Origin of the sequence: Anaerosporobacter faecicola (assembly GCF_012070565.1) — a bacterium.
In the GTDB taxonomy this organism is placed as follows: domain Bacteria; phylum Bacillota; class Clostridia; order Lachnospirales; family Lachnospiraceae; genus Anaerosporobacter; species Anaerosporobacter faecicola.
This window is the reverse complement of sequence record NZ_JAAQRO010000001.1, coordinates 57,672-146,867: the sequence shown is the minus strand read 5'-3', so window position 1 is coordinate 146,867 and position 89,196 is coordinate 57,672. Positions and strand designations below refer to the sequence as shown.

Annotated in this window: 66 protein-coding genes, 1 tRNA gene and 1 rRNA gene (1 of these 68 cut by a window edge); 2 read left to right on the top strand and 66 right to left on the bottom strand. The window is 36.2% G+C overall.

The features are described from left to right. Nucleotides 1–424: 424 nt before the first annotated feature. From HBB17_RS00525 to HBB17_RS00505, 5 genes are all read right to left on the bottom strand, one after another. The gene (locus HBB17_RS00525) at nucleotides 425–1,837 is read right to left on the bottom strand and encodes an oxaloacetate decarboxylase subunit alpha (protein ID WP_167954767.1); all 1,413 of its coding nucleotides are present in this window, start codon (nucleotides 1,835–1,837) and stop codon (nucleotides 425–427) included. 203 nt (nucleotides 1,838–2,040) lie between these two features. Next, nucleotides 2,041–3,168, bottom strand: coding sequence for a sodium ion-translocating decarboxylase subunit beta (locus HBB17_RS00520; protein ID WP_167954766.1), 1,128 nt, complete (start codon nucleotides 3,166–3,168; stop codon nucleotides 2,041–2,043). 54 nt (nucleotides 3,169–3,222) lie between these two features. Continuing rightward, on the bottom strand, nucleotides 3,223–3,594 hold the full coding sequence (locus HBB17_RS00515) for a biotin/lipoyl-containing protein (RefSeq protein ID WP_167954765.1): 372 nt from the start codon (nucleotides 3,592–3,594) through the stop codon (nucleotides 3,223–3,225). A 19-nt stretch (nucleotides 3,595–3,613) separates the two neighbouring features. Next, the gene (locus HBB17_RS00510) at nucleotides 3,614–4,399 is read right to left on the bottom strand and encodes an OadG family protein (RefSeq protein ID WP_167954764.1); all 786 of its coding nucleotides are present in this window, start codon (nucleotides 4,397–4,399) and stop codon (nucleotides 3,614–3,616) included. An 18-nt stretch (nucleotides 4,400–4,417) separates the two neighbouring features. Beyond that, entirely contained in the window at nucleotides 4,418–5,872 is a 1,455-nt protein-coding gene (locus HBB17_RS00505) for an acyl-CoA carboxylase subunit beta (protein ID WP_167954763.1), read from the bottom strand. Nucleotides 5,873–6,133: 261 nt separating this feature from the next. Here HBB17_RS00505 and HBB17_RS00500 point away from each other — a divergent pair, with 261 nt between their 5' ends. Continuing rightward, entirely contained in the window at nucleotides 6,134–7,678 is a 1,545-nt protein-coding gene (locus HBB17_RS00500; RefSeq protein ID WP_167954762.1) for a putative bifunctional diguanylate cyclase/phosphodiesterase, read from the top strand. Nucleotides 7,679–7,794: 116 nt separating this feature from the next. On the opposite strand, the gene HBB17_RS00495 is transcribed toward HBB17_RS00500, so the two are convergent. From HBB17_RS00495 to HBB17_RS00310, 38 genes are all read right to left on the bottom strand, one after another. Continuing rightward, on the bottom strand, nucleotides 7,795–8,868 hold the full coding sequence (locus tag HBB17_RS00495; protein ID WP_167954760.1) for an HD-GYP domain-containing protein: 1,074 nt from the start codon (nucleotides 8,866–8,868) through the stop codon (nucleotides 7,795–7,797). 251 nt (nucleotides 8,869–9,119) lie between these two features. After that, nucleotides 9,120–17,486, bottom strand: a complete 8,367-nt coding sequence (locus HBB17_RS00490; RefSeq protein ID WP_167954758.1) for a hypothetical protein — start codon at nucleotides 17,484–17,486, stop codon at nucleotides 9,120–9,122. Between the two features lie 34 nt (nucleotides 17,487–17,520). Beyond that, nucleotides 17,521–18,498: a hypothetical protein gene (locus tag HBB17_RS00485; protein ID WP_167954757.1), complete on the bottom strand. Its 978-nt coding sequence runs from the start codon at nucleotides 18,496–18,498 to the stop codon at nucleotides 17,521–17,523. A gap of 15 nt (nucleotides 18,499–18,513) precedes the next feature. After that, on the bottom strand, nucleotides 18,514–19,185 hold the full coding sequence (locus HBB17_RS00480) for a hypothetical protein (RefSeq protein ID WP_167954756.1): 672 nt from the start codon (nucleotides 19,183–19,185) through the stop codon (nucleotides 18,514–18,516). 40 nt (nucleotides 19,186–19,225) lie between these two features. After that, nucleotides 19,226–19,918, bottom strand: a complete 693-nt coding sequence (locus tag HBB17_RS00475) for a hypothetical protein (protein ID WP_167954754.1) — start codon at nucleotides 19,916–19,918, stop codon at nucleotides 19,226–19,228. Continuing rightward, the gene (locus HBB17_RS00470; RefSeq protein ID WP_167954752.1) at nucleotides 19,896–20,492 is read right to left on the bottom strand and encodes a signal peptidase I; all 597 of its coding nucleotides are present in this window, start codon (nucleotides 20,490–20,492) and stop codon (nucleotides 19,896–19,898) included. Before HBB17_RS00470 ends, HBB17_RS00475 begins: the two co-directional genes overlap by 23 nt. 14 nt (nucleotides 20,493–20,506) lie before the next feature. Beyond that, a complete protein-coding gene (locus tag HBB17_RS00465) occupies nucleotides 20,507–21,646 on the bottom strand; it encodes a DUF2357 domain-containing protein (RefSeq protein WP_167954750.1) in 1,140 nt (379 codons plus the stop codon). A 21-nt stretch (nucleotides 21,647–21,667) separates the two neighbouring features. Beyond that, complete coding sequence (locus HBB17_RS00460; protein ID WP_167954749.1) at nucleotides 21,668–23,161, bottom strand: hypothetical protein; 1,494 nt, start codon at nucleotides 23,159–23,161, stop codon at nucleotides 21,668–21,670. A gap of 118 nt (nucleotides 23,162–23,279) precedes the next feature. Next, nucleotides 23,280–23,942 carry a signal peptidase I gene (locus HBB17_RS00455; RefSeq protein WP_167954748.1) on the bottom strand — a complete coding sequence of 221 codons (663 nt, stop codon included), beginning with the start codon at nucleotides 23,940–23,942 and terminating at the stop codon, nucleotides 23,280–23,282. Nucleotides 23,943–23,951: 9 nt separating this feature from the next. After that, nucleotides 23,952–24,782: a hypothetical protein gene (locus tag HBB17_RS00450; protein WP_167954747.1), complete on the bottom strand. Its 831-nt coding sequence runs from the start codon at nucleotides 24,780–24,782 to the stop codon at nucleotides 23,952–23,954. A gap of 83 nt (nucleotides 24,783–24,865) precedes the next feature. Beyond that, nucleotides 24,866–25,765 (bottom strand): hypothetical protein, encoded by a 900-nt coding sequence (locus HBB17_RS00445; RefSeq protein WP_167954746.1) that lies wholly within the window; start codon nucleotides 25,763–25,765, stop codon nucleotides 24,866–24,868. Between the two features lie 521 nt (nucleotides 25,766–26,286). Further along, on the bottom strand, nucleotides 26,287–27,600 hold the full coding sequence (locus HBB17_RS00440) for a D-alanyl-D-alanine carboxypeptidase family protein (protein WP_167954745.1): 1,314 nt from the start codon (nucleotides 27,598–27,600) through the stop codon (nucleotides 26,287–26,289). A gap of 186 nt (nucleotides 27,601–27,786) precedes the next feature. Next, complete coding sequence (locus tag HBB17_RS00435; protein WP_167954744.1) at nucleotides 27,787–28,251, bottom strand: TspO/MBR family protein; 465 nt, start codon at nucleotides 28,249–28,251, stop codon at nucleotides 27,787–27,789. A 428-nt stretch (nucleotides 28,252–28,679) separates the two neighbouring features. After that, nucleotides 28,680–30,326, bottom strand: a complete 1,647-nt coding sequence (locus HBB17_RS00430; RefSeq protein ID WP_167954743.1) for an AAA family ATPase — start codon at nucleotides 30,324–30,326, stop codon at nucleotides 28,680–28,682. 88 nt (nucleotides 30,327–30,414) lie between these two features. Continuing rightward, complete coding sequence (locus tag HBB17_RS00425; protein WP_167954742.1) at nucleotides 30,415–34,851, bottom strand: DUF5057 domain-containing protein; 4,437 nt, start codon at nucleotides 34,849–34,851, stop codon at nucleotides 30,415–30,417. Nucleotides 34,852–34,871: 20 nt separating this feature from the next. Further along, complete coding sequence (locus HBB17_RS00420; protein WP_238483640.1) at nucleotides 34,872–35,447, bottom strand: PilW family protein; 576 nt, start codon at nucleotides 35,445–35,447, stop codon at nucleotides 34,872–34,874. A 20-nt stretch (nucleotides 35,448–35,467) separates the two neighbouring features. Then, entirely contained in the window at nucleotides 35,468–36,028 is a 561-nt protein-coding gene (locus tag HBB17_RS00415) for a prepilin-type N-terminal cleavage/methylation domain-containing protein (RefSeq protein ID WP_167954739.1), read from the bottom strand. Between the two features lie 11 nt (nucleotides 36,029–36,039). Continuing rightward, the gene (locus tag HBB17_RS00410) at nucleotides 36,040–38,211 is read right to left on the bottom strand and encodes a bactofilin family protein (RefSeq protein ID WP_167954738.1); all 2,172 of its coding nucleotides are present in this window, start codon (nucleotides 38,209–38,211) and stop codon (nucleotides 36,040–36,042) included. Nucleotides 38,212–38,213: 2 nt separating this feature from the next. After that, nucleotides 38,214–39,434, bottom strand: a complete 1,221-nt coding sequence (locus tag HBB17_RS00405; RefSeq protein WP_167954736.1) for a type IV pilus modification PilV family protein — start codon at nucleotides 39,432–39,434, stop codon at nucleotides 38,214–38,216. Between the two features lie 16 nt (nucleotides 39,435–39,450). Beyond that, on the bottom strand, nucleotides 39,451–40,200 hold the full coding sequence (locus HBB17_RS00400; protein ID WP_167954734.1) for a hypothetical protein: 750 nt from the start codon (nucleotides 40,198–40,200) through the stop codon (nucleotides 39,451–39,453). Between the two features lie 24 nt (nucleotides 40,201–40,224). Further along, nucleotides 40,225–41,865, bottom strand: a complete 1,641-nt coding sequence (gene pilM, locus HBB17_RS00395; RefSeq protein ID WP_167954732.1) for a pilus assembly protein PilM — start codon at nucleotides 41,863–41,865, stop codon at nucleotides 40,225–40,227. A gap of 108 nt (nucleotides 41,866–41,973) precedes the next feature. Further along, nucleotides 41,974–42,726, bottom strand: coding sequence for a prepilin peptidase (locus HBB17_RS00390; protein ID WP_167954730.1), 753 nt, complete (start codon nucleotides 42,724–42,726; stop codon nucleotides 41,974–41,976). 22 nt (nucleotides 42,727–42,748) lie between these two features. Continuing rightward, nucleotides 42,749–43,240 carry a type II secretion system protein gene (locus HBB17_RS00385; RefSeq protein ID WP_238483639.1) on the bottom strand — a complete coding sequence of 164 codons (492 nt, stop codon included), beginning with the start codon at nucleotides 43,238–43,240 and terminating at the stop codon, nucleotides 42,749–42,751. A 307-nt stretch (nucleotides 43,241–43,547) separates the two neighbouring features. Next, on the bottom strand, nucleotides 43,548–44,762 hold the full coding sequence (locus HBB17_RS00380) for a type II secretion system F family protein (protein ID WP_167954729.1): 1,215 nt from the start codon (nucleotides 44,760–44,762) through the stop codon (nucleotides 43,548–43,550). Next, nucleotides 44,762–45,814 carry a type IV pilus twitching motility protein PilT gene (locus tag HBB17_RS00375; RefSeq protein ID WP_167954727.1) on the bottom strand — a complete coding sequence of 351 codons (1,053 nt, stop codon included), beginning with the start codon at nucleotides 45,812–45,814 and terminating at the stop codon, nucleotides 44,762–44,764. Before HBB17_RS00375 ends, HBB17_RS00380 begins: the two co-directional genes overlap by 1 nt. 32 nt (nucleotides 45,815–45,846) lie before the next feature. Then, entirely contained in the window at nucleotides 45,847–47,577 is a 1,731-nt protein-coding gene (locus HBB17_RS00370) for a GspE/PulE family protein (protein WP_238483638.1), read from the bottom strand. 372 nt (nucleotides 47,578–47,949) lie between these two features. Further along, on the bottom strand, nucleotides 47,950–50,022 hold the full coding sequence (recG, locus tag HBB17_RS00365) for an ATP-dependent DNA helicase RecG (RefSeq protein ID WP_238483637.1): 2,073 nt from the start codon (nucleotides 50,020–50,022) through the stop codon (nucleotides 47,950–47,952). Between the two features lie 394 nt (nucleotides 50,023–50,416). Then, complete coding sequence (locus tag HBB17_RS00360) at nucleotides 50,417–52,078, bottom strand: DAK2 domain-containing protein (protein WP_167954726.1); 1,662 nt, start codon at nucleotides 52,076–52,078, stop codon at nucleotides 50,417–50,419. A gap of 55 nt (nucleotides 52,079–52,133) precedes the next feature. After that, on the bottom strand, nucleotides 52,134–52,490 hold the full coding sequence (locus tag HBB17_RS00355; RefSeq protein WP_167954724.1) for an Asp23/Gls24 family envelope stress response protein: 357 nt from the start codon (nucleotides 52,488–52,490) through the stop codon (nucleotides 52,134–52,136). Between the two features lie 669 nt (nucleotides 52,491–53,159). Next, entirely contained in the window at nucleotides 53,160–53,345 is a 186-nt protein-coding gene (gene rpmB / locus HBB17_RS00350; protein WP_167954722.1) for a 50S ribosomal protein L28, read from the bottom strand. 169 nt (nucleotides 53,346–53,514) lie between these two features. Next, the gene (locus HBB17_RS00345; RefSeq protein ID WP_167954721.1) at nucleotides 53,515–53,916 is read right to left on the bottom strand and encodes a GerW family sporulation protein; all 402 of its coding nucleotides are present in this window, start codon (nucleotides 53,914–53,916) and stop codon (nucleotides 53,515–53,517) included. Continuing rightward, a complete protein-coding gene (locus HBB17_RS00340) occupies nucleotides 53,916–55,127 on the bottom strand; it encodes a DUF2953 domain-containing protein (RefSeq protein ID WP_167954719.1) in 1,212 nt (403 codons plus the stop codon). The genes HBB17_RS00345 and HBB17_RS00340 overlap by 1 nt, the downstream gene beginning before the upstream one ends. Further along, entirely contained in the window at nucleotides 55,124–55,444 is a 321-nt protein-coding gene (locus HBB17_RS00335; protein WP_167954717.1) for a hypothetical protein, read from the bottom strand. The genes HBB17_RS00340 and HBB17_RS00335 overlap by 4 nt, the downstream gene beginning before the upstream one ends. 269 nt (nucleotides 55,445–55,713) lie before the next feature. Continuing rightward, nucleotides 55,714–57,123, bottom strand: coding sequence for a hypothetical protein (locus HBB17_RS00330; protein ID WP_167954716.1), 1,410 nt, complete (start codon nucleotides 57,121–57,123; stop codon nucleotides 55,714–55,716). Between the two features lie 327 nt (nucleotides 57,124–57,450). Beyond that, on the bottom strand, nucleotides 57,451–58,875 hold the full coding sequence (gene pyk / locus HBB17_RS00325; RefSeq protein WP_167954714.1) for a pyruvate kinase: 1,425 nt from the start codon (nucleotides 58,873–58,875) through the stop codon (nucleotides 57,451–57,453). A gap of 137 nt (nucleotides 58,876–59,012) precedes the next feature. Next, on the bottom strand, nucleotides 59,013–59,882 hold the full coding sequence (locus tag HBB17_RS00320; protein WP_167954712.1) for a hypothetical protein: 870 nt from the start codon (nucleotides 59,880–59,882) through the stop codon (nucleotides 59,013–59,015). A 598-nt stretch (nucleotides 59,883–60,480) separates the two neighbouring features. Next, the gene (locus HBB17_RS00315) at nucleotides 60,481–61,416 is read right to left on the bottom strand and encodes a magnesium transporter CorA family protein (protein ID WP_167954710.1); all 936 of its coding nucleotides are present in this window, start codon (nucleotides 61,414–61,416) and stop codon (nucleotides 60,481–60,483) included. A gap of 555 nt (nucleotides 61,417–61,971) precedes the next feature. Continuing rightward, on the bottom strand, nucleotides 61,972–62,388 hold the full coding sequence (locus tag HBB17_RS00310; RefSeq protein WP_167954708.1) for a LysM peptidoglycan-binding domain-containing protein: 417 nt from the start codon (nucleotides 62,386–62,388) through the stop codon (nucleotides 61,972–61,974). A 396-nt stretch (nucleotides 62,389–62,784) separates the two neighbouring features. Here HBB17_RS00310 and HBB17_RS00305 point away from each other — a divergent pair, with 396 nt between their 5' ends. Next, nucleotides 62,785–67,014, top strand: coding sequence for a 2-hydroxyacyl-CoA dehydratase (locus HBB17_RS00305; protein WP_167954706.1), 4,230 nt, complete (start codon nucleotides 62,785–62,787; stop codon nucleotides 67,012–67,014). Between the two features lie 226 nt (nucleotides 67,015–67,240). On the opposite strand, the gene HBB17_RS00300 is transcribed toward HBB17_RS00305, so the two are convergent. From HBB17_RS00300 to HBB17_RS00190, 23 genes are all read right to left on the bottom strand, one after another. Further along, complete coding sequence (locus HBB17_RS00300) at nucleotides 67,241–67,918, bottom strand: uracil-DNA glycosylase (protein ID WP_167954704.1); 678 nt, start codon at nucleotides 67,916–67,918, stop codon at nucleotides 67,241–67,243. A 133-nt stretch (nucleotides 67,919–68,051) separates the two neighbouring features. Further along, the gene (hisF, locus tag HBB17_RS00295; RefSeq protein ID WP_167954702.1) at nucleotides 68,052–68,813 is read right to left on the bottom strand and encodes an imidazole glycerol phosphate synthase subunit HisF; all 762 of its coding nucleotides are present in this window, start codon (nucleotides 68,811–68,813) and stop codon (nucleotides 68,052–68,054) included. 2 nt (nucleotides 68,814–68,815) lie between these two features. After that, nucleotides 68,816–69,430 carry an imidazole glycerol phosphate synthase subunit HisH gene (gene hisH, locus HBB17_RS00290; protein ID WP_167954700.1) on the bottom strand — a complete coding sequence of 205 codons (615 nt, stop codon included), beginning with the start codon at nucleotides 69,428–69,430 and terminating at the stop codon, nucleotides 68,816–68,818. A gap of 115 nt (nucleotides 69,431–69,545) precedes the next feature. Further along, complete coding sequence (locus tag HBB17_RS00285) at nucleotides 69,546–71,576, bottom strand: hypothetical protein (RefSeq protein WP_167954698.1); 2,031 nt, start codon at nucleotides 71,574–71,576, stop codon at nucleotides 69,546–69,548. A 122-nt stretch (nucleotides 71,577–71,698) separates the two neighbouring features. After that, the gene (locus HBB17_RS00280; RefSeq protein WP_167954696.1) at nucleotides 71,699–72,529 is read right to left on the bottom strand and encodes a hypothetical protein; all 831 of its coding nucleotides are present in this window, start codon (nucleotides 72,527–72,529) and stop codon (nucleotides 71,699–71,701) included. 188 nt (nucleotides 72,530–72,717) lie between these two features. Continuing rightward, entirely contained in the window at nucleotides 72,718–73,617 is a 900-nt protein-coding gene (locus HBB17_RS00275) for a chemotaxis protein (RefSeq protein WP_167954694.1), read from the bottom strand. A gap of 297 nt (nucleotides 73,618–73,914) precedes the next feature. Beyond that, nucleotides 73,915–74,226: a glutaredoxin gene (locus tag HBB17_RS00270; protein WP_167954692.1), complete on the bottom strand. Its 312-nt coding sequence runs from the start codon at nucleotides 74,224–74,226 to the stop codon at nucleotides 73,915–73,917. 4 nt (nucleotides 74,227–74,230) lie between these two features. Next, nucleotides 74,231–75,376, bottom strand: a complete 1,146-nt coding sequence (locus tag HBB17_RS00265; protein ID WP_167954690.1) for an amidohydrolase — start codon at nucleotides 75,374–75,376, stop codon at nucleotides 74,231–74,233. Nucleotides 75,377–75,702: 326 nt separating this feature from the next. Beyond that, nucleotides 75,703–75,999, bottom strand: a complete 297-nt coding sequence (locus tag HBB17_RS00260; RefSeq protein ID WP_238483636.1) for an aryl-sulfate sulfotransferase — start codon at nucleotides 75,997–75,999, stop codon at nucleotides 75,703–75,705. Further along, nucleotides 75,996–76,178, bottom strand: coding sequence for a hypothetical protein (locus tag HBB17_RS00255; RefSeq protein ID WP_167954688.1), 183 nt, complete (start codon nucleotides 76,176–76,178; stop codon nucleotides 75,996–75,998). The genes HBB17_RS00260 and HBB17_RS00255 overlap by 4 nt, the downstream gene beginning before the upstream one ends. A gap of 302 nt (nucleotides 76,179–76,480) precedes the next feature. Further along, on the bottom strand, nucleotides 76,481–77,551 hold the full coding sequence (locus HBB17_RS00250; protein WP_167954687.1) for an HD-GYP domain-containing protein: 1,071 nt from the start codon (nucleotides 77,549–77,551) through the stop codon (nucleotides 76,481–76,483). A gap of 437 nt (nucleotides 77,552–77,988) precedes the next feature. Beyond that, nucleotides 77,989–78,062, bottom strand: a tRNA-Ile gene (locus HBB17_RS00245). A 6-nt stretch (nucleotides 78,063–78,068) separates the two neighbouring features. After that, nucleotides 78,069–78,186: ribosomal RNA gene (gene rrf, locus HBB17_RS00240) — 5S ribosomal RNA — on the bottom strand. A gap of 165 nt (nucleotides 78,187–78,351) precedes the next feature. Further along, complete coding sequence (locus HBB17_RS00235) at nucleotides 78,352–78,723, bottom strand: PH domain-containing protein (RefSeq protein ID WP_167954686.1); 372 nt, start codon at nucleotides 78,721–78,723, stop codon at nucleotides 78,352–78,354. A gap of 53 nt (nucleotides 78,724–78,776) precedes the next feature. Further along, nucleotides 78,777–79,532, bottom strand: a complete 756-nt coding sequence (locus HBB17_RS00230; RefSeq protein WP_167954685.1) for a DUF4352 domain-containing protein — start codon at nucleotides 79,530–79,532, stop codon at nucleotides 78,777–78,779. 291 nt (nucleotides 79,533–79,823) lie between these two features. Then, on the bottom strand, nucleotides 79,824–81,380 hold the full coding sequence (locus HBB17_RS00225; protein ID WP_167954684.1) for a sensor histidine kinase: 1,557 nt from the start codon (nucleotides 81,378–81,380) through the stop codon (nucleotides 79,824–79,826). Continuing rightward, entirely contained in the window at nucleotides 81,377–82,051 is a 675-nt protein-coding gene (locus tag HBB17_RS00220; RefSeq protein ID WP_167954683.1) for a response regulator transcription factor, read from the bottom strand. The genes HBB17_RS00225 and HBB17_RS00220 overlap by 4 nt, the downstream gene beginning before the upstream one ends. 353 nt (nucleotides 82,052–82,404) lie before the next feature. Next, complete coding sequence (locus tag HBB17_RS00215) at nucleotides 82,405–83,247, bottom strand: peptidylprolyl isomerase (protein WP_167954682.1); 843 nt, start codon at nucleotides 83,245–83,247, stop codon at nucleotides 82,405–82,407. A gap of 186 nt (nucleotides 83,248–83,433) precedes the next feature. Then, nucleotides 83,434–84,465 (bottom strand): LacI family DNA-binding transcriptional regulator, encoded by a 1,032-nt coding sequence (locus tag HBB17_RS00210; RefSeq protein ID WP_167954681.1) that lies wholly within the window; start codon nucleotides 84,463–84,465, stop codon nucleotides 83,434–83,436. 100 nt (nucleotides 84,466–84,565) lie between these two features. Then, nucleotides 84,566–86,056, bottom strand: coding sequence for a 4-alpha-glucanotransferase (gene malQ / locus HBB17_RS00205; protein ID WP_167954680.1), 1,491 nt, complete (start codon nucleotides 86,054–86,056; stop codon nucleotides 84,566–84,568). 78 nt (nucleotides 86,057–86,134) lie between these two features. Next, nucleotides 86,135–86,971, bottom strand: coding sequence for a carbohydrate ABC transporter permease (locus HBB17_RS00200; protein WP_167954679.1), 837 nt, complete (start codon nucleotides 86,969–86,971; stop codon nucleotides 86,135–86,137). Next, a complete protein-coding gene (locus HBB17_RS00195; protein WP_167954677.1) occupies nucleotides 86,971–87,813 on the bottom strand; it encodes a carbohydrate ABC transporter permease in 843 nt (280 codons plus the stop codon). The genes HBB17_RS00200 and HBB17_RS00195 overlap by 1 nt, the downstream gene beginning before the upstream one ends. Nucleotides 87,814–87,984: 171 nt before the next feature. Then, nucleotides 87,985–89,196 carry the 3' portion of an ABC transporter substrate-binding protein gene (locus HBB17_RS00190; RefSeq protein ID WP_167954675.1) on the bottom strand. It continues 240 nt past the right edge of the window, so only the last 1,212 of its 1,452 coding nucleotides appear in the window; its start codon lies beyond the right edge, outside the window; it ends in the stop codon at nucleotides 87,985–87,987.

Sequence of the window (89,196 nt, the reverse complement as noted above, 5' to 3'; positions counted from 1 at the left end):
AACGAATCAAAAAATACAAAGAAAAATGGTGTGCATAAAAAATGACCATACCTCATACGAAGTATGGTCATTCAGTAAACACTCATTTTAGATATTTAACCTGTCTACTTGACAGGGGGCATATCATAATCTCCCTTACCTGCTATTTTATTACTTCTTCTTTCGAACTATTTTAATTCTACTCTCGAAGTAATCATCTGTCAAGTACTTATTTCATTTTCAGTTGAACCTTCGAGTACTTGTTCCTTTTCTCGTGAATGGCAAAATCTTAATTCCATTAGGGTTGACTGCTGCTCGATTCAGTATGGCTAGAAATTATCTTGGTTCTGGAATGGTTATCAAGAGCCGGTGGTTTATTTTGCTGCTATACAACAACAAAAAAGGTGTTATTGCAAATACATGCAACAGCACCTTTTTCTTATTATTAAACTGGGTAAGCTTTACTTGCTGAATCTGCAGCAGTTAAATCTACCTTTGTTTTTTGAGCTTGACGATATTTGAAGAATTCAGTTGCTACTTGTGGGAACAATGCATATGTTAATACATCTTCGTCTTGTTCTTTCCATTGAGCCATCTCTGCTTCAATTGTCTTAAGTTCTGGTTTGATCAAGTCAGCTGGACGGCAAGTGATTGCTTTTTCATCGCCGATTGCTTTCTTTTGTACTTCAGCGTTAAATGGTTTTACTGTTTGACCATATTCTCCACGAAGAAGTGCTTTTGATTCTTTTGTGATCATCTTGTAACGTTCTCCAGATAATACGTTTAATACAGCTTGTGTACCAACGATCTGGCTTGAAGGTGTTACTAGAGGTGGTTCACCAAAATCTTTACGTACACGAGGAACTTCCTCTAATACTTGATAGTATTTATCTTCTTGATGCGCATCTTTTAATTGAGAAACTAAGTTTGATAACATACCACCCGGTACTTGATACATAAGAGTCTTGATATTAACACCCATAACCTTTGGATTTAATAATCCACTAGCTAAGCAGTCATCTCTCATTGGTCTGAAGTAATCAGCAATTTCAGCTAATAGATTTTGGTCAAATCCTGGATCATAAGCTGTTCCCTTGAATGTTTCAGCCATAACTTCTGTTGCAGGTTGGCTTGTTCCCATTGCGAATGGAGACATAGCAGTATCAATGATATCACAACCAGCTTCTACTGCTTTCATGTAAGTCATAGAAGCAACACCTGAAGTATAGTGTGTATGAAGTTGGATTGGAAGTTTTGTAGCAGCTTTTAAAGTTTCTACTAATTCAGTAGCTTTATAAGGTACTAATAAACCAGCCATATCTTTGATACATAAAGAATCTGCACCCATATCTTCAATACGTTTTGCCATATCTGTCCAATAGTCTAATGTATAAGCATCACCTAATGTATAAGAAAGAGCAATCTGTGCGTGTCCTTTTTCTTTATTTGCTGCTTTAACTGCAGTTTCTAAGTTACGAATATCATTCAAGCAGTCAAAGATACGAATGATATCAATACCATTAGCAATTGATTTTTGAACGAAATATTCAACTACATCATCAGCATAATGACGATATCCTAAGATATTCTGTCCTCTGAATAACATTTGTAGTTTTGTATTCTTAAATCCTGCTCTTAATTTTCTAAGTCTTTCCCATGGATCTTCTTTTAAGAAACGAAGGGATGCATCAAAAGTTGCACCACCCCAACACTCTACTGAATGGTAACCAACCTTATCCATCTTATCAATGATTGGAAGCATTTGTTCCGTTGTCATTCTAGTGGCAATCAAAGATTGATGTGCATCACGTAATATGGTCTCGGTAATCTTTACCGGTCTCTTCGCTTGTTCTGACATTTTACTACCTCCTGTAAATTTCTTTCATTCTAAGCAGTACATACTCCTACTTAAAATCTTGATTCGTCTTAATCTTATAATTCGCAATCCGCGCATTTGCGCTACTCGCTCATGTTTGGTCGGTCAACACGTCATATTCACTTTTGTGCTAGCACAATGTGAAATGACCGTTTGACCTTTCTATCATATGATTGATGCTTCGTTTATTTCACACCAAATATAGCCATGAAAGTACCAGCAGCTACTGCTGTACCAATTACACCAGCAACATTAGGTCCCATAGCATGCATTAGTAAGAAGTTTGTAGGATCTTCTTCTGCACCAACTTTTTGTGAAACTCTGGCTGCCATTGGTACTGCAGATACACCTGCGGAACCAATCAATGGATTAACTTTACCACCAGTTAATTTGCACATTAATTTACCGAATAAAACACCTGCTGCTGTACCAATTGCAAATGCAATCAAACCAAGTGCTACAATCTTGATTGTATTCCAGTTCAAGAATGCTTCTGCACTTGTAGTTGCACCTACAGAAGTACCAAGTAAGATTACAACTATGTACATTAATGCATTGGAAGCTGTATCAACAAGTTGTTTTACAACACCAGATTCTCTGAATAAGTTACCTAACATAAGCATACCAACAAGTGGAGTTACAGTAGGAAGAATCAATGCAACAACGATCGTAACGATAACAGGGAATAAGATTTTCTCTAATTTAGATACTGGTCTTAATTGTTCCATCTTAATAGCACGTTCTTTTTTCGATGTTAATAGTTTCATGATCGGTGGTTGAATAATAGGTACCAATGACATATAAGAATATGCTGCTACTGCGATCGGTCCCATTAATGTCGTTTGTCCTAATTTACCAGCTAAGAAGATTGAAGTTGGACCATCTGCACCACCGATAATTGAAATAGCTGCTGCTGCTTTTCCGTTGAATCCCATAAGGATTGCAAAAAGATACGCAGAGAAGATACCAAACTGTGCTGCGGCACCAAGCAAGAAACTCTTTGGATTGGCAATCAATGGACCAAAGTCTGTCATCGCACCAACACCTAAGAAGATTAATGATGGTAAGATACTCCATTCATCAAGTAAATAAAAATAATGTAACAATCCGCCTTCTTGAATAATTGGTGGATACAAGTTTACTAACAACATACCAAATGCGATTGGTGTTAATAGTAGTGGTTCATACTGTTTCTTTATCGCTAAGTATAGGAAAAAGCATGCAACCGCGACCATTATATAATTTCCGATTGTTAAAGAAGCAAATGCGGATTGACCAGCCAAGTTCTTCAACATTGTTAAAATGTCGCTCATTTAGTTCTTACCTCCCAATTTACTTTGTGGGAATTTACATGACACATGCAAATCCTAGTTTAATGTAGCTAATACGTCCCCAGCTTCTACTGAGTTACCAACTGCTACATTAATGCTAGCTACTGTACCATCTTGAGGAGCAACAATTTCATTTTCCATCTTCATTGCTTCAAGAACTAATAATACATCACCTTTTTTAACAGCTGCGCCTGCATTTGCTTTCACTGCAAGAATCTTTCCTGGCATTGGAGCATTTACTTTAACACTACCTTGTGCACCTGCTGCTGCTTTTGGTGCTGGAGCTGCTTTTGCTACTGGTGCTGCTTTTGCTACTGGTGCTGAAGCTACTGGAGTTGCTCCAGAAACACCTTCTTCTACGGATACTTCATAAACGTTACCATTTACAGTAATTGTATAATTTTTCATTGAATTATTCCTCCTAAACTTAAGCTTTCTGCCATTTATTCGTTTTTGCTCTTTTAATTGAACGAACTACCAAACCATCGGCTGGTGCTTCATCACCCATAGATGCCATGATTGCAGCAGTAATAACGGCTACTAATTCACTATCATCTACTAATTCTTCTTCTTCCTGTTCAGCAATTTGCGATACTGTATTATCAATAGATTCAACTACATTCATTTCGATTTCTTGTTTCTTTGCCATCTTTGCTTGAATCATAGGAATGAACTTAAATAAAGCGATCAAGAATGAGATAAAGATCAAGACAACGAATACGGTACCCATACCTAATATGGTATTCACTAACGCAAATTCTAGTTTATCCCAAATTGTTTCTTGTTCTTCAACTGTAATTGCATTGGAATCCACGTTTAATGTTGCGTCAAAAGGTACTTTGAAAAGCACTTCATTCTTTGTTCCATCATAAGAAGTAGTGAATACAACATAGATTGTATCTCCATCTTCTTCAATCTTTGTTTTCTTAACTTCTACAAAAGCACCAATATCAGATTGTGTCTGTCTCCAAGAAGCAAACGTAGATTTTGTTGCTTCGTCCATCTGACCTGATGATACTAAATCAGCTAACGTATCATCGTCATAAGTAGAAAAATCCATCTGGTTCCAAGAATCCATCCATTGTGTTGCTGTTTCCGTTACGGTTGCCTCATCATATTCAAATGTTGCAGGCTTACTTTTATCTGATGAACATGCTGCAAATGTAAACATGCATAAAATCAGACATAATAATAGCACTAGTTTCTTTTTCATAATATGCATCACCTCATATTAAACCGTGCCATGCTTTTTACTTGGACGGCTCTCTCTCTTCGTAAATAGCATTTCATATGCATAAACAAGTTGCTTTCTGGTAGCGTCTGCTGCGATAACATTATCTACATAACCTCTCTTAGCAGCTGCTTCTACGCTTGATTGAAGACTTGCATATTCGTTTGCTTTTTCATTGATCATTGCTGTTGCATCACTAGCAGCTTTGATTTCTTCTGCATACATGATCTGTGCTGCAGATTTTGCATCCATCATTCCGATTGTTGCATCTTCATAAGCAAAAACCATATCTGCTCCGATATGTTTTGAGTTCATCGTTACGTAAGCACTACCATATGCTTCTCCAACGATTACATTTACTTTTGGTACTGTTGCATTCGCAAATGCATATGTTAATTTTGCTGCAGCTTTCGCAATTGTCTTCTCTTCTTCAACTGTAGCTTTGTATCCTTTCACGCTAGTTAATGTTAATACTGGAATATTAAATGCATCACAGAAGTTAACAAAGCTTGTGGCTTTTTCACAACCAGCTGTAGATAATGTACCATCGAATTTTTCTGTTACTTTGAATTCTTCATCAAGTACTTCTGCACGGTTTGCAACAGCACCAATTGTCATTCCATTTAAGCGAATGAAACCAGTTACCATGTCTTTTGCATATGCAGATTTTACTTCATAGAAGAAGTTGTCGTCAGAGATTTCTCTTAACGCAACAGCAGAATCTTTTAGAGATGTACCTAAAGAAGGTACCAAACGATTTAAGTCATCATTGCATTCATCATAAGAATCATTATCTTCATTATTACCTGGTAAAATGCTTACTAATTCACGAATGCTTGCTAATACAGCTGCATCATCTTCACAAACCACATCAGCTACACCAGCTTCTGCTTGGAATTTTGATGAGCTTGTATCACATTTTGATGTATAATTACCGTCTAATGTATTTGGTGCATTAACAAATAATTTTGCATCTTTCTCTGTCATGAAAGTAAAGTCACTTAAATTGGAAGAAACAGCAACTCCACCACCACATGTACCAAAAACTGCAGTAATTTGAGGAATAACACCAGAAGCTAATGTTTGTTTCAGATATAATTCACCAAAACCATGCAAAGCATCTGTTGCTTCTTGTAATCTTAAACCAGCGCAGTCAATAAGTCCGATTACTGGTGCGCCAACTTTCATAGCCATATCATAGATGTGAGCAATCTTCTTCGCATGCATCTCACCTACGGAACCACCTAATGCTGCTGCATCTTGGCTATATACATATACTAAATTACAGTCAATTACTCCATAACCAGTAATTACGCCATCTGCAGGTATCTCTTTTTGCTGCATGTTAAAGTCTGTGCTTCTCTTTGTTACCATTGCACCAACTTCAACAAAACTATTGTCGTCTAGCAAAGATAAAATTCTTTCTCTTGCTGACAATTGTGCTGTAGTACTCATTTTCAGCCCTCCATTTTGTATTATATTAAAAAGTAAAACCAATTTTCTGCCGATTATAATTCTATACCAGTTTACCAAAATTATCAATAGAGATTAACAAATTGTTCACAAAACGCGCTATTTTTTATAGATTATATTATATTTTAATGAATTGACTTTTTCTTTCCTTTTACCCTTTCAAAATTCGTTGTAATAAATCCCATTCTGTATTACAATATATGTAGTCTTCTAAGGCGATGAACATATGAGGAGGAGGGAATTATGCCATATATTATTGCGGTCATTGCATTTATATTAATCACAGTCGTACATATTATTGACCGGCATTTTGCCAATCAAAAAAAAGATGATCAACAGACACGAGAAATCTCCCTAATCAAAGAAGAATTACTTGGCGAGATCCACAAATACCAAGAAAAGAGTATGGAATTAGAGAATATTGCTTATCACGATCATGTAACAGGTATCTATAATCTGAATTGTTTTGTTAAGAAAGCGGAAGAGGCTCTTCTATCTTATCCCACTGAAAACTTTGCTGTCGTGGTTTTTGAAGTTGATAATTTAAGCAAGATTGATCTTCTTTATGGTTTAGAAGAAAGTGACAAAGTATTAGTGTATATAGCACAAGCCATGCAATCTCTTCTTTATGGAAAGCAAATCTATGCCCGATTGAATAATGATAATTTTGGTCTTCTACTTCGTTACGCAAACCAAAAAGATATCTTAGATCAGTTATCAGCAATCTCAGCAAATCTGAATAATTATTCCAGACGATTTAAGCTATACGTATCCTACGGAATCTATCTCGTTAAAGATCGAACGAAAAAGATCACCGAGATGACCAATCTTGCTGACCTTGCAAAACGTACGATAGAGCCCAATCAACCAGATCGTTATGCTTTCTTCACAGATGAACTGAATGCGCGATTTCTAGAAGATACACAGATGGCAAAAGAGATGAATTATGCGTTGGAACACCACCAATTCCTCATGTATCTGCAACCAGAGATTGATCTTCATATCTATCGAATTGTGGCCGCAGAAGCCTTGGTTCGTTGGAATCATCCGACGAAAGGGTTACTGTCACCATATCAATTCATACCATTATTTGAAAGTAATAACTTCATTATTAAACTAGACTATTATATTTGGGAAAATGCATGTAAGACAATACGTCACTGGATTGACAACAAGATCCAGCCTGTACCTATCTCTATTAATGTATCCCCTATTCATTTTGATCAACCCAAATTCGTTGATGTATTGAATAGTTACATAGAAAAATATAAGATACCCAAAAATATGATTGAGTTAGAATTACCCGAACGTGCTTTTGCAGATCTTACACTTGATATTATCAAAACGATCAAAACACTTCGTTCCGAAGGATTTATATTATGTATTGATAACTTTGGTAGTTACCATTCTCCTTTGAATTTATTAAAGGATCTGCCTATTCAAGTTATGAAACTCGACCGTAAATTCCTTATGCAGAACACTTCTACCGAAGATGGATTAACGATTATCCGTTACTTGAATGCAATGGCAAAAGAGCTCAATCTTACGGTAGTTGCAGAAGGTGTTGAAACCAATGAACAAGCCAACTTTCTTACTGAAATTGGCTGTGATTTAGCCCAAGGATATTTCTTCGCACAGCCTATGGCAGTTCGAGATTTTGACCGTCTAAATAAGATCGTCGTGAATTCCAACTATTATCCAAATGAATATTATCCTTTACTGAAAGATATATTACCAGAAGACGATTTAGAAGATTCTCTTCTTCCTTCTAGTACAGATATCCAATAAAAAGCCAATAAAAAGCTCTGTGTCACATGTTGGTATACGAGTACAACTGACCTCGTTCCTTCCATGATTGACACAGAGTTTTTCTACTTGTACAGTACTTCTTTCTTGTGGATTATTTAGATGATTCGTTCCACTGATATATTACTATTGATCAACAAATCAATAAATTGATTTCCAACTTTAACAACTGGTCTTGAAGGTGCTGCTTTATTAACAAAGATAATCTTTCCTTTTTGTCCATTGCTTAATAATACATCAGAATGTACATACGTATCAAGAATTGATGACAAAAATGTTAACATGATACTGGTATCAAATTGATGTAGCCCTTCTGTTTCAAACATTTCAATGACACGAAATGGACTTACGGTTTTACGATTCACATGGATTGCCGTAAATTCATCGTAAGTATCTGCAATTGCAATGATCTTCGCATAGGAACAGATGTCTTGCGAACGTAAACGCAAGGGATATCCAGAGCCATCACAACGTTCATGATGGGTTAATGCCACCAATTGGATCTTTCTTTCAATATCTTTCTCTTTCAATATATTATAGCCAAGGGTACAATGCCGTTTATATTCCATGATTTCTGTCGAATTGATCAATTCCTGTTTTTCTATGATCTCCTTTGGTAAAAGCGTCTTCCCAATATCATGTAACAGACCAGCAACACTGATCAATTCGATATCTTTTTGACTTAACTTCAACCATTTTGCAATCATATTACTAATCAACGCGACATTAACAGAATGTATATACGTAAAATCAGAAGTATGTTTCATACTTCGTAGTAGATCATAGCATGCAATGCTATTATCCGTATGATTGATCAAGGTATTCAGATTATTCCACAGTTCTTCAATATTAACTTCCTTATCTAAATAAACAATTTCATTGATTTTACCTTCAAGATCGGATGTTACCTGGTTAAAATTCGTCTCAAATGCTTTGAATTCCTTGCTTTCTCGAACCTTTTCTAAATGTGTCTTTTCTTCCTTTACTGGAACATTCTTTTGCACTTCCTGTACAACCGCTACAATTGGAATTCGATGAAAGTTTAATAGATCGATAACTTTCTTTGTTACTTTTGTATTAGCAGGTATGATCAAGGACCCGATGATGGAGTAAACTTCATCTGCAATAATCATTCCATTCTTTAGTTTTTCTGTTCTCACTCTAATCTTCAATATTTCCACCTCTTGAGAAAGTTATCTTCCAGCTATTTATCCATGACAGTTACACTAACTCATAAACAATATCGACACAATATTCGAAAATGATTAGCATGAAATAAAAATAGCCCTTTGTCCGTGTTGGTATGCATTGCACCTCACCCCGACACTTGACACAGAGCACAAATAATGAATAGTGTAAGGAACAAAATCCGAAGCAAAGGAATTCTATGCAGATTCTCTTTGTTTCGGATTTTACTCTTTTATTATTGAATATCAGCTATATTGGCAATCACATAATCACTTGCCACAACATTTCCTTCTACAATCAGTTCAACCTCAATTCGATAATTCGCTGCTTCCACTTCTTTTGGAATATGAATGGTTATATCACGGGTAATATAATTTTCTGCCGCTACAGAATCAATAAAATTCTCTTTATTCATATAAAATTCTGCAGTATAGCCTTCTAAATTGCTTTCCCCTGTCCCATTAACATTCATCGTAATCACTGGTTTTGGTGCATCTACCTCTGCAGCTTTATAGAGTCCTGTAATTGCATCTTTTTTCTCAATCGTATATGCAAGTTTTAAATCAGAATTGGACAATAAGCCAAGCTGTTCTTTTGATAGATTCGTGCTTAGATGTAATGTGAAGTTCATAGGATAACTGTCCAATGTAGACTCCGCTTTATTTACCGCTAGTTCTTTATAATCCTTAACTTCCATTGCTAAGCCGTATTCCGCTGCTTCTGTTACTTTGATTAATTGACTGGTCATACTATCAAGTGTTTCTCCGCCGAATGGATAAGCTTTATCACTCGTACGAACAAGATCAACACCAATACGATAATTACCAGGTGGAAGGGTCTCCATCTTCGCAGTCAAGAAATTAAATTCCAAATTCAGATCAACCACATCATCAATTGGCGAATTCTGTAGGGCATACTCTGTTCCACTTTCCTTATAGTAGTAAACAACAGATGTATTACTTATGGCATGAAATTCTTGGGAAGAACCCATTCGAACCATTGTTCCAACTGGAAACAAGATTTTGTTTCCATCTTGGTCCAGCAGATAAATTGCCATATCTAAGTATTTTCCCTTATTCACACTGTCGGTAGCCATTGCACGGTCTCGATACGTTTCATTTGCTTCATTGATAAAAGTAGCATTTAAGGATAACATAACATTTCTACTAATTGAACCTTCTGTGGACATGCTATCTTTCTTGAATCGAATATACCGACCTTCAATATTCGTTAATTCAACGGCAAAGCGCTCTCGAATAAACAATGCTGCAAGGTCTTCATTCTTTTCAACATTACACTCAATTCTTGGATGGAATTTCGTATCTGCTGTATTGGCCGTGTTAACATCAACGGCAGAGTTATCCACTTGTAACAGATACCGTTCCACACCAACTCTTCGTTTCCGCTTATTCGTCATTGTTATATAATTCGCTTTCGTTGCTAACTCCGATTCTTTTGTAATATCTCGACTTACATATGGATTTCCGTTAACATCTTTAAATGATTCCAAAGTAATATTCATCATATTCTTCGTAGTAACCGTATAGTAATATACTTTTGGCTTTCCATCAATAGTAAGATCGATCAAAGTCAACTTTGATCCCTTCGAAAATGCAACATTATCGGTGAAGGTAAATACTTTATCAACAACCATATCACTTACATCATAGGATAATCGAAGATTTCCATAAACAAATTCACTGTAAATCGTATAGGAACTGTTATTCGTAACCGTTATATTTGCCTGTGTACTCGTCTTAAAATCCTCAGGATTACTAATCTTACCGATCATAATCTTGGTGTACATATCTGTATCAATCATATTATCTACATACACAGGAATATCGATCTTCTCAACATAATCTCCAAAGGTGTAGGTAAACCGTAGAGTCGTATACGTACCATTCTTATTCGCAGCATCTTTTGTATCATAGTTGTTAACAATAAAAGTTGGTTTTCCTGCAACCGTTTCCATCTTGATACTAGCTGTTTCATCTGGTACTTCCTCTGCCACACAATCGGTTACCTTCATTTTAACTGTATCGATGGTCATATGATCAACAATTCCACTATCTAGTGTTGCACTGTTGTTGGTTAATGTCTTCAATACATTATCCACAACATTCTGGATCATACCACTTTCGGCACTGTATTTTACAAGTGTATTGCCTTCTATATCTTCATCTCCATTGAAGATATCCGTTGCAATTAGTTCTCCATATGCTGTACTATCTCGGTCGATACCATATAGCGTTTCTGCTTTCTCCAAATCATCAAATGGATTTAGATAAATCAGATAGACATGACCGTTTTTTGCGTTATCTTCTCGATTACTATCTGCTAATGTTTCCATCCCATCTCCTGTGATTTCTGGCTTAATAAAGTACATATCACTACTTGCAGTATAATAACCAACTGTCTTTGCATAATTTCGTGTTCTCGATACGATATTATCTTTCATAAACAATCCATTGATGTATGTTTCTTCTGTTCCAGAACCTGCTACATATCCAAAAACCCCTCCGATATTAAGAGCATTCGCTTTAACCGTTGTATCTTTGATTTGTATATTGGTGAATTTTCTTTCGATAACATACCCTTGGGAGCTTATATAACCACCAACTAAACCACCCATATAAACGGAATTAGATGTACTATTTGCTGCAATCACCAAACCATCTACAGTAATCGTATCCAATATAAATCTGCCATTCGATGTATATCCAATCACTCCACCAACATACGTTGAACCTTTAATCGTACTTGCTCCTGGCGAACTTGCTCTTACTTGACAATTTGTAAAGGATATATCTGTATATTTCGACGTTGAAGTTTGTTTTCCAATCAGTCCACCTGCATAACTAGTACTTGTAACTTGAAAATCTTCTGCGATTACATTTTCAAAGGAATACTTACCATATATGGCACCTGCAACCATACCACCTCGACTTGTAGTATTCTTTACACTTCCTGTTAATGTGAGGTTCGCAATCGTAAATGGTGTAAAACTTGTAATTGAGCTTGCTTTTACATATAGGTCATTGAAAAATCCAACAGTCTGTGAATTATACGTATTATCAATCGCCAATTTTACGGTATGCTCTTTTCCATCAAAATTCGCACGAAATGTAGGTACACTTAGATTATCCAACATATATGCATTCGGATTGTCCACGTTTGTCATTCCACCCAAACCGCGAAAAACAGTATCAATGGAACTCGCTGTCATATCATATTCATACCCTTCTGCCGCAGTTAGTTCATACGTTGTTCTTCGTCCCACCTCATGGAGATACGTATTGTCTACCGCATTCAGATAACTGTCTCCCGCACTTGTTTGAGTTTTCTTATATGCCTCCGCTTCGATCAATTTTGTTCCATCCACTGCAAAGTAACGATAGAGTGTTGGTGCACGGAAGGAATCATCATCCGAATCCATTTTTTTAGTGCGTGCAAAGCTGTCATAATAACAATTTTTCTCCTCACGAGCAACAATAGAAAAAGAGCCTGAATTCAAAGTAAGCGCTGCAATCAATAACTGTCGGTTGTCTTCTATAGCAATATGATATCCATTGCTAGAATCATAGCTAACAGCAATTGGGTCTGCAAGATCAAGATATGCCTTGTTTACAATACCGGAATATTTACATGGCATCAAATTCGTATAAAAACTATTAGTAAATACGGTTGCCGTTTTTGGTATGGCAGCTACTGTAGTATCCTCATAACCATCATAAATAATACACCCATTAAAAACACTACCAACTACACTACCTGTATATGCCCCAGACGCTTTACCAGAATTCACATTATATAAATGTAAGTTCTTAAATGGAGATGGTTGTTGTTCTGTCATTCTACGTAATAATACTGTTCCACCTCGAAGTTCACCTATCAATCCCCCCACTTTATTGGCACCATCTTTTCTTATATAGATGCTGTTATTCAGTACAATATTCTCAATAACATTATCCCCACCTATTACACAAGCTGCAACACTACCACCTGATCCAGACACCATTCCTTTCTTGTACCATTTCGTGTATCCTTCGTGATCTAAATCAGCAAATATAATATTCTTTATCGTTGCTCCTTTAATATATGCAAATAAACCATAGGTGCTATAATCCGTTACCGTGTTTTCAATTTCTTCACTCTCTGGTTTCGTTACAAGTCCTTTCTGACTTAAGATTATGGTATGATTATTTCCATCAAAAACTCCAGCAAATGGCTGACTTTCAGAACCAATCCCCGAAAAGTCCCACGCAGAAGATTTGAAAGCATCCTGGACAGCATTGAAATTAATGTCATTCTCTAATTTGTAGTATGCCGTTCGAAGGTAATCCAGAATATTCGAATTGTTCAACATATTCGTGGCAGTCGCATTATTCACGTAATCTCCTACATACCAATTCGGATCGGTTGGTTCATATAAAGGATCCGTCTGTTTTACTGGTAAGGCACCATCCGTATAGAGGAAAGTAGACAAGGTTAGCAACTGTTCCGCACTATCTATAATGAATGGATTATTCTTTGTTCCATTTCCTTCGATGATATCTGCACTCATTGGGTTAACAATGACTGGGAGCTTCTTATATGCATAAGGGTATTCATCATTTGGTGTATAGTCTTTGTCCATCAGGTCCTGTCCATCATAATTATAGACAGCAGTACCTTGGCTATAGTTAAAAATCAAGCTGGCATAGCGGAAGTTCATCACTTTATTATTGCTTCCCTGTCCTAATTTAATATGTTTAAAAGCTACTGTTGTACCTTCTCCTCCAACTGCACCAATCAAAGCTTCTGCATATGCGTTGCTTCCTTCCAATAAGCGAATTCCATCAAACTCGACTGTACTTTGAAAAATATCGGAAACCAATAAACCAGAACCATAGACACTAGAACCATCTGAAGCACCATAGCTTGTAACTTTTAAATCACCAATGTCAATATTGCGAATGGATACATTGGCACGGTTAATTCCGTAATTTTGTCCAACTATTGGCTCATCTGCCCCATAATATGGTGTTTTTGTAATTAAAGCGCCACCGATTCCCCATACATCTCTTGAATAATCCTGCTCATAAGAACCGCTAATATTTCCTTCCAACTGCAAATTATTAAACTCAACGTTAGTTCCATTATAGCTTACAACGTTTGTAAACAAAGCAGATTGCATGTAATAATGATAGGAGAATCTACTATTCGGCGTCGAAATTCCATTTTTCTTACTATCATCAATCACAGTCGCATGATTGATCAGCGGACTCGCATCAAGTTTAATCGTTGGTTTATAATTTCGATAGTCTTTTCCATCACTGGCTACTTCTGTCTTTGCAGCTAATTGTGCTACTGCAGTTTTTATATAGGTTTCTTTCTGTTCCTTTGTTGGATTTGTTATTCCTTCTTTGGTACAAAATTGCATTAAATCGAAACCATAGTAACTACCCCCCTCAATATTCATAGGATAATAGCTATATGTACTCAAATCTAAATCAGCTGTTATGATAAAATACCCCAAACGAATGGCGCTAACATAGGCTGCATCCTTTGTTTGTCTATCTGCCGTAGCCGCCGTGTTGATATGGATTGATGTATAATCAGCAAAGTAGGATAATAACTCAAATCTTTGTTTATAATGGATGGTATTAAAAGAAGCTAGGATCATCATCTTTTCTTCTGTATCTATGACAAAGGGATCTTGCTTTGTTCCTGTACCTGTAATTTTGTTTGTATCCCAGTCCTTGAATAGATTATAGTATATTCTCGTACGAGGAGCTCGAGCCTCCTTCTTCGTATGACTTAGGTATTTCGCTTGATCCGTATACAGTCCCATCTGGTGTGAATAAACACAATATCCTTTTTCTGCATCCTCATTGATTCGATAATACTGGTTCCAGTCTGGATCATCTTCCAAACTGATTAATCCGGAACACGTGCGGTCTGCTCCATTATAATAAGTCATGTTGTTACTTGTGGTACGACCATCTGTGACAACAGCTGCAATATCATCGAAATTAGCACTGCCGTAAATCATGGCACTGTCTACTGCTCTATATCCTTTAATCGTCATGATCAGTTCATATGCATTTCGTATCATCCCCGCATCTAAATTTCTATCGGCATTATTCTGATATATAAGGAATTTATTAAACTGTACTTTCTCTAAAGCCAGCTTACCTGTAACTCCATACCATAATCCACCCACATATCCAGTGGTATTAATCGTACTGTTATCAACTGTTAGATTTTCAACTGTGGCATCTACCTGGTTCCACTGATACCCTAAGAATCCACCCGTAATATACACATCACCTGACGGATTCATAATGAGGGCATCTTTTATCGTAATGTTCTTACAAGAAACATTTGTTTTATTATAGTACACATAATGAGAGATTCCATTAGTCGTCACTGTTTTTTTAAACGGTACACCAATATAAGAAACCATTCCTGAGCTCTTTGAAGTTTGACTTGCTAAAGTCATTCTAGTACTGATCTCTCCCGAAAATGTATAATCTTGAATGGTTAAGTTGTTTGTTTGATTTACATCGTTACTATTATTTGTTCCATAATAACCCAACAGTCCACCAAAAAAACCTTCTAATCCATTCATTGTTCCACTATAGGTTACATTATCGTAGATGAATTCACACTTTTTCGTTTTACAATAATAAGTTGAGTTATAACCAGCAATTCCTCCACAAGCATTGCCAGCTTCTAGTATAGGATCTGTTGCATTCGTATTGGCTGTTCCATCTAATGAAGAAGTGATATTAACTGCACTCGTAATATTCTGCACTACGACTTTCCCATTCACTTTATCACCAATAAAGCCTCTGGAGAATAAGGTAGCAACTTTGGTTCCTCCTGTTATAGAACCTGTAAATAAAAGGTCATGAAACGATGCTACACCTGTATCTCCGTCATTTGCCGTAGATGGTGCACAGACTTGTGCGAATAAAGCAACGTCAGCCTGCATCGTATTCATATTCAAAGTGATGGTTGGTGCTACTCCTGTAGAAGGATCTACCATTCCATAGAATGACCCAGAAAAGGCATCTAAAAATTGTGAATCATAATAAGGTAGATTCAAACGAAGGATTCCTGTATTGGACAAATCCACATCATTCATAACTTTGTAATTTGCTTGCAAAAGATATGCATAATCTGTCATCTTACTTGGCTTTTGCGTCAAGTCAAAACACTGACCAGCAAAAAACAATTTCGTATTCAATGCAATTGCCATCACCATAAAGTCATTGCTGCTCTTTAATTGATAAGGATCATCAACTGTCCCAGTTCCTAAAATTGGTATATAATTTTCTGCTGTAGGATCAACGATTGGATTAATATAAACCGTTCCTCCATTTCCCACTTCTCCTACTTTATCTAGAATATAGGTAGATGGAAGGAGTATCTGTGCGTTTTCTTTACGATAAATAAAAGCATGGTTTGTAACACCAAATGCATAGCCCGATTTCTCTACTTTACCACTTACTTCATTAACTTTACTTAAATCGATTGTTCCATCAATGGCCACTCGAATTCGATCACTCAGCTCTCCAATCAAACATCCTAGTCCCGTATTTGTGCGGTTATTGATGTAATTACCTTGAACGGTTGTTGTACCATCTATAAGTACATCAACAATGGCTGTCTTCGTACTTTCCTGATTTTCCACATAACCAATCAAACCACCGATTCCTCGTGTGGAATTCGTTTGATTGCTTATGGTACCAGTAACTTTAATATTCGTTAGTGTTAAGGTCATCTGCTTTTTTATTTGGCAAGTTCCAATTAATCCACCTGTTGCAATATTGCCGCCTGTAACATTGGCGTTTACCAAGATATCTTTAAAACTTACATCTCCACCTGCTGTATCCGTAATAACGGCTAAGGCAAGTCCTCCAATTGAATGAGATGCTTGGTATTGGTCAGTAACATCACCTAATATAGTAAGTTTTGATATATCCGCATGATCACCTACGTAATTAAATAGTGGTGTATTGATCTTAATTCGAGTACCACCACCTTGGAATGTTCCACAAAAATAGTGCTCCGAAGATCCTATACCTGTAAAAGTTTTCGACTCTTCACCCACTACAATTGGCTCAGTGAGGTCAATGTCAGGAATTTGATTATAGTCATCTTCCTCTTCCTCACCTTCTCCAATACCGCTATCTCCTGGCTCTTCTAAATTGAGTACATTTACGATTCCAATTTCTTTATTATTTTCAATAGAAGAACCCGATACGATGTCTCCATCAATGGATTCACCTGTACCAATGGAACTACCGGAAGCTATAATAGCCTGTCCAGAAGCATCTTCCGGCGCTGTATAAGAATCCACACGAAAATAAACACCAGTAAAAGCTTTCATTACTGCACACTTCTCTATTTCTTCCTGTAACAAGATGAAATCCTCTGCATTTTTTAATATATAAGGATCGCTTTGTGTACCAGTTCCTCCTCCAGAAAAAGGAATAATAACATCATCCGCAAATATTTTTGATATCCCCCATGGTAGATTCGGACCTACCATTGTAACAACAAGAAGGATGGCAACAAACTTTTTCCATATTACTTTCTTATTCTTCATGATTAGCCTCCTTACACCTAAGTCCGGCAAGACGTTACGGTTGTACTTCAACTGTATTGACAATGCTTTCTTCGTTGGTATCCCAAAGGTATGCACCACCTGACATCCAATCCGACTCCACCATTGTATCTTTATAGAATATAATGTTAACTGCCGTATACGGCAATACTTCAATAATCAAATGACCAGTCGCTCCACCATCCGTATAGTAAAACCGCTTATTCGCTTCCTCTCTAGTCAAATCTGCTTCTTTCACAGCTAATAACAAAGGGTTATACTCATCAATGGATACTAAAGCATTATTCCATGTAATATGTAATAGTTTTGCAGCATTGGTTATACTGGTATGCCCATTATCCATTACTCCACTCGTTGTATGTAAGACATATTTTAATGCACAGCTTTCACTTTTCGGATTTTCAAATCCCTTATCGGATATAAAATTACTTGACTCCGCTCTTTTTAAGATTAGCGTAGTACCTATATTTTTAATATAAGGAGAACCCTCTTTCGTTTTTGCTGTAATCTTGATAGACACATCATTGTTTATTGTTACTCCAGCCTTGGGTTTCACTGTAATCTTAAATATATCCGCACAGGCAGCTCCTCCATTCAACGTACCTTCTAACAGTGGCGACGCTTCATGATTCACTACCTTTTCAATGGTATATTCTATATAGTCTCCATATGTGGTTGAAGAGGAAACCTCATAGGAGATATTCTGTGTTGCATTATTATAAAGCATTGGATTTTCATAATTTCGTATCTGAAATGCAAAATCACAAGTAGTGACACCATCCCAACCCTGGATCACATACTCAGCACCACCCGTTACCCCATCTGCATTCAATTCACTTAAGTAATCACTTTCAAAATAAAAACTATTCGCATACGCAATTTCTCTCTTTTTATCTGTTGCGCGATATTTTGCCACAACAGGCACGATTACCGTACATGAAAGAATCACCGTTGCCAAAAGTAATGCCATTCTTTTTCCTTTGGTCTTTTTCATATTCTTCACCGTCCCTTATTGTGGTTGTGCCTGTACTGCTTCTACTGCAATAAATATCTGATCTACTTCTTTGGTATATTTAAATGCATTTTCTGATAATGGCCATTCAATTTCAATGGTATAGTTCTCTTCAACTAAATCACCTTTCGGAAACAAGAAATTATGTCCTGACGCATCTTTTTGAAAAATCCATTTGGTTCCAAGATTGGAGTATACACGTACTGCATTTTCCTTTATTGGTGATGAAACTTGATTTCCATCTTTGTCCTTAATCGAATATGTAAGAGGAAGATGATTTGTTGTGATTACACACAGCTGATACGCAAGATCAACTTCCGAACGTTTTGCAAGGTCACCCGCTCCACTTCCATTGCTTACAGTAAAAGGAATACTTACCTTCATTCCTGGATTTAGATTTTCCATTGGTATTTCTGTTACTTGCTGTGTTGTTAGATTCAGATGATAAGCTGCTATATTGGTGGTATCCATTTGGGTACCAATTACTACATCTTTGATATATTTTGCTCCAACAAAAATTGCCGCTCCAATAAGAATTACAAAGCTAAGAGAGACAATGATTTTTTTCTTATGACTTGTTTGTTTTTTACTTTGTTCATTCTTCATCGTCTCATCCCCTTCCTTACCTATACCGTTAGTCTTCGACTTTCCATTTACTGGTTGTATCAATCGTATCTCTACGATTTCTATCCGTACTTCCTTTTTATAATTATGGTGTTATTGGTTCAGCCTGAACGCCTTTCACATTCACAGTAATACCACCTGCAATATACTGTTTATTCTCGCCAATGAAGGTATCTTCTTCATCATATTGTTTGATTGCAGCATCTTTTTCTTCTTGTGTACCCAGTTCAGATACATCTGCTTCATATGGCCATTCCCAATAGAGTACGACTTCTTTCTCTACTCCTATTTCCAAATTTCCTTCTGCCAATACGGCTTCCGTGATATACGTTTTTTCACCTAGCTCATTTGTTGTATAAAATTGAAAATGTTTTTTTAGCAAATCCGAGTAATCCATATCGGTATCGTGACCTTCTCCTGCTGGTATGATCAGGGTAAGTAAGGATTTGTCAATTCCAATCTGATATCCCGTCGTAACGTCAGAATTGGATGTAATGAACAAAGAAAAGTGTCCAGACGTACCTGGTGCCAATTTTCCCGTTGCCACGTTTGTGAACGTCCCAACATTCAGATTAATCTTATCCGTATTCTTAACTGGTTCTCCACCTGCTGTCAAAGAAACTTTAAAATCCCAAGAAGCGGTATTCATCGTACTTTCGTCCGATTGAACGAATACGGAACTTTCAAACCAGGCAACAGTTACTGTAATCAGGGTAAGAACTAATACTGCTAATGTTGTTGATAATAAAATCGTTTTACGATTTATGTATTTCTTCATCTCTGTCACCCTTTCCTTGTAATTGATTTTCTATAAAAGTTCTTCTAAACTCCATTATTAATTGTACGATGCAGGAGATTACACAGCCAAGCAAAGGAACGATAATAAACAAAAAGTAGTTCCATCGTTTCATAAGAAAACTAATTCCTTTGCTCAGGATTCTACCTCCAATAACGGTTTTTATATATTTACCAACGATTTGATCTTTTCTTACTTCCCAGCTATCAGAATTGGTATTATTATCTCCCTTGGTAATGTACACAACCTCTTGTAGTTTCTCATCATATCGAATCTCATGAATTCGATGGGTATTGAAATACCCTTGTATTTGTGGATTATCCGAATAAAAAGTAATAATATCCCCTACCTTCAGCTGTTCGTGATCCACATTTTTTATCAATATACAATCCCCTTTTCCGATTGTTGGGCGCATACTAATACTAATTACACGCAATACACGATAGCCAAAAAGGGATGGTGCTTGTTTATTTGAAATCTGAATGACACAAAGACAGCAGATCACGATCACAAGTAAAAACAAGAAATCTCTTGCTGCCGATAGTGTCTTTCTCATTCTATACACCCTTTCTATCTACCTCGTCTTGTTGAGGTCTCGTTCTTTCTTGCCCACTCTTCTTTTCGAATAGCAGCTCTTCGGTCTAGCTGCGCATTGGACAACTCCTTCATAACACGCTTCTTCACCTCTGCATCAGACATATTTCCATAGTAATCAAGGATTTCCTCCATCAATTGCCTTATAAATTTGGGATTACGATCCGGTTCCTGTTTTGGCACGTGAATATTGGTAAAATCACTATCTTCCATAAACTTTTTCAGAACAAGATATTCAAGGAATATATCATTATTAACGTCTCGTTCGAAATTCCTTGTTATAATGGGATCCTGTTCAAAAACACGTACTTTGTAACCGACTCTATCATAGGTATGCAAAAAATTCCACAAGGCATAGCAAGCTTTATAGTGTGGATTTTTTGCAATTGCGTTCGTTTTTACTACGGGGTGTTTTACGGTTGGATACTGACGCATCGCAGCGTAGAAATTACTATTTGCCATATCATTGACTCTTCGATGGATTCTAGCAATTCGTCCAAAGATATCCTTGTTCTGTCGATCATTCTCTACTGTTGTCTGCTTTTCCTCAATACGAATTTGCATCTTATAATTGATAATTTCTTTGTAATTATCAATGGTAGTTTCAATATCCAAAACGCCACCTAACTCATCCTTCGTATTTTCAAAAATCACGTCAACCCGTCGATTCACAAAGGAGAGTAATTCCTGCAACAATGTTGCAATAAAACGATTTTCATATGTATTAAGACTTTCTTCTTTAAAAATGTTTAATATTCGATTTGGTATGACCGTTCCATCTTCTCTCACTGCATCTACCATATCACCATGCATAGTTAGATGTTGAATGGACTCCGGTGTAATACTCTTTGCTAATGCTACATTCACGATCTGACGATCTTCTTCAATAAATTTTCTTGGGTTTTCAATCGAAGCTTCTAAGTGCTCAATTGCTTGTTCAATCTCATCAACCCAAACACTATCTACATATTTAAATAATTTTTTATTAGAGAATTTGTAATATTTGCTACCACATTCGATCAAATTATGAAAGTATTGATAAAATGCATCTTTTTCTAAATCTCTCTTAATCGCATTCGTATATACACTGTATGACTGATCAATATCTTTATCCATCTTCAGCAAACCCTCTCAAATTTACGATAATTTCTTTAATCGCAATAAATATTCTTTGCATATTGGCATCGTATTCTCTCCAAATGTACTATCCAAGAAACGAACCAAACCATCGACTTCATCTCTAACAAAGCCCAGATTTAAGGACTCAAACTTTCTTAAAATCTTTTTCGCTATCATAAAATCAATACCATCAAGTTCTTCGCCACCACATGCTATATAGCAAGGTACAAAGTCCAATAACTGTTTCATAATACGGTTACCAAATGCCAAACGAAAATGTTTGATTACATATTGATCCATCAAGTTTAGTTTATCAATCAGATCCTGACTTACTGGGTACTTCTTCTTCGCATCATCAAACATAGCAGCAATATGTTCATAGGTAACATGCAATACATCTGTTTGAGGTGCATCAAATGGCAATGCTTTCTTATCCAAATCAATTGGTATTGCACGGTCGTACACTTTATCTGAAACAGCAAATGTCGAATCATCGTTATTGATCGTACCAACGAACCAAATATTTGGCATGATTGCAATCTTTCCATCTACTATCTTTTGCGGATCATTATCCCACATAGAAGGAACAATATTAACCTTCTGTTCATCCAGTCTCGGCATTTCTAGCACAGATAACATCTCTGCAAAGTAGTATTCAACTCTGGCAATATTCATTTCATCCAAAACGATTAGTCGCATATCTTGATAAAAATTAGCTTCATATAGCGCTTTTAAAAAGTCTGTTTCATTGTATTTCTTCGTAAACTCATTGAAGTACCCAAATAATTCTGTCCGGTCTCTCCAAGAAGGTTGAACCGCACAGATAGCAGATGAGTTATCAATAAACTTACCAAATGCATAAGGCAACGAAGTTTTACCAGTACCAGAGATACCTTGTAATATAATTGTCCTAGTTGCTCCAAAAGAAGCGATAAAGTATTTGATATCCGACAGATCATAATATAGATTTAGCTGAGAAGCAGCATAATTACGAAACTGCTTACAAATGTCCTCTAGGTTGATGTCATCATCATAAACAGGTGGTTGATACTGGGTCAAATAATACTGATCCACTTCTGTAAGACGTGTAAATCTTGTTTTTTCTAGATTCACAGAATTTGTTGAAGCAATGCCATCTTGTGCAGCTGCCATATCAATATCCTGGTCAGTTGTAAGAAGTTCTTTCTGTACATTCATTCCCATACTAGAGACTTTCATTGCTAAGATCTTGTCTTTTTCATAATTCAGTTTTAACATTTCTTGGTTTAATCGCAAGAGTTCATCTTTCATTCGCTCATTTTCTTTAAGTGGTAATCGAAAAGTTGCAATACGCTTTCCTGCTTTAAGTAACAGAAATACAACAAAAAACACAAGAATCGCAAGAAGAAGGAATGCTAAGATAGCAAAGATCCAACCACCTACTCCAAAATTTGGCTGATATGATTCTAAAAGCCCTTTATAATATGAAAAATCAAATATTCCAATGACGCCTTTGATAATGGCTTTTATCACATTATATAAGTTATCTCCTATTGAACTAATGATGTCATAAAAAAATCTAAAAAAAGCTTCCACGTACTTACCCACTTTCCTTCGCTGTATTTTGTAACTTCCTTGTTATCGCTTTTCTCTAATCTCTTTTTTGTTTGTCCATGTGCCTTTTTTCCATATGTCTCATCTGTAACTTCAGATCACGAATCTCTTGGTCATACTCCGCTTTCATATTCTGTACCGCTATATCTTTTCTTAATATGGCATACTGGACAATGGTATAGAGCAATTGTACTAAAAATGCTACTGCCAATGGGAAAAGGATACACACAAAGAATCCAAATCTTGTTTGCATAAAACTGATTACTTGTCCTAATAACGGAATATGAAATGCATAAATTCCAATAATCTCTGATTCTTGTACAAGTCTTTCGTCCGCAGCAAGATTGTTCACACCTTTTGTTTCAATCATACGTTGTCCTGTCTCTGATTCTTGAAATGCGATGATGGTGTGTGTATTCACTACTCGTTTTCCATTAATGATCGTATAATATGTAATGATGTCTCCTATCTGAAGAGAATGTCCTTGTGTATAACTTTTTGATAAAATTAAGTCTCCCTTGCCAAAGACACCTTTCATGGAATTGGATTGAATTGCAATTGGTATATAATCACCCAATTTAGGAATTCCATTCTGTCTCTTTGAAGATATGGCAAAATAGCAACAGATAAAGGAAAGAATCATTAATAGTGTTATGATTATATTCTTTCCCATCCTTACTAATTTTTTATGTTTTTTCATCTTAGGCCCCTACTGTAAATCGGTTGACGTAAATTGTAGGGAAGTGGTCAAAACTTTTGAAGCAATCTCATTGACACAATCTTTGTCTGATCCTTCAATCCATATGTAAACTGTAACTTTTGTTGCCGTGTCCACAGGAATTTCAAATAAATCAGCGGACACATCTGAGGAATACGTAGCTCCACTTGTAGCTTTGAATTTCCCATTTGTTGATTGTTTAATCGTTGTTAAACTGCTAGCCATTGCATATTGATCTGTACTTGCACCTGTTGCACTACCATCTGCATTTGGTTCGAACACAACACAAGTTCCATTGTCTAACACAAATGCAATTCGAGCAGCATATGCTGCTTGTCCGGAATCTTTATTGGCTACCTTTGTTCCTGCTGCAAGTTGAACCTTAACACTGCTTCTAGAACCGCCTGTCGCTTTGAGATAAAAAGTTGAGCTGGCAATATAGCCTCCATCTGCCTGTGTTTTATTAGAAATTGTAGTTAAATCACTTACTTTACTATTTTCCACTCCTGTTACTTTCCCTGACGTTCCATACACTGGTTTATAAAAATCTTTCCCGTTTGGAGTGGTAATTGGACGAAGTACGGTGTTATTGCCAATGTCTGTGGATAAATTGACTGTATTACCAAAAGTCCCCGTATTTGTTTTACTGATTGTTAATCCTCCAAATGTTCCCGCTGTTAACGTAATGTCTTCAACTTTTGGCTGATTACTAATGGAAAACCACGCATAAGATGCTGTGGTCAATACAACTGCAGATACCGCTAGCATTGCTAATGAATATAACAATCTCGTCTTTACTGAAGACGTATTCTTATTCTTCATAAATTAACCTTCCTTCCTGACATGAGTCCCCTTATCTTATCATAATATTTTTTTCGTGACAGAACCGTGAATAATTCGTTTTATTATTTCTTTTCTTCTACCAATTTAAATTGCATTTTCATTGATATATGACCACCTAGTATGTCATCAACACATTCAGGATCTTCTCCCTCTAGCCAAACAACCACGGTGTATTTATCAATTTCACCAGGTTTCATGCCCTTTCTCGTTTCAAGACACACAACATTATCATTCGTAAAAGGTATTGTTCGAAATTCATATAATCCATCTACTCGTAATAAGCCAATCCGTTCCTTTTCTTCTTCTGTCAAATAGCCTGTTTCTTCTTCTGTTAAGGAAATAACCTGTTTTTCATCTTTTGCTGTTTTTGCAATTGCAAATGGTTCATAACTATATTGACATTCCGGATTCCCGTCCGCACCCTCCTTAGCATAAACCGTTTCTTTCCCATTCTGGAAAACCATGATCCAAGCAGCATTCTCTAATCCTAAAGAAGAAGAGGTTATATCTAACTCATATGTATAATCTGTATCCTTTTGTCCTGCATTCTGTATGTAATATGTATAGGCAATATAATTATCTCCATTATGTGAACCATCAATCTGATTGATATTCTCTGGTAGATCCAAGATATTAATGTTATTTGCCCCTTCTAATGCTTTGCTAAATAACTTTATCTTCGCGTTTTTAAAGGTTTTCTCTTCCGAAATAACAAATCCCGTATCGGCCATATCCTTATCTACGGTTACAACAAATTCTCCTGCTTTACTAAAGAAAACAGAAATTGCAAACAAAAGTGCAAGCATACCAAAACAAATACCGATTACTCGATAAGCCATGAATTTACGAAATATTTTTCTAAAAAATAAAGCAATGGAATCTCTGTAATAGGTTCGTCGATTCTTTTCTTTATATGTACGATCATCAAGTGACCTTTCCTTATTTTTTCGACGAAATTTCATAATTCACTCTCCTTCCATCGCATTTCTACAATCATTCTACAATAATTTTGTATTATATTCAAGTAGTGTTAAAAAATACCTTATATTTTAATTCAATTACTACTATTTTAGCATCTTTTACCATAATATATTATTGTTATAGAAATGCAATCCAACTTTTCTCCTACAACAACTGTATCCTTCAATACTATATTTCATCTTATTTAAAGCCTATCTAAACATTGCTTTTTGTTTTTCCCATATTTTCTAATTTCAGGCTGCCAATTGGTACATAATGTTCTCGTCGAATTGTGTCAAAATTTCGAATATAAGCATGGTACCAATTACGATAGGAATATATCAGTACGTCAGGTTCATTACCAGATTCCTTTCTCTTCCTTATATGCAAAAAAGACAATTAAAATCTGATAGAAGCCAAGTAACGAACACATTGTGTTCGCTCTTGTTACAACAGATATTAATTGTCTTTTCACTCTCTTTACCTATATTAGACTACTGGTCCGCTATAAAATCATGCTCATCTACTCTGCTACTCCTAACCACAATTCCAGTATTTGATTCCAAGTAAAGTTTAGATCAATTGCTTCCACTCCGTACGTTGTTCGAATAGGAAAAGATGCTAGGTATTCATCCTCAAGATAGTATTTTGCGACACCTACTTCTTGATTGGCCACGACAGGTGCCTTTACTTCTTTTTCAATTTCATAGATTACCTTTACTTCCTCACTTTTACTCTTTAGTAATTGTAATGTTCCTTCACAATACAAATCAACGTAGCTTTCTTTTCCCCTTTTTACATAAACAGGTTCATAGAGTTTTGTATCATCAAAGATTTCTTCCAATTGATAATTATTCATACCATAATCCATCAGACTTGTGGTATCCTTCCACTTATAATTCTTATTTGGTGGCCAACCACTTGCTAAAACCACCGAAACTAAAGTCTTCTCTCCCTTTTCTACCGCTCCGACGAAACAATATCCCGCTTTGTTCGTAAATCCTGTCTTTATTCCAATCGCTCCATCATAAATATATAGGAAACGGTCCTTATTGCTGACAGAATAGGACGTACCTTTTGTTAATTCTTTAAAAGTCCAGTTTGGGGTATTTACAATTTCTCGAAATTGCTGATTTTGAATGGCATAGCTTGCAATTTTCCCTAATTCTCTTGCTGTCGTATAGTGTTCTTCGGTCATTGAATCCAATCCATTTGGTGTCACAAAGTTTGTATGGGTACAGCCAAGTTCCTGCGCTTTCTTATTCATCATTTGCGCAAATCCTTCTACCGTCCCCCCAACATGTTCTGCTATTGCTACAGCTGTATCATTATGGGATTCTAACATCAAGGAATACAACAGATCCCCCAATTTATATTCATCACCTGTTTGCATATTCAATTGCACATCAGGCTGTTTTGCAGCATTTTTCGACACCTTTACAACATCATCCAAATTCGCATTCTCTAAGGTAACGATTAAAGTCATAATCTTCGTAGTACTTGCCATAGGCATCTCTTGATCTGCTTCTTTTCCATACAGAATACGCATATTGGATGCATCCATCAGACATGCTGCTCTTGCATTTAACTGCAAATTTCCATTTTCTTTCGTAATCGGTTTCGTTACAATCGTAACCTCTTCTACTCGACGCTCTCCAATGCAACTACTTTCATTACGAAGCGTTTCATTACAATTTTTGGAGTAATTTTGTGAAAGGATCGGAATTTTATATTGGGGCCATTCCTTGACCTGATCATGAACGAGAGGATAATACAACATAGCGATAACCGCCAATGCAATCGTACATATTAATATAGAAGCTATTTTTCTACGCAAAGCAAACTCCCGCATTGTTTCTTACTTAATTGTATCAATCGTATATATAAAATATGCTTCTTTTTTCTTCAAATATACGAAATTTGAAGATGGAAACGCAACTCTAACGCCTTACTAACCTGTCATTCTGCCAAAATGTGTACGATACACTTCCATTCCATTCAATTGTAATACAATCCAGTCATATTAATTCAGTAGTACCACTTGTAGGTTTAAGTAACCCGCATATGTAATCCAGATAAAATATGGTAATAAAATCCAGCCTGCCACCTTCGAAATTTGGGTAAACATTGTTATCATTGTAAAGACGACACCCCAAAATGCTACAATCACAAGAAATGCTGCCGCATAAGCCTGAAAAGTAAAGAAAACTACGGACCATACAAATACTAAGAGCAGATTAATACCATATAAGCGCAAAGCCTTTTCTCTTTCTTTGGAGTCTGAACAGTAGATCAGGTAGGAAGCAATCCCCATAAAAAGAAACAGAATTGGCCAAATAATAGGGAAAACATATCCTGGAACCGCTAAATCTGGTTTATTCAGATTCTGATAAATCTCCCTGCTATTACTGGTTACCAATCCTGTTACTGCTCCAACAATCTGTGGAATTGCCAAACTGATCAATAATGGTTTCCATCTTATCTTCATACTCTCTACTCCTAAAACTACGTTCTAGTAATATTGTATGATTCTTCATTTCTTCTCATTCATTTCTTATCAGCCATAACTTTTCATTCCGTTCATACCTCTTAAGGTTTGGGTGTCAAAAGCCCTTATTTACTTTGAGGTCCGTCAATTTGCACAATTTAAGTTTGTCTAACATGTAATACAGGACATAGTTCATTCGCAACACGCTCTCGCTTGGATGAAGTTCGTAGTGGTACATAAGGCTCTAAAGTACAGAGCCAAAGTACCAACGACTTCATACAGTTGCTCATCAAACTATGTCCTGTATTACATGAGATTAGCAAATGTTTGTGCAAATTAACGAAAGCAAGTTTTACTAAGGGCTTTTGACACCCGAACCCTCTTAACAAATCATAACTACTTATAATGTTCAACCGCTAAATCGTTTGTCAAATTGCCTCTACCACGTCTTCATATACAATCTGTGTCAAAAGCTCTAGCGTAGGTTTTTCATATGTGACAAGTCGATTTGCCTGACTTGTCAAGATCTTTTCGAATACGTTTCGAATTCCTCTTGCGTTACCAAATCGATTTCTTGCCGCTTTCGTCATTTTCGACAATTGTTTCTTAATATAGTGTTGTGCATCTTCTTCCAATTCCATGGATGATTTTTTTGCCATCCCATTAAGAATAGCAAGTAGTTCCTCCACCGAATAATCCTTGAATTCAATAAACTTGTTGAATCGGGAGATCAATCCTGTATTGGCTTTTAAGAATGTTTCCATCTCTTTCTTATATCCAGCTACAATAACAACCAGGTCATCTCGATGGTCTTCCATCAATTTAACTAATGTATCAATTGCTTCATTCCCAAAATCATTCCCACATGTGTTATTGGTCAACGAATATGCTTCATCAATAAAGAGAACGCCACCAAGTGCTTTCTCAACTACTTCTGTTACTTTAATGGCAGTTTGTCCAACATAGCCTGCAACTAATCCCGCACGGTCTGTTTCTATAAGATTTCCCTTGGATAACAACCCAAGTTCCTTGTAGATTTCCGCTATAATACGGGCTACCGTGGTCTTACCCGTTCCTGGATTTCCGGTGAATACCATATGATAGGACATATCCATGACAGGCATCTGAAAGCGCTCACGCATCTTTCGAACTTTGATTAGATTAATCAAGGAATTCACTTCCTCTTTTACACTCTCAAGTCCAACTAAATCTCTTAATTCCTCCAAAAGTTCCTCTAAGCGTTCCTTCTTCTTTGCTTCCTTTTGCTCATCTATTGCTTGCTGAATGGATTCTTCCGTTTTCTTCTCTTCAGCATTTCCTGTGAATTCCTCATTTTCTTCAATTGTTTCGATCTGTTGTTTCGATTCTTGCTCGTACTCTTTTATATCTTGCTGATTGTTTTCTTCTATGGATTGTTCCTTATCTTTTTCACTTACATTTGCATACAAACCATTTACAATGGTCTCCTGATGGGATGTTTTCATACTTTCTATATGCACACCAGTACGAAACATCTCACTACATATCTTACGAAATACATACTTTTCATCTAGTACATAATCATGATTTAGCCGATTACTGATGAATACATGGATCTTATTATAATATTCTTGTATAAACTTTATGACATACTGGTCCTTCGAGCTATTCAGATATGCCATAGCTAATACAATATTGATCATTGTTTCAAAAAATGTTTCAGCACTTCTAGTTCCTTTTTCCTGATCACGCAGATCACATAATTGCAACAAAATAGGTGGTGACGCAAGCATTCGTTCTACTTGCGCCACCACGGTATCATCAATACATCTCTCTGGGTCTAACTCAAAATGGTTCTTTTCTACCGTAGAAAGTATAAATTCAATATCTTCTCTCATAAAGTGTTTGCTGAACACCGCATACTGGATCAATACTGCTTGCACATAAATGTCTAAAACATCATACACGGATTGCTTTAGTACTTCTTCTGGCTTTTCCCAGTATCCTTCAGTCAACAAATCTTTACAATGTTTTTGTAATGTTTTAAAATTCTCTCTTGCGATCTCAAACAAGGATCGATTTGAATAGGCCTGCATTCTGCCACTTCCTTCTTACTGTATGTAGATGGCTTGTTACCATGAATCATCCTTATTCTACTACATCTTGTCAGAACTAACAATAGTCTTAATTCAAATCAAACAGATTTCTACGCAATAAGGTCACTGTCTTCCTTGCTTTTATTTTGGTATTGTCTGCCATGATCATAAGATTTATCGATTCTTTTCCATCTAATTTTTCTCTTGGATACAAGATATAATACTCATATAGTTCCCCCTGGGTATTCTTACTATACGTGTAGACTTTGGAATCCAGTATTACCTGATTATACTCATCATAGATTGCCAGATTCATTACTTCACCATTCTCATCATAGATCGTTATCTTCGCAGAATCTGAGATGATGCTGTCGTCTTTCACGGTAAATGCGACTTTCACTTCATCGCTTTCATTAGATGGAAGCATGTTATCTCGTACATCCAAATCAACATACACAAAGCTTTTTCCATCCTGACCCTCTACACCATTGGTTACGGTAATCTCTGGTTCTGCTAAGGAAGCACGATAAGCTGCAACCATTGTATTGATAAAAAGTTTTACTTCATTCTCTTTATTTCCAAAATACTCATGCCCAGCTCCTGTATACGTTATATTTCCTTTATTATATATATAGTAATTATTCCTTACGTCATTTGGTGATGAACTGTACAGTTTGTTTTCCATCTGATTCGATAGGCAATACCACACCACGATTTCTGGATCTTCCAAATCTAGTTCATAATATTGTGCATGGGTTTGAGCAATTTGCATCTTTCCTGAAGTTGGAATCTTATATGGATATTCTGTAATCTGCCCTTTATTCTCATTGGTCACATAATAGGTTTCAAAGGAGTCTGTGCTAGGGAAATCCAAATACCTCGAATCACTCAATAAAAAGGTGCGAAAAGGTCCAAGTTGATTCGTAGGAATGGACGAATATCGATCCCCTGCCACTACACCAAAGTTAATCATTGCTCCATAGGAATATCCTTGGATTTCCTTATAGATGGAACCTTTTGGACTGTATGCTATATCTTTACCCTCCGTATTATTCCCTTGGCTCTCCTGTCCCTTAGTCGCTACACCAAAGCGATTCATTCCAATACGATCTCGTAAATACTGATTCATATTATATCCCCAGTTCATTACACCAGCGGTATGGGTATCCGAGTTACTTAACCGATTAACAACCGATGTTGTATCATGGGTAAATAAAACACTTTTTCCACTTTCAATAAATGCAAACACATTATCCAAAGCTCCATTGGCATTGGATATATCCGTATAACTATCCCCGAATCCAAAGATTAGCATATCATAATTAGCAAATCGATCAATGGAATTTGGATCATCCGCTACATAAGCATTGGACACACCATAGGCGGAACCTTTATACCAATTTTCAAATTGCTTCACATCGATCGTAGTAATATCTAACACAAAATCATTGAGATTACTGGCATATTTATGAAACAAAGTGTTTTTACTCGCTAATTCATTCTGTAGATTCATGGTTGAACCCGTCCAATTGTAACGAGAGTATTTGGTGGAGGTAACTTGAAGAATCCGTAGTAATTTTTTCTCTGTGCTGCTTCGTCTTATTCCATAATACCCAATCTGATTGGTACGAATGTACGGATTATCCGTTCGATAAACCAATAGTTTCCATGGAACGATTCCAACATAAGAATTCGGTAAGGTTTTCATAAGTTCTATCGAGCTTCCCGCTTTAATACCGGTTTTTGTCGCCAACAATTCATTTTCAGCATATTTTCCATCGGCATTCCCATCCACGTATAATTTCACGGTATACGTTAATTTCTCCATCTCTTCTGCTTTCAAATCTTGTATGGTGAACACATAACTTAATCGTTTTTCCGTCATTAGAACATCCGGATGATTTCCATCATACATCACTGGCATGGAATCAAATTCCAGCTGTGGTTTTTCAATGGCAAGATATTTCTTAAGCTGGCTACACGCTTTCGATTTTGTCTGTGCATTCTGCAAGCTATATAGATTGATCCGATTTTTCTGTTCCTTACAACTCTCTGAAAATGCGTAGATATTACTATAAGGATCGACCTGCTCTGCATTCCTTTCATACAGCTCTTTTTCCATAACGATTGGATACCCTGCTTTGATAAATTCCTCTAATTCCTTTTTCTTAATTGCCGTAATATCATTGCCACTATAACGATAGGTATTGACCCCTTGCACTAACCCTGACAAGGCATTTCCACCATAGATTCGATCTCCTACATGAAGATAGATCTTCCCATTGAGGTTGCTATCATTATATTTTGTTATACCCTTGGCGTTCCGATTAAGCATTCCGGTATTTAACCCCATATAGATCATGTCATATTCCTTATTTAAATCTTCAATCTTTCCATTGAATTCAGCTGTCGTCATCGGTACGATGGTAATGGTTCCTGTGAATCCTTTCACCATATTTCTCACATCCGTTTCCGTTAATGTGAAATCATTACAAGGCTCCAAATCCAGTATTACCAGTTTATTCTTCTCTAAACTAACCTTCTTATAATGTAGCAGATAGTAGAAAATATCCGCTGTTGAAAGCCTTACATTGGTAACTTCCTCTGGGCTCCCTTCTTTTTCGTTCTCTTCTTGATAGATGAATTCTTTTGTTTCATAAAACCATTCATCTGGTCCGTATTTATCCACTATAAAATTCGCGTCGATAATACAGTCTCCATGGAACGTAAATACGTTGCCTACCACGCTTTCATTTCCTACCATATAGGGATTCTCTATCCCCATACTTACATAATAGGCATATGGATCCTGAACCCCATTCGGCACTGTTGGTAAAAAAGTCTGGCTATGCCAGATATATCGAGCATTTTCTGATTTTTTTATATAGTCTCCCGTTGTGATTCCCTGAAAAGTTGCTTTCAGAATCTGATTCGTTTCAAAAAATTCCTCATAGAAGATTTGTGGATTCCACTGACGTAGCATGAGATACAGCTTCGCAATATTATTTCTAGTAGAATTGTTATATCCATTTAACTCTTGCTGGTTATTCTCATATACGAGACAGTTGATTACAAGAGGCAAATCCTGTTTAACTCCTACTCTTTGGAAAATTGCCATTGTCGCTTCCCAATTGAGGTCATTACCGATAAATGTAGGTAGTTTCCTTCCTTTTCGCAGTCCTGCCAGATTGGCAGGTAACCCATTCTCTGACAAATCACTGACAGTATAACGATTTTCATCGGTTATGCCAAGCAACTCCTTCTCTTTTCCAAAGAACTCCCAAAGTCCAACATAAGCCAAATTCTGCTGTGTCGGCGAAAGAAATACCATATCCGCTTTCTCTATTAGGGTAAGATCATCGTTCACTTTTTCTGGTGTGCAAGTGATTACCTCGATCTTGCATTCGTCCCATTCATCTACAGATAACCCCATTGCATATTGTTTAAACCATTCCGTGTTGATATATTCTACACCCGAACGATAATAGCATTTTTCATAGATTGGATAGGATATCTCTCCTTCACCCTTTTTAAAGAGATACTCTCCCATTCCTTCCCCTACGAATTCATAACGTTCTCTGCTCACCTTGTTATACTGACCATCTGCAATACCGTCTCGATCTATATCTAGGGCATTTTTGTAGACAATCTCCCCTGTGTAGGAACCTGTATGATTATTTACTATTTCGTAATTTTTCTCCATGTAATAGATTTTCTGATCTCTTTGTCCTGTATAGGGCATAAATAACACATCATAGGTACCTTTCCCTTTGCATAATACGAATTCATCCGCTAGTCGATCGTATTCATAATCTCCCTTTCCCTCTTCATTTTTGCTGGCATTGCATACCGTATATTTTTCCTGAGAGAAAGGTGTATACGATTCTTTCTTGGAATCGGGATAAAACCAAGCATTTACATTGTTCTCCTTTTGCCTAATTCCATTGATCTGCTTTGAGAAATTCAATTGATTGAGAGATGCGGTATATGCACCTTGCTTTTTCTCATCAACAACATATTCTACAACTGTCTTAAAGCTATATTCTCCAGTATTTGGTGTTACTTGATGAAAGGTCCCTTTTTCCTGTTTGGCTACATATACTTTCTTCCAATCTGCATACATTTCTTGTTCTTCTTTTGTCAATGTCGCTTTTTCTATGTAAGTATCCCTTACTAAAAGCATTTTTCCCAAGAAACTTGTAAATCCATCATATTCTCTTGTTTTTAGTTTTGTCAGATCAATAGGCTCACAGCCCCCTACCATATATCCAATCTCACCCATACCCTCATAGGGAACAATCTCTAATATGGTAAAACAGTCTGCATCTTTCTCCTTTGTATCACTAGGAACCTTTGCATCATATGTTCCTGCACTCCCTTTATTGCTATCCTGTCTGTATTTTGCTGCCATTACCATATGGACCCCCGAATATATACTGCTGCTTATCATAAACACAACCAGGATCATGAGCAGGAGATTCCTACATATTTTTTTATCAATTTTTCTATTATTCTTCCTCTCCATTGTCAGCCTCCTACTATCCATCAAATCTGTTTGTTTCTTAATTTCATTTGCTTCATTATCTCGTAGGAATCATCTCGAATGGTAAATTGCATTGTTACGGTTAGGATTTGCTTTACTGCCAGTTCAGAATCATCAATAACGCAATCTGTTACATATTGTGCTAGCAGATTGGCTTCTTCCGTAACCTCTCCACAAAGTGCATTGAAGTCACTTTCTGTCCCACCAAATGTATATTCTTCTGCTTTTTTAAGCAAATATATCTTTTGCTTTTCTTTTCTATATAAAATAATGTAATTTTTCTTTGTATTGCTCTCATCCATAGCATGCCCAAAAATCACTGCCATTTCTGTGTCCAAGCCTCGATTCAGATGACACACTTTAAGGTCATTCATTGGCAAGATTAAATCATATAGTTGATTCAACGTCGTTTGTGCTTCTTGTTGAAGATCTACTTCTCTACTGTTCTCCTTATATAGATTGGTACTTGTCATAAGAAAAACACAGACTGCAAATAGAATAAATGACAGTATAAGAACGGCAGCCAGCACTTCTACCAAACTAAAACCTTTTTCTTTTTCTGCTTCCTCTTTCTTCATCACCTGTATTTTCCCGCCTCCTAACTGTTCACCTGTTTTGCATAGTGTTTTCCAGTTTCCTTTACCAGATAGATTCGGTAGATTGCATCTCCATTTACTATATCAATGGAATCATAGAATTTACCTGCTACCGAAAGAAAGGCACCTGAACTTTTTTGAAAAGATAATACAATCTGTTTAGCCTGCTCATAACTTACTTCTACAATAGTAGCACCATCTTTTCCTCGAATACGAAGACTGGAGTTTCCAATCTGATCTCCATCTTCTGCTACACATATTGCATCTTCTTGTTCACTCAATGCCACATAATAATTCAAATCTGCTGCCTGGTATACAATCAGATAGTTCTGTTCCTTACTGCTCATGACTGACAAACGCAACTGGTTTAATCTCTTTTCAATCTTTTGGCTGCATTTTTCCACATTTGCAAACTGCGTTGTTGTAATATGGAATATCGTTACGGATACAAGAAGCCCAAGAATCATGATCGTCACAAGGATTTCAACCAAACTAAAGCCGTGATTGTTACTCCCTGTCTGTTTTCCTATGAAATTCCTATTCTCTCTCCTCTTTTTCTCCATAGCAGCCTCCATTAATTCTTGTGCCAATTCTGATACGATATCAGATTAGACAAATCTAGTATTTGCGATTGTCCTCCCAAAATTGAACCACCGCTAATTACGTTCTCCTTCACGTCATAAAAATACTGGTTAATTTCATCCTCTCCACGATTCCATATGGCGTTCACAATAGTGGCATCTGCATAAACACTTGCATTCGATGCAATCGTGATGGTTCCCCCAGCAATGATTAATCCAGTAAAATTCGCATTCACCCGCACATCTCCTGTAGCTACTAGCAATCCATTCATGGGTGTTTGTACGACATATTCCATTCCTGCCTCTTCTCCCTCTGTGAGACTCGCATATTTTCCCTGTCCATTATATAGAATGTGAATATCGTACGTATCATTTGCATTGGATTGATAGGCAAACCTACCGATCACACCACTGGTCACTTCCTTAATCTTATCCATATTTACAAAACTTTTTGCCAAGGAATCCACATCTAAATAAGAACATTCTTCCTCATCTATTGATAATCTTCTTGTCATCCAATAATACTCTTTCTTCTTTTTTTCTTCGATTTCCCCAAAATAAGCGGAGGTTCTCGTTGCTTCTAATAATTCTAGACTTGCATCCTCTTCTTGTAACCGTGTTGCGATTCCTGCACTTTGGGTTACTCCATAGAGAAAATCCATGCGTCTCACAGGAAATGCCAGTTTCAACTGATCAATCTGGTCTGGATTCTGTTTGCTATATTCTGCAAGATACTTTTGTGCTTTCTTCCCATCCGTAAACTCTAAATAATAATAGACAACATTCACTCCTCCTGGCATTCGATAGAAGATCGTTCGGTATCCCTGCTGTCCATCTTCTGTCATATCAACATACTCATCAAGTGCTAGTGTTGTTTCCTTTTCTAAATCAACCGATACACCTTGGCTATACTCCTCCCATAAGACAGGATTATGTCCAACACTGATACAAGTACTCGGCACCAAATAGGCAATCTGATTTCCCTTCATCGAAATGGAGTCACCTGTCATGATATAGGAATCCTTTTCAAACAAACCAAAGGAATCATATGTAGGAATTTGTATGGCTGCATTTCCTGCAACTACCAATGAAGATACTTGCTCTAGATTTAGTACGGAATTCTTACCATTTACTATAATCGCACTACCACTCTTTCCTTCGGTAAGTTGGTTTCTCTGGTATCCCATGTATGTTCCATTGATGGTTACCTGACTCCGATTTCCATCTAAAACCAAGTCATTCCTAATAATACAATTGCCGTGAATGTCCATAATTGTATCCTGCGTTGCTTCCACTCCATTGCTTAACTCGCATCGTAAATTATTTGCCCAGATCCGGTTTGTTGCATTCCCACTAATATATAACCTAGCCTTATCTTTTACACAAAGATCCCCTCTCGTAACAATCTCCTGTGCTGCCATAGATACCAGTGTACCTGGATTAGCCATAATGATTCCATGTTCCCCTGCATATATATTTCCAACAATATTCGACATTGTCGTTCCATATGAATCTGCAATCTGCAATTGCTGATCTGCAACCAATGCATAACTAGCAACCGCGAATGTTTCTTTTGACGGATCCGATTGATCAAATAAGACAGTGGTCGGATAGTCAATTTTTATATCCGTCTGTATTATCGTCTCATAATCCTTCTCTTGATAACGTACATAGACATTTGATATCAATGCCTCTGTCTGCGTTAAGAGTAAGCTCGGCTGTACTGCTCCTGTCTCGTTGATACACACTCCAACCTTCGTGGCATCTGAGTATTTAGGAGTTTTTCTTACATAACCATCTAATATATTTCGCAGTTTTTCACTTGTTAATGTCGGATTTGCTATGTCTGCTAACTGAATATACAGATTTTCTCGTAAATACTCTTTGAATTTCGCTTCCCGTTGTGAAGGGTGTATCTTACTATAATTCTCTAAAACTTGCGTATAGGCTTCCTTAATCTCAGTCGTAACTAGCTCTTCTAATCCAGTTTTTATCTCGTCCAAAGCAGTTTCTGCTGAGTAAAAGTTTTTCTTTGCTTTCTGATCTACTTGTTTCATATCAAGATTCACCATACTCATGGATAGAACCACCATACTTAATGTTGTGATCAAGAGCAGTGCAAGCAGAATCAAAACCAATGCAGAACCTTTCTCTTTTTCTTTCATCCTTACTCCTCCTTTGACGACAACAACTCTACACATTTTTTGCCACCACGTAGTACAGCAGATGATTCGTAGATTTCAATCTTTGCTTCAAACAATCGATTCATTGCTGTATCTTTTTCTACCAATTCTGAGGATACCGTTTTACTTCCTTCTTGAAACACAATCGTGCGATTCGATATGATTTTCCATGTATTCGCCGTATCTGTACATTTAACAGAGATCGTCCCTGCATCTTGGCCAATTAGATAAAGAGCTGTGTCATTTGTCGTATTGTTCTGCAGTACAATTGACTCTGACAAGGTATCTCCTTTCTCATAAAATACATAGATTTTTTCCAAAGGGTTTGTTCCATCGGTTGTTTCAAATGATTTTGATAAAATCTGGTATTCCGAAGACAACCCCATGGTATCACCTGTGACTTCATAAATACCTGGAATGGAATATACCACTTTACCAACCAGTGAAACTACCGTATTGTTTCTGCTTCCATCTGGATAGCAGCCATTTTCTGCAACAACTATGATTTCTTTCTTCATAAACTGTTTAATCTGTTCATAGGAATATGGATATTTTGTTGGTAACGGTACTTCTGGATCCTGCATACTAAGATAATCCAGATAAGACATATGCATCATATAAAAATACGAAGCGATCGTCTGGTCCATTGAAGACGTCACGTCTTTTGCATAAATTGTATTTCCCTCTCCATCAATATAAGAATTCCAACTACTAGATGCCCCAGGCTGATCCACAACAGCCACTTTACTTCCCGTTAGGTTTGTGATCCTTGGATATTGGTATGTATTTTGCACAGCTGCTCCAACGGATCGATATAAGGTCGTATCCAGTGTGATAAAAGCATCATACCATTTCGTTCCTTCTTTGATCTTATGAATACAATAAGAATACGTACCTGCACTAGGGTCTTCCTGTAAAGCTGTTATATAGCTATCATCCATGTCGTAGGGTTCAGTCAGCTGTAATCCTACATAATCTTCTGTTTGAAGAAGACCTCGAAAAGAAGTAAAAGATTGCCCCTTTATGGTTTCCATAAGATTCTGTGCCAAAGTTGTGGCTCGCTGCAGGTTTCTTGCCTTTTCATTCGTTCTGCCCGCAACTAAAAAACCATTAAGCAAAGGCATGGATATAATGGCAAGTATGGCGATACAAACAAGCAGTTCAACGAATGTAAAGCCCTCATTGACATCGTTCTCTCTGCACATAGATCTCCCTCCACATTTATTGAATGGTATCAAATATATTATCCGTTTCTTCTGCTACAACTCCTGTTATTGGTTCAACATATTCATACGTGCCATCCAGTAATGTATAGATCTTAATTGACAATTCTCCCATAAGTTTTCCTGTCCCTGCATCAAAAACAACGGAAAGGCAATCAATTGTTCGCATAGATGGGTACTTATTAATATATGCAATCATCGCTTTTAATTCCTCATATTTGCATTTAATTTTAATATCAACAACATATTCATATCCACTTTCTATAAATGCATTTCCATCTGTGCTTATACTTTGTACTGTATTCTCTTTCTGTATCTCATCGAATTCATTTTCCTCTTCTTGGTTTACCGTTTGTGTACCAGATGTCTGAACAGATAAATTCGTAATCATTGTTTTCTCATACAAGGTAATCTCGTTGATCTGAATGTTTGTTTTTTCTTCCATCCCTCTTAAGAACATAATGATATCTTCTGGTGTTTCCTGGTTTAGGAACATGCCTCGAATTTTCTTCATGCTCTCTTCACATTCTGTAATCCCATCGGTATAAACCTTTTTATTGATATTCATCAATTCTAATGCTTCTACTTCTTCCTCAAGACGGTTACTCTCCTTATTATTCTTCTCTGCCCGTTCCATAAACTCCAAATAACCGAATTGATACGCAAAAAACAGAAAAAGTAGTGCAAGTAAAATGACCATTAATTTCTTTTCCTTTACGGATAATTCTATTTGCATCTTTTTATTCATTGTCAACCTCCTTAAAAATGTCTGTTATTGTTCCAGCAGATCATTGGAATAGGTACAGGTAAGGGTTGTTGTTAATGTCTTTAATCCGTTTTCTTTTTCTTCTTCTAGTATGGTCCCAACTAAGACAGAATCAATCTCTTCAAACTTTTGTAGATCAATCAGCAATTTTGCAATTTCTTCTTTTTTACTGGCGGTTACCCCAAGGCCCAATCCTTCATCCGAAGATGTCAGTGCCGTTATCACAACATGTTTGGGTAAGCACATCTCCAATTGTTCAATTACACTCACAAGATTCTTATTCTTAGTAGGCAGTTTTTGATATAATTCCTCTAATGCTTGTGTCTGTTGCATTGCCGTCATATATTTGGCGTTTAATTTCTCAATTTCTGATAGCTTTATAATCTGTTCCTGCAATTCTTCTAACGTAGTCTTTGAATGCAAATAGTTAATAAAACTGCTTCCCACAAATATAATGGAAATTAGTCCAATCAAAACTACAAAGGCAATACTATTTTGAAGGCTTTTTCGATCTTTTTCAGCTTGTACATCCTTCGGTACAAAATCTAGTGGACTCATTGCCGCTCCAATACTGGATAGATACATTCCTTCTTCCACCATCTTGCCTTCTAGAAAATTAACACCGATGAGGCGGTCGATTCTCTTTACATCAATTCCTGTTTCATTGCTAATTAATTTGTGCATTCCTCGCACGCCAGATCCAATTCCTGTAATGTAAATGGTATGTATGCGTTTTTCTTTGAATTTTGCCAGACAGTATTCCTGTACACGTATTACATTATTAATTAAATATCCCAAGGCATTTGTTGCTTCCTCTTTTGCATGTAATTCCTGCATCTGTTTCCTATATAATTCTTCCGAACCAACATACGTCGCTGCTGTCTCCGAAAGATCAATCTCCTGATTTAATTTGCCATTCAATACATGTTCTTTTTGCAGCAGATGTAGTGCTTCTGCTATTGTAGTAGCCGAGAAACATGTGTTTTCCACAATAAGTTCCAACAAATTCTCAATTCCATATGGTATCGTTCTTTGTAAGAGTAATATACTATCTTCTAATATATAGATGATGGAACTCTGCTCATTCATATGAAGTACCATCTGTACCCCTGCTGCAGTTTGTTTCTTTACAATCTGAAATGTACTATTGCCAATATAATCAAGTGCTACTATAGTTAATCCCAATAATTCTGCTACATTGTAATAATTCTTGATGAGATTATTAGGTGCTGCCATAACCAACAAACGTATGTTACGTTCTGGTTGCGTGTTCTTCTTTTCTAAAATTTGATATGTAACCATGTAATCTTCAAGATTCATCGGAAAATACTCCGTGATATTGGCTTGTACAACAGACTGAATCCGATTTTCTTTTACATAAGGTATTGTAACTTCACGACTGGTGATCTTTGTAGAAGATACTGTAAATACAACATGTTTTTCATGAATATTTTCCTTCTCTAGTTCTTCACGCAAACATTGCACAAACTGCTCTTTATTCCGTATAAACCCGTCTTCCACCGTATTCTCTGGAGTTGCAAAGGTGATACTTCGGTATACCTTAGGTGATTTGCTATGATAATCCATTTCACATACTCTGGTAAATGTAATACCAATCTCTATGCTCAACACTTTCTTAATTGCCATAAGCTTTCCCTCCTTCTAATCCTAGTTTCGTAATCTCTCTTCCCCTTTAGTTTCGTATAAGCCACATTTTATCGGATATCCTTCTTTTTCCTACTTGCATACTGCACATTATGGAAACATCCATTGTAGATACCACTGGATTAGTTTTTGCCCATACAACGCCGCAATTATAATTCCAACAGAAAGATACGGTCCAAATGCCAATTGATGCGAAGCTTTAAATAACTTCATACGTATTCCATGAAGGATTGAGCCTAAGAAACATGCCAGCCACAAGGCGAATATACTATTTGTAACTCCTAAGTATGTACCTGCACCAATCATCAACTTGATATCGCCATCCCCAATTCCTTTTCCTTTTGTTAACCAATACAGCAGCCATAAAAAACCGCTTACGACTACCATACCAATCAAATGTGTAGTGGCTCGTTCAAGCTCCATTCCTGCACGAACTAGTCCCAAGAAAAATACCATAACGTTTAATCCCAGTGGTATAGTAAACGTTTTCAAATCAATAACACTTATTACAAGTAACGTAGAACTCAAGATACATAGTAGGATTCCTTCCGGTGTAATTCCCTTTTCCCATATGATCCATACATAAAGAATTCCATTAAGCAGTTCCACCATTGGATACTGCAAGGACAATTTTTCCCCACAATTTCGGCATCGTCCCCTTTGGAATAAATAGCTGACAACAGGAAGCAACTCATACCATCGCAACCAATGTCCACAATTCATACAATGGGAACGTGTTCTTATAACATCTTCGCCTTTCGGTATTCGATAGATACATACATTGAGAAAGCTCCCAATGACAATTCCATACAGAAAAACGATGGGATATATAATTTGATTCATTGAGAGCCTCCTTTTTTGTTTTTTATGGTGTAGATGGTGTCGCCGCAACAGATTCGACAGTTATTTTTCCCACCTTATCATTTGCTGCGTCAATTTCAATCGTGACCTTGAATTGAGCTTTACCTGGTTCTTTTGGCAGTGGAAGAGAATTATTTAAGATTTCTAAAAACTCAGTTTTAAAATTAGGGATTGTGTTTGCGGTCGATATTTCACCAACACCACTTGCATTCTTAACAATATTAATAACAACATTCGCTGATTGTGTTGCCATCTCTTCATATACAGTCTCATCCGCTAACGCAGTCGTAGCAGCTGTCTTGTACAGATTCATATTTGCTGCATCTACCGAAGTTCTTGACTTTCCAATGTATTTCATTACCTGTGGTGCAATAACGATTGCTAGGATCGCCATAATTGCGATTACTACAATTAATTCCACCAATGAAAATCCTGTGTTCCTCTCTTTCTTTTCTTCTACCATTTGCTTTCTCATTTCCATTTTTTTTGTTCTCATTAACCTCTCTCCTTTTCAAATTTCTAAACATTGATTTATGTTTTCTATTGCAACTATCCAATTACACAAATCAAGCATATGTAATGTTCTTGATTTCTCATAATCTTCTTAGCAGTTGCTGTTCATTAATTCCCCCATTAATGAACTCCCCTGACGTATTTCATTTAGATTGTTGCATATCGGTTCAAAGTTGAGTGAGATAACTCTGCTTGTTTCTTTTTGCGGCATATCTGTAACAAAAACATGGTAATAACCATGTTACCTAATACAAACATTACTAGTTTCAGAATTGCTCAGCTCAGTATCGTTACATACTATCAATACCTTTATATACAGTAACCATTGGCAACATAATAGAGATGACTAAGAATCCGACGATCAAAGCTAAGAATACAATGATCAATGGTTCCAATATGGTAGTCAGTGATTCTGTTCCCATCTCCACTTCTTCTTCAAAATAATCTGCAACACAATCCAACATATCTTCTAGATTACCAGTTTCTTCCCCGATACTGATCATCTGATAGATCATTGGTGGAAAAATCCCCGATTCTTTCAATGGCAGGGATAATGGAATTCCTCTTGCCACTTCTTCCTTTGCATTCAGTAAGATTTGTTTCAATTCTACATTTTCCATTGTTCGTGCTGTAATTTCCACAGCATCAATCAGAGAAATACCAGAACGAGTTAATGTACTCAATGTTCTTGCCAAACGAGCACAGGCATTCTTTTTCTTTAGTTTTCCAAACAATGGTATTCGTAGTGCCATATGTGCAAATAGACGTTCTCCGTTTGGTAATGTCTGAAATCCTTTTATAGCTAGAATTACTACTGTAACTACCAGGATTACTACATACCATTTATGTTGCATAAATTCACTCATTGCGATTACCATCCTTGTTGGCAATGGCATCTCTACATTCATCTGAGAGAACATGGTAAGAAATTTTGGTATGACATAAGATAACATGATGATAATAACAAGAACAGCAACACAAGCAACAACGGTTGGATAGATCATTGCCTTCTTCATCAATGCCTTCAATTTTGCTTCTTTTTCAAAGTGAATCGCACTTCTTTCTAGAGAACCTTCTAAACTTCCTGAAGTTTCTCCCGCTTCAACCATATTGATCAAGATCGGTGGAAAGACCTTCCCTTGCCTACGCATGGCATCTGCTAACGTCTCCCCTCTTTCTACATTCTCACGTACGGATGTTATCGCTTGTTTCATCACTTTTTTTTCTGTTTGCTCTTCTAACATATGCAAAGAAGTTGTAATTGATACCCCAGCAGACAAAATGCTACAAAACTGTCTGCAGAATGCACTTAAATCTCTCGCTTTAATAGGATTTCCAATACTCACATTAATATCTTTCGTAAAGACGTTCTGTGGTACAATCGATATTGGAATATAACCTGCTGCGCGAAGAGAACGATTTACTTTTTCCTCATTGATTGCTTCCATTGCACCCTTTGACTCTTTCCCTTTCTTATCAATGACAACATATGAAAAACTAGCCATTAGAACAACCTCCTCTCTAAAGCTGCACGATCCTGTGCAAACAGCAATGCATCATCTATACTAATCTCCCGATTCGTACACAAATCAAATAAATGATCATCCATTGTCTGCATTCCCATTTTCTTATTCGTCTGTATTACAGAATTAATCTGGTACGTTTTTGCTTCCCGTATCAGATTCTTAATGGCACTGGTGGCATGCATCACTTCAAATGCCGCCACTCGCCCTTTTCCATTTTCTTTTGGTATCAGCTGCTGAGAGATCACCGATTCCAAAACTGTTGCAAGCTGAATTCGAATCTGTTGCTGCTGAGAAGACGGAAATACATCAATCACACGATCAATCGTACTAGCAGCTCCTATGGTATGTAAGGTTGAGAAAACCAAATGGCCTGTCTCCGCAGCAGTAATTGCTATAGAAATGGTATCCAAATCTCTCATCTCTCCTACAAGAATCACATCGGGGTCCTCTCGTAATGCAGCTCGTAGTGCATTGGCATAATTATTCGTATCCAGTCCTACCTCTCTCTGGTTTACGATGGATTTTTTATGTGAATGGAGATACTCAATGGGATCTTCCAAGGTGATGATATGTTGACTATAATTACTATTGATCAGATCAATTAATGCGGCCAAAGAGGTTGATTTTCCACTTCCAGTTGGACCTGTAACTAGAATCAATCCTCGTTTCTTCTGCGCAAGATCAATAACGGATTCTGGTATTCCTAAAGATTCCGGTGTAGGAACCTTTGTCCCTACCAATCGTAAAACCGCCGCATAGGATCCACGTTGTTTAAATACATTTACACGATATCTTCCTAGATTAGGTATGGAATAAGAGAAATCTACTTCTCCATACTCTGCTAACCGTTCTTCCAAACGAGTATTTAACATTGGTTTCACAATGGCATCGGTGTCCGTAGGTACCAGTTTGGGTAATTCCAAATCATATAATCTACCATTCACACGACATTTCGGGGATATACCAACGGTAATATGTAAGTCCGATGCTCCTAACTCTTTTGCACGAGTTAACAAATGATCAATTGTCATAATTATTCACCACCCCTTTCCTTGTCAACGTATTACACTTTTGCTATAATCTTCATTAATTCGGAGACTGAAGTTATTCCATTCAGTACATGCAAAACGCCTGCTTGATATAAGGTAACCAACCCTTCCTTTTCTGCAGTTTTCTTTATCGCTTCCAAACTTGCCTTTTGACTTATGCTCTCTTTAATCGAGGGGGTGATGGGCATAATCTCATAAACACCGATTCGCCCAAGATATCCTGTGTCATTACACATATGGCATCCACAAGGATCATAGATTGTAACTTCTTCTTTTGTTCCCAACACACGCTGTTCTACTGCATCCGCTATCTTTTCCTTCTTACAATATGGACACAATCTTCGTACCAAGCGTTGTGCAATTACCCCAACAACAGAATCTGCAATAAGATAAGGTTCAATCCCCATATCAATTAATCGAATAATACTACCTGCTGAATCATTGGTATGTAGGGTACTCACGACAAGATGACCTGTTATGGAAGCTTTAACCGCAATTTGTGCTGTTTCACTATCTCTCATTTCACCAATCATGATAATATCCGGGTCTTGACGCAATATGGAACGCAAGGCAGTTGCAAATGTAAGCTCCGCTTTTGTATTGACTTGAACCTGATTCACACCATCTATGTTTGCTTCTACAGGGTCTTCTACCGTAATGATATTGACATCCTCCTGATTCAATTCACTCAAAGCGGTATACAGTGTTGTAGATTTTCCACTTCCTGTTGGACCTGTAACTAATATGATTCCATATGGATTGGATAGGATTCGATTGAACTTGTCCATTTCCTCTGAGGAAAATCCCAACTCAATCTTACTCTTTGTTAACCCATCTTTTGCTGTGATTCTCATAACAATCTTTTCTCCATATACCGTAGGCAATACAGAAACTCGTATATCATATTCTTTCTTATCAATTATGCTTGTAATTCGCCCATCTTGTGGCTTTCTCTTTTCTGAGATATCCATTTCTCCAATTACTTTAATGCGCGCAACTAATGCCGACAGCAAGGACAAATCATACTTCATGACCTCGGTCAATACACCATCAATACGGTAGCGTACACGTATGCATTCTTTTAATGGTTCAATATGAATATCACTTGCACGCTGTCTCACTGCTTGTTCAATGATCTTCTTCACCAATAATACAATTGGAGCGTTCAGGACATCGTTTGTTTCTTCTTCCTTCTCCTCCTGAGATTGATAAAGTGTTTCTCTTTCTTTGCTGTAACGTTCCGCAACTGCCATTGCTTCTGCATTTCCATAATATTTTTCAATAGTTGAAATGATTTCTGTCGGTGTAGATACAACTACTTCGATTTGATAATTGGTCACGATTGCCAAATCATCTACTGCAACAATATCCAGTGGATCAGCCATAGCGACTCGAAGTACGTTAGGATTGTCCTCCTTAAACGCAAACGGCATCATCTGGTATTTTCTTAAAATATTTTCATTTGCTAGATGAATGATTGCTTCTTCAATTCGAACACGACCAAGTTTTACAACATCAAGTCCCAATTGTGTATGTAATGCCTCTACAATATCTGCTTCTGATATTAACCCGAGTTCAATTAACGTTTCCCCTAGTTTTTTATGCGTCTCTTTTTGTTTCGTCAAAGCTTCTTCTAACTGCGCTTGGGTTATACAATCACTTGCAATTAATAAATCTCCCAATCGTTTTCGTTTCTTACTATAGAATTCCATACCATACCTCTCTACAATCTCAAATACAATCATATACTCCTAAAAGCATGATTAATTTCCATATATTTCCTTTGTTTTGTCTATTATAACATCTCATACCCGTCATTTCAAATTATTCTGTAAATTTTTTCCATGTTATTTTTGCTATTTTTGTGTCATATTGCAACGTTTTTTCTCTCTCGCCGTCATATTAACAACCATATTGTTTTATCCGCTCGCACGATTTCTTGTTTTTTTTGTACTGATTAGATCTTATTAATACCCATTATTGCATTACATTCTGCCTTCCATGTACGATTCACATACGCAAAAATACCCAGGTAGCGAAAACTTTGCGTTTTCTCTACCTGGGTATTCATAATCCATATTCAAATAATCACATTCAAACATTAATAACAATGACGTTTACAAAATTGTTCCCAAATAATTCTCCAATTGTTTACGGAATCGTTCATTCTTACTACACAACTGTTGAATCTCTTTAATCGTCATATTTTTTGCAGTTTCATTGGCTTCTTTTAATACGGTAGCATCATTATAGATATCTGCTAGTTTAAATTCCATTTCACCACTTTGCCTGATTCCAAAAAGATCCCCTGGACCTCTCAGTTTCAAATCTTCTCCTGCAATATAAAAACCATCATTCGAAGTATTTAGGATCTCCAATCGCTTCTTTGTTTCCTTACTTCTTGAGCCGCTTACTAAGATGCAATAGGACTGGTATTTTCCACGCCCTACCCGCCCACGTAATTGATGTAGCTGTGCAAGCCCAAAGCGTTCTGCATTTTCAATCATCATTACCGTTGCATTCGGTACGTTAACTCCAACCTCAATTACTGTCGTAGAGACTAATACATGAATCTCATTCCGAGCAAACTGTTCCATAATCTCATTCTTCTCTTTTGCTTTCATCTTTCCATGAAGATATTCCACCCGAATACATGGTGGTAAAGCCTCCTGTATCTTCTGGGTATATGCTATTACATTCTCCGCCTCCATCGTCTCACTTTCTTCCACCATAGGACAGATTACATATGCTTGTCTACCTTCCTGCACTTGTTTTTCAATAAAATGATATGCGGTTGTACGATATTCTGTATTAACGACGCAGTTCTTAATTGGTAAACGGTTTGCTGGTAATTCATCCACAACGGAAATATCTAGATCCCCATACAGTATAATCGCAAGGGTTCTAGGTATTGGTGTAGCACTCATAACCAACACATGCGGATTCTCTCCTTTTTGAGAAAGCACTTCTCTTTGCTTTACACCAAAACGATGCTGTTCATCCGTGATCACCAATCCAAGATTTCCGTAAGTGACACTTTCTTGTATGAGTGCATGCGTACCTATAATCACAGATACTTCATTCCTTTGAATCTTCTCGTAAGCAATTCTCTTTTCTTTTGCTGTCATAGAACCAGTAAGAAGAATACAGCCTATTCCAAATGGTGCATAGAGCTCGCTTAAGGACTCCATATGTTGTTTCGCTAATACTTCCGTCGGAACCATTAGGGTACCTTGATACCCATTCTCTGCATTTAAAGCAAGTGCCAAAGCTGCAAGTACCGTTTTACCTGAGCCAACATCCCCTTGTACCAAGCGGTTCATTACTAATCCCGTACACATATCTCGTTTGATTTCCTCCCAAGCACGTTTCTGGGCATTCGTAAGTTCATAGGGCAGACTATTCAATAATTGGTCCGTTTGTTTTACCGTTTCATATGGCACACGCTTAAGTCTCTTATTCTTTTCTTCTTTCATATAGGTTAATGCTAACGTAAACATAAAAAACTCGTTAAATACAATACGTCTTCGTGCTTTGATCATGTTCTCTTTATCTTTTGGAAAATGAATCTGTTTTACTGCAAATCGATAATCAGCAAGTCCATGCTCCGAACGGATGGCAGAAGGCAAGAAATCTCCTGTTAAATCCACTTCTTCTAAGATTGTCTGTACCGTTTTACTTAACAAATGATTGGTGATTCCATTGGTCAACGGATAAATCGGTTGCAGTACATCCTTTTTGTTATAGTACTCTTCTTTCGTTAAAATCTTTGGCTGCTCAATTACAAGTACGCCATTCTTACGTTGCGCCTTCCCCCGAAATATATAATAACTACCACTTTTTAAGGTATTCTTGATATAAGGCATATTAAACCAAGTTAGTCCAATACTACCTGTTGCATCTTTTACACGGCAGGAAGCAATCGTCAGATGTCGAACTCGTTTTGTCTCTACATTCATGTAAAGATAGCCGACGAAAAGAGCCATTTCTCCTTCCACTATTTCATCAATATTCATAAGTTTCCCGTATATATCATAGGCTTTGGGGTAATATTCTAACATATCCTGTACCGTTACAATTCCCAGCTTATTCAATCCTTTTTCTGTTTTTTCCCCGATTCCTTTTACAACACTAATTGCGTCGGTTTGTAACATTGCTTTCTGCACCCTTTCTGCTATTGGCTTTATCATTCCTTTATTCTTTTCGATTTCTTGATTTCTTTATCTTCCTTCATTTCTATGATGTTTCGTTTCTTTGTTTTTCGTTTCTTACGTTTCATTCATTTCTTATTTACTCACTTCTTGATTTTTCATTTCTTAGATTACTTTTATAAATCTTATCTTATTTTCTATTCACCATTAGCTTCATTGTAACATAGAAGATTTCGATTAACAAGAATATGTGTTCGATTTTTCTTTTTCAAAGAAAACACACGCACTCTCCCTTTGTAGTAGAGGAGCAAATGTATCAAAAGTATTAAGAGCACACGCAAAAAAGAGCATTACATAGAAGGAAATCTATATCATGCTCTTTTTTATTTATCCTATGATCACCTTACGGTTTTTATTTCGTTCTCGCATTCTCTTACTCTACAGACAATACATAATAGTAAATTGGTTGACCACCACTGTGTACTTCAACATCAACATCTGGATATTGTTCCATGATTGCATCGGCTACCACATTGGCATCTTCTTCTGATACTTCCTGACCATAATATAAGCTGATCAATTCTGATTCATCATCAACAAGGCATTTTACCAGATCTACCGTAGTACTGTTAATTGCAGTACCAACTGTTAAGATAGCTGTATCACCAATTCCCATGATATCTCCTTGATGAATCTCTTTTCCATCAATTGTTGTATCACGTACTGCATACGTTACTTGACCAGATTTTACACGTTCCATCTCTTCGATCATTCTTTGTGCATTCTCTTCTGGTGTTTTATCATATACAAAGTTGATAACCGCAGTAATTCCCTGAGGAATTGTCTTCGTTGGGATTACAATAATCTCTTTGTCCTCTGTTAAATCTTTTGCTTGTTGTGCAGCAAGAATAATGTTTTTGTTATTTGGTAAAATGAAGATCGTCTTTGCATTGACTTGTTCGATGGCATTCAACATGTCTTCTGTACTAGGATTCATTGTCTGTCCACCTTCAATTAGATAATCAACACCAAGTCCTTTGAAGATCTCATTCACACCTTCTCCAATGGATACGGATATGAAACCAACATCTTTCATTGGTTCATCTTTTTTCTTTTCCACTGTGGCTGCTTTTACTTTTTCTGCTTCTTTTATTAGTTTTTCATTATGCTCTTCTCGCATATTGTCAATCTTCATACTAGTTAAGGAACCATACGTTAATGCTTTCTGGATTGCAAGTCCAGGGTCATTCGTATGTACGTGTACCTTAACGATATCATCGTCTGATACGACTACAATAGAATCACCGAGCGATTCCAAATAAGATTTGAATTCGTTCTCTGTTTGCATCGTATATTCTTTTTCTAACATAATAATAAATTCTGTACAATAACCGAATTTAATATCTACTGGTTCTGTGGAATTAATTTCTTCCGTTTTTCCAAGAGCTTTCTTCGTTTCAATGCGAATATCAACTTCTTTACCAAGCATTGCATCAAAAGCACCCTTCAAAACTTCCAATAATCCCTGTCCACCGGAATCTACAACTCCTGCTTCTTTTAATACAGGCAACATCTCTGGCGTCTGTGCTAAAACAGTATCCATATGTGCAATTACTTCTTCAGCAAATGCTACAAGATCATCTGTCTTACCAACCAATTCAGCTGCTTTTTCTGCTCCACCTCTGGCAACTGTTAATATTGTTCCTTCTTTTGGTTTCATAACTGCTTTATATGCAGTTTCAACCGCTTTTTGAAAAGCACTTGCCATAATCTCAACTGTAATTGCATCATGTTCTTGAATTTCTTTCGTAAAGCCACGGAATAATTGTGAAAGAATAACTCCTGAATTACCTCTAGCTCCACGTAAAGAACCACTCGAGATTGCTTTCGCTAACACTGGGATCGTAGGATTTTCAATCGCACTTACTTCACGAGCTGCTGCCATGATCGTCAGTGACATATTGGTACCCGTATCTCCATCTGGAACAGGAAATACGTTCAATTCATTAATATATTCTTTCTTTGCTTCAATGCGTTTTGCTCCAGCTAAGAAAAGCTTTTGAAGTGTAACCGCATCTAATGTATTCATAACCACTTGCTTGTTCCTCCTTAAATTAGCAATAAACCATAGAAAAGTCTATTATAATTAACTAGTCGAGCACACGTACGCCTTCGACAAATACATTAATCTTCTCAACTTTCATGCCTGTAAATTCTTCTACTTTATATTTAACGTTACTGATCAAGTTATCCGTAACTGCTGAAATGCTTACTCCATAAGCAACAATGATATGCATATCGATTGTTAGATTATTGTCTTCTATTACGACATTCACGCCATGACTAAGACTATCTCTTTTCAGTAGACGAACCAAACCATCTTTGACATTAACAGAAGCCATTCCAACAATACCAAAACACTCTACAGCGGCAGAACCAGCATACTTGGAAATTACTTCGTTATCAATCATGATTTCACCCATCTGCGTATTCATATGTCCTTTCATAGTTAACCCTCCAATTCCTAATTCTATGAACACTTCCCATACAATACCCGTACAACGCTGGCACGATTATACAAGCAATAGGAATTCATCCACATTTTCTTACTCGAATATTATACCCTCTTTTTAATAAAAAGGAAACAGTTAAATAAAAAATAAAGCCTATATATCAATTATATCCACATTTCTAAGTGTTTATATACATGAATTACCATTTTTTGAGACGAAGAACCTCAGGTATTATGATGTTCAATCCATTCAATTCCTATTTCATAACAAAAGATCTACGTTACTATACTATTTTTTCTCATAATACGCAAGCTTTTGAATATATTAGTAAAAACATATTCGGTAATAGACTACCGAAAAACAGGTGATTTCTTTTGAAAAGAATGTTTGGGTTTATCCTTTTTTGGATTGCTATAGGTATGACACTCATGTTATTTATTACAAACGGCTTACTTGCCATTGGAATAATCGTATTATGTCTAATCCTTGGATATAATTTATTCTGTAATTAACAAAGCCTTCCCTACCATAAAGCATAGTTTGGAATAAAAACGATTTTCGTTCGCTCTGCATAGGATTTTATTTATGGATAAAATAAAAAGAACTGTCTTAGTCTACTCTCATAGCACATAAGACAGCCTTTTTATCACGTATCATAAAAAATTAAGCACGTTCAACTAAACCAGATTTTAAGCAAGAAGTACAAACATACATCTTCTTAGCAGCACCGTTAACATTAACTTTAACAGATTTCACGTTAGTTTTCCACATTTTGTTGCTTCTTCTATGTGAATGACTCACATTGTTTCCAAAATGAGCACCTTTTTGGCAAATAGCACATTTAGCCACGTCACGCACCTCCTTAAGGTAATTTACTTCATTGATTTTCAATTATCTTGTCACACGACCTACAAACAAAAGATATTTTATCACATACCATAGATATTTGCAAGTACTATTTATTATTTACCTATTTTTCGAGCTTATTCTATACCTGTTTACGTCGCAACAAGTGACCTTATTCTGCCTCAGTTGTATTCTCGTCAGTAGCTGCTTGTTCCGTTCCATCTTGCTTTGCTTTTCCAGATGTGAAACGATTTACAAAGTCTGGAACCATATCAAGAATCTTCGTTACACTGTCTTGATTTTTCACATTAACAAGTCTTGCTGAACCATTCTGTACAACTAAAACAGAACTTGGAGTAATCTTACCTCCCATACCTCCGCCGCCATTGTTTTTCTTCTTGTCTTCTTGAGAAAATGCTCCAGCAGCAACACCAAAACTCACATCAACTAATGGTAAAATGATCGTTCCATCTTCCACTTTAACAGCTTCACCCACTACTGTTTTTGTAGTAAGGAAACTATCCATTCCTTTGAATAATGCTTCAACTGTAGATCCAAAACTATTGTCAGCCATTAAAATTCCTCCTTTAACTCTTTCGCATTCTTAAGCAATTTTTTAAAGTTATCATCTAATAAAAGTTTAATTCCTATAATAAATAAGGTACATGCTCGGATACGCCCCTTAGCATCTACTTTACCTTCTAACACTTCTTCCTGAAAATCTGGTATGATTTCTATCTTATTCTCATACAGTGGATAAAATATAGATAAACCACCTAACAACATACCAGTATCACACGGATCTTCTAAACCAATACGTAAAATACCTTTGATTCGATATGGCAACATATGTTTCAACGTCTTTTTCAAACTGTGAAACACACATTTCAATCCTTTTCTATTCTCTTCGTCATCGAAAAATGCTCTCACCAAAGCAATCATCTCTTTCACATGATGTACTTTATCTTTGATGGCTCGAAGCGTTCTTCGAAGACGTTGTATGCTTTCTTTTATCTTTCTTGGAATTGCAGCAACTTTTTGGTAGAACACACGAAATGGTTTCAAAATCTTACGAACAATTGATTCTTTTTCTATATCATCTTCAACTACTTCTTTCAATGACGTTGTAATCTCTGTTCTTATTACTTCTGACTCCGTTTCCTCGATATCTTTTGTTGCATTTACAATACCTACATTTTTTTCAGATTCAATTAATTCGGAATCTTCGTTTCTGTTTACAGACTTGATTGATTCCGTTTCATTCCTAATAAGTTCTGTTTTAACTTCTTGTGTATCTGTATTTCCTCTTGCTTCTTCGGTCGTCTTTAATACAACTACTTGTTTTTGCGTTTCTATTTCCTTGGTGTTTGAACTACTTGTTGTATCGACCCTAACTTTTTCTTTCTTAATGACCTTTTGATCCAACGCATTCTTGCGTTCTTTCTTTTCTGCTCTTTTTTCTTCCCTTGTTCTTCGAGGTTTCTTTTCTTTTCTTTCCCTTGGTGGTCGATTACTATCGATAAAAGGATACCCAAATATTCGTATACAATACGAATATGTTTCCTCTTCCTGATAAAAACGGAACCGCACATCAATAATATGGCAAAGCCAACTTGCTTTTGCCTTTACTTGTATTGTTTCATATTTAGTGGCACGAATACGATATCGTACAGGAACAAAAAGGACGATTCCAAGTAGAAGGAGAAATAAAGCGAGGAGTCCACCTAAAATGATTCCTATGACTTTTAAAATGACGAGTATGACATGAAACATTAGTCCTTTCACCTACCACCTTCTGCAAAATATTCTCTTGCTTTAAAATCCTTCGTTTCCCTGTAAACATCTTCAATAATACGTGCTACCAGTTTTTTTGCACTTTCTTTTCCTTGTGCAAGACCAATGATATAGATCTGATTTCTTCTATAATGTTGAAAAAGCAATTCATTTACATTAATAATATCAAATAAATTCTTTTCATTTGAGGCGAGTGCAATACAATATACACCAAGTAATCTCTTATGATCCTCAATTGCCTGTGTCACGTGAGTTGCTCTTTGACGGATATGATCATCCATATAAAGCGAATCATACCATGTAATCACTCCAATCCCCCCATCCATTCAACAATAGTATCTATAAGTATACACTTGTATTTTCCTAATTATTCAATTGAATGATCAGACCCAATACTCCCATCATACACATGATGTGTTTTCGTATTATCACCAATACTTTTTACGTTATAGACTGCACCTATTGAACCTGTTTATAAATCCCAATAAAATAATCAAAATTTATGTATAACAAGGATACTGCCGAACAAGGTATTTCCATACCAAGGCGACAGTATCCTTTCCAGCCATGTTTGATTCTATACTTCCTCCATAATATCCTTTATGATACTATAGCATGCATTCTTTTCAGCAACATCTTTACATTGATTCATTGAATTTGTGACATATTCTACAATCTCATCTGAGTTGTTAAAGAATACTGGCATCTTATTCAGAGAGCTTGCCATAACTGCACGTACAACAGATTGTGGTACTTTATCGAACATCTTTGTTAAGTTCTTAATTATCGTTGATGTAACTTTTTCAATATATGCGTCATCAGCAACTTTTGTTGATACCTTTGCATTCAAGTCGATGAACAAGCTGTTGCCAAGTAACTTCATACATGTTGTAACACATGCAGCTTGCGCATCAAGCATCAGGCCTTTTAATTTCTTACCATACATTGTCATAACATCCTCATAACCGCCTTCAAGCATATTAATCTCATGCATAGAAGATTCCATTGTACCTTCTAATTTTGTTAACTTATCCATTTGCTCATTTGATAATTCATTTTGTGCACCGTTTAAGAATTGTTCGTTTACATAACCGATCAACTCTTTACATAATGCTTCCTCTTTCAAATCTGCATTCTGGTAACCTACTGCTATGTTGTATGCATATAAACAGTTTACGATTTCTTGTAACTGCATGTACAAATCAGAGATATCAACTAACTCTAATGCACGATCCTGAACCATTCCATTCAAGCGGTAGAATTCTGGTTTTGTTAAGTTCTTGAAATCTGCAGATTCAATCGTCGTAATTGCTTTATAGAAATCAGGAAATTGCTTTTTCATCTCTTTTGGACGTTCCAATGTAGCTGCAGACTTAATCATATATAGATATCCATCCACTGCACTACGTTCATTTCCTTTGTAAATGGAAATGCTATTTGCAAGCAATTCAAAATATTTTGATTTTGTCATTCTTACTGGTAGCTGTCCAATAATCTCTTGCACTTTTGTATTGATCACTACGTTGTCATTATTTGCGAAGATATAACTGATGATTTCTTGTACAAATGTTTCTGTATTAAACTCTTCTACTTCATCAACGAATTTATCTTCAATTCGATTTAATACATATTCATATAATTGCATAATATCCGCATATGCAGTAATCGATTTCATACGAGACATAATTTCTTTACGTACGCTATCGATCTCTTCAACTTTTGCTTCTCGTGTACTTTCATCAAATACACACAACATAGTATCTTTTACTAACTGATTAACTTGTTCCAAAACATCCTTTACTTGTTCCGTCTGTTTGTTATGCTTCTCAGAAATTACTTCATAGAGCATAACATATTTCATCGTTAAATCTACCAAAGAATATTTATAATAAGCTGATAAAGATTGATTCATGTATTGTGGTAAATACACTTCACTATCTTTATTATCTCTGATGTTTTTTAGTAATTGATGTACATTTAAACTCATATTTCAAAACCTCACCTTGTAATTTTATACTGCCAGCTAAGTAAATTGATTGCGACATTTCGTCACGGACTTCGTTAACAATAGGACCTCATTGTGATTTCCATATGTTTATTAAATCACTATCTTCTATTATATCAACAAAATGCTCCCTACGCTACCTTTTCATATAACTTTTTTATTAATTTATAAATTTTTAGTAATTATCACATATTTTATGTCGATTTACAATAGGCTGCCGAGCCAATAATGGTATTATTTCCATATTTTTGACTCGACAGCCCACTATTAATTTTTTATAAAATTGTACAATATGATGATTTTATAAAATTAATCTTCAATAATCACAGCTTTAATCATGTTCGTAACGCCAGTTTTTCCTGCAGGAACGCCAGCTGTTAAGATCATAACATCATCTTTTTCAACAAATCCACGTTCTTTTACGTCAGCAACTGCTTCTTCTAATAAATTGTCTGTGGAATTTACTTCGTTAATCTTAACAGGAAGAACTCCCCAGTATAATTGCATTTTTCTTAATGTTCTTTCTAATGGTGAAAGACCAACAACAAATGATTTTGGTTTAAATTTGGAAACTAAACGTGCTGTATAGCCTGAGAAACTAGATGCTGCTATTACTTTTGCATTTAAGCTACTTGCAGTTGCTACGGCTGAGTAACAGATTCCGCTTGAAACGCTCTTACTTCTATGAAGACTGTTCATCTCTAAGATTCCATCGTAATCAAGATGTGATTCTGTTTCCACTGCGATGCTAACCATTGTTTTTAATGCTTCAACAGGGTATTTACCCATTGCTGTTTCACCAGATAACATGATCGCATCAGTTCCATCGTAGATTGCGTTCGCAACATCCGTTACTTCTGCTCTCGTAGGTCTTGGATTACGGATCATGGAATCTAACATTTGTGTTGCTGTAATAACTGGAACATATGCATCATTACACTTTTGAATAATCATTTTTTGAATAAATGGAACTTCTGCTGCAGGAATTTCTACACCAAGATCTCCTCTTGCAACCATGATACCATCTGAAACTTCAATAATCTCATCAATATTTTGAATTCCTTCTTCATTTTCAATTTTAGAAATGATCGCCATATCGGAATTCGAATCTGCTAATACCTTACGAATTTCGCGGATTGCATCTGCATTACGAACAAAGGATGCAGCAATAAAATCTAAACCATGATTAATTGCAAAAATGATATCTTCACGGTCTTTTTGTGTAATTCCTGGTAATTTAACACTTACGCCTGGAATATTAACACCCTTACGGCTACCTAATAAACCACCGTTAATTACTTTACACATAACTTCTTTTTCTGCCACTTTTTCAACAGAAAGACCAATTAAACCATCATCAATAAGAATGGTATCTCCCTCTTTCACATCTTCTGGAAGTTGATCATACGTAACAGACACGCGGTTTACATCACCAATAATTTCTTCTGTGGTTAAGACGAAATCTTGTCCTTCTTCTAATTGAACTTTTTCGTCATTACATAAAAGACCAGTTCTAATTTCAGGACCTTTCGTGTCTAATAATATTGCGATTGGTAATCCTAATTCTTCCCTAACTTGTTTGATCATGTTGATTCTGTTTAAATGTTCTTCATAATCACCATGTGAGAAATTCAATCTTGCAATATCCATACCATTCATTGCGAGTGCGCGAATGTTCTCAATATTGTCCATGTTAGGTCCCATCGTACATATTATTTTTGTTTTTTTGTTCATTCTTTTTACCATCCTATTCTAATTACATATATAATCACTACGCACACGAAACATGTTCATGTACCTAGGTTCTTACAATATTAGTTATTTATTCATCTTCTCTCTTGTTTGAAATCTGTTTTCCATTCCTATACGTGTTACTTTTTCACATGTGTATGGGTAAAGAGATGTTCCATACAGTATTCATAATTTCCATCACATTTGGAACAGAAACGGAATTCCAGATTTTCATCATCTTCCTCTGTTCTGCCACAGACTGCGCATTTATGTCTTGTAATCGTTTTAGAACGATTCACTTGCTTATGATATGCTTTACGGCGTCTTTGTGCCGCTGGTGAGATTCTCTTATAATTTCTTGTTGTAAAAAAGAAAATAATAAAGTTCAATAAAGCAACAATGATTGCAACTGCCATTGCCAAGTATGCATTTCTAAGGTAAACCAATGGGGTTGCAAATGCATAACGAATGTAGCGAATAATATCATAGCCAATAATTGCTGCATAGATATATGCCAAGTGTTTTACCTTAACCGGTAAGACAAAAAACAGTAAGAACTGTATATTTGGATAAATTGCTGCAAAGGCAAAGAACATGGAACGATTAATATAGGTAAGTCCCATTGGGTAAGCAACACCTAAGATAAAATACAAAATAAAAGCAGCAACTACATTAAATAAAATACCAGATATATAATACAGATTAAAACGAAAAGCACCCCAGGCATTTTCCAAATTACGACCGATCATATAATATAAGTACATCTCGATTGCAAAGAAGAAGATTCCAAAGCTTCCAGTCATATCAGCAGGATAAATAATAAAGGTAACTAATCTCCATACCTGTCCTTTTAATACTTTTCCCACATCTAAACTTAGATACGCATTATAGAAATAAGGGTTGATCAAGTATAAAAATGCACCTAATACATACAGCACGATAATGTATTTCATTAGATCTTGTATTGCGTATCGACCAAATTTTCTTTCTAACTTATTTATGAATTTCATCTCTAACACACCTCTTTATTTAAATTAACTGATTTGTACAACTTAGGACTAGCATAACGAAGTTTCCTATTTAAGTCAATATAATTTAAAATTTTCACAGATTTTTGAGAATTCTTTTATTTTTTCGTACACTCTCGCGCTTATAACAGCTTCAAAGTACACGTTGTTCGCCGAGCACAGTCAGCTTTAGCTGACATCTACCTCTTGTGCGAGTGCGCCTGCCCCGGAGGGTTCTATAATAGGAAAGTCGGAGGACTTTCCTATTATGGTTCGGGTGTCAAAAGCCCTTAGTCAAACTTTCTTTCGTTAATTTGCACAAACAGTAGCTAATCTCATGTAATACAGGACATAGTTTGATGAGCGACTGTATGAAGTCGTTGGTACTTTGGCTCTGTACTTTAGAGCCTTATGTACCACTACGAACTTCATCCAAGCGAGAGCGTGTTGCGAGTGAACTATGTCCTGTATTACATGTTAGACAAACTTAAAAGTGCAAATTGACGGACCTCAAAGTAAATAAGGGCTTTTGACACCCAAACCCTATTATAGAAAAAAAGTTGTCATATCCAATTCCATATGACAACTCTACTTTCATCACTTAGAATAAGTCCTTCTTTGCTAATACAAATGCAACCAAAGCAGTTAAAGCAAATGCGCCTGCCGTTACGATATAAAAACCATATTTTGCTGTTCCACCTGGAATATTCACAAAATTCATTCCAAAAAAGCTTGCAATCATTGTCGGTATGGATAAGACAATGGTTACTGTTGCAAGAAACTTCATTACAATATTCAAGTTGTTGGAGATAACAGATGCAAATGCATCCATCGTCCCACTTAAGATTCCACTATAGATATTTGCCATCTCTATCGCCTGTTTATTTTCGATAATAACATCCTCTAGTAAATCTGTATCTTCCGGATATTGCTTAATATTCTCTGTCTTCAGTAATTTCTCCAATACAACTTCGTTTGCACGTAATGATGTTGTAAAGTAAACAAGGCTTTTTTCTAATTCCAGTAGTTCAATTAATTCTCTATTTTTTGTAGATACATGTAATTTTTTCTCTACTTCTTCACTCTTTCGATCAATGACGCGAAGATGTTGCAGATATGCACTTGCATTCTTATAAAGAATCTGTAAGATAAATCTCGTTTTCTTAAATGTGAAAAAATCTCGTACTCTTCCATCAATGAATCCTCTCAGAATTGGAGTTTCTTCCAAACATATTGTGATAATTGCTCCCTCTGCTAAGATGATTGCCAAAGGAATGGTAACATAACGATCCTTGTTGTTTCTTTCCTCCAATGTTGGAATATCAACTAAGATTAAGGTATACTTGTCTTCTACCTCTATTCTAGAACGCTCCTCTTCGTCCAAAGGAGCACGTAGATCGTTAATATCTACATCATAATATTCGGATACCCGTAGTAATTCCGTTGCCGTTGGATTCGTCAATGGGATCCAGCAACCTTCCTCAAATTCATTAATTTGCCGAAATCCATCTTCGTATGTCTTATATATTTCTATCATTGTACGCTCCGTTCTACATTCTTAAGAACACAGACGACAGCTTACAATTTGCCTGTAATTAGAAACTGTTATCTATGTATCCTAAGAAATATGTGGTTTTTATTTTGTTTTGAGGTCCTTTAATACAACGAATGCAATCTGTCATTCGCCGATAACTACTCGGTCCAGCTTCCATCTAACCCACATCCTTTCTTATGTCTCATAACAGTTTTTCAATTCATCTATATCTAAATCCTCATACATTATATGGTGTAATACTACCTTTTGTCAAACTATTTAGGCACAAATTATTTACCATTATATTCTATGTAAAACATATCTAATTTTTCGGTTCTAATTTTTTATGTGATGCTTTTTTTTCAATTACTGGAACAAAGTGTACTTCGTACGCTTCAGCTGACTTCTACATCATGTGCGAGTGCGCATACCCCGTAGGGTTTCTATAAAAGGAATGTCGGAGGACTTGCCTTTTATAGAAAATAAGCTGGTGAGTGTATAATATCTCACCAGCTTATAAAAAAATAATGTATTGCATTATCGTTTACTCTGTTACACCTACTCTTCTTCTTCTCTTGAACGACGATCAGGAATATTGATTGTCATACCTGGTTTTAAGAGGAGCATAGCTGCGTTATTGTTTTCCATAAAATCTTCAAGCGTCATATCGAATTTGTCCAGTATATCCTTCAACGATTCTGCATCCTTAATGATATACGTAATCATGTGCATGACAGTATCATTAGGAATCATTGGTGTTACAGGTCGATTTCCCGTCCCTATATTGCCGATTCCGCCCATATTCGTTACAGGAACACAGATTTCATCACCAATCTGAAGATTGTATACATCAGCATACGGATTTGCACGCATAATAGAAGCCAATGGAACATTGTATTTTTTACTAATGGTATACAACGAGTCCCCTTTCTTGATTACATGTACAATCCCATTACAATTATCAAAGTTCTTCATACATTCTATCCTTTCCTATTATATATGTTCAAACTATTTCTACCTTATTAATATATTCGTAATCATAACAGAATGTGTCTTTTTTTCATCGTTTCCATTCCTATCTTTGTCCCACAGGACGACAAACCATTTATATACTCTCTTTATCACAGTACTGTTATAAACGAAATAAGTTGAAGATTTTCATAGTTTGTCGTATAATAGTCATGATTATTTGAATTTTCGTCATATAGGTCTAGAAAGTCTCCTACTTAAGAGGCTGTATGCTTATATGACATTCGTACATGACATCTAACTTTCTAAACCATAAGGTTTCTTATAACTTCCCAGTGAAGTTGATCGATTGATGATTCGTAGTATGAACATATTAAGGAGGGACAGCGCAAGCTGGTTACAATGAACAATTTAACGTATACATTAGGTATTGATATCGGATCAACTACTGTTAAAATTGCAGTACTTGACGATCAACATACGATTTTATTTTCCGATTATGAACGACATTATGCAAATATCCAAGAGACTTTACATACTCTTTTACAAAAAGCATATGAAAAAGTTGGCAACTGCTCCATCGCTCCCGTTATCACAGGGTCCGGTGGACTTACCTTGTCTAAGCATCTTGATGTTCCATTTATTCAGGAGGTTGTAGCTGTATCAACCGCTCTACAAAATTATGCTCCACAAACTGATGTTGCCATTGAGCTTGGCGGAGAAGATGCCAAGATTATATATTTCACCAATGGAATTGATCAAAGAATGAATGGAATCTGTGCAGGTGGTACCGGATCCTTTATCGATCAGATGGCCACTCTTTTGAAAACAGATGCTCCCGGTCTGAATGAATATGCTAAAAATTACAAAGCAATCTATCCAATTGCAGCACGTTGTGGCGTATTCGCAAAATCTGACATCCAGCCTTTGATCAATGAAGGCGCAACGAAAGAAGATTTATCTGCTTCTATCTTCCAAGCTGTTGTCAATCAAACAATCAGCGGACTAGCTTGTGGTAAACCGATTCGTGGAAATGTAGCATTTCTTGGTGGACCGCTTCATTTCTTAACCGAATTAAAAAAAGCTTTCATTCGTACCTTGCATCTCACACCTGAGACAACCATTGCTCCAGATAATTCTCATTTATTTGCTGCTATTGGTTCTGCATTAAGTAGCAAATTCGAAGGCATGACTACAATGGAAGACATGTTACAGAAATTATCTTCTAAGATTCAAATGGAATTTGAAGTATCTCGTATGGATCCCCTCTTTGCTTCTAAAGAAGATTACGATGCTTTTACAACAAGACATGCAAAACATACGGTTATGAAAGCCGATCTTGCAACTTACGAAGGAGATTGCTTCCTTGGTATTGATGCTGGTTCAACCACTACCAAAGTGGCTTTAGTTGGCGAAGATGGATCTCTTCTTTACTCCTTCTATAGTAACAATAACGGTAGTCCACTTAAAACTACAATTAAAGCCATAAAAGAAATCTACAGCATCTTACCTGATAGTGCTAAGATCGTACGTTCCTGCTCTACAGGTTACGGGGAAGCGCTGATCAAAGCTGCTTTGTTACTTGATGAAGGTGAAGTAGAAACGGTTTCCCATTACTATGCTGCAGCATTCTTCGAACCAACCGTAGACTGTATCATCGATATCGGTGGTCAAGATATGAAATGCATTAAGATCAAGAATGGTACCGTTGACAGTGTTCAACTTAATGAAGCTTGTTCTTCTGGTTGTGGCTCATTTATTGAAACATTTGCAAAATCATTGAATTATGAAGTAGCAGATTTTGCAAAAGTTGCTTTATTCGCGAAACACCCAATTGATCTTGGTTCTAGATGTACTGTTTTCATGAATTCCAAAGTAAAACAGGCACAAAAAGAAGGTGCCGGTGTTGATGACATCTCTGCTGGTTTAGCTTATTCGGTAATAAAGAATGCCATTTATAAAGTAATCAAATTAGCGGACCCAAAAGATCTTGGTGAAAATGTTGTTGTTCAAGGTGGTACCTTCTACAATGATGCTGTTTTACGAAGCTTTGAGAATATCTTAGGACGAGATGCCGTTCGCCCTGATATTGCCGGTATCATGGGAGCTTTTGGTGCAGCTCTTGTTGCAAGGGAACACTATACCCCTGGTATCGAATCTACCATGCTTACTATTGAAAAAATCAATGAACTGAAATTTGAAACTTCTATGGCACGTTGTAAAGGTTGTACAAATAGCTGTTTATTAACAATCAATCGTTTCTCTGGCGGTAGACAATTTATTTCAGGAAATCGTTGTGAACGTGGAATTGGTAAAGCAAAGAATAAAGATAATATTCCAAATCTATTTGAGTATAAATTAAAGAGAATGTTTCAATATTCTCCTTTGGAACAAGATAAAGCATACCGTGGAACCGTTGGTATTCCACGAGTTCTGAACCAGTACGAGAATTATCCATTCTGGTTTACATTCTTTACCGAACTTGGATATCGTGTGATCCTATCACCCGAATCCAACCGTAAGATCTATGAACTTGGCATCGAATCCATTCCTAGTGAATCGGAATGTTATCCTGCCAAATTAGCCCATGGTCATGTTATGTGGTTGATCAAACAAGGAATTGACTATATCTTCTATCCATGTGTATTTTATGAACGAGATGAAATTCCAGGTGCAAATAACCATTTCAATTGTCCAATTGTTACCTCTTATGGAGAAAACATTAAGAACAATGTGGATGAATTAGCTGGAAACACCATTCAATATCAGAATCCATTCCTTGCATTTACAAACGAAGAAGTCTTAACCAAACGCTTGGTAGAAGTATTCGTTGAAAGCAATCAAATTCCAGCTGCTGAAATTAAAGCTGCTGCACATCTTGCTTGGACTGAGTTGATTCAAGCAAAGAAAGATATCGAGAAAAAAGGGGAGGAAACCATTGCTTACCTTAAAGAAACAGGTCGCAAAGGAATTGTACTTGCGGGACGTCCTTACCATATCGATCCCGAGATCAATCATGGTATTCCAGAATTAATTACCTCTTATGGTGTTGCTGTACTTACTGAAGATAGTGTCAGCCATCTAGGTAAAGTCGATCGACCACTGATCGTAATGGATCAATGGATGTATCACTCCAGATTATATGCTGCTGCTTCATACGTTAAAACAATGCCAAATCTGGAATTAATACAACTAAACTCTTTCGGTTGTGGACTTGATGCCGTTACCACGGATCAGGTTAGCGATATTCTTATGGACGCTGGTAAAATCTATACCGTTCTTAAGATTGACGAAGTCAACAATTTAGGTGCAGCAAGAATACGTATTCGTTCCCTTCTGTCTGCTGTTCGTGACCGTGAGAAGAAACATATAGAAATCAAAGAAACCTCTACTGCGTATGAACGTGTCCTATTTACAGAGCAGATGAGACAGGAATACACCTTACTTTGCCCACAGATGTCACCAATTCATTTTGATTTTGTTCAGGCTGCCCTACGTTCCGTTGGCTATAATGCTGTTGTTTTGGATAATGACAACAAAACAGCCGTTGATGTAGGTCTGAAGTACGTTAATAACGATGCTTGTTACCCTTCCTTAATGGTAGTTGGGCAAATTATGGAAGCTCTTCTATCTGGCAAATATGATTTGAATAAAGTTGGTGTCGTAATCACGCAAACTGGTGGTGGTTGTCGTGCTACGAACTATATCAGTTTCATACGTAGAGCGCTTCGTAAAGCTGGTATGGAACATATCCCTGTTGTTTCCATCAATACCGTAGGTCTTGAAAAGAATCCAGGATTCAAGTTCACGCCTGCTGCTGTAAACCGCGCACTACAGGCACTTGTATATGGAGATGTCCTTATGCGAGTACTCTACAAAACTAGACCTTATGAAGCAGAAGCAGGTTCTGCAAATGCTCTATACCAAAAGTGGAAAGAACGTTGTATTATATCCGTTCAGAATGGTAAACAGAGTGAATACAAGAAAAACTTACGTGGAATCATTCATGATTTTGATGAGTTACCATTATTAGATATTCAAAAGCCTAGAGTTGGTATTGTTGGGGAAATCCTTGTTAAATTCTTACCTGCTGCTAATAATTATCTTGTTGAACTATTAGAAGCAGAAGGTGCAGAGGCTGTTATGCCCGATTTACTTGATTTCTTCCTCTATTGTTCCTACAATGCGAATTACAAGTCTCGCTATCTAGGAAGACCAAAGAAGGAAGCATATATGAACAACCTAGGTATATGGTTTATTGAACGCTATCGTACCGAAATGAAAAAGCTATTGCGAGAAAGCAAACGTTTTGAACCTCCAAAATCAATTCAGGAAATTGCTGCTCTTGCAGAGCAATACGTATCTACTGGTAACCAAACTGGTGAAGGTTGGTTCTTAACTGGTGAAATGATCGAATTGATTCATTCTGATGTAAAGAATATCGTTTGTACGCAGCCATTTGCCTGCTTACCAAATCACGTAGTTGGAAAAGGTGTTATTAAAGTTCTTCGACAGAATTTCCCTGATTCCAACATCGTAGCTGTTGACTATGATCCAGGCGCCAGCGAAGTAAATCAGTTAAATCGTATTAAATTAATGCTTTCAACTGCAAATAAAAATCTAAACAACTAAAAAGAATCTCCGATCACCACCGTTTTTTTCATTCGTTTACGGTGGTAATCGGAGATTTCTCTTTATTCTTCTGCTTCCCTATTCTCTTCTATTTATAACAAAGTGTGCTTCGACACGCTCTCATTAATAACAACTTCCAAATACACTTTGACTCCGCGCCGAGCACAGTCAGCTTTAGCTGACATCACCCTTATGTGCCAGTGCGAATCCCCCAGAGAGTTTAAACCTATATATTTTCAATCTGCCAATCTATCGGTTCTATCCCGTTTGCTTGTAAGAACGCATTGGCTTGTGAAAATGGCTTGCTTCCAAAGAATCCTCGGTATGCTGACAATGGACTTGGATGAGGTGCTTCAAGAATCAAGTGTTTTGGATTCGTTAACATCTTCTTTTTCGACTGCGCTGGTCGTCCCCATAAGAAATACACGATTGGTCTATCCTGTGCATTCACTGCCTGTATTACAGCATCCGTAAATTGCTCCCAGCCCCTTCCCTGATGAGAATTCGCTTGATGGGCACGAACGGTAAGTACCGTATTAAGCAATAAAACTCCTTGATCCGCCCATTTTTTCAGATAACCATTATTGGGTATATAGCACCCACAATCATCCTGCATCTCTTTATATATATTCTGTAAAGAAGGTGGAATCTCTTTTTGTTCTGGCAAAACGGAGAAGGAAAGACCATGTGCTTGATTCACGTTATGATATGGATCTTGTCCTAGCAACAGTACTTTCACTTTACTAAGTGGTGTAAAATGAAATGCATTAAATATATCTTCAGCAGGTGGGTAAATAACATGTGTCATATATTCTTCTCTTACAAATTGATAGAGCTCTTTATAATACGATTTATGAAATTCATTGTTTAATGGATTCAACCAATCATTTGTAATCATCGACATAACTATTCTCCTTTAGGGTACCATTCTTGATCTTTATGTATCCATGAATAACTCTATTCATATTAGCATCCCATGAATCGCTTGTCAAATAACCATATCATTTGATATAGATTGATCCTCCATTCCTTCCTACTTAAAGTCGAACACTTACAGATCGATCACGCAAATACTGTTTCACCTCATTGATCTCTAGTTCTTTATAGTGGAATAAGGATGCTGCTAATGCTGCATCTGCTTTTCCTTCTGTTAAAGCATCATAAAAATGTTCCTTCGTTCCTGCTCCTCCTGATGCGATAACAGGAATAGATACATTCTCAGAAACCATCTTTGTCAGTTCAATATCATATCCATTCTTTGTTCCATCACAATCCATACTTGTCAATAGGATTTCTCCTGCTCCAAGAGCATTTGCTTTCATTGCCCACTCCACAGCATCAATTCCCATATCCACACGACCGCCATTCTTATAGATATTCCAGCCACTCCCATCTGCACGTCTCTTTGCATCAATGGCTACAACTACGCACTGGCTGCCGAACTTCAACGCAGCTTCTGAAATTAAGGTAGGATTTTGAATTGCCGCTGAATTCACTGCAACTTTATCAGCGCCTTCACGAAGAATACCTTTAAAATCATCTACTGTACGAATTCCTCCACCAACTGTAAATGGTATGAACACAGTCTCTGCTACTCGGCGTACCATATCAATCTTAATTGTTCTTGCATCACTTGACGCCGTTATATCAAGAAAAACCAGCTCATCTGCTCCTGCTTTTCCATATGCATAACCAACTTCAACTGGATCACCAGCATCTCGTAGATTCACAAAATTAATCCCTTTTACAACTCTTCCATTATGTACATCCAAACAAGGAATGATTCTTTTTGTAAACATGGCTACTCCCTTCCAATCTCAGCAAAATTCTTCAGTATTTTTAGACCAACCTCTCCACTTTTCTCTGGGTGGAACTGGCATGCAAATATATTATCCTTTTCAACAGCTACATCTAATGCCGTGCTATATTGGGTTGTCGCTGCAACTTCTTCTACATTCTTTGCTTTAAGATAATAAGAATGAACAAAATAAACATAAGATTCTGGATCCAATCCTTTTAGTAACTTGGATTCTTTCGTAAAGTGTAAGGAATTCCAACCGATATGTGGTATTTTCAACCCTTCTTTGTCAGGAATTCGTATGATTTTACCTTCTAAAATGGATAACCCCGGTACCCCTTTCGTTTCATCACTTTCTTCAAAAAGGAGTTGTAATCCCAAACATATTCCTAAAAGCGGAATTTTTCTAGCGACAACCTCCTTAATTGTATCAACCAATTGGTACCGATGCAGTTTTTCCATAGCATCTCCAAATGCTCCAACACCAGGTAGGATTACTTTATCTGCATGAAGAATCTCTTCACGATCTCTTGTAATCTTGGCATCTTCCCCTATGTATAGCAAAGCTTTCTCAACACTTTTTAAATTACCCGCATCATAATCTATAATTGCAATCATGACATGTCTCCTCTCTTACTTCTTTGTGGTAGCGCATTAAATTGTCCAGGTAGACAAATGTGGCAAGACGAATGGAATTTCTCGTTCATCTTGCCACCCTTAGCATATCATACCATTATTTCTTCTTGTCCGCAACTAGCTTTTCAGCAATTGCAATCACCTTATCGCTATATTCTGCTTGATCTTCAATATCAGCAATCTTCTTCGCTTCTTCTTCATCAAGAGAAAACTTCTCATCTAATTCCTGGATAATCTGTGATTTTACATATTGTAAATCCGATTTTACACCTAATTCACTTGCTTGTTCTAGATATACATCATACTTAATTAAACCATTCAATAATGAGTTCAGAGCTTCCGCATAATATTGGATTGCATAATAATTATTATAGGAATCAAACTCCTTATTTACATACATTACTGTCTTAATCTTATCAGCAAGTTCCTGGTCGGATTTCTTTACATCCACTCCGCTAATCTTATCATAAGCTTTCGTATACTTTTTCCTTGCAAAGAAATCTTCTGCTTGACGAATGCTTGCAGAATAAGAAAATGTCTTCGTACCAAATACAACAAACACACCAACGAGTGCAAATGCAACTAACACAACTGCTGCACCTTTCTTATTGATCTTACTGTGATCGCTCTCTTCTTCTTCCGCTAATTTTTCTTTTTCAGCTTTTTTTGCTGCTTTTGCTGCATCTTTCGTCTTCTTTGCTTCCGCTTTTGCAGCTTTCTTTGTCACCGCTGCTGCAGCTTTTTGTTCTTTCTTCGCAGCTTTCTTTGCTACCTTTGCTTCTTGTAATTCTTTTTCTTTTTGAAACTCTTTTTCTGTTTCTTCATCATCTATATTTTCAAATAAACTCTTGAAGAATCCTTTTTTCTCACCTGTTACAGGGTCAATATTCTTCTTTGCTTTCTTACTTGCTTTTTTCTTTTTATTCGCTGATCCACCATCAGGAGGATTTTCTCCTTCTTCCCCGTCTGAGCCATAATTTGATACTGTTCCTAAGACATCAGCAAATATATCTGCTACATTTGCATTATCTCGATCATCGGTATCGTCGATATCCTCAATTCCATTGAAGATATCATGAAATCCTGGTACTCCATAATCATCTGCTGGATTATCACCATCACCTGTATGTACAGCAGTTTGTGAAGTATCAGCCACTTGTTTTGGTTCTTCTTCGTGGAAAGAATCAATAGAAAATGGTTCTTCTTCCTCCGTAATCGAAGCTTCCTGCTCTGTTGAAAGAGAATCAAGAGACATTGGCTCTTCCTCTTCCTGACTCAAAGAATCCAAAGACATCGGCTCTTCCTCTTCCTGACTCAACGAATCCAAAGACATCGGCTCTTCCTCTTCCTGACTCAACGAATCCAAAGACATCGGTTCTTTCTCTTCCTGACTCAACGAATCCAAAGACATCGGTTCTTCCTCTTCCTGGATTAAAGAATCCAAAGACATTGGTTCTTCCTCTTCCTGGGTCAAAGAATCCAAAGACATTGGTTCTTCCTCTTCCTGGATTAAAGAATCCAAAGACATTGGTTCTTCCTCTTCCTGGATTAAGGAATCCAAAGACATTGGTTCTTCCTCTTCTTGGATTAAGGAATCCAAAGACATTGGTTCTTCCTCTTCTTGGGATAAGGAATCCAAGGATAATGGTTCTTCCCCTTCCTGGGTTAAGGAATCTATGGATAATGGTTCTTCCTCTTCTTGAGTCAAAGCATCTAGAGGCATTGATTCCTCTTCCTGTTGTAAGGAATCCAAAGATGCTGCTTCTTCCTTCCCATTGAATGAATCAAGAAATACGGCACTTTCACCCACTCCTGTTTGATCAACGCTACTTGCATCTTGCTTCGTATATTGATCAAGCAGTTCATTGGCTATGTTATCTAACTGACTGGATATCTCATCCCCGTCTTCTTTATACTCATTAATTGGATCAATTATCATATCATCTGCTGATACATAACTCTCGTTATCATTATTCGGATAACTAGTATGGGAATGCATAACTGAATTAAGTAATTCTTCTAATTCATCATCGCTTTTAATCAAATCCACGTCATCAAGTGCTTTACAATCTTCACACATTTCTTCCGTATCTGCGATTTCTGCACCGCAAACTTTACATTTGCCCATCTATCCACCTCCAAACTAGTATTTACTTTCTTATATTACCACATAAGTCTATATTTAACAACTAAAACGAAGAAGAATTATTTTGAAAAATGTTGATAAAACAGTAAATTTCGCATGTTTTGTTACTTATTTACTAGTTCAAGAAATTCTTCTGCAGACATAGGAACAGGAACTCCTTTACCATGAATTTCTTCTGACAGTTGTGGAAAAGTCTTATTCACACGAACAAGTAATGCTTTATTATTGATGTATGCATTTTTCTCAAAAGGCCACCGAATCAACGATGGTAATGTAAAGTTTACGTCAAGTTCTAATAAAACCAATTTACGGTTGAGAGTTCTTGCTATCCATTGCATATATGCTTGCCACTGAGGAAGATATCCTTCTTCTACGTATGTTTCCACCTGACTTCGTACGTTGAAAGTTAGTCTTTCCTTACATGTTTCGCATAATGGCATATATTCCTGAATACTTCTTCCCATTTGTAATTCCGGAAGTATCTCTGGTAAGCGTTTTACAAAGTCTGCTACATAAGATTCATTTTCTTCGATCTTATGTGTACAAGATTTGGAACATTGAAACAATCCTTCATTCCCACATGGCATAACAATCTTCTTCTCGTCGAAACCTGCCTGTAAAAGATACTGGGATGTGTTCATGGATAAGATGAAATAATTTTTCTCTTTTATCGTTTCATAAAGTTGTTGGTAAACTGGTAATGTATGATTTTTCTGATACCAACTTTTTAAGATGGCATCGATCCATTCAACTGCTTCTTTCTCCTGTACTTTTTCTGCTAAAGTCTCTTTGCTTGTTATTCCCATTTTACTTACTGGTTCATAGTACTGTTCTTCTAAATTAGTCAGATTCTTCTCTAGGTCAAATCCACATCCTACCAGTACGTAATCTGCTTCTTGTAGCTTTTCTTTTATTAATTCTATTTGGTTACTCATATAAACCTCGCTTAATTTTTATAAAATCTTATTTGCATTATCCAACAAGTGTACAATGACAAAATTGTATATAATTATACCATCGCATCGTAATTTCGTACATGTATTAATTAACACAAGTAGAGCATTCGATAACAATATAAAGAAAAGGTGATGCAAGTAATTATCGCAACACCTTTTTCTCCAACTTAATAGATTAATCGATCCACTGCTCCAACAAGCTTACCAATCTCCGGTTTTGTCAATTGTTCATCTGCTCCAAGCATTTGACCTTTTCTTCTCATCTCATCATTGATCAAAGAAGAGAAAATAATAACAGGAACACGTTTCAAATCATCATCGTCCTTAATTAATTTGGTTAAACGATGTCCATCCATCTGTGGCATCTCAATATCTGTAATAACACAATGTACATTTTCATCAATTGTTCCATTCTTTTTATACTCACATAATTGATCCCACGCTGCTTTACCATCTTTGAATCGTTTTACATTCGTATAGCCTGCTTTTGTTAAACTATCATATATTAATTTACCTAGCAAAGCTGAATCCTCTGCCATAATAATTGGAGAATTGTTGCGTTCTCGATCTTCCAGTTGTTTAATATCAGAAACACGCAATCCTGTTTCAGGATTAATATCAGAAACAATTTTTTCAAAATCTAGAATAACAATTAATCGTTTATCAATCTTAATAATTCCTGTTGCAACGCCTGATCCTGCGGAATTAACCGTATCATCCGGTTTGATGATGTCCGCCCACGATACACGATGAATTCCAACTACACCATGAACATGAAATGCAATATTTAATTTGTTAAAGTTTGTAACAATGTACATATCCTTCGATTTATCCACAGATGGTGCCAAATTTAAGTTCTTGGCCAAATCAATGATAGATATGATTTCTTCGCGTGGCATAAAAATTCCTTCAACACAAGGATGTGCATTTGGAATTGGTGTTGGTTCCTGATAAGATAAGATTTCTTTAATCTTTGCAACATTAATACCATAGTAATTTGAACCAACCTTAAATTCAAGGATTTCAAGTTCATTCGTTCCACTTTCCAATAATATACCAGTCTCCATAATCTATCCTCCATTTATGTAATGTCTACATTTTTCTAATACGTTACCATTTTATTTGTACTACTATAATTATAATATAATAGTGACAAAATTACAAATAAAATAATGGATTTAGACAAAAACAACCATAAATTTAGTATCATTCTTTCTCTTTTTAATTATTTTCAAAATGCTTTGTCTGTGTTCTCCCACTTTACGTGTTACGTAAGAAAACAAAAACTTATCAGTCAAAACAGTATTTTGACTGATAAGTTTCGTTTACCTTCTATTCCCCTACTAGGTAAGAAATAATTTTTTTTAGCAGCTTCCCTTTCCGTTAAGAGAACAAGCACTTTTTACTGGTTTTGGTGCAGCCAATGAAACGTAATCCTCTATAGTAAAGGTCTTCGTTCCGTCTTCTAATAGGAAGAATGGAATTCCAATCTTTCCTTGTTCTTTGATTTCCTGAAACAAAATATCATGATCACGAATCGAAAGAAATTCTTTCATAATCGTAGTTGATTCTACAATATTACGATATTCCAGTTCCACTTCATTACATGCTAGTAAACGTTCTTTTGCTGCTACACACTCTCCACAGATTGGTGCTCCATACATAATTACTTTCATATCTTTATTCTACTGCCTTTCCATTGATCAATACTTTCTCTATTGTTGTTGAAACTTCAAATGGCGAACCATCTGTAATTACTAAGTCTGCATCTTTTCCTTCTTCAATCGATCCAACTACATTATCGATTCCCACATGTTTCGCAGGATTAATTGTGATTGCTTTTAACGCATCAAATGGTTTCATACCAGATTTTATTGCTAATCCAGCACATAATGGCAGATAATGTTGTGGAATAACTGGTGAATCTGTTATAATTGATACTTGACAACCTGCATTTGCTAGAATACCAGGCGTTTCCCATGTTTTATTCCGCAATTCAAATTTGGTTGCATGTCCGAAGGATGGACCTACTGCAAGTGGAACATTCTCTTGGGCTAACTCTTCTACGATTAGATGTCCTTCCGTCACATGTTCCAATGTAATATTGACATCGAATTCATGCGCAATTCGAAGAGCTGTAAACATATCATTTGCTTGATGTGCATGGGCTTTCAAAGGCATTTCTTTTTTTAAGACAGGAAGAAGTGCTTCTAATTTCATATCAAAGCTTGGACGTTTGAAAACATCTGCTCCTGCTGCATCTAACTTCTGTTGATATTCTCTTGCTTTAAACAACATTTCTCGAAGTTTTGAAGCAGTAGACATACGGGTAGAATCTCCTTTGTCTCGGTAGATACGTTTCGGATTCTCACCAAATGCACATTTCATCGCAACATCCGGTTTAATTACCATCTTATCTACACGTTTTCCAACTGTTTTCAATGCAACAAATGTTCCACCTAACACATTGGCGCTCCCTGGACCTGTAGCTACGGAAGTAACACCTGCTCTAGCTGCCATACCAAATGACTCATCCATCGGTTGAATTGCATCAATCCCACGTAATTGTGGTGATACAATATCATTCATTTCATTATAATCTTGTCCTTCATAACCAATACCAAAGCCATCCGTACCTATATGACTATGTGCATCAATAAAGCCAGGATATATATGTTTTCCACTTAAATCAATGACTTCCATACTATAATCAGTCAGGATATCTTTTTCTATTTTTACTATTTTTCCTCCATTAATCAGGAGATCCGATACATACGGATTTTCATGTATTGCATCATGTATAATACCATTTTTTAAGCATATCATCTTTTCATTCCTCCTTGGCATCTTTGTCCTATATTATAACACAAATTATACAAGGAGAAATGTATATTTCTATATTATGATGCACGAATTGCTTCGTTGCGTTGCAACTCTCGCAATTCTAAAACATTCGCAATCCGCGTAATAACGCTACTTTCTCATGTTTTGTGGGTCAAGATGTCATGTTCACTTTCGTGCAGGCACGAAGTGAAATGACCTTTTGACCCTTGCATCATATTATGCATGTATTTATTCAATTTCACACATCGAGACTTTACATAGTGTATGTGGCTGCTATATATCCGAAGGAAACTGTCTGCGTACATATTTTATTCGAACCAAAAAGAATGGAACGCATACTTATATACTCGGTAAGCATATTTTTCAGCTGTATAATTAAATTGACGGATTAGATTTCCCTCTGCATCATATTCATCATAGCAATGAGACATACCCGAACTTGTTACGACATTGCCATCTACATATTGCACGGAACTAACGATACTAGAATATGAAATCGGGAATTTTTTCACGAGTGTATACGTCTTCTCATTTTCATCTACAAGATATTGATAGAAGTAAGAATGATCGCCTTCTTGAAACGTCCCCGCTCCCAAATTGATCAATGGACACGTTGAATTCCAAATATATTCGATCCTTTAAGTCTTTGTTCGTATAGACATAGATTCCTGCCAATAGAACCAAACCAAAGACTCCGATTAGTATATTCACGTTTCTCTTCCATGCTCTTGATTTTCGATTGTTCTGTTTCTCGTTTTCTCCCTTTTTCATCTTCTGACCTCATTTCACTTTCTTACTATTTTTCTTTTTCCAATTACTTATTCATTCTGCTCCTTGAATCATAGTAAACATGCCATGTGAAATGTAAGTGAAATAATTCGACAAAATCAGGGACACTTTAACAAAAAAAATCCTCAAAAACAAGAAACAAAACCAAATAAATGATGTCTAGGTTCTGTTTTCTATATTCTTGAGGCTTTTTCTGTGTAAGATTCATTCAATAGGATAAATCTTACGTTATATGTATTACTACGTGAAAAACACGCTGTATGTGCTAGTCCACGTGATTTGCATCTTGTATATATTCTATACGAATTTGAGGATTTGAATGTCCTTCTCTTCTGCAAGATTGATGTACTCATCCCCACACTTGACCGTTGGTCTTGATAAATCACCTTTGTTAATAAATATAATCGTTCCTACTTTTCCATTGCTTAATAGAACATCATTTCCCATATAGGTATCCATAATACCATTCAAAAATACCATAATGTATTTCGGATCATACTTTGATAAACCATTCTTTTCAAATTCCTTGATTAATGCAAATGGATTTCTTGCTCCATCTTCTGTAAGCGTTAATTCATCATACTCATCTGCAATGGAAACAATCTTAACAAACTCACAAAGTGCTCCACCCATTACTTGAAGCGGATATCCCGTACCATCCATCTTTTCATGATGTGTCAAAGCTGTTAAACCGATCTGGCGGTTTAACTCTCTTCTCATCAAGTAACGATATCCATATATTGTATGTTTTGCAATCAACTCTTTTTCTTCTTTTGTCAATTCTTCTTTCTTTTTCTCCAATAATTCTTCGGATACTAGTAGCATTCCCACATCATGGAACAACCCAGCTAGAGTTATATCATTCACTTCTTCCTCTGATAATTTGAGCCATTTTGCAAATATATTTGAAATCAATGCCGTATTGATACTATGCATATACATACGATTCTGCTTCAATTGCATTCCATATAAAGCATCGAACAACTCTCTCGTACTATCTGCTTTATTCAAAATGTTGTTGATATCCGTTATAATTTCCCGTTTGTTAACTTCTTTATCTCGTTCGATAACAGAATTAAATTTTCCTTGAATGTTAGAATAGCATATGGAGTATTTTTGATTGATTTCCTTAAACTGTCTTGTTTGACGAATCGTTTTTAAATGTGTATTTAAACCATTTAATTTTTCATCCTCATTTGTAGTATCAAGTATGCGTACTTCATAGATATTATTACTTTCTAGTAACTTTATAACACGCGCATCAACAACAGTACCATTATTAACTAAGATGGAACCATATGTTGTTAAAACATCTTCGCAAATGATCATGCCCTCTTTTAAGTTATTTCGTAAAACTAATTTCTTCATAGTGCCCTCCAATCCTGGATTCTCTCCATATGTAATACTCTATTCCATGAATCTACATTCTATTTCTATCCTATCAGATATTTTACATAAAATCTATCGGTAAATAGTTTCATTCTTTTGTAAAATCCAATATTTTTCATGGTATAAAAGACCTATTTTTGTATAATTTGTTGTATATTCTTGTCGGATTGTGTCCAACGTGATTATTCACTCTTTTCCTCAACAATACAAATACGATCTTCTATAGGCAGAAGATCTTTCCTATAATGGAGCAAGAACGGATCAGATATCTACAAAGAGTACAGTCAACTTCAGTTGACATCTACCTTATGTGCGAGTGTGCATCTCCCGGAGGGTTTCTATAAAAGGAAAGTCGGAGGACTTTCCTTTTATACAAAAAAAGACTGTTGTTTTCACAACAGTCTCTCCAATCATGATGGGCTTAAATGGACTCGAACCATCGACCTCACGCTTATCAGGCGTGCGCTCTAACCAGCTGAGCTATAAGCCCATTTTAATTTGGCAGCCACCTACTCTCCCATACCGTCTCCAGTATAGTACCATCGGCCGTCTAAGTCTTAACCATCGTGTTCGAGATGAGAACGGGTGTTTCCCAAAGACGCATTACCACCAAAAAATTGTCAACAAAATAAAACATTTTTTTGTTTCATTCAGCTTATTTAGTTTATATCATATCATTCATTTTGTCAACATGTTTTTTATATTTATCATACTTTTTATTTAATTTGAACGATTAGGATAATTTATAGCCATTCAAATGCGTATAAAGGAAATCCCCCCTATACATCATCAACGTCATCCAATTCTTCCACATCAATATCCAGTGTATGCATCGTTCTTCTTTTTCTTCTTGCTTCTTCAGATGCCGTCATAATATAATCTTTAATTTCTGCAGCATGTTTGATATGAACAAGAACCAATTCTGGATGCGTCGTATCCCCTGTAAAACAAACTACAGTACCAATGTGAAATATTCTTTCAAGCAAGCTCTTTTTTAACCGAACATCTTGGATCTTATACATATAAGCATCATCTTCTGTTATGCTCAAAAAACCACTTTTTATGTTGATTTTCTCTTCATTAATCGTATATGTTGTAAAACAGATTGGTAATGCTAAAAACTTTGTTCTTTTTTTCTCAATAAAACTCATTTTACTTTACTCCTTTATAACCAGTTTTGTAACTTCTATATTCCCCTACTCCATTACTTAATTGTTACCTGACTTACTTGTTCCTTGTTTGTTACTGTTAATGTTGCATTCTGAACTTTTGTTTTCTTTGGAATTTCAAAAATCAACACCGCTTGTTTCGTTTTTCCTTCTTTGATCGTCGTTGATAGATACTGAATATCATTGGATATGACGGTCAAAATTGGATAATAAGTCTCTTCACCAATATTTAATTCATACGATATTCCGGAACGAATGAAACTGATCTTCATCTTCTTGCTACTCATATTCTTTAAGGACATGTTAAGAATTAGCAATTGATTGCCTGCTTGGGGTTCAACACTAAATGCTGCTTCACTATAATTTCCTGTATAGCTTGCTTCCGTACTGTAATTTTTGTATGTTACCTTCAAATCCTTCTTTTGATAAACATCCGATAAACTGCAGTATGTTACCGCCTCTTCTGCAGTTGATGCTTCTGGAGAAGGTGTGGTTTCTTTAACTGGTTCTTTTGTTTCTTCTTGTTTTGAATCTTCTTTCTTTGGTTCCTCTTTGTTTTCTTCTGAAACAGTAGTGGTGTCTTCTTTCTTTGAATCCGTACTCGCTACTGGTCGTTGGTATTCGTACAGCAATCCATCTTCATAATTTGTATCAAACTTTAACACACTACCTGCTATGTATTGTGCAATAATCGCATTGTTATCTTCCTTGAGTGTCTTCGTACTTGCACAAGCAGATAGCAATAGCATTGAAACCGATACGAGTGTAAGTAGAATAAACTTTTTCTTCATCTCGTTTCCTCCATCTCTATCTTTAATAATAATAACTACCATCTTATCTTTCTAAATTCTAGTAATACATTTCTCAATACTATATTAACAAGATATTAGACAAATTTCAATGCATTGTTTTACCTATTTTTTCTTTTGAATAAATGAACGATGCCAAGACGAACAAAAGACAATCTTTCCAATCTTGTAGAGAAATTATCACCCTCTATTCTTACTACAAGTTCTTTAAAGATTGCCTTTTTCTATTTATATTTCTATATATATTTTTATTTTATCTTTTACCTTTTATCCTTATATCTTTGTATCTAATTCAAACCAGAATTCCACTCCATTATCATGATTAATTACACCACATGCGCGATTGTGAGATGACATAATAGCCTTTACAATGGATAAGCCAATTCCATTCCCACCATACTCTCTTGTTCTTGCTTTATCTACTTTGTAGAATTTAATCCAGATCTTATCAATATCTTCACTAGGGATAGGATCTCCGGTATTGAATACGGATACGCGAACACAATCTATTTTCTGTTCAATCTTAATATCGATAATCTTATCATAATCTAGATGGTTCAAAGCATTACTGATGTAGTTTGTTACTACTTCTTCAATCATGTATTCGTCTGCCCAAACATCGATTGGTTCCGTTAATGCGAATTGAACCTTTGCTTCTTTCTTTTGAATTAAGATATTGGTAGAATTCAAAGCACCATGAATCAACGCAACAATATCAAATCGTTCAATATTCACTTGGTTCTTACCAAATTCAATTTGATTCAAACTAAGCAAACGTTTCACCATATTGTTCATTTTGGAAGCTTCATCAATAATGACTTCACAATAGAAGTTACGACTTTCTTCATCCTCATTGATATTATCCAATAATCCTTCTGCATACCCTTGAATCAAAGCAATTGGCGTCTTTAACTCATGGGTAACATTGGATAAGAATTCTTTTCGCATCTCATCAATCTGTATCTTGTTCTGAATATCGGATTTTAATTCATTGTTGGCATTCTTTAATTCGGATATCGTCTCTTCTAGTTTTTCCGATAATGTATTAATACTTGTCCCAAGTTCTCCAATTTCATCTTTTGTTGTTACCGTATACTTAACATCAAAATCTAACTTCGCCATTTTCTTTGCTATCCCAGAAAGTTGATGAATTGGTCTTGTGAAGCTTTTACTTACAAACATTGCAACTATAATCCCCATCAAAGTACCGATGATTCCCACATATGCCAAGAATTTATTCGCGATTCGCACACTTTCCTGCATGCTCTCAAAGTTTGACCGCAGATAAATTATATACCCATTGTCTAATACACCGAATAATTCGATATAGTAGGATTCCATACGTTCATCATAGATCTTATAGATTCCATAATTCTTTGATGTACTTAGTTCTTTCATTACACTACGATTGTTTTTTCGATTTAATAGATAGGTTCCCACTCGTTCAGAAAGCTGTTCTCTTTGCTGATCAATGACACTTTGACTAACGGGATAATCTAAGGTAAGATTGGCTTTGGTCATATCAAAATATTCTGTATAATAATAGGAACGAAATACATAAACATTGATATTCCCATTCGTCCCTAATCGTTCCAAAGCAAGATTCTTATTCTCAAAAATTTCTGACTCATCTTTCTGATTTTCATATTCCATTTCTACTGTTTTGTAGATATCTTGTACACTGGTGAAGGTATCTCCCAATATCTTGATCTTACTATACTGATAATAATCTGCTAAGAACCCCTTATTCATTACCCAGCACAAGAATACAACCGCAATAATTAAGATTGTAATTAATCCTGTGATTTTATACCGAATTGAATATTTCATTCACTCACCTCGAGTTTGTATCCCATACCCCAGATCGTCTTAATGTAATCTCCTTTAGAACCAAGTTTACTTCTTAATTTCTTTACGTGGGTATCAATTGTACGGGCATCGCCAAAGTAATCATAGTTCCATACATTATTCAGTATCTTTTCTCTAGAAAGTGCAACTCCTTTATTCTTAACAAAATAGGTTAATAGCTCAAACTCTTTATAGCTTAAATCAATTGGTTGCCCGTCAATTTTTACTTGATGAGCTTCCAGATCAAGGGTGATTCCACCTACCGTCATTATGTCCTCTACAACATTCGCTCTTCTTAATATTGCTTCCACTCGTGCAACCAGGATCTTGGGACTAAACGGTTTCGAAATGTATTCATCAACACCCAATTCGAATCCAAGTAGTTCATCTTTTTCATCACTCTTTGCTGTCAGCATAATAATAGGAACCTTGGAGTACTGTCTAATTTCTTTACAAACCTGCCAGCCATCCATCTTTGGCATCATAACGTCCAGAATGACTAAAGAAATATTCTTATCTTGAAAAAACAAATCAACCGCTTGTTCTCCATTCTCTGCCTCAATTACCTCATACGCCTTTTTTGTTAAGAAGTCTCCAACGAGCTTTCTCATTCTACTTTCATCATCAACAACTAGAATCTTCAACTTATCCATCTCTACCACCCTAATAGAATGTACGCTCCCTTGAGGAATTGCCATCTCTACCCTTTCACATGTATTTGTTCAATAAAACAATTCTTTTTATTTGTTCATTTCTTTTTTCTTTTTTCTTTAAATTAAGTTTGATCCTTGCTTTTATACTAACATACAAATATGTTTATTATGTGAAAAGCCTTTTACCTTATTATTGCTGAGAAACCAAGGAAATATGATTCTATGATCTGTACTCTCTTACGAAAGTGATTTTAAACCACGTATATATGTATTATAATTGATACCAAAACAAATGAAAAGCAAAAATGGTATAGCAAATCCATTTCTTTTGCTATACCATTTTACGACTCATTTTATTTTTTATACTCTGTAATCTTAATTGTTTCAATAATCACTTGTTCTGCTGGAATTCCCGTTTGGGTATCTTTCATTTCTGTATTGGCAATGGCATCTAAGGTATCATAACTTGCCTCATCGTAAATTTGACCAAAAACAGTATGTGCTTGGAACAGCCAAGGAGTACCACCTTTTTCCATATATAATTGGGATACTTCATCACTAAATTCACAATCATATGCTGCTTTCATAAATATTTTAAATGATTCCAGAGGTGTTGCTCCCAACTCATATCCATTGCTGGTTAAGATCTGTTCAAGTTCTTCCTGCTCATATGGATGAGTTTGAACGATAAAGAACTGGCTTCCATTTGTGTTTGCTCCTGCATTTGCCATGCAAAGTGCACCACGGTAAGGATGAAGATCATCTGAAAATTCATCTTCAAAATTTTTCCCCCAGATACTCTCACCACCAGCACCAGTACCCATTGGATCTCCACCTTGAATCATGAATTCGTTAATGATTCGATGAAATGTTAATCCATCATAATAACCTTCTTTTGCATGTGTCACGAAGTTTTCTACTGCCTTTGGTGCTCGATCTGCAAAGAATTTTACCTTAATTGAGCCAAAATCTTTCACAACGATTTCTGCGACTGTATCACCTTCTTGTGGTTCTTCAAATTGACTACCAGAACCTTTGATTTCTGTCATAGCAGAATCTGCTGTTTCATCTTCACTAGTTTGTGTTGTCGTATTCTCTGAATTTTTATCTACCGTATTGTTATCCTTCTTTGCGCATCCTGCAAAAGCCATGGCTACAACAAGTACAAGCGCTACGTATTTACTAATCTTTCTCATGCTTTTCCTCCTGGTGTTTAATTGACACACCAATTATTTTAATACATAATGATGCCTGTTGCAACAAAAAACAAAAACGGTGGTTATAAAAATGATTGGAGAATTTTCTCCTTTCTACTTTTACACCCACCGTTTTATTCTTATATTCGTTAATCGAATCCGTTATATCTCTATGTAAAACCACTTTTAATTTATCTTTCTAGTCGATTGTCCAACGATCAATTCTCCCGGAAATACACACATACGATGCTCAGCCTTCTTTTTGATCACATCAAAAAGAATGGTTACTGCAGCTTGTGCAATCTCCTCTACTGGCTGACGGATTGTCGTCAATGTTGGATTATAATACGATGCAACATCCAACCCATCAAAACCTGCTACTGAATAGTCTTCCGGAATCTTCTTACCTGCATCGAATACTGCTTTACAAGCACCAATCGCAATACTATCGGATATTGCAAAAACTGCTGTAAAATCTTCTTTTGAATCCAGCAATTCCTTCATTACCACATATCCATTGTCCATGGTAAATGTCTCAATATCATACTTCATACAACGTACTAAATTCTGATCTGGCTCAATCCCATTATCCCTTAATGCTTGCAGATATCCATTGTAACGAATCAGACCAATACTTGTATCATCCATAGAAGTCGTAATAATTGCAATTCGCTTATGTCCATTCTTACATAAATAGTCAACAATCTTGTAACTTTCCTTAAAGTCATCGACAGCAACAAATGAACATACGCCCTCTTTCCAACCAGTGTTCAAGCCAACTGTACATAGCACATAAGGAATATCTAATTGTGCAAGTTTTTCTTCGGAATGATTAAAATATCCACCCAAGAAAATGATACCACGTAGTTTCTTTTCTTTCACAAGTTCTAATGCAACATCAATCTCATCTTCTCGATCTTCTACTCGATGTAAGAGAAAAGAATACTTTTTCTCCTGTGTCTCCTCTTCAATTACTTTGATCATCTTACTAAAGAACGGATTGCTAATACCTTTGATCAGCACAGCGATCATTCTTGAATTAGAACGTTTTAAATTACGTGCACTATTATTTGGTATGTAATTATTTTCTTTGATCACTTTCATGATCTTGGTTTTTGTCTCATCATTGATATCCGGATGATTGTTAATCGCTCTAGATACCGTGCTGACACCTACACCACAAAGTTTTGCCACATCTTTTATTGTGATCGTACCCATGATATACTTCCTTTGCTGCATATTTTATACTTATGTTTTCCTACGAATGAAATTATAGCAACATTCCGTCGATAATGCAAGAATATGCAGGAAAACCTAACTATTTATCCCCTAATCTTCCATATAATTTTGTTACACGATAAATCTTCTCTGCTAAATCTGGTTGTATCGAATTTTGTTCCATACGCCAAATCCAATTACCACCTAAGGTTGAAGGCGTATTGATTCGAGCTTTTGAGCCAAGTCCAAGATAATCCTGCATTGGTATGATAGCAAGATCAGCAACACTTGCTAAGGTGAGTTTGATAAAGTCCCAAGCAATATGTTCTGGATCGACGGCAATTCCATTCAGATATTCTCTAGCATACTCTTGATCCTGTTCTAATAGATTTTCATACCAACCTACCACAGTATCATTGTCATGTGTTCCCGTATATACAACACAATTTTTATTATAATTATGAGGTAAGTAATCACTTTCCTCTCTAGAATCAAATGCAAACTGTATGATTTTCATACCAGGATACCCACAATCTGCAACAAGTTTTCTAGATCGGTCTGTTAAGAATCCAAGATCTTCTGCAATGATGGAGACATCCCCCAAAGCTTCTTTTATATGAGTAAAGATATCAAGTCCCGGACCTTGTTCCCAATGCCCATTAACTGCATCCTTTGCTCCATATGGAATGGAGTAATACTCGTCAAATCCTCTAAAATGATCCACACGAACTACATCATATAATTGAAAGCAAAAGGCAATTCGCTTGATCCACCACTGGTATCCTGTCTGTTTATGATAATCCCAATTGTAAAGTGGATTCCCCCACAATTGTCCTGTTGCTGCAAAACTATCCGGTGGGCAACCTGCTACTGCTATTGGTTTTCCCTGTTCATCAAATTGGAACAATTCTTTATTCGCCCAGGCATCTGCACTGTCATAGGCTACATAGATTGGAATATCACCAATAATCTTAATCCCTTTGTCATTGGCATATTGCTTTAAGCGACTCCACTGCGTAAAGAACTCGAATTGTATAAACTTATAAAATTGAATATCATCTGCTAATAGATTTTCATAATAAAGTAGAGCTTCTGGTGTTCGAACCCGAATATCATGCTCCCACTCATCGATGCCACAATCATTAAAATGATTTTTGATTGCCATAAACATACTGTAATCCTGCAACCAAGCCTCTTGTTCTTTACAAAATTCCAAGAATTCTGTTAAATTCCATGTTTTAAATCGATCATATGCCTTTCTTAATAAATCAAAACGTGAAAAATATATCTTTTCATATTCTACATGCTGAGGACATGTTCCAAAATCCGCAGCATCACACTCTTCTTTTTTTAGTAGACCTTTACTTATCAATGTTTCCAAATCCACAAAATACGGATTTCCAGCAAAGGTTGAAAACGATTGATATGGGGAATCTCCATATCCGGTAGAGCCAAAAGGTAAGACTTGCCAATACTTCTGTCCTGCCTTCTCCAAAAAATCCACAAATGCATATGCCTCTTTTGAAAATGTTCCGATTCCATATGCAGATGGTAAAGAGGTTATCGGTAATAATATTCCACTCGCTCTCATTTTAAGTCACCTTCCCATTCTACATGTATTAATTATATAAGATGTTGGGGTAAAAAGTAATTTACCCCAACAAACAAATCAGCCTTTAACAGCTCCACTTGTAACTCCTTCAATGATATGTTTTTGACACAGCAGATAGAAGATAACGATTGGAATGATTGCAAGAACGAGCATTGCCATCATAGCACCCATATCGATGGAACCATATCCACCCTTCAGATACTGGATTGCTATTGGAATCGTCTTGTAATCAGAACCAATAACCAGGTATGGTAATAGGTAATCATTCCAGATCCACATTACATTCAAAATAGCTACCGTTACAGAAATAGGTTTCAATATTGGTAATACCACAAAGAAATACGTTCTTAAAGGATTACAGCCATCCATCATCGCCGCTTCCTCAATCTCGATTGGTACTGACTTCACAAAACCACAGAACATAAATACTGATAAACCCGCGCCAAAACCTAAATAGATTACAATGATACCTACTGGATTATCAAGATTCATAACATTCGCAACCTTTGTCATTGTAAACATAACCATTTGAAATGGCACGATCATCGAAAATACAAACAGATAATATAACATATTAGAGAATTTACTCTTCACTCTTGTAATATACCAAGCAGTCATAGCTGTCAACAATACAATAGCCAAAACAGAGAATACGGTAATAAACAACGACCAGCCAGTTGCATGTAAGAAATTGGTTTTCTCTATACCACTGGTATAGTTCTCAAAATTAACAAATGTTTGCTTATTTGGTAATACAAATGGTGCATCACTAATAAAGAATTTGCCTTTAAAGGAGTTAATGATTACGATAAAGATTGGTGCTAAAAAAGCAATCGATAAAATTGTTAGGAAGATAAAAATAATAACATTGGATACTTTGCTTTTCGTTTTCATTAGTTTTCAACCTCCTTATTTCTGGTTGCTTTTAATTGAACCAATGCGATTGCAACAACAATAATAAAGAAGATTACTGCTTTCGCCTGACCAACACCCTCTGAACCTACTTTTCCATAGAATGTATTATATATATCAAGAGCAAGCATTGCTGTTTTCTTAGAAGGAGCGCCTGCTGTTAATGCCAAGTTCTGATCAAACAATTTAAAGGAGTTTGATAAAGTAAGGAATAGACAGATTGTTATAGAAGGCATAACTAACGGAATGGTTACATTACGTAAAATTTGCTTCTTATTCGCTCCGTCAATTCGAGCTGCTTCCACTAAATCTTTCGGAATATTTTGAATACCAGCAATATAGATAATCATCATATAACCAATTAATTGCCAGTTCATTAAGATAACTAATCCCCAGAAACCATATTTCGGTGCAAAAGTTAAGGTTACTCCGAATTTATATAAAACTCCGTTGATGATCAATTGCCAGATGTACCCTAAAACAATACCACCAATTAGGTTCGGCATGAAGAAGATCGTACGGAATATGTTAGTCCCTCTCTTACCTCTCGTTAACAAGGATGCTAACGCAAATGAAAATATATTAATTGTAATAACGGAAACAATAGTAAATGCTGATGTAAATATTAATGCGTTTAGAAAATCTTTATTCTGAAACGCCTCCACATAATTGCTAAAACCTACCCATTTTGCATCGGTTACAGTTCTAAATTCTGTAAATGATAGATAAATACCCATTATAAACGGAATGATAAATGCGATCGTAAATGCGAGTAATGTAGGTAAAGCAAAGATTGGAAAATACTTTTTCAAATTTTTATGCATAATCCTCTCTCCTGTCCTTTTATATTAAGTGTTGAAGAATTGTTGTTCGTGAATTTGGAATGCGTCGATTTAATGATAAAGAAAGGGTGAGTGAAGATTGCGCCACACTCACCCTGCTGTTTTACTATACTCTGTTATTCATCTAACAAAATCAAGTGTTACAATTTGAACTTATTTTGCTCTTTCAGACTTCCAAGAATCTTTTACAACTGTTACAACTTGATCCCAATCCATGCTTCCTTGTACATATTCAAGTAATGCATCACCAAAAGCATTCTTGAAATCTTCACTTGGGAATGCTGCAAATGTCCAAGTTACAGAAGTTGTACCTTTTTCCATCCATGCTAATACTTCTTTTGATAATGGATCACTTGGTTTTTCGTTATCAGCAAAAGAATCGAATGGAGCAATGAATCCTAAATCATTTGTTACATATGCTTTACCAGCATCGCTTGTGAATAACCAGTTTAAGAAATCCATAGAAGCTTTTTGTTTTGCTTCTGATACTTGACTATTGATTGCAAAGTAGTTTTCTGTACCTACACATAAACCTTGTGTTTCTTCACCAGTAACACCAGTGTAGATTGGCATGAATTTGATATCTGCTTCGTTTACAGTATTACCATCAACAGAACTAATCTGGCTCCAAGCCCAGTTACCATTTTGAACCATTGCACATTTTCCTAATGCGAAATCTGCCATAGAATCGTTAACTGATTTTGCACCTAATAAACCTTTTTCTACGCAAGAATTGTTCGTATATAAATCATATACATTCTTAAAGTTTTCTGCATATTTGAATTCAATTTCATTTGCTGCAAGACCAGCTAAAACTGTATTATCAAATTCTGTATTATCTTTGAATTCGTAATACAATGGCATATTAGCTAAATGAGTCTGCCATCTCCATTGTTCACCAGCTGCCATTGATGTAGAAGCAAATACACCATCAATACCAAGGTCTTTCTTTCTAGCTTGCATATCTTCAACAACTGCCTTCAATGTTGCGAAATTATTAATTTCATCCATAGACGCTACTGTTGTTGCACGATCAGTAAGTGCAAAATATTTTGTCATGATTGCATTGTTGTAAATGATACCATATCCTTCAACTGCATATGGAACACCAAAAACGCCTTCACCCTCAGTAACAGCTAAGCTCTTATCTGTTAAATGAGAATATAATTCAGAATCTTTCATATCTGCACAATAATCTTTCCAGTTTTGATAACCAACAGGTCCATTGATCTGGAATATTGTTGGAGCATCTTTCTTTGCGATTTCTGATTTTAATGTTGTTTCGTATGTACCAGAAGCTGCTGTATTAACTTTTACTTTAATACCTGTTTCTGCTTCATAATCTTTTGCGATTTTTTCATAAAT

What these genes read in the sequence shown, in the direction of transcription:
- HBB17_RS00400 (WP_167954734.1), bottom strand. Translation starts at nt 40,200, where the DNA reads ATGAATAAAAAGATGCAAATAGAATTATCCGTAAAGGAAAAGAAATTA.
- HBB17_RS00525 (WP_167954767.1), bottom strand. Translation starts at nt 1,837, where the DNA reads ATGTCAGAACAAGCGAAGAGACCGGTAAAGATTACCGAGACCATATTA.
- HBB17_RS00370 (WP_238483638.1), bottom strand. Translation starts at nt 47,577, where the DNA reads ATGATTGTATTTGAGATTGTAGAGAGGTATGGTATGGAATTCTATAGT.
- HBB17_RS00280 (WP_167954696.1), bottom strand. Translation starts at nt 72,529, where the DNA reads ATGAGTAACCAAATAGAATTAATAAAAGAAAAGCTACAAGAAGCAGAT.
- HBB17_RS00375 (WP_167954727.1), bottom strand. Translation starts at nt 45,814, where the DNA reads ATGACAATTGATCATTTGTTAACTCGTGCAAAAGAGTTAGGAGCATCG.
- HBB17_RS00270 (WP_167954692.1), bottom strand. Translation starts at nt 74,226, where the DNA reads ATGAAAGTAATTATGTATGGAGCACCAATCTGTGGAGAGTGTGTAGCA.
- HBB17_RS00380 (WP_167954729.1), bottom strand. Translation starts at nt 44,762, where the DNA reads ATGGCTAGTTTTTCATATGTTGTCATTGATAAGAAAGGGAAAGAGTCA.
- HBB17_RS00405 (WP_167954736.1), bottom strand. Translation starts at nt 39,434, where the DNA reads ATGTGCAGAGAGAACGATGTCAATGAGGGCTTTACATTCGTTGAACTG.
- HBB17_RS00385 (WP_238483639.1), bottom strand. Translation starts at nt 43,240, where the DNA reads ATGAGAACAAAAAAAATGGAAATGAGAAAGCAAATGGTAGAAGAAAAG.
- hisF (WP_167954702.1), bottom strand. Translation starts at nt 68,813, where the DNA reads ATGTTTACAAAAAGAATCATTCCTTGTTTGGATGTACATAATGGAAGA.
- HBB17_RS00225 (WP_167954684.1), bottom strand. Translation starts at nt 81,380, where the DNA reads ATGAAATATTCAATTCGGTATAAAATCACAGGATTAATTACAATCTTA.
- HBB17_RS00195 (WP_167954677.1), bottom strand. Translation starts at nt 87,813, where the DNA reads ATGCATAAAAATTTGAAAAAGTATTTTCCAATCTTTGCTTTACCTACA.
- HBB17_RS00470 (WP_167954752.1), bottom strand. Translation starts at nt 20,492, where the DNA reads ATGAGAAAGACACTATCGGCAGCAAGAGATTTCTTGTTTTTACTTGTG.
- HBB17_RS00355 (WP_167954724.1), bottom strand. Translation starts at nt 52,490, where the DNA reads ATGAAAGGACATATGAATACGCAGATGGGTGAAATCATGATTGATAAC.
- HBB17_RS00345 (WP_167954721.1), bottom strand. Translation starts at nt 53,916, where the DNA reads ATGGCTGACAATAGTTTTGGATCTACAGTTGAAGCATTATTCAAAGGA.
- HBB17_RS00475 (WP_167954754.1), bottom strand. Translation starts at nt 19,918, where the DNA reads ATGAAGAAATACATAAATCGTAAAACGATTTTATTATCAACAACATTA.
- HBB17_RS00330 (WP_167954716.1), bottom strand. Translation starts at nt 57,123, where the DNA reads ATGAGTTTAAATGTACATCAATTACTAAAAAACATCAGAGATAATAAA.
- HBB17_RS00200 (WP_167954679.1), bottom strand. Translation starts at nt 86,971, where the DNA reads ATGAAAACGAAAAGCAAAGTATCCAATGTTATTATTTTTATCTTCCTA.
- recG (WP_238483637.1), bottom strand. Translation starts at nt 50,022, where the DNA reads ATGATAAAGCCAATAGCAGAAAGGGTGCAGAAAGCAATGTTACAAACC.
- HBB17_RS00415 (WP_167954739.1), bottom strand. Translation starts at nt 36,028, where the DNA reads ATGGAGAAAAAGAGGAGAGAGAATAGGAATTTCATAGGAAAACAGACA.
- HBB17_RS00425 (WP_167954742.1), bottom strand. Translation starts at nt 34,851, where the DNA reads ATGGAGAGGAAGAATAATAGAAAAATTGATAAAAAAATATGTAGGAAT.
- HBB17_RS00435 (WP_167954744.1), bottom strand. Translation starts at nt 28,251, where the DNA reads ATGAAGATAAGATGGAAACCATTATTGATCAGTTTGGCAATTCCACAG.
- HBB17_RS00215 (WP_167954682.1), bottom strand. Translation starts at nt 83,247, where the DNA reads ATGAGAAAGATTAGTAAATACGTAGCGCTTGTACTTGTTGTAGCCATG.
- HBB17_RS00485 (WP_167954757.1), bottom strand. Translation starts at nt 18,498, where the DNA reads ATGAAAAAGACCAAAGGAAAAAGAATGGCATTACTTTTGGCAACGGTG.
- HBB17_RS00230 (WP_167954685.1), bottom strand. Translation starts at nt 79,532, where the DNA reads ATGAAGAAAAAGTTTATTCTACTTACACTCGTATCGGTTTCAATGCTA.
- HBB17_RS00315 (WP_167954710.1), bottom strand. Translation starts at nt 61,416, where the DNA reads ATGATAGAAATATATAAGACATACGAAGATGGATTTCGGCAAATTAAT.
- HBB17_RS00320 (WP_167954712.1), bottom strand. Translation starts at nt 59,882, where the DNA reads ATGAAATTCATAAATAAGTTAGAAAGAAAATTTGGTCGATACGCAATA.
- HBB17_RS00430 (WP_167954743.1), bottom strand. Translation starts at nt 30,326, where the DNA reads ATGCAGGCCTATTCAAATCGATCCTTGTTTGAGATCGCAAGAGAGAAT.
- HBB17_RS00465 (WP_167954750.1), bottom strand. Translation starts at nt 21,646, where the DNA reads ATGGATAAAGATATTGATCAGTCATACAGTGTATATACGAATGCGATT.
- HBB17_RS00235 (WP_167954686.1), bottom strand. Translation starts at nt 78,723, where the DNA reads ATGAGTTTTATTGAGAAAAAAAGAACAAAGTTTTTAGCATTACCAATC.
- HBB17_RS00305 (WP_167954706.1), top strand. Translation starts at nt 62,785, where the DNA reads ATGAACAATTTAACGTATACATTAGGTATTGATATCGGATCAACTACT.
- HBB17_RS00520 (WP_167954766.1), bottom strand. Translation starts at nt 3,168, where the DNA reads ATGAGCGACATTTTAACAATGTTGAAGAACTTGGCTGGTCAATCCGCA.
- HBB17_RS00285 (WP_167954698.1), bottom strand. Translation starts at nt 71,576, where the DNA reads ATGGGCAAATGTAAAGTTTGCGGTGCAGAAATCGCAGATACGGAAGAA.
- HBB17_RS00505 (WP_167954763.1), bottom strand. Translation starts at nt 5,872, where the DNA reads ATGAGTACTACAGCACAATTGTCAGCAAGAGAAAGAATTTTATCTTTG.
- HBB17_RS00390 (WP_167954730.1), bottom strand. Translation starts at nt 42,726, where the DNA reads ATGAATCAAATTATATATCCCATCGTTTTTCTGTATGGAATTGTCATT.
- HBB17_RS00410 (WP_167954738.1), bottom strand. Translation starts at nt 38,211, where the DNA reads ATGAAAGAAAAAGAGAAAGGTTCTGCATTGGTTTTGATTCTGCTTGCA.
- hisH (WP_167954700.1), bottom strand. Translation starts at nt 69,430, where the DNA reads ATGATTGCAATTATAGATTATGATGCGGGTAATTTAAAAAGTGTTGAG.
- HBB17_RS00310 (WP_167954708.1), bottom strand. Translation starts at nt 62,388, where the DNA reads ATGAAGAACTTTGATAATTGTAATGGGATTGTACATGTAATCAAGAAA.
- HBB17_RS00300 (WP_167954704.1), bottom strand. Translation starts at nt 67,918, where the DNA reads ATGTCGATGATTACAAATGATTGGTTGAATCCATTAAACAATGAATTT.
- HBB17_RS00490 (WP_167954758.1), bottom strand. Translation starts at nt 17,486, where the DNA reads ATGAAGAATAAGAAAGTAATATGGAAAAAGTTTGTTGCCATCCTTCTT.
- HBB17_RS00210 (WP_167954681.1), bottom strand. Translation starts at nt 84,465, where the DNA reads ATGGGTACGATCACAATAAAAGATGTGGCAAAACTTTGTGGTGTAGGT.
- HBB17_RS00455 (WP_167954748.1), bottom strand. Translation starts at nt 23,942, where the DNA reads ATGAAAAAACATAAAAAATTAGTAAGGATGGGAAAGAATATAATCATA.
- malQ (WP_167954680.1), bottom strand. Translation starts at nt 86,056, where the DNA reads ATGAGAGCGAGTGGAATATTATTACCGATAACCTCTTTACCATCTGCA.
- HBB17_RS00275 (WP_167954694.1), bottom strand. Translation starts at nt 73,617, where the DNA reads ATGGAGACTGGTATATTATTGGAAAGTGGAACGAATGAACTTGAAATC.
- HBB17_RS00445 (WP_167954746.1), bottom strand. Translation starts at nt 25,765, where the DNA reads ATGAAATTTCGTCGAAAAAATAAGGAAAGGTCACTTGATGATCGTACA.
- pilM (WP_167954732.1), bottom strand. Translation starts at nt 41,865, where the DNA reads ATGGCAATTAAGAAAGTGTTGAGCATAGAGATTGGTATTACATTTACC.
- HBB17_RS00450 (WP_167954747.1), bottom strand. Translation starts at nt 24,782, where the DNA reads ATGAAGAATAAGAATACGTCTTCAGTAAAGACGAGATTGTTATATTCA.
- HBB17_RS00220 (WP_167954683.1), bottom strand. Translation starts at nt 82,051, where the DNA reads ATGGATAAGTTGAAGATTCTAGTTGTTGATGATGAAAGTAGAATGAGA.
- HBB17_RS00265 (WP_167954690.1), bottom strand. Translation starts at nt 75,376, where the DNA reads ATGATATGCTTAAAAAATGGTATTATACATGATGCAATACATGAAAAT.
- HBB17_RS00420 (WP_238483640.1), bottom strand. Translation starts at nt 35,447, where the DNA reads ATGAAGAAAGAGGAAGCAGAAAAAGAAAAAGGTTTTAGTTTGGTAGAA.
- HBB17_RS00515 (WP_167954765.1), bottom strand. Translation starts at nt 3,594, where the DNA reads ATGAAAAATTATACAATTACTGTAAATGGTAACGTTTATGAAGTATCC.
- HBB17_RS00250 (WP_167954687.1), bottom strand. Translation starts at nt 77,551, where the DNA reads ATGAAGAAATTAGTTTTACGAAATAACTTAAAAGAGGGCATGATCATT.
- HBB17_RS00500 (WP_167954762.1), top strand. Translation starts at nt 6,134, where the DNA reads ATGCCATATATTATTGCGGTCATTGCATTTATATTAATCACAGTCGTA.
- pyk (WP_167954714.1), bottom strand. Translation starts at nt 58,875, where the DNA reads ATGAACAAAAAAACAAAAATAATATGTACGATGGGACCTAACATGGAC.
- HBB17_RS00255 (WP_167954688.1), bottom strand. Translation starts at nt 76,178, where the DNA reads ATGAGGTCAGAAGATGAAAAAGGGAGAAAACGAGAAACAGAACAATCG.
- HBB17_RS00510 (WP_167954764.1), bottom strand. Translation starts at nt 4,399, where the DNA reads ATGAAAAAGAAACTAGTGCTATTATTATGTCTGATTTTATGCATGTTT.